We start from the raw sequence: 115,343 nt of genomic DNA, 5'->3' as shown, positions 1-115,343 counted from the left end.
ACCGGACTCGTTGAAGGCATTCTGCGACACCGCCACGGTCTGGAAGCGCGCGAAGGGCGTGATCGTCGCCTGCGCCGCTTCGAGGAGGCCGATCCGGTAGCCCGCCTCGATCTGACCCAGAAACTGGTTGGCGCCCGTCTGGCCGCTGGCGATGCGGGTGGCCAGGCCCGGGATCGCCATGACCCGCTGCAGGCGGTTGTCGCTGTAGGCGTAGCCCGCCAGCGCATCGACGTAGAGGCCACCCTGGTTGAACGAGGCATAGAGCGCGGCGCTGTAATTGTCGGCGTTGCCGTTACCCATGAAGCCGTTCACCCATTGCCGGCCGCTCGAGTAGCCGACGGCCAGGCCCACCAGGAAGCGCGGGTCGAGGCGATAGTCGACGCCCACGGCGCCGCCGCCGAGATTGTAGGTGAGCGTGCCGGCATTGGTGTTGCCGCCGACGCTGCCGAAGCCGCCCAGGCCGCTGATCCAGGCTCCCCATTTCGGCAGGCCCTGGCTATCGCAGGCGACCACGCAGGCCTCCGCCAGCGCCACGCGCGTGGTGCCGGGTCCTCCGTTGCGCGCCTGTGCCACCTGCTGGCCCAAGGCATTCATGAACACCAGCGAGGCGCCGACGTTCACCGTGCCGAACCCGGTATAGGGCTGGCCGCTGATCGCATCGAGCGCGGCCGGCCCCTGCTGGGTGTTGAGCCCGGCCAACGCGTTCAGCACCGTGTTGAAGTCGCCGGTCGCCGTCGGCGAGGCGATATCGAGCGCCGTACCGACGGCGAACTGGTTGAGAGTCTGCGCGCCGGCGGCGAAGGCGTTCGCCGTCTGGGCCAGCAGCAGATAGACGTTGTTGGCATCGTAGCTGAGGCTGGGCGTCAGGAAGGCGAGATTGCTGGTCACACCGCTGTAGGTGCCGGTGAGGCCGCCCGTAGCGGTGACGATGGTGTAGGTCGTGTTGCGCTGGTAGGTGCCCGAGGCCGCCAGCACCTGCACCGTCGCTCCGCCGCCGAGCGTGGCCGTGCCGGTGGCGACGATCTTGTCGTTCTGGCCGCCGCTGTTGGCCTCGACCTGGTAGATACCGCCGTTCTGCACGAAGTTGCCGGTGACGTTCAGCGTCCCGATTGAGTTGCCGGGCGCCACGGTGCCGTTGGTGCTGGTGAGCTGGCCGATGATCGTGCCACTGCCGCCGATCATGCCGCCGGTCCCGACCACGACGTTGCTGGTCAGGCTGCCGTTCACCGCCAGCACGCCAGCCGATACCGTCGTGCCGCCGCCCACGACATTGTTGCCCGTGAGGCTCAGCAGGCCTGTACCGGTCTTGGTCAGGCTGCCCGTGCCCGTGATCGCACCGGCATAGGTCCCATTCGTGCTCTGGTCGAACACCAGGGCCGCATTGTTGACGATGTTGCCCTGCAGGCTCGACGTCGTGCCCGTGAGAGTGCCGCCCGACACCATTGTACCGCCGGTGTAGGTGTTCGTGCCGGTCAGCGTGAGGTTGCCGGCACCGTTCTTGGTGAGGCCGCCCGTGCCCGACATTGCACCACTGTAGGTCCCGTCCGTGCTCTGGCCGAACACCACCGCAGCATTGTTGACGATGTTGCCCTGCAGGCTCGTCGTCGTACCCAGCAGCACGCCACCCGACACCGTCGTGCCGCCGCTATAGGTATTGGCGCCGGTCAGCGTGAGGTTGCCGGCACCGTTCTTGGTGAGGCCGCCCGTGCCCGACATTGCACCACTGTAGGTCCCGTCCGTGCTCTGGCCGAACACCACCGCGGCGTTGTTCAGGATGTTGCCTTGGAGACTCGTCGTCGTGCCGGTGAGCGTGCCGCCCGACACCGTCGTGCCGCCGCTATAGGTGTTGGCGCCGGTCAAGGTCACGTTGCCCGGGCCGGTCAAGGTGAGCCCGCCGGTTCCTGACATAGCACCACCGTAGGTGCCATCGGTGCTCTGGTCGAATACCACCGCGGCGTTGTTCAGGATGTTGCCCTGCAGGCTCGACGTCGTGCCGGTCAGCGTGCCGCCCGACACCGTCGTGCCGCCGCTGTAGCTGTTGGTGCCGGTCAGCGTCACATTGCCTGCGCCGGTTATAGAGAGCCCGCCTGTGCCGGACATGCTGCCGGCGTAAGTGCCGCCCGTGCTTTGGCTGAACACCACCGTAGCATTGTTGGTGATGTTGCCCTGCAGGCTCGACGTCGTGCCCTGCAGGATACCGGCCGTTACCGTCGTACCGCCGCTGTAGCTGTTGGTGCCAGCGAGAACGAGCGTTCCGGCGCCCGTCTTGGTCAATCCTCCGGTGCCGGAGATCGCGCCCTGCAGGGTGAGCGTATTGCCATTGGTGTCGAACGTGCCGCCGGGCGTCGTCAGCGTGATCGGCCGTGCGATGGTGAAGCTTGCCGTCGCCTGCAGCGTGCCGCCGACCAAGGTCAGCGTCGTGCCTGCCGCACCGAAGGCGCTGTCGGAACCGGCCTGCACCGTGCCGCCGCTGATCGCCGTGCCACCGGTATAGGTGCTGCTGCCCGTCAGCGTCACCGTGCCGGGGCCCATATAGGCGATGCTGCCGCTGCCGCTGATATCGCCTGCGAACGTGACGTTGTCGGAGCGGTTGAAGGCCAGCACGCCGTTGTTGATCACGTCGCCCGCGATCATGCCGGTGGTACCACCGTTGCCGAGCTGCAGGATGCCGCCAGAGATGACCGTCCCACCGGTGTAGGTGTTGTCCGCAGTCAGAATCAGCGTCCCGGCACCCGTCTTTGTTAGCTTTCCGGGGCCGGTGATCACGCCAGCCAGGGTCAGCGCGTTGCTGTTGGTGTCGAAGGTGCCGCCCCCTCCAGCAAGCGTAACTGGCCGCGTGCTGGTGAAGCTCGCCGTCGCCTGGATCGTGCCGCCGGCAAGGGTCAGCATTGCGCCCGCCTCACCGAAGGCGCTGTCGGAGCCCGCCTGCACCGTGCCGCCGACGATCGCCGTGCCGCCGGTGTAGGTGTTGGCGCCCGTCAGGGTCACGATGCCCGGACCCATGTAGGCAACGGCGCCGTCACCGCTGATATTGCCTGCGAAGGTGATGTTGTCGGAACGGTTGAAGGCCAGCACGCCGCCACTCTCGATGCCGACGTTGCCCGCGATCATGCCGGTGGTGCCGCCATTGCCGAGCTGCAGGGTGCTGCCGCCCAGGATGGTCGTGCCACCGGTATAGGTGTTATTCCCCGTCAGGATCAGCGTGCCCGCGCCCAAGACTGCGAGCGCGCCGCTGCCCGACATGGTGCCGGCATAGGTGCCGTTCGAGGTCGCGTCGAAGCCGACGGCGGCATTGTTCACGATGTCGCCTTGCAGGCTCTCCGCGGTGCCGACCAGCGTGCCGCCCGACACCAGCGTGCCGCCAGTATAGGTGTTCGTGCCGGTGAGCATCACCGTGCCCGTACCCGTCTTGATCAGGCCGCCCGTGCCCGACATGTTGCCGGCATAGACGCCATCGGTGCCTTGCGCGAAGCCAACGGTGGCATTGTTGATGATATTGCCCTGCAGGCTCGTCGTCGTACCCAGCAGCACGCCACCCGACACGATCGTTCCACCCGTATAGGTGTTCGTTCCGGTGAGCGTCACCGTGCCGGTGCCGGTTATGATCAGGTTGCCGCTGCCCGAGATGTTGCCGGCGTAGACGCCGTTGGTGCTCTGGCTGAAGCCGACGGTTGCATCGTTGACGATGTTGCCCTGCAGGCTCGCCGTCGTGCCCAGCAGCACGCCGCCCCACACCGTGGTGCCGCCGCTATAGGTATTGACGCCGCCGAGGAAGAGCGTGCCGTCGCCCGACTTGGTGAGTCCCCCGCCGCCGCCGATTGCACCCATCAGGGAGACGTCGAAGCTGTTGGTGTCAACGATGCCGCCACCCGCACCCAGGGTGATCGCACGCGTGCTGGTGAAGCTTGCCGTCGCCTGGATTGCGCCGTCGGACAGGGTCAGCATCGACCCGGCGCCGCCCAGCGCGGCATCCGAACCGATCTGCACCCCGCCGCCGCCGGTGATGGCCGTACCGCCAGTGTAGCTGCTGGTGCCGGTCACGGTGACGAGGCCAGGTCCCATGTAGGACACCGCGCCGTCGCCGCTGATATCACCGCCGAAGGTAATGTCGTCGGAGCGGTTGAAGGCCAGGATGGCGCCGCTCGCCAGCACGACATTGCCGGCGACCATGCCGGTGGTGCCACCATTGCCGAGCTGCAGGATGCCCGCCGAGACGGCGGTCACGCCGGTATAGGCATTGTTGGCGGTGAAGACGAGCGTGCCGCTGCCCTGCTTGGTGAAGCCGCCGCCGCCGCTGATGACGCCGCCGAAGGTGGTCGAGTTCGACGTGCCGGCAATGAGCGTGTTGCTGCCCAGCGTCACGAGGCTGCCGGCAACGCCGGTGAGATCCTTCACGGTCTGATTGATGGTGCTGCCCGAGATATCGAACGTTGCGCCCGCAGCGGTGAGATTGACGCCACTCGACGCCGCGATGCTGCCCGCGCCTTCGAGGATCAGGGTGGCATTGCCCCCGACGGTCGTGGCGCCCGTGTAGGTATTGGTGCCTCCCAGGCCCTGATACGCGCCAGCGGCCAGTGTCAGCCCGCCGCCGCTTCCGCCGCCGAGACCGCCATCCTGCAGCACGCCATTGAAGGTGCCGCTGAGATTGGTGATGGTGAGCGTCTTTCCGCCGAGGTTGATGACGCCGATCCCCCCCGCAGCAGGATCGAACAAGCCGCGGACCGACGCACCGGCCGTCGTCTGCGAGATATCGAACACGGCCGTGCCATGGCCGGCTGTCGGCGCAAAGCTAATGTAGAGCGAGTTCGCGATCGAACCTGCCCCCTTCAATGCCAGCGTGGCGCCTTCCCAGACCTGCGTGACGTTGCGGTAGGTCGACACGTTGGTGAGCGTCATCGATCCCGCGAAGATCTGCAGGCCGCCGAAGCCACCACCATCGACGAGCGTGCCGCCGAACTCGCCCGAAGCGTTCCGGATCACCAGCCCGTTGTTGCCGAGCTGCACCGTGCCGCTGCCGGCCAGGTTCTGGATGGGGTTGAAGCCGAAGCTGCTGGCGCTGATGTCGAAGGTCGCGCCGCTGGCCACTGTCACCAGGCTCGAATCCGAAATACTGCCGTTGCCCGACAGTGCCAGCGTACCGGCATTGATCGTCGTCGCGCCGAGGTAGGTGTTCACCTCTGCGAGCGTCAGCGTGCCGCTGCCGGCCTTCGTCAATCCGCCGGAGCCGCCGATCGCCTGGGCAATCATGGTGTTGAAGCCGTTGGTATCGATCGTGCCGCCGCCGAGTTCGAGCGCGATGGCGCGCGTGTTCTCCAGGTCGAAGCTTGCCAGGAACTTCAGCGCGCCACCGTCGAACGTGACCCCGCCATTCGCGTCGCCGAGATTGCCATCGCTCGAAACCGCAATGGCGCCGGCCTTGATCGTCGTGCCACCGGTGTAGGTGTTAGCGCCACCGAGGGTCAGCGTGGCCGTACCCTCCTTGACCAGCCCGCCATTGCTAGGCCCTCCGAAGGGATCCGCCATGATGAAACCGGAGAAGGTCGTATCGATCGAGGAGATAACGGTCAGATTGGCATCGCCCAGGACAACCGCCGAGTTCGCAACACCGCTCAGGTTCTGGACTGCCACCGATGTAAGGCAACTGCATGCGATGTCGAAGATCGCGGTAGCGCCGGTGAGATTGAGGCTGCTCGACGTGGCGATGCTGCCATTGCCTTCGAGAATCAGGGCGGCATTACCCTCGATGGTCGTGGCGCCCGTGTAAGTGTTCACGCCGGTCAGGACCTGGACCGCAAGGCTTGCGATGCGGAGACTGCCGCCCGTCCCGCCGCCGATGCCGCCGTCCTGGATCACCCCGCTGAAGAAGGGCGAACCGACCGTGATCTTGAGTTCCTTCGACCCCAGGGCAACGACGCCGCCGTCGAAGCCGGTGTCGATCAGGCCGAGGATGGAAGCACCCGACGTCGTCTGGGAGATGTCGAAGGTCGCCGTCCCCGGACCTCCGATGAAGTCGACGCCGGCGTTGACCATCGACCCCGCCCCTTTGAGCGCGAGGGTGCCGCCGCCGCGAAGCTCCGCCGGGCCAGTGAAGGTCGAGGCGCCTGATAGGGTAAGCGTTCCGTTGCGGATCTCGATGCCACCGAAATTGCCGCCGTCTTTGATCACGCCGGAGAACTCGGTCGAGCCGTCGGTGATCCTCAACACGTTGGCGCCGAGCTGGACCGTGCCGGCGCCCGCCAGTGTCTTGATGTTGTTGATGAAGACGTTGTTGCTGATGTCGAAGGTGGCGTCGCTGGCGACCGTCACCACGGCCGACTCGGAAATCCTGCCGCCGTTCGCCAGCGCCAGCGTGCCGGCGCTGACTGTCGTGGCGCCGGTATAGGTGTTGTCGCCTTCGAGCGTCAGCGTGCCGCTGCCGATCTTCGTGAAGGACCCGCCGAGGGCGCCTCCCAGTCCGTTGTCGGCAATGACGCCGCGGAAGGTGGTCGAATTCGTCGTGCCGGCGGTCAGTGTATGATTGCCGAGCGCTACCGTGCTGCCGGCGACACCGCTCAGATCCTGGATGGTCTGATTGCCGCTGCTGCCTTCGATGGTGAAGGTCGTGCCCGCCGCAGCGAGGTCGAGACCGCTCGACGAGGCGATGCTGCCGCTTCCGGAAAGCGCCAGCGTGCCGGCGTTGATCGTCGTGTCGCCCTGGTAGGTGTTGACGGCCGTCAGGACGAGCGCACCGAGGCCGGTCTTGGTCAGGCCGCCTGTGCCACCGATCACGCCGTTCTGCGTGAGCGACTGGCTGAGCGCCACCAGGATGGTGCCGCCGCCGGCATTCAGAGTCGTCGCGCGCGACATCGTGAACGATGAGATCGCCATCAATGTGCCGCCGTCGAACGTCAGGCCGCCAGTGGCCTCACCCAACCTGTCGTTCGACGACACGAACAGCGTACCGCCATTGATCGTCGTGCCGCCCTGGTACGTGTTGACGCCGGCCAGCGTGAGCGTACCGGCGCCGGTCTTGGTCAAGCCGCCCGCGCCGCCGATCGCGCCGTTCTGTATGAGCGTCGTGCTGCTCGCCACCTCGAAGGTGCCACCGCCCGCATTCAGAGTCGTCGCGCGCGACATCGAGATGTCCGCCGTCGTTCGCAGCGTACCGCCGCCAAATGCCAGCCCGCCGTTGGCATTGCCTAGCCTGCTATTCGCGTCCACCGACAGCGTGCCGGCATTGATCGTCGTGCCGCCCTGGTAACTGTTGGTCGAGTTCAGGCTGAGGTCACCCTCACCGGTCTTGATAAGCCCGCCGGTGCCGCCGATCTCGCCGTTGTGAATAAGCGTCGTACCGCTTGCCACCTCGAAGGTGCCGCCACCCGCATTCAGCGTCGTCGCGCGGCTCATCAAAAAGGTTGCTGTCGTCTGCAGCGTACCGCCATTGAAGGTGAGTGAGCTGGGGCCGAAACCCAGGGGGCTGTTTGACGCAATCGAGATCGTGCCGGCATTGATCGTCGTGCCGCCCTGGTAATTGTTCGCGCCGTGGGTCAGCACCAGGGTACCGGCGCCGGTCTTGATCAGGCCACCAGCTCCATTGATCATGCCGCTGTGCGTGAGCGTCGTGCCGCTCGCCACATCGAAGGTGCCGCCCGTATTCAGCGTCGTCGTACGCGACAGCGTGAAGGTTGCCGTCGTCTGAAGTGCGCCACCTCCGAACACCAGCCCCCCGCCGGCGTCACCCAGGTTGTTGTTTCCTGCAATCGAGATCGTGCCTGCGTTGATCCTCGTGCCACTCCAGTAGGTGTTGGCGGCGGTCAGGACGAGCGTCCCAGTGCCGGCCTTGGTCAAGGTGCCGGCGCCGCCGATCACGCCGTCGTGCGTGAGCGTCGTGCCGCTCGCCACGTCGAAGGTTCCGCCGCCCGCATTCAGCGTCGTCGCGCGGGACATCGAGACGTTCGCCGTCGTCTGAAGCGTGCCGCCGCCAAAGGTCAGGGTGCCCGAGGCTGCGCCGATATTGGCATCGCTCGAAATCGAGATCGCGCCACCGTCGATCGTCGTGCCGCCTAGGTAGGTGTTGACGCCGGCAAGTATGAGCGTACCGCCACCGGTCTTGGTCAAGCCACCTGCGCCGCCGATCACATCATTCAGTAAGAGCGTCGTGCCCGTCGTCACCTCGAAGGTACCGCCGCCGGCATTCAGCGTCGTCGCGCGCGCCATCACGATGTTTCCGATCGTATGCAGCGTGCCGCCATCGAAGGAAAGCGTGCCGGCACCGTTACCCAGGTTGTTGTTTGCCACAACCGTGATCGTGCCGGCGTTGATCGTCGTACCGCCCCCGTACGTATTGATGCCGGTCAGGACGAGCGTACCGTTGCCGGCCTTGGTGAGGCCGCCTGCGCCGTCGATCACGCCCCCCTGCGTGAGCGTCGTGCCGGGCTCCACATCGAAAGTGCCACCACCCGCATTCAGCGTCGTCTCGCGCGACATCGTAAACGTGGAAAGTGTCCGAAGCGTGCCGCCACCAAAGGTGAGTGTGCCGGCGGCGTTACCCAGGTTGTCGTTTGCCACAACCGTGATCGTGCCGGCGTTGATCGTCGTACCGCCCTGGTATGTGTTGCTGCCGTTCAGCACGAGCGTGCCGGCGCCGGTCTTGGTCAGGCCGCCGGCTCCGTCGATTACAGCGTCTTGCCTGAGCATCGTGGCCACGTCGAAGGTGCCGCCGCCCGCATTCAGCGTCGTCGCGCGTGACATGATGAACGCCGCCGTCGTCCGCAGCGTGCCGCCGCCGCTGAAGGTCAGACCGCCGCTGGCATCGCCCAGGTTGTTGTTTGCCGCAATCGAGATCGTGCCAGCGTGGATCCTCGTGCCGCCCTGGTAGTCATTGGCGCCGGTCAGGACGAGCGTACCGGAAGAGGCCATGGTGAGACGGCCCGAGCCGCTGATCACGCCGTTATGTGTAAGGTTGGTCCCCACCTCAAAAGTGCCGCCACCGGCATTCAGGGTCGTCGCGCGCGACATCGTGATGTTCGCCATGGTTCGCAGCGTGCCGCCGTTAAACACCAGGCCGCCGTTGACATGGCCAAGCGCGGTGTTCGCGGACACCGTCACGTAGCCGTCATTGATCGTCGTGCCGCCCTCGTAGGTATTGACGCCGTTCAGGATGAGCTGACCGTCACCGGACTTGGTGAGACGCCCCGCGCCGCTGATTGCACCGCTGTGCGTGAGCGTCGTGGCGCTCGCCACGTCGAAGGCGCCGCCGCCAACATTCAGCGTCGTCGCGCGTGACATCGCGAACGTTGCCGTCGTCCGCAGCATGCCGCCGCCGAAGGTCAGCCCACCGCTGGTGTCACCCAGATTGTCGTTCGCCGCAATCGAGATCGTGCCGGCGTTGATCGTCGTGCCGCCGGTGTAATTGTTCGAGCCCGACAGCGTCCAGTTGCCGGCCCCTTCCTTGACGATCGATCCGCCGCTCCCGGTAATCAAGCCACCGTAATTCGTCGACAAGTTGTTGCCGCCTACGGTGAGCTGCTTGTTCCCGAGGAGCACCACCCCCTCGGTGCCGGCGAGGGAGCCAATCGCCGCACCGGCACTCGTGAGCTGGTAAATCTCCAGGCTGCTCTCGGCCCCGACGAGTGTAACTTCGGCCTGTCCGCCGCTGCCGTATTCCAGGAAACGTACCGACGAACCATTGCTCGCCGTGACCTTCGCATTCGCCAACGTCGCGCCGGGCCCCGGCGGGGGGCCAGGATTAGTACCGGTGACAAGTACATCGCCGTCGTTGAGATTGATGATCGCCGTGCCGGCGCTCGATGTATCGCCGAAGGTAACCGCTGCGCCACTGGAAATGGAGAATGTCGCATTACCAGCCGTTGCAGAATTCCAGAATGTATAACCAAGACCAGCGCCAGCAGCGGTGAAGGTCTGTACGTTCGAGGAATTATTGACGATTCCGCTGCCGCGAAAGAGCATCCTGCCGTTGAAAGTATAGGCTTGGGCCAGACTGTCGAACTGGAATGTACCGACGCTCCCCCCGGTAGGGTTATCAACGGTCGATGTTCCCGTCGCCCCGAATGTCGCTGTTCCGGAAGAACCGGGCATCGACCCTCCCGTCCAGTTACTTCCGAGAGTGTATTGGCCGGTCGCCCCCAGCCAGGTCTGCGCGTCCGCCCCGAACGGGGTCAGCGCCGTAGCGCCCAAAAGACACGCAACAGCCAGCCGCGCCTTGCGCGCCACATTCACGCTACGCATTCCCACCACTCCCAAACCCCACCACAGGCTTTGGGAGCGTCTTTAGCACTTCAACCGTAAAGTGTCTCGCCCGATGCAACTAAAGCGTCGGGATATCCTCGGCGCTCAGTACGTACCGGGGTACTGGCCGCCATCCATCAGGATGTTCTGGCCCGTCATGTAGCCGGCGTGGACACTGCAGAGGAAGGCGCACATCTTGCCGAACTCCTCGGCCGTTCCAAAGCGGCCCGCCGGATGTGCCTTCGCGCTTGCAGCATACTCCTGCTCGAACGCGACCCCGGCCTTAGACGCCCGCACGCGCATCGTGCCGCGCAGGCGGTCGGTATCGAAGGGCCCGGGCAGCAGGCCGTTGATCGTGACGCCGTGGCGTACCGTCGTGCGGGCGACGCCCGCGACGAAGCCGGTGAGGCCCGAGCGGGCGCCGTTGCTGAGGCCCAGGATATCGATCGGCGCCTTCACCGAGCTTGAGGTGATGTTCACGATGCGGCCGAAGCCGCGCTTCATCATGCCGTCGACCGACGCCTTGATGAACTCGATGGGCGTCAGCATGTTGGCGTCGAGCGCCTTGATCCAGTCGTCGCGATTCCACTCGCGGAAGTTGCCCGGCGGCGGGCCGCCGGCATTGTTCACGATGATGTCGGGCTCCGGGCAGGCCGCGAGCACCTGGTTGCGGCCGGCTTCCGTCGTCACGTCGACGGCGACCGCCGTCACCTTGACGCCGAACTTCTTGGCGATCTCTTCTGCCGTCGCATCGAGTTCCGACTTGGTGCGGGCGTTGATCACCAGATCGACACCCTCTTCTGCCAGCGCCATCGCGCAGCCCTTGCCCAGGCCCTTGCTGGCCGCACACACGATCGCCTTGCGACCTTTGATGCCCATGTCCATGACGCGTTCCTCTCTAAAGTAATCAGATTCTTATTGTCGTTCTGAGCGCTGCGAAGGACCTCATCGCCGCACGTCACAGGTGCTCTCTGCTGCCAACGCCATGAGATCCTTCGCTAGAGGCGCATGTGAATGCGCCCTGCTCAGGATGACAAGGAGCAGCCTCAGTTCACGCGGGTCCAGATCTGCGTTTCGCCGAACATCGGCGTGCCGACATAGCCGCGCAGGCGGAGCTTGCCGTCGGGTTGCAGGCTGATGTTGGCGTTGTAGGTCTTGCCGTTCTCGCCATTGTAGATGTGGCCGTCCTCGAAGCTGTTGGGATTGGACGTGGCCTTGAAGCCCCAGATCAGCGGCATGCCGATCACCTTGCGGCTGCGCAGCGCGGGGTTCTCGTTGTGGTAGTCGTTGGCGACATCGGGCGCGACGACCTTGCCGTCCGGCCCCTTGGGATTGATGAGCCCGACAACGAAGCCGCAGATCGGCCCGCTCGCCGCATCGGGACAAGGACCGATCTTGACCTGCGCCACGCCCGAGGCGGTGAGCCACGTTCCCGCCACGCCTTGCTGCGCCGAAGCGGTCGAGGCCGTCGACGCCAGCACGCCCAACGCGGCCGCCAGTACGAACGTCTTCATCGTCTTCCTCCCCCTACGACGCGCCGCTGATTTCAGCCAACACGTCGATTGCCAACCGGCGGTCGATCTCGCGCCGTTCCGCCAGCGCGCGCCGGTCGAGCGCTGCGACGACGCGACGGGCCGCCTCGGCCGAGCGCTCCATGCGCGACACGAGATACTGCACGACACCCGCGCCCGCGTGCAATTGCCGGTCGGCCAGTTGCTTCAGGATGATCGACCCCAGGAGTTCATCGTCCGGCGGGGCCACGGCGACGGCCGGTGCCGCCCGCAACCGCGAGGCGAGGTCCGGCAGGGCGATAGACCAGCGCGCCGGCGGCTCGGGCGAGATCAGCAACAAGGAGCCCCGCCGTTCGCGCATCAGATTGTAGAGATGGAAGAGAGCCCGTTCCGGTGCGCGCTGCGCCTCCTCGATCACGATCGCGGGCGACGCCGCGGCAAGGTCCGTGAGGTCGGCGACGCTCTTGCCATCGAGGTCGGTTCCCTCGATCACCACCGCCCCGCTCTGCGCGGCCCATATGCGGCCGAGATGGGTCTTGCCGCAGCCGGTGGGGCCATTCAGCGCCAAGGCCGGTGCCGGCCAGTCGGGCCAGCGATCGATCCAGGCCAGCGCCTCGCGATTGCCGTCGGCCACGACGAAATCCTCGCGTGCATAGGTGGGCGGTGGGAGTGCGAGATCGAAGGTGAGTTGGTTCGCCATGCAGGGTCCGGCGTGCCGGTGGTCAGTCGACCGTGCCGCGATAGATATCGCTTTCGCGGTAGCGCGCAAGGAGATGTCGGACGATCACGCCCATCACCGCCGCGACGGGAACGGCGACAAGGACGCCGACAAAGCCGAACAGCACGCCACCGGCCAGCAGGGCGAACATGATCCACACCGGGTGCAGCCCGACCCGATCACCCACCAGCTTGGGCGAGAGCACATTGCCTTCCAGGGTCTGGCCGAACAGGAAAACGGCTGCGACCTTCACCACGCCCATCCACTCCGGCGGGAACTGCGCCAGCGCCATGCCGATCGCCATCACGGCCCCGACGAAGGTGCCGACAAAAGGGATGAAGGAAATGGCGCCGGCGATCAGCCCGATGACCAGCCCGAACTGCAGGCCGACCAGCGACAGGCCGATGGCGTAGATCGAACCCAGGGCGAGGCAGACCAGCGCCTGGCCGCGTACATAGCCCGCGATGGCGGCGTCGGACTCATGGGCGAGCTTGCGGATCGTGCTGGCATGATCGCGCGGCAGGGCGCCGTCGATCGCCGCCAGCACCTTCTCCCAATCGCGCAGCAGATAGAAGGTGACGACGGGTGTGATGAACAGCAGGCCCAGCAGATTGATGATGGCGACGCCGCGTTGCGCGATGGTGCCGGCCACGCCACCGGCGACGGCGAGCGCCTTGCCGGCCCATTGCGTCGCTTCGGTCTGCAGGTCGTTCATGGTGAGCGGCGACAGCCCCAACCTGTCGCGCAGAGGCTCGATCAGTGGCTGGATCTGTGCGACCGCCTTCACGAAGTATTCCGGCGCCTTGACGATCAGCGCCTGTATCTGCCCGAAGAGCGGCGGCAGGATCGCCATGAAGACGCCGACGGCCAACAGGACGGCGACGATCGTCACCGCCGTTGTCGCCATGGTGCGCGACAGGCCCATCCGCTGCAGGCGCACGACGACGGGATCGAGGAAGTAGGCCACGACCATGCCGACGACGAACGGCAGCAGGATGTCGTTCAGCAGCCACAGGACCAACAGGAAGGCGGCGGCCGCGACGACCCAGAAGCGCCAGCGGCCCGACGTGGTCACCTCGGTTGCAGGCGCCACTGATCGGCATCCTTGGCCAGCACGAGGCCGGCTTGCGCCAGCGTGCGCTGCAATTCGTCCGTCGTGCCGAAGTAGTCCAGCCGCAGCTCGGCGCGATCCGACTCGAGCTGCTTCACCGCCACGTTCTTGACCGACGGCACCGAGCCCAGCCGCTGGCGGACCTGCACCCAGTCGCCCAGCGCACGGATCGGCACGATGACGTCGAGCGAGTCCTGCGAGTCGCGCCGCACCGTCGCGATCCCGCGCCAATCCTCTTCGACCTTGGCATGCGCCTTCTTGGCAGCGTCGGGGAGTTGCTTGCTGTCGGTCAGCGACACTTTGGGGATCTCGCTCCGCTGGCCGGTCTGCGTGTCGTACCGCAGGCCGCTTACGGTGAGCGGGCCTGACGCCTTGTCGCCCTCGACGGTCACCACGATGATCATGGGCGCGCGATAGCGGGCATTGAGCCGCGACAGGGCCGAGATGTCGCCGACATAGGCTTCCTCGGGCGACATCGCGCCTTGGTCGGTCTGGTCGCCGCGCATCACGGTCAGCGGCACGGCGCTGTTGGGATTGTCGAGCTGCTGCCAGGCGTCACGCCATGCATTGCGATCGTCCAGCGGCTGCAGGCCGTCCCGGCCCTTCCACAGCGGCACCACCAGCGCCGGCTTCTGGACGGTCTCGACGACCTTGGCGCCCGAGCCGCTCATCCAGGCTTTCACCTGGTCCGGCGCAAAGACGACGTTCAACGTGGCGATGTAACGGCCGGGCGCCGAGCGATCGCGCACGAACTCGACGCCGCGGACCATGCTCTCGAGCTGGGCGTCATTGACCTGCGGCAAGCGCGCGCGGTCCTCCGGCGCCACCATTCGATCCACAAGGATCTGCAGGGCCTTGCGGCGGGCATCGCGGATGCCCTGGTCGCGCGCCTTCACGGGATCGGGGCCCGTGGCATCGACATCGACGCCATCGACAGCGTAGGCATTGCCGGCCGGAGCCTGCGCAAAGGCGCCCACCGACAGGGTGCCGGCGGCTAAGGCCGCGAGGAGCGCGGCGACAATCGTGGAAAACCAGCGGCCTATCGGCATTGCGGGGGTCCGGTTTTTGGCTATGTTCGCGCCACCTACTTAGCATGAATGAGCCCGGCTTGAAGCCCGACGCCCCTCACGACGATTCTCCCGACGACGCCTCCGAAGGGCGTGGCCACAATCGGCCGCCCCTGACTTACAAGGATGCGGGCGTCGATATCGATGCGGGCGACGAACTCGTCGAGCACATCAAACCACTCGCACGCAGCACGAATCGTCCTGGTGTAATGGGCGGACTCGGCGGCTTCGGCGGCCTGTTCGATCTCAAGGCTGCGGGCTTCAAGGATCCCATCCTGGTGTCCGGCACCGACGGCGTCGGCACCAAGCTCAAGGTCGCCATCGAAGCGGCGGTGCCCGATACGGTCGGCATCGATCTCGTGGCGATGTGCGTCAACGACATCGTCGTGCAGGGCGCCGAGCCCCTCTTCTTCCTCGACTACTATGCGAGCGGCCATCTCGACGTCGATGTCGGACGTCGCCTCGTCGCGGGGATCGCCGAAGGTTGCCGGCGTGCAGGCTGCGCGCTGGTCGGTGGCGAGACGGCCGAGATGCCCGGCATGTATGCCGACGGCGACTATGATCTCGCGGGCTTTTCCGTGGGCGCTGCCGAACGCGACGCGCTGTTGCCGCGCGCCGACATTGCGGTCGGCGACGTGGTGCTGGGCCTCGCATCGAGTGGCGCGCACTCCAACGGCTATTCGCTGGTGCGCCGCGTCGTCGAGCGTAGCGGGCTCAAATACACCGACAAGGCGCCCTTCGCCGACAAGACGCTGGGCGAGGCGCTGCTGGAGCCGACGCGTATCTATGTGAAGCAGGTGCTGCAGGCGGTGCGAGCAACCGGTGCGATCAAGGGCCTGGCGCATATCACCGGCGGCGGCCTGCCCGGCAACGTGCCGCGCTGCCTGCCCGATGGCCTACGCGCACGCCTCGATGCGCGGCGCTGGACGGCGCCTGCCGTCTTCCGCTGGCTGCATGACGTGGGCCAGGTGCCCACCGACGACATGCTGCGCACCTTCAATTGTGGGCTCGGCATGATCGTCGTGACGGCAGCGGCCGACGCCGAGCGCGTCGCCAAGGCGCTGACCGAGGCCGGTGAAACCGTGCACCAGGTCGGCACGATCGAGCGAGCGCCGACCGACGAAGCCGACTGCGTCGTGGATCACGCCGACACTCTATGGCGAAGCTGAAGGTCGGCGTTCTGATCTCGGGACGCGGCAGCAACATGGCGGCGCTGATCCGCGCCGCCGAAGCCGCCGACTATCCCGCCGAGATCGCCTGCGTCGTGAGCAACAAGGCTGACGCGCCGGGCCTCGCGATAGCTGCGGCGGCAGGCGTGCCGACGGTGGCGATCTCGCATCGCGACCATCCCGACCGCGAAGCGTTCGATCGCGCGGTTTCGGCGGAGCTGGAGCGCCATGGCGTGGGCTTCGTGGTGCTGGCGGGCTTCATGCGCATCTTCAGCCCATGGTTTCCCACGCGCTGGGCGGGACGGCTGATCAACATCCACCCATCCCTGCTGCCGGCCTTCAAGGGAATGCACGTGCACCGGCAGGCACTCGATGCCGGCGTGCGGTTGAGCGGCTGCACCGCGCATCTCGTGACCCCCGATCTCGACTCTGGGCCGATCATTGCCCAGGCGGCCGTGCCGGTGCTTGCCGACGATACCGAGGAGACACTTTCAGCACGCATCCTGCGGCAGGAGCATCGCCTCTACCCACTGGTAGTGCGCTGGTTTGCGGAGGGCCGGATCGCCGTCGACGGCGAAAAGGTCGCGGTTAACGGCGTTCCGCGTGCGGCGACGCTCCTCTTCTCGCCGGAACCCTAGTTCTGTATATAGTGGCCAACGATTTTCATCGGGGACGAGATATGGCCGACGCACCGGACGACTACAGGGCACACCAGGAGACTTACGCGGCTTTCAACAAGCTCGTGACCTTCTCGCTTTTGTGGATCGTGGTCCTGCTGGCTTCGATGGCGCTGGGCCTCGTGGGCGGCCTGTCGATCCTCGGCCTGCTCCTGGGTGTTGGCGGCTCGATCGCCCTGCTGATCGGTTTTGCCGTCTTGAGCTGACGCTCCGGCAAGAACGCAGACAAAAGAAAAGCGGCCCTCTCGGGCCGCTTTTTTCGTTTCAGGAGGCCGGCCTCAGCCGACGACCTCGGAGCCCGCGAAGAAATAAGCGATCTCGATCGCGGCATTCTCCGGCGAATCCGAACCGTGCACCGAGTTGGCTTCGATCGATTCGGCAAAATCCTTGCGGATCGTGCCGGCGTCGGCGTTGGCCGGGTTGGTGGCACCCATGATCTCGCGGTTCTTGGTGACGGCGTTCTCGCCTTCCAGAACCTGCACGACGACGGGGCCCGACGTCATGAAAGTGCAAAGGTCGTTGAAGAACGGCCGCGCCTTGTGCACGCCGTAGAACTCCTCGGCCTGCTGGCGGCTCATCCAGATGCGCCGCTGGGCGACGATGCGCAGACCCTTTTCCTCGAACCGGGCGTTGATCTTGCCGGTCAGGTTCCGGCGGGTCGCGTCCGGCTTGATGATCGAGAAAGTGCGTTCGACGGCCATATTGTCCTCTTGCCCGATTTTCCTGCTGCCAATGTGCTTTTTGGCATGTGGGCGCGCCTTATAAACGCGGGGTCCCCATGCGGCAAGCCGGTTGGACCCGCCTCTCCCGCATGCTAAACGCCGCGGCCCCATGCTTCACGTCAGCGACCTCTCCTTCCGTCACGGCGAACGCGTTCTCTTCGATCGCGCGTCGGTGGCTTTCTCCGATGGCTGGAAGGTCGGCCTGGTCGGCCGTAACGGCGCGGGCAAATCGACCCTGCTACGCATCATCCAGGGCCAGACCGAAGCCGATAGCGGCGAGATCAACCTGATGGGCCGCACCCGCATCGGCTCGGTGCCGCAGGACCCGCCGGGTGGCGACATTCCCGTTCTCGATGCCGTTCTTGCAGCCGACGTCGAGCGCACGGCGCTGCTTGCGGAAGCCGAGACCAGCCACGACGGGTTGCGACTGGCCGAGATCCATATGCGGCTCGAAGAGATCGGCGCGGCCTCGGCGCCGTCGCGGGCGGCTGCGATCCTGAGCGGCCTCGGCTTCGACAACGAAGCCCAGTCGCGGCCCTGCGGCGAGTTCTCCGGCGGCTGGCGCATGCGCGTGGCGCTGGCCGGCACACTGTTCAGCGATCCTGATCTCTTGATCCTCGACGAGCCGTCGAACCATCTCGATATCGAAGCCATGATGTGGCTGACCGAGCATCTGCGAAAATTCCGCAACACGCTCCTGATGGTCAGCCACGACCGCGACCTGCTGAACGACGTGTGCGATCACATCGTGCACATCGATCAGCAGAAGCTCGTGCCCTACACCGGCAACTACGACTTCTTCGAGCGCACGCGCGCCGAGCGTCTGGCCAACGATGCCGCGCAGCAGGCCAAGGTCGCCGCGCAGCGCAAGCACATGCAGGCCTTCGTCGATCGCTTCAAAGCCAAGGCCAGCAAGGCACGCCAGGCGCAGTCGCGCATGAAGATGATCGAGAAGCTGGGGCCGGTCGCCTCGGTGCCGATCGAGGAGAGGATTGCCTTCAACTTCCCCTCGCCCGACATCCTCGCCTCGCCGATCGAGACTCTGGACGAAGTGACGGTGGGCTATCCCGACGGTCCGCCGATCCTGCGCAACCTCGACCTGCGTATCGACATGGACGACCGCATCGCGCTGCTCGGCCAGAACGGCAACGGCAAGTCGACCTTCATCCGCGTCCTGTCCGACCGGCTGCAGCCGCGCGAGGGCCGCATCAAGCGCACGCCCAAGCTGAGGATCGGCTACTTCTCGCAGGACCAGGAAGAGAGCCTCGACTACGAGGCGACGCCGTTTGACCACATGAACCGCGCGCTGGGACCGGGTGCCGGCGAAGCGAAGGTGCGCGCCCAGCTCGGACGCTTCGGCTTCTCGCGCGATCGCGCCAACCTCAAAGTCGGCGTGCTGTCCGGCGGTGAGAAGACCCGCCTGCTGCTGGCGCTGGCCACCCGCACCGCGCCGCACATGCTGCTGCTCGACGAGCCGACCAACCATCTCGACATGGATGCCCGCGCCTCGCTGGTCGACGCCATCAACGATTTCGAGGGCGCCGTCGTGCTGGTGAGCCACGACACCCATCTGGTGAAGATGGTCGCCGACCAGCTTTGGGTCGTGGCCAACGGCAGCGTCACACCCTTCGATGGCGATATCGACGATTATCAGTCGCGTCTGCTGCGTGAGCGCAGCGGACGGCCCGCCAAGGAAGCCAAGAGCAAGAAGGAAAAGAAAGAGAAGAAGGCTGCCTCGACGCCCGCTCCTGCACCGCCCCCCTCCGAGAAGGTCAAGCGCGGCCCCTTGAAGCGCGCCCTGGAAGCGGCCGAGAAGAACATCGCCACGCTCACCAAGCAGCGTAACGACATCGAGGCCAAGCTCGCCGATCCCGCGACCTACTCAGGCCCGCCAGCTCTCGCGACCGACCTGCAGAAGGAAAAGCTGCGGCTTGAGCGCGAGCTGGCGCATGCCGAGCACGAGTGGATGGTCGCGCAGGAAGCCTTCGAAGCGGCCTAAGGCTGGGGGCGCGTCCCTACTCCGCCGCGGCCGGCGCTGACTTCGCAGCGCCGCTCTGGCGGAGCGACATCACGATGCCGACATTCGCCACGTAGAGACCGATCGCGATCCAGAAGATCACGGCCGGCAGGCCCAGGTTCATGAGATAGCCGAACAGCGGCGGTGCCAGGAACGAGCCGATGTCGAGGCCAGAGTAGACGAATCCGAAGACCTTCCCGGTGGCACCGGGCGGTGTGGCGTTGCGCACGATCATGTCGCGCGACGGGTTGGTGGCACCACCTGCCGCGCCGGCCAGCGCCAGCACGATCGGCAGCAACGCCGGCGATACGGCCTGCATCGCAATCGGCACGGTGAATGCTGCCGCGACGAGCAGCCCGATCGCCGCGACGCGATCGTGACGACGCACGCGATCGGCGAAGAGACCGCCCACCAGCATGCCGGCGGCCGATCCCACGATGAACACGATCAGGCAGAAAGCAGCGTAGGTTTCGGTGACGCCGAACATGCTGCCCCAGGCCGGCACCGCGAACTGCTGGATGCCGACCGTGTTGGCCGCGAGCAGCGCGAAGTAGACGAGGCAGAGCAGCAGCGTCGGCTGCAGGAAGAGCGTCAACGCCGGCGTTGTGCCGTGTTGTGCGGCCGCTGCGCGTTCCTTGATACGGTGATCGACCAGTTCGCGGCGATGGATGAGGACCAGGAACGACAGGATGATGCCCGGCAGCGCACCGATCAGCGCGGCGCCGATCCAGCCGAACATGCTGTCGAGGAAGTACATGATGGGCGCCGCCGCCCATCCCAGCGAACCGCCGAGGCCGTGGATACTATAGGCGCGGCCCAGCCGGCTTTGCGTGACAGATGAGTTAAGCAGCGCGAAGTCGGCCGGATGGAAGACCGAGTTGCCGAGGCCTGCGACGACGGCGATGGCGGCAAAGGCTGCAAACGAATGGGCGAAGGAGATCAGCCCCAGGCCGACACCGACGACGAACAGACCGCCGGCCAGGATCGGCCGCGCGCCGAAGCGATCGACCGCGAAGCCTGCCGCGGTCTGCGCCACGCCGGAGACGCCATAGAATATGCCGGCCAGCAGGCCGACATCGGCGTAGCTGAGGCCCACTTCCTGGCGAACGATCAGCAGCATCGTGGCGAAAGCGAGCTGATAGTAGTGGCTGGCACCATGGGCAACGCCGATCAGGCTGATCACCCGGACATCGTGCCGAAACGGCTCGGCGGTGGTTGCAGACATCGACACCTCTTCATGGCGATATTAGGCGATCCGCTGCGCGAACGTTCTTCGGAAATCTGCGGGGGAGCCATGCGCCCGTGATGACGCGATGCAACCCTACTTGCTAGTGTCCGCGCCGGCATTAGGGAGAAGCGTATGAAAAGATGGAAGCATCGCCCGGAGGGCTCGACCTGGGGCGATTGGGGTGACGACGATCAGCTCGGGCGCCTTAACCTGATCACCCCGAAGAAAGTGCTCGAAGGCATCGCCGAGGTGAAGGAAGGCATTTCATTCTGTCTGAGCCTGCCGCTCGACTTCCCCGGCGGCAACGTTCTGAACCCACGCCGTCTGCCGCCCGTCCTTTCACCGACTGGCGACGAAAATGGCTGGCGCTTCAACTTCCTGACCAACAGCCTCAACCCGATGTTCGTGGACGTCGCGAGCGACGATCGCGTGATCCTGACGCTCCAGTATTCGACGCAGTGGGATACGCTCGCCCATGTCGGCGGCATGTTCGACGCCGACGGCGATGGCGTGCCGGAGCCGCTCTACTACAACGGCTTCAAGGCCGGCTCCGATGTCGTCGGCCCGCAGCCCGACGCCGGCCGCGACGGCTGCGGCCATCTCTCCTATGCCCACAAGCTCGGCGTCGAGAACATGGCGGCCAAGGCGATCCAGGGCCGTGCCGTGCTGGTCGACCTCGAGAAGCACTATGGTCGCGACCACAAGTATGTGAACTACGACGACTTCAAGCGCGTCCTCGACGCCGACAAGGTCGTGGTCGAACCGGGCGACATGCTGCTGCTCTACACCGGGTTCACCGATGAGATCGTGAAGATGGACAAGAAAGTCGATCCGGCGCGCGCGCATGCAATGTGCAGCGTACTCGATGGCCGCGACCAGCGGCTGCTGCAGTGGATCACCGACAGTCAGATCTCCGCGCTGATTGCCGACAACTACGGCGTCGAGGCGGTCCCCGCCCTGCCCGGCCCGGAAGGCGCCGAGCATCCTTCACTGCCGATCCACAATCACTGCCTGTTCAAGCTCGGCCTGAACCTGGGCGAGATCTGGTGGCTGAAGGACCTGGCGCTATGGTTGCGTGACAAGAAGCGTTCGCGCTTCCTGCTGACAGCGCCGCCGCTGCGCCTGCCTGGCGCCGTGGGCTCGCCCGCGACTCCCGTCGCGACCGTTTGAGCATCGTGGCCGTACCGTCGCTCTCGGCACTCGTCGCGCAGGGTCTCAAGGCCGAACGCTTCGCGCTTCTGGATGTCGGCTGCTCGGGCGGCCTCGATCCCAAGTGGCGGGCGTTCGGTTCGCACCTGCGTGCGCTCGGCATCGATGCGAGCGCAAGCGAGTGCCAGCGGTTGGCGGCCGCCGAAAGCAACCCCGACGTCGAGTACGTCGCGGCCTTCGTCAGCCCGCGCGCCGACAAGCCGGTCGATCTCTCGGCCGGACCTGCGGCACCGCACATCATGAAGATGCGCGACCGCATGAGCTTCATGCGCACGCGCGAGATCCGTGAGGAGCGGCTGAAGACCGCTTCGGCAGAGGAACAGTTCCGTCACAACGCCTGGGAGATGACAGGCCTCGCCGATCCGACCAGGCCTGTCGTCGTGCCCGACCTGCTGGCGGCCAAAGGCTGGACCGATCTCGACTATCTCAAGATCGACACCGACGGCATCGATTGGGAAATCCTGCAATCGTTCGATGGCCGCCTGGCGCCGCTCCATCTGCTCGCCGTCCAGCTCGAAGTGAACTTCATCGGTGATGGCTCGGCCGAGGAACATGCCTTCCACAACACCGACCGCTTCATGCGCCGCCAGGGCTTCGACCTGTTCCGGCTGGACGTGCGCAACTACTCCACGCGCGCCCTGCCCGCGCGCTACATCTGGCCGACGCCGGCCGAGACTCATTCCGGCCGTCCGTTCCAGGGCGAGGCCTATTACGCGCGGGACCTCATTCGCCACATCGGCGCCTCGGGGTCCGAAGCCATGTCCGTAGAGAAGGTCGCCAAGCTCGCGGCAATCCTCTCGGCCTGGGAGGTTCCCGACGCCGCCGCTGAATTGCTACTGCACTATCGCGAGAAGCTCGCTTCGACTTTCGATGTCGACCGCGGTCTCGACCTCCTTGCCGCCCAGGCCCAGCCGGAGCGCGCACGGCCGCTCAGCTATCGCGATTACATGGCAAGGTTCGAAACCGATCCGCCGGATTTCTACCGCCCCGAAGGACCGATCCCTCTCGGCGAGCGCCTGAAGGCCGCCTGGCGCGCCTACCTGTCGCCACGCTCGAAGCGTTAGCGCCGGGGGCGCGCCACTCCAGTGGCGCGCCCCCAGCTTAAGCCTTCTTCTCCCAGCCGCCGGTCGGTGTCTGCTGCCAGTAGACGACAGCGTGGCCGGCGGACTTATAGGTCTTCCAGCGTTCGCGGGCGTCGGCGACGGCGGTGTCATCGCGGCCGTCGAACAGCTCGAAGCAGCGCTTGTAGTCGCCGACCTTGTCGGAGCGCGCACGGTCGGCCACGAACAGGAACGCGGCGCCGTTGGGATTCTCGTCGAGATGCGTCAGCCACACCGGCTGACGATCGGCTTCACCATCGCGCACCGAGCCGTGCGGCAGGAAGCCGTTCGGATCGTAAGTCCAGAGATGCGTGTTGAGCGAATCGACCCGCTCGGCCGAGCCCAGCATCACGACGGCGCGCTCGCCCGCCTGCAGGGTCTTCACCAGCAGGCGGGGCAAGGCGTCTTCGAGCGACGATCGGGTCAGGTGATAGAAGTTGACCTCGGTCGCCATCGCTCCTGGTCCTCCTGAGCTCAACGCTCGTAGTTGTCGGCGATCAACTTGTCGAGCAGCCGCACGCCATAGGCCGTGGCGCCCTTGGGCGTCGTGCTGTCGCCCTTGCTCGACCAGGCCACACCCGCAATGTCGAGATGCGCCCAGGCCACGCCCTCCTGCACGAAGCGCTGCAGGAACTGCGCGGCGGTGATCGAACCACCGTCGCGGCCATTGCTGACGTTCTTCATGTCGGCGATGTCGGAATCGATCATCTTGTCGTACTTGGGCCCGAGCGGCATGCGCCAGAGCTTCTCGCCGATCTGCGAGCCCGCGGCCCTGAGCTTGTTGGACAGCGGCGTGTTGTTGGAGAAGAGGCCCGCGCGCTCATGGCCCAGCGACACGATGATCGCGCCGGTCAGGGTCGACAGTTCGACCATCGCCTGCGGCTTGAACTTCTCCTGTGCGTACCACATGGCATCACACAGGATCAGCCGCCCCTCGGCGTCGGTGTTGATGACTTCAACCGTCTGGCCCGACATCGACTTCACCACGTCGCCCGGCCGCTGCGCATTGCCGTCGGGCATGTTCTCGACCAGCGCGCAGACGGCAATGACATTCGCCTTGGCCTTGCGGCCCGCGATCAGCCTCATCGCGCCGGTGACGGCGCCGGCGCCGCCCATATCCCACTTCATGTCTTCCATGCCGCCGGCCGGCTTCAGCGAGATGCCGCCGGTGTCGAAGGTGACGCCCTTGCCGATCAGCGCCACGGGCGCCTGGTTCTTCGGCCCGTTCATCCAGCGCATGACGAGAAGCTGGGACTCGCGCTCGCTGCCCTGCCCGACGCCCAGCAGCACATGCATGCCGAGCTTCTTCATCTCGGCTTCGCCCAGGACCTCGACCTTGACGCCGAGCTTGGTCAGCTCCTTGGCGCGACGGGCGAATTCGACGGGATAAAGCAGGTTGGCAGGCTCGCTCACCAGATCACGCGTGAAGAACACGGCATCGATCGTCGGCTCGAGCTGGGCATAGGCCTTGCGCGCGTCGGCCGGGCCGTTCACCACGACGGTGAGCTTCTCCAGCGAGAGCTTCTGCTCGGGCTTGTCCTTGGTCTTGTACTTGTCGAAGCGGTAGTTGCGCAGCCGTACGCCCAGCGCGATGCGGGCGGCGATCTGGCCCGGCGTCAGGCGGCTGCCTTTCACCGGATCGACGACGACGGTGACGGCCTTGTGGCCCGCGGCATTGGCTTCGGCCGCGATGACGCCGCCCAGCCCTTCCGCAGCGCGGGCATCCAGCTCACGGCCTTTGCCCACACCCAGCAACAACAAGCGGTCGATGTCGCCGGTGTTGCCAAGGACCGTGAGGGTCTGCCCCTTGGCGCCGGTGAAACGCCCCGCAGCGAGGGCGCGTGTCAGGGCGCCGCCGGCCTTCTCGTCTGCGGCCTGGGCCGTCGCCAGGAGCTGCTTGTCGGCTGCAACGAAGACCGCAACATTGCCGGAAAAGGCCTTCGGAAAGGCCGAAAACTCTACTTTCATTCGATTCCCTCGTTCCTGGCGCGTATTTGGCGCCGATTTTTCGCCCCTGCGACGGGAGGGCGCAAGCGATGTTTCGCCCGCAGACCACTGCAAATTCGGGGTGGCGTCCGTCCGCGAGCGCCAGTATCAGTACCGGCCCTCAAAACGGACATGGAAATGACCACAGGAACTCTGCCTCGCGTCTCGGTCGTTGGTCTTGGCAAGCTTGGAGCCCCCCTCGCGGCGGTGCTCGCCAGCCGCGGCTTCTCTGTCATCGGCCTCGACGTGAACAAGACGTTCGTGGATGCACTGAACGCCGGCAAGATGCCGATCGTCGAGCCGCAGCTCAACGAGCTGATCGCCGCCAACAGGGAACGACTCACGGCGACCATGGACGCCAACGAGGCCGTCCAGAAGAGCGACGCCAGCTTCGTGATCGTGCCGACGCCGTCCGACAGCACCGGCTTCTTCTCCAACCGCTTCGTCCTGCAGGCGATGGAGACGTTGGGCAAGGCGCTGAAGAACAAGAAGGGCTACCACATGGTGGTCATCACCTCGACGGTGATGCCGGGCTCGACGGGCAGCGAGATCAAGGCGGCGCTCGAAGCCGCGTCCGGCCGCAAGGTCGGTCCGGATCTCGGCCTTTGCTACAACCCGGAATTCATCGCCCTGGGCACGGTCGTGCGCGACATGCTGTTCCCCGACTCGATCCTGATCGGCGAGAGCGATTCCAAGGCCGGTGACATGCTGCAGACCATCTACCTGCAGATGTGCGAGAAGAAGCCGCCGGTGCAGCGCATGAACTGGGTTAGCGCCGAGCTGACCAAGATCTCGGTCAACACCTACGTCACCACCAAGATCTCCTACGCCAACATGCTGGCCGACATCTGCGACCGCCTGCCGGGCGCCGACGTCGACGTGGTGACCAAGGCGCTGGGTGCCGACACCCGCATCGGCGCGAAGTACCTCAAGGGCGCGATGGGCTATGGCGGCCCTTGCTTCCCGCGCGACAACGTGGCTTTCGCCGCCCTCGCCCGCAAGATCGGCGCCCGCGCCGACGTGGCCGAGGCGACGGACCGCATCAACAACTTCCAGATCGAGCGCCTCTCGGGCCTCGTCGGCAAGTTTGCCAAGGCCGGCACCCGCATCGCGATCCTGGGCCTCTCCTACAAGCCGCAGACGCCGGTGGTCGAGGAGAGCCACAGCGTGAAGCTCGCCGCCAAGCTCGCCGACGCTGGCTATGTCGTGGCCGTGCACGATCCGCTGGCGCAGGACGCCGCGCTCGCCGTGCTGGGCGACAAGGTGGTCGGAGCCTCCTCGATCGAGGGCGCGGTGCGCGAGTCCGATCTGCTGATCGTCGCGACCGGCTGGCCCGAGTACAAGGAACTCGATCCGGCATGGTGCAAGCGCAGCAACGGCCAGCGCCTCACCGTGCTCGACCTGTGGCGCACGCTGCCGGCCGACAAGTTCGCCGACGTGGCGGACGTGCTCTATCTCGGATCGGGCCGGTAAGGCCTTCGCCCCTTCATTGGAAGACATCGTGAAAAGCCCGCACCAGCGGGCTTTTTGCTGGCTTTCGAATCACGGCGGCTGCAATCAGCCGACAAATTGACGCCCTCCTTAACGACAGATATCTATCCAGACATGAGCACCGCCTTCGCGGCATATGTCGGCGACAGTCTCAAATCAGAGCTGTTCACGCTCATCGATGTGGGCTGTTCCGGCGGCATCGATCCGGCCTGGCGGGTGTTCGGCCCGCGGCTGCGTGCGATAGCCTTCGACGCCAGTCTCGACGAATGCGAGCGCCTCACGCGGGAAGAAACGCACGCCAACATCAAGTACATCGGCGGCTTCGTCGGCCTGTCGCCCGATCATCTATTTGCCCGTCGGATCGCGGGCAAACCCCTCTATCCGTACAACCCGATTTTTCGGACGAGTGCCTGGCGGACCCTGCAGCTCAGGAAAGCGCGCCTGGAAGCGGCAAGCCTCGAAGAGAAGCTTCGCCACAATTTCTGGACCCTGACCCGGCTCGCCGATCCCAACAAGCCGGTGGTCGTACCCGACGTGCTGAAGGAACTGGGCTGGAGCGACGTCGACCTTCTCAAGATCGACATCGACGGTCCCGACTATCAGGTGCTGAATTCGTTCGATGGCCATCTCGACGATCTTGGCCTGCTGGCCGCGCGCCTGGAGGTGAACTTCTACGGCACCACCGACGATACTGAGCACGTCTTCCACAATACCGACCGCTTCATGCGCGACCGGGGCTTCGAGCTTCTGGGGTTGGACGTGCGCAACTACGCCATGGCCGCCCTGCCCTCGCCGTTTGCCATTACGTCACCGGCCCAGACTGTCACCGGACGGCCTATCCAGGCCGACGCGTTCTATGCGCGCGACCCGGCGGCGCCGCACCTGCGCGCGATGGGCGATGCCATGTCAGTGGAAAAGATGGCGAAGCTCGCCGCTATCTTCTCCATCTGGCAGCAGCCCGATGCCGCCGCCGAATTGCTGCTCACCTACCGGGACAAGCTCGGCGCGGTAATCGACGTCCAGAACAGCCTCGAACTGCTCGCCAGGCAGACGCAGGGAAAGGCGGAGCCTGAGACGGAACCGGAGCCAGAGACGGAGTCACAGACAGAGCCGACGCTGAGCTACGCCGAATACATCGCCGCCTATGAGGCCGACACACCGGCCTTTTACCCGCCGCCGGACGTGCCGCCACTGCCGCCGCCGCGCACGATACGCCGCCGCCTGCGCGCGGCGTTGCAGTCCTTCCTCAACCCCGACAACGTGACGCTGACCGACGACTAGGGCGCCGCGGTCTAGTTCTCGTGCAGGCTAGACGGCGTGGCGACCGCGGAAGCGCAGAACCTTGCCGCGCAGCGACGGATCTTCGCGCGGGATGCCCGCGAGCACCTGGCTGCAGAACGGGTTGATGTTGGCGCCGATGTGATCGGTGAACAGCGGCCAGTACTTGTTGTAGATCACGTTCACGCCGATGAAGCGGCGTGGCAGGCGACGGCCCGCGGGACGTGTCTCGTGTTCGGTCGACGCAGCCTGCCGGAACAGCTTGGCGACCGCCTTCAACCGCTTCTCGTCGACGGGGCTCGCCAGACGGCCGCGCCGGACCGGCTCGTCGGCGCGCTGCGTCGCCAGGCCGAACTCGAAGATGAACATGTGCGTCTGGCCGATGAGCTCCTTGAACGGACCTCTCTTCACGTTCGGCAGATCGGTCGGCAGGCCCTCGCATTCATCCGGCACCAGCAGGGTTCCGGAGAAGCCCATGCCCTGCCATGCCTTGGCGAAGCGGGTCACGAACTCCGCACGCGTCGCCACGATCATCACCGAGGTCGAGCGCGGGAAAGTCAGCACCTGGTCGCAGACGAACGGCAGGGTGTGCGGCAGGTCGTAGCTCAGGTCGTCGTAGAGCTGCCATTCGAGGCTCGTCGTCGTGTAGGGGACGGTCGCGGGCTCCATGGCGGCGTCGAGGCCGGCCGTGAAGCGCTGGTAGGAGGTCTCGCGGTCAAGCCGCACTTCCTCGATGGTGACGTCCGGCCAGCCCCAGGTCTCGGCCTGCGCCGGCAGGTACGGCGTCGACACGTCCCAGATGTAACGATCCTGATCGTTCATCTTGGTCTGCCGGCCCTTGTTGTTGGCCGCCGCGACGCGGGTATGGTCGCAATGGTAGCCGAACAGCTTGTCGATCAGCGTATCGACCCGGCCGCGATAGAGCGCCAGTCGAGCGGCGAGATTGGAATCGCAATGCCAGCCGAGGACCATCTCCTCGTCGAAGCCATGAATGGCGAACATGTCCTCGCGCAACGCCGCCTGGAAATCACCCAGCGCGTCGTATTTCATCGGCATGAAATTGTGCACCACCTGGTTCAGGTGGAAACGCACCGACCAGTCGCGCAGCTTGCGCAGGTTTTCGGCCGGATCGCGGCGGTCGAAAGCCGCTTCCCACAACATCTCCGGCAGCTCGAAGCGCGGGATCTGGTAGAAGCCATCGGGCACGGCGCCCAGGATGTCGCTCAGCGACTCGCCTTCGGTGCGCGGCACCAGGAGCATGTCGGTGTTGGTGTAGAGGATCCAGCGGTTGTTCGGGTTGGACCGCCGCAGCGCCACGTTGCGCGACTGGCATTCGAGCGCGACCAGATGGGTCTTCGACTTGAGATGGGCGTGCTGTTCGGGGCGCACGCGCAGGATGCGCATGACCTTCTTCGCCTTGTCGGTCAGCGTATCGTGGATCGCCTCCGGAAAGGTCGGATGATCCTCCGGCGTGTTGTAGTCGACGAACAGGATCTCGTCGTCGGGATCGGACATCACCTCGGCCAGCGCGTTGAAGCTGATCGCTGCGCGCTTATGCAGGTTGTAACCGTGGCTGTCGTTGCGGCCGTAAAGAATTACCGAGAACATCCAACCCTCGTCCAGGTGATGTGACTGCTAAAAATGCTCAGCCGCCGATCCGCTTCAGCTCGTTGCGTGCGGCGGCGTGTTCGATCAGGGACGGCGCGGCATGGTCGACGACCTGCCGCCAATGCCGCTTCGCGACCTCCAGGTCACGGCTCGCGACATGCGCGCCGAACTGGAACCAGGCCTCGGCGCGACGGCAATCGGTGTCGGCCTGAGCCATCACGTCCTGCTCGCTGGCCTGCCCGGCCTGGAAGGCGAGAAGTATCGCGGGCCAGGGCCCCTGCGCCACCACGGGTGTCGAAGCCGGCGGCTGGCCAAGGCGCATCCGGGCCGTCGCCTGATAGAGACGCCAATAGGGATCGTGCGGCTGCCTGGCGATAACGCTGTCGAGTTCGGCGAAGGCCAGCTCGTAGGCGGCCAGGCGAAGCGCGATGCAGGCGCGGGCCGCGGCCTGGCTGGTCGGCAGCAGCGCGAGCTGGCGGTTGAGATCGGCATTGGCGTCGTCGGGACGACCGAGTCCCATCAGGATGACGCTGCGGGTGCTGAGCGCCTCGGCGTCCGATGGGCGCGCGGTCAATACGGCGTCGATCGTCGTCAGCGCCTCGTCGTACTTGCCCATCGCGGACAGGGCTTCGGCCTTGATCGCCTGCACATCCAGTAGACCGGGCTTGAGCTTGAGCGCGCGTTCGTAGTCGGCCAGCGCCTGCTCGGGCTTGCCGCTCGTCAGATAGGCGTTGCCGCGGGCAATGTAAGGCAGCGCATTCTTCTTGAGAGACCGCAGCACCGTGTCGTAGGCGCTGATCTCCGAGCGGAAGTTCCCACGCTGCCGGACGGCGAAAGGCCGATCCGGCGGTCCCTGCCGGGTGGCGGCCCTGATGCTGCGCGCCTCGGTGTATTTGGCCTTCGCCTCGTCGCTGTGCCCCGTCATATCCAGCAGCTCGGCCTGCGCTTCGACTGCGGCATCGAACTGCGGCGCGCGCGCGATGGCGTCTTCGAAGAGACGCACCGCCATGTCGGAATCGCCGCCGCGCGCAATGACGCGCGCGCGGAGATAGAGCTGGTCGGCTTCCGTGTCGGCGTTCGGCTTGCCGCCCCCCGTCGCTCGAGTCGGATTACTGCGCTCTCGCCATTTCACACGAAGGGATTCCGACAGTTTCGACAAGATACCCACGTCACTCACTCGAATGCTCCCAACTGTGTTGACCCCTGTGGCGGGTCGCCGAGAGAATCGATGCGTTCAGCCTGAGGAGGTTGGCGTAAAGTCTCATCTCTGCCGGGCAGGTTTAGACGCGCCCCGCTAACGTACCGACCGACTGTCGTCAAGCAGTTACGCAACATTATTGCGCACAGCTCCCAGCAAGATCACGGAGCAGAGGTGAACTCCAGCAGCGCATCCCCCCATTTGAGACCACTCTCCTCGTCGTAAACGAAGTCATAGAAGTCGAACAGCTTGAAACCGCAGCTTTCGAGCAGCCCAATGACCTCACCGGCTTTCGCCTGCGTTGCATAGAGCGGCGAGAACAATAACTCGACAAGAATGAAACGGATGCGGCCACTGCGCAGAAATTCTCTCTCTCCCTGCAGGATTTCCAACTCATGGCCCTGCGTGTCGAGCTTGAGGATGTCGATCCGGTCCAGTCCCTCGTTCGTGCAGAACTGCCTCAGGGACTGCAATTCGACCTCGACGGAGGCGGAGGCTACCACAGTGTCGTCGATCAGGCCCTCGGCGCCCTGTGCAATCGGCGAGAGCGAGTTGATCGCCGCATTGGTGTAGCTGTGCATCGTCGACGTGCCTGCCCGGCTGCTGAGCGCCAACCGGCGCGGTCGCACGCGCGAAGTCCCCTCGAAGCGCCGCGCCATGCCGGCGAAAGTGTCCGGATGCGGCTCCAGTGCCCAGACATCCGCCGTCGGAAAGGTGTCGACGAATCGCGCGACCGTATCGCCCTTGTTGGCGCCGACATCGACGACGACGGGATTCGGCACCGTGAGCCGTGCCGCCAGATCGTCGGTCGCGTTCTTGTTGAGGAAGCCCCTCTCCTGCCTCTTCGCCGTCGCCGTCATCACGCTGCCCAGCGTGGCGACTTCCACGGTGACTGTGCCTCTTTCCTCGCTGCAGCGAATGACGACGGCCGCCACGGCGGTCGCGTCCGGCGCCTCGAGAACGACTTTCTGATCGCCGTCGGAAAGCTCCGCCCGACACACGAAGGTCGAGAAGTCGCCGGCAACCAGGCCGATCTCGGCGTGCCCCGACATCAAGCGCACGTCCAGTTCGACTCGCAAGCCACGGCCGATGATCTGAGAAACGGTCCAGCGGTTCGGCCAGCTTACGAGGTAGGACCACGCCTCTGCGGAGCGGGCGACGCGAAGCGGCCTTTCGGTCTCGGTCCGCGTATCGCCATGCAGCGTGAAGCTGCCCAGCTCGAACCCGTCGATTTTCACCGTCTCTGCGCTCACCGGGCGCCTCGCGGCACGCCACAGCCCGGTTAGCCCGGCGATCATCAGGCGTGGCTTCCTTTCGACATAGTCGCGGGGTCCGCGCGAAACACGTATCCACCACCTTACGGCGAGAGAGGCATTGCCCCGGATCATCACTCGCGCCCCAAAACCGGTCAACGTTTGACGGCGAGCCCGCACGATGATTGATATCGCCCGCAGGGCCACCCGTTCACGCAAAAGATGCCACAGCAGATCAGAGGACTAATCCCGGACCGGCCAGAAGTTCATAACGGCTCGCAGGTCAGGGTTCCTTCCAGCGTCTTTCGCACCCTTCGCAACATCGTTCCTTGGGGCACAGGCGGTACTCTCGTCGAAGCCGAAACGGCTCCGGAGCAGTGGAGCTATGCCCTCTCCTATCCGTTGCGTACGGAAGCCTTGAGTGACCTATCACCCAACGATGCGTTGATCGTCGAATGCAGGGTGTTGGTGCACGAAGGCGACCTGGGCGTGATCGTGATCGGCGCCGACTATTCGTCGTTTGCGTCCCGCGAGCGGACGATCCGCGCAAGTACGGTGCCGACGACCGTGCGGGTGTGGGTGCGCGATCCGAGTAAGGCGAGCCACGTCCTGTTCCGCAACGCCGCGTCCACCGGGATGGCGACCCGCTTCGACGTACTCGACATCCGCGCGCAGAAAATGCCGGACGGCCGCGCCTTTCACGCCTCCTGGACGCAACCGGCAAATCGCAGCATCCCGCTCGCCGAACTCAGGCAGGCGCTCGCCTGGGCCCAAACGACATGGGACCACCCCTTCCCCGTGCGTCCTCCGGCGAAGACCGCCGCCATCCTCGAGATAGTCGATACCACGGCCCTGCCGTCGGTCTTCGGGCCAGCCGGCAAGGCCGAGCCGCCCGCCGCACAAAACAAGTCACTGGCCGACTGGAAGATGGAGACGGATGACGCCCCCATCCTCGACTATCTCTGGCGATCGATCGCGCCGCGCCGCCATCTCGAATTCGGCACCTGGGAAGGCTTCGGGGCAACGCTTATCGCACGCGCGACCGATGCCGAGATCTGGACGCTGAACCTCCCCCAGGGCGAGACCGACGCCGACGGCGAGACGCTCTATTCCTCCACCGATTCAGGTCAGTTCATCGGCCGGCTGTATCGCGACGCCGGCTTTGCATCGCGTGTGCACCAGATCCTTTGCGACAGCCGGGAGTTCGATACACGGCCGTTCGAGGAGAATCGTTTCGACACCGTGCTGATCGACGGTGGCCATACGCCCGATGTCGTGGCCAGCGATACGGAGAAGGCCCTGCGCGTCGTGAGAAAAGGCGGCACTTGCGTCTGGCACGATTTCTGTCCAGACCCCGATGCGCTCAGCCACAACCTGGCACCCCTCGGTGTGGTCCAGGCCGTGGTCGAGAACTTCGACGCATGGAGTGCGCGCTTCGAGCGCCTGTTCTGGATCCGCAAGAGCTGGGTCCTGGTCGGCCTGGGCGCCAAATGATCGAGCGCCAAGTGACACCGGAAACGCCCCACAGCCAAATCATCTAGGGACGACAATGAAAGAGCGCGTTGAAACGGTCATCCCGGGGCGGGCGGCCATCGAGCTGGTTTCCTTCTACGAGGAGTTCCGCAGCTACTATCCCCTCTGCGAACTGGAGACGAAGCGCTGGTTCGTCGACAACGTGCAGCCGGACTGGTGGATTTTCGATATCGGCGCCAACGTCGGCTACTACTCCATCCTGTTCGGTCAGTTGGCGCACAAAGGCCGCGTGCTCTCCTTCGAGCCGACGTCGACGGCGAAGATGCTGCGCGAGAACCTGCAGCATAACGGGATCGCCAACGCCGACGTTCACGACGTCGCCCTCGGGGCCGTCACCGGCGTGCATCAGGACCGCATCTTCCGCATGTGGGGCGGCGAAGGCGACGTGAAGGACTACCCCTTCTACCGGCTCGACGACTTCATCGCCGAGAAGAAGCCCGCCCGCGTCGACTGCATCAAGATCGACGTCGACAGCTTCGACTTCGAGGTCTTGCGTGGCGCCGAGCAGACGCTCGCCAAGCACAATCCCGTCATCGTGGTCGAACTCAATCATGCGCTGGCCAAGCGCAACCAGAGCGCCGGCGAGGCACTGGCCTGGCTGGCGCAGCGCGGTTATCGCCAGGCGCTCGTTCTAGACAATGACAACTTCGTCCTTCAGCAGGGCCGCGAACAGCTCAAGCTCGCCGATGGCGCGAAACTGGAACTCGTATTCCCGCCACCGATGCGCTTCGAGGAGTCTCTCGATGCGGTGACCGGCACTTCTATCGAGCGTCCACTGACGACAGGTGAACTGCAGAACGAGGCGAAATTCCAGAGTGATCGCGCCTCCGCTCCGCCGACCTCGCTGGTCGCTGCCGTATCGCGCGCGATGCGCAAACTGATCCCCAGCGGCGCCGGCAGCGATGGCAGCCGCCAGGAGTTCACCGCCCTCACCGGCCGCGCCATTGAGACGTCACCGTCGATGTGGAGCTACGCGCTCTCGCTCGCCGTCGATCCCGGCGCGCTGGCGGCTGTCCCCGCGGGCGGGTCGCTGGCACTGGAGATCGAGGTCGAGGTGAGCGAAGGAAAGCTCGGCATCGGCATCGCTGGGAGCGATCCCTCGGTGTTCGTATCGCCCGAACGTACTCTTTCGGCCATGAGTGGCGCACAGCGGGTCGTGGTCGCCGCGCCCGCTTCGCAATCGAAGTCTCTGGCGTTCCGCAATGTCGCGTCGGAGGGAACGCGGACGGTCTTTACGCTGTCAGGCGTGCGGGCGAAGGCAAAACCTTCGGCTCCTTGACGAACTCCGACAGCCGCTCCATGGGGACGGCGATCACGTTCGGCGACAAGGCTGAGCCGGCCGCAGGGCGTTCGATCAGTCCGGTGGTGTGGGAGAACACCAGGATCTCGTAGGAGAGGTCGCCACGTAACGTATGCAGCAGGGCTGAGGCGCTTTGATGCTGCGCATGCAGGGCGCGCTCGTTCAATTCCATGAGCAGAAGCGGCCGCATTGATTTCAGGACGGTCTTGGCGCCGGCAACAACACCTGCCTCTCCGCCCTCGACGTCAATCTTGACCATGTCAATTTTCGACAGTCCATGGCGCGCGACCACCGAGTCGAGCGTTTCCAGCGGTACACGCTCTGAACTGGCGCGGACGACATCGTCATGGGCGAAATCGCCCAGCGTGTTGTGTCCGGCGTGAACACCATGCGCCAGGTGAAGGTCGACGACACCCGCCGTCGCGCCCAGAGCCGCCGCCACGACATGGACGTTGTCGAGGCCGTTGCGACCGAGATTGCGTTGCAGGTGCGCCCTTTCGCGCGAACTCGGCTCGACGGAGATCACCTTGCCGGTGGAACCGACCCGGCGGGCGGCGAAGAGCGTGTAGTAACCGTCATTGGCACCGACATCGACGAACGACATGCCGGGCTTCAGGAAGCGGTCGACGAAGGCGAACTCGTTGGGCTCGAACGAGCCGCAAACGTAGAGGCAGAGGCTGTTATCGTTCCCCAGCGTCAAATCGACCGTGGTGCCACCGTGCCAGCGCACGGTGAGCGGCACTGCCAGGTCCTTTTCGCGCGCAGCTTCCCACAAGGCACCACGCCGGCAGGCCAGCCAGCGGCGCTGATCGTAGTATTCCTCGGCAAAACGCCAGCCCGGTCGCGGCTCGAGACTCGGCCGCCGCGGCGCCAGAACGCCTGCATAAGCAACGCCAATTGCCGGCGCGTGGACGATCAGCCAGCGTCCCATATTGTCGAGGTGATAACCCACGCCGGAGCGCACCCGTTCCCAGGTGCTGGCAATGCTGATCGGGCCTTGGGCCGTCGTCATGCCGATTTTTACGCTCCCACTGTGCCCGTGTTCGGCTAAACCACCCACTGCCGACCGTCAAGCAATGCCTGTGTGTTGCCATAGTCTGCCCGTAGGCCCATGCATTGCAGCTAACCTGCTACGGAATATAATGGATGTCCCTCTCTCAATCCGCCGGTGAAATGTCCGCGTCCGCCCTCCGCACTCTCGTCGCGATCACTCTTCTGCTGCTGCCGGCCACGGCATCGGCTCAACGGCCACCTGCGGCCGGCGCCAACGCGCCGACGCAAGGGCTGCGTGTGGTTGCCCGCGTCAATGACGACGCCATCACCGACTTCGACTTGCAGCAGCGCGTGCTGTTCGCGATCAAGACCAGCGGCCTGGCCGACAGTCCCGATCTGCGCCAGCGCATGGCGGGGCAAATTCTGCGCCAGATGATCGACGAGAAACTGCAGGTGCAGGACTCCAAGCGACTCGGCGTGAAGCCCACCGAAGGCGAAGTCCAGAGCCGCTTTGCCGAGATCGAACGTTCCGCCGGCATGGGTCGCGGCCAGTTCCGGCAATATCTGCAGAGTGTCGGTGTCGCTCCGGACATCGCCGCGCAGCAGATCGAGGCGCAGATCGCTTGGGGCAAGATCATTCGTCGCAGGGTGCGTGCCCAGGTCGATGTCTCCGAGGCCGAGGTCGACGACGCGCTGTCGCGCATGCGCGGCAACGTCGGCAAGACCGAGACCCGCGTGGCCGAGATTTTCATTCCGGTGGATCGCGCCGACGGCGCCGACGAAGGCAAGCGCAGCGCCGACCGCGTCGTCGAGCAGTTGCGCCGTGGCGCGCCATTCCCCGCAGTGGCGCAGCAATTCTCGCAGGGCGCCACCGCGCAATCCGGTGGCGATCTCGGCTGGATCCTGCCGGGTGGTCTCGATCCGACACTCGATACCGCGATCGAGAAGCTGCAACCGCGCGCATTCTCCGAGCCGATCCGCACCGCAGCCGGCTGGCACGTGCTGATGGTGGTCGACCGTCGCGCCTTCGCGGCGGCTCGCCCCGACGACATTCGTCTGAATCTGGTGCAGCTCACCCTGCCGTTGCCGCTCAACGCCTCGCCCGACGAGACCAACCGCGGCATGCAGGAAGCCCAGAAGGCGATGACCGGTGTGCGCCAGTGTACGGATCTGCATGTCAGAGCGCGTGACCTCAAGGGCGCGACCTCGGGCGATCTCAACGGCGTGCGCGTGGGCGATCTCGCCGCCAACACGCAGATGTACGAACAACTGCCCAAGCTCCCGATCGGCGGTATCGCGGGACCGTTCCGCGTTGCCGAAGGTCTGCAGATCGTAGCGGTGTGCAGCAAGTCGGGCGGTGACGGCCTGCCGACGCGCGACGCCATTTCCCAGCAGATCCTGCTGCAGAAGCTGGAAGCCGCGGGCCGTCGCTACATGCGCGACCTGCGCCGCCAGGCGACGATCGACATCAAGTCATGACGCCATCCCTGCCGCTCGCCATCACCATGGGCGAGCCGGCCGGTGTCGGCGGCGAACTCAGCCTCAAGGCGTGGCAGGTACTGCATAAGGCCGGCCGCGCCTTTTTCGTGCTCGACGATCCCGCCCGGCTGTCCGCTTTGGCGGCGCGGCTCGGCCTCGACGTGCCGGTGCGCGAGATCGGCACGCCTGAAGATGCAGCGGCCACCTTCGCGGCCGCCCTCCCCGTTTTGCCGGTGCATCTCGCCAAGCCGGTGACGCCTGGGCAACCCGATCCCGAGAATGCCGGCGCCACGCTCGAAGCCATCGAACGGGCCGCGCTGTTCGCCATGGCCGGAACGATCGCCGGTGTGGTGACAAACCCGATCCAGAAGAAGACGCTGCAGGACGCCGGCTTCAAGCATCCCGGCCACACGGAATTTCTTGCTGAGCTGGCCGGTGGCGTCGAGGTCGCGATGATGCTGGCCTGTCCGCAGCTTCGCGTCGTGCCGGTGACCATCCACCTTTCCTTGGCCGATGCGGTGCGGGCACTCGACGGTGAGGCTATCGAACGCGCGGGCCGCATCACGGCGCAGGGACTCGTGGAACTCTTCGGCATCGAGCAGCCGCGGCTCGCCGTGGCGGCGCTCAATCCGCATGCCGGCGAGCAAGGCGCGATGGGCGACGAGGAACGTCGGGTGATCGCGCCGGCCATTGCGGCGCTCCAGCGCGCCGGCATCGATGCGCGCGGGCCGTCACCGGCCGACACCCTGTTCCATGCCGGCGCCCGTACCGGCTACGACGCCGCGCTCTGCATGTATCACGACCAGGCGTTGATCCCGATCAAGACCATCGACTTCTCGGGCGGCGTCAACGTCACTCTGGGCCTGCCCTTCGTGCGCACCTCGCCCGATCACGGCACCGCCCTCGACATCGCCGGCACCGGCCGCGCCGATCCGGCGAGCCTGCTGGCCGCGATCGACATGGCCGACGACATGGCGCGTCGTCGCGGCAACTAGCCAGCGACAGCCGACATGGATCGGATCGCAACCCTGCCGCCGCTGCGCGAGACCATTGCCGCGCATGGTCTCGACGCCAAGAAACGCTTCGGCCAGCATTTCTTGCTCGACCTCAACCTCACGCGACGCATTGCCCGCGCCGCCGCTCCTCTCGACGAAGGCACTGTCATCGAAGTGGGCCCCGGTCCCGGCGGCCTCACGCGCGCGCTGCTGCTCGAAGGCGCTGCGAATGTCGTTGCGATCGAACTCGATCGTCGCGCCATCGAGGCGTTGCGTGAACTCGAGGCGGCGGCCGATGGCCATCTCGCGCTGCTTGAAGCCGATGCGCTGCGGATCGACCCATCGACACTCGGTCCCGCGCCGCGCCGCATCGTGGCCAACCTGCCGTACAACGTCTCGACGCCGCTGCTCGTGCGCTGGCTGCACGCCGCCGACGAACTCACCGACATGGTGCTGATGTTCCAGAAGGAGGTCGTCGACCGGCTGGTCGCCGCGCCGCGCAGCAAGGACTATGGCCGGCTGTCGGTGATCGCCCAGCATGTCTGCGAGGTCCGCCGCCTGTTCGACATCCCGCCCTCGGCGTTCGTGCCGCCGCCCAAGGTCGTTTCCTCCGTGGCCCGGCTCACGCCGCGGCCGGCCGCCGATTGTCTGGCCGATCTCGGGCCGCTGGAACGGGTGACGGCCGCGGCCTTCGGTCAGCGCCGCAAGATGCTGCGCGGCTCCCTGGCCGGGCTCTTCCGTGATCCCACGGCCGTCCTGACGGACCTCGGCCTGTCGCCGACCGCCCGCGCCGAAGAACTTTCCGTGGCTGATTTCGTCCGCCTCGCGGGTCGACTTGACGAGTGAGTGAGCACTCACTATAAATGGACCCATGATCCGGTCCCTGGCCTTCAATCTCTATTTCTATGTCGGCACCCTGATCGCGGCGATCCTCGGCATCCTGATGGTGCCGATCCCCACGCCGGTGCTGCTGCGCGGCCTGCTGCACTACTGGGCCCGCGCCGTCGTTTGGGGCATGCGCTGGATCGGCGGCATGAAGGTCGAGGTGCGCGGCCGGCAGAACCTACCCAAGCACGGCCCGGTGCTGCTGGCCAACAAGCACCACAGCGAATGCGACGGCATCCTGCTCGCGGCCGAGATCCCCGGCATCGCCTTCGTCGCCATGCAGGAGCTGTTTCGCTATCCGCTGATCGGCGCGATCCTCTATCGCCTGCAGATGATCCGCGTCGACACGTGCGGCGGCGGCAAGGAGCGCGAGAACCTGGCGCAGTTCGCCAAGCGCGCCTGCGACAGTGGGCGTCACATCGCGATCTACCCCGAGGGCCATCTGATGGCGCCGGGCGAACGCGAGCGTTATCGCTCGGGCATCTTCTATCTCTATCGCGACCTGAACCTGCCGGTAACGCCGGTGGCGACGTCGGTCGGCCTAGTGTGGAATCGCCGCGACTGGTGGAAGAAGCCGGGCCGCGCGGCCATCGAGTTCCTGCCCGCGATCGAGACAGGCCTCGACAAGGCCGACTTCATGCGCCGCCTGGAAAGCACGATCGAGACCGCGAGCGATCGCCTGATCGCGGAATGCTCGGGTCGTCCCTATGCGCCGAGCCAGCTCGTCCTGCGTTCGCAGGGCCAGACGGGCATCGGCCAGCCGATCACCGCCCCTCGCGCAACGCCTTGACGAAGTCCGACAGGCCGAGCTGACGCTCGCGCTTCAGCCGCTCGGTGATGAGGATCGCCCTGAGCTCGAACACACTATCGCCTCAGTTCGCGCCGCCACAACGAGTACGGCGTCCGGACGTACGGGTCATCCGCCCACACACGTTCAAATCAACCCTAGATTCAAGGCATATACCATTCAATAAACTTAGCAATTCTTGCTCGTGTAATCGGAGATAACCGTGCCGATTCACCCTCCAGCAACTGTCGCACCTCTGCTACCCATGCCTTTTCTTCCGCGAGTTGGTTGTCGAGTTGGCCCGCCTCATAGCGAAAACGGAATACTTCCATGACCTGCTTCTGCGCTGATGGCTTTAAACTCAGTATACTGCTCACGAAGTCAGCAGGTTTAATCTTCGAAAGTACTGGAACACGCGCGTAGGTACTCTCGCCAGAATTGGTGAAACACAGTCGACGAAAAAAGAGGTTAGAGTCTGAACGCATTAACCCAACAAGCTCTTCACCAATTTTCGAATAGCTGTCACTTCTCGCCAGATATCGAAGTTCTTCTAAGCGTTTGGCTAAGTCACTGAATCTTGGGCCCTGCGCATGAAAGCCGAGACCATCGTAACCGTCATTCATATCCTCCAACGAGTGGGTGAAAGGCGATGGTTCAAGTCTTCCTGCTTTGTATAGGTCGTCGAGGTATAGTTGACACTCCTTAGCTACTTCTTCTTCGCCTATTGCAAGCTGACCAATACTTGAAAGCCACAGGCGTAGTCCAAAGACGTGAAGGATGATCCCTGGAGCGACAATCTCGCGAGCAGCAAATTCACACTCCATTTTCTGAACAGCAGCGTGAAATACAGATTCGTCGCGCTCGAATCCGTACCAAACCGTTCGCCATGCCGGCTCGTCTTCAGGAGTTACGAACCAAGAGCTGCGGTCTAAGCACTCTTGGATCTTCTTTGAGTCGAACAGACCGCTGCCTAATATTTCAAGGAGCACGTCCGTCGACAAGTCATCTGCTCCCAGCTCGACTTCAGAGTAGTATTTCGCCCGCTGAGCGAATGTTCCTTCGCTCTTACCTTTGTTGAAGTGCCGATCCGTCGCCAATTCGATCCAAGATCGGCGCTCTCGAAGATCGTCCAACTGGAGTTTGCCGGAGCGTAACTCCAGAGACCACGCCATGATCAAACGAAGCGCACTTATCATTGCTCTTTCGTTCTTCAGATGTCGTTCTGCGAGGCACCGAAAGAAACGGACATACGCCCAAATGCTTCGCTGCAGAACACGGAGGTTCTCCGTACCCGATTGCCGAAACACCGTGGCAAGTTCGGCAGATTGACGCTCGAGGAATGATCGCGCTGCATCAAATTCTATTGAAGAGATGAATCTCGGCAGAGCGGAATCAAGGACCGGCTGCATTTGCAGCGTTTGACCAACTATTTTCTCTCTTTGCTCGAGGTAAGCAGCATCGCTGTAGATTTCGTCATGGGCAACAAGTATGACCTTGCGATCCAGATGCTCAATGAAATAGTTGATGCAGCCAAGAAGAGCCTTGGATGACATCTCGCATCGTTCAAGGTCGTCAAAGACAAACACCTGTACATTAGGAATGCCAAGCAAGTCCTCGAGTGAAAGCTCAGGCAGGACAGCGAGCTTCTTTGCTGCTGCTTTCGCTATCTCAGTAGCTACCTTTGCCGCTTTGCTGCCAAGCAAAGGGTATACCTTGTGTTGTATAGCTCGGTGAACTTGCTCGACACTTTGGATGCCGAACAAGCTGACGTAAATGTAGGCAGGGCCGCTGTGAGAACGAGCGTCACTAACATCGCTCGGCGAAAGGTGCTTCTTTTCCAAGTACTCACGAATCAGGGTCGACTTACCAATCCCCCAAGGGCCTTTGAGCATGACCGCAAATTTTGGCGGATGCTTCATATCTAGATAGTAGTCCAGATACTCCCTTACATGCCTATTTGGATCGTCGGTCACGTTCGAAAGCCTCTACTAAGCGAAGCAGCAACTGCCAGCCGATCACCGCCCCTCGCGCAACGCCTTGACGAAGTCCGACAGGCCGAGCTGACGCTCGCGCTTTAGCCGCTCGGCCATCAGGATGGCCTTGAGCTGCATGACGCTGGTGGCGATGTCCTTGTTGATGATCGTGTAGTCGTACTCGGCCCAGTGGCTCATCTCGTCGGCGGCCTTCGCCATGCGGCGCGCCACGACATCGGGAGCGTCCTGCGCCCGCGAGATCAGGCGGCGTTCAAGGTCGCGCGTCGACGGCGGCAGGATGAACACCGTCACCAGGTCGTCGCGGCCCTTCTCCTTGAGCTGCTGCGTACCCTGCCAGTCGATGTCGAACAGCATGTCGCGTCCGGCCATCAACGCCTCTTCGACCGGCAGGCTGGGCGTACCGTAGTAATGGTCGAACACGCGGGCATGTTCGAGGAACTCGTCGCGCTCGATCATGTCGCGGAAGGTCGCGGCATCGATGAAGTGATAGTCGACACCGCCCTGCTCGCCCGGACGGCGGTCGCGCGTCGTGCACGAGACGCTCAACTGAATGTGGGGATCGTTCTCCAGGAGCTGCCGCGACAGGGTCGTCTTGCCGGCGCCCGACGGCGAGGACAGGACCAGCATCAGGCCGCGCCGCTGAATCATCGGCGCATCGGCATCACTCGACATTCTGTACTTGCTCCCGCATGCGCTCTACGGCGCCTTTCAGATCGATGCCGATGCGCGTCAGTTCGATGTCGGCAGACTTCGAGCAGAGCGTGTTGGCCTCGCGGTTGAATTCCTGACAGAGGAAATCGAACTTGCGGCCCACTGGATTGTCGGGCCGCGCATCGGCCAGCAGGCTGCGCGCCTGGGCGATATGGGCCGTCAGCCGGTCGAGTTCCTCGCGCACATCGGCCTTGCCGACCAGCAGCGCCACTTCCTGCGCGAAGCGTTCCTCGGAAAGAGCCGGCACGCGCTCCAGCAGTTCGGCGAGCTGTCCGTCGAACCTCTGGCGCACGGTGCCGATCTGCGCTGCCGCCCGTTCGGCGGCGCGCGTGCAAAGACCTTCGATCTCCGTCACATGGCCGCCGATCACCGTGGCCAGCGCCTTGCCTTCGGCCGCGCGGGCAGAGACGAGACCCTTCAGCGCCTCCTCGAGCGTTCCTTGCACCGCCTTGTCGAGGGCGACCAGCGCCTCTTCGCTTTCCTCGGCCGTCTCTTCCTCTTCGATGACGCCGCGCACGCGCAGCAATCCGTCGGCTGACGGAGCGGCGGCGCCCGTCGTGCGCCGCACTTCCTCGACCAGCGCGCTGAGTTCGGTAAGCAACGCACGGTTGATGGCCAGTGGCTTGCTCTGGCGCTCGCTGGTGATGGTGAGCGTGAGCGCGACGTTGCCGCGCTTCAGACGGCCACCGACAGCGGTCCGCGCCGGATTTTCCAGGCGATCGAAGCCCTGCGGCACGCGGCAGCGGATTTCGAGATTGCGCCCATTGACGCTTCTTGCCTCCCAGACCCAGCGCCGTCTCTCGTCCGATCCCTGCGCCCGGGAATAGCCCGTCATGCTCGCAATCAAGTTATCCTCGCTCCAATGGGCGTTCATGTCTCATTAGTGTACTGTCCGCCTAATTCAAATGGAGTTTCTCAGGATGAATCGCCGGGCTGGGGGCAAGCGTGCTTAAGCGCACCGGACTGAAAGTCGTTTCCATTCTGGTCGGCCTGACGATTGCGCTCCTCTGCTTCGAGGTTGGTGCGACCGCATGGCTGACCTTGCGGGACGGAAAATACACACCCTCTGCAAAGTTGTTCACCCAGAACACCAACACGTTCGTGCAAAGCGCCGCCCGCGAATCCGGCTGCCGCTACGGCGATACGCTGTTCCCGCATCCCTACCTGGCTTTCGTTCACAGTAGGGGCCAACCCTGCTCATTGCCTGGCGTGAACAACATTGGCCTGTTCGGTGAGGACTTCCCGGACCAGCGCCGCACCGATCGCTATGTCGTCCTGCTCACCGGCGGATCGGTCGCTGCCCAGTTGGGACAGATGCAGCCCAAGCCGGCGCCGCGCTATCTTGAGGAGGAGCTGAACAAGAAGTACGTCAGCCCCAACGGCAAACCGTTCCTGGTGCTGAACGGCGGCGATGGCGCGTGGAAGCAGCCGCAGCAGACGATCCTGTTCTCGCTCTACGCAGAATTCGTCGACGCCGTCATCACGCTCGACGGCTACAACGAACAGCACATGATCCAGCCGGGCGTCGTGTCCCGCTTCGAACTGCCGGGGAACAACTTCCTCGATGCCAACCCGCTGGCCGCGCAGAACGGCTTTGGCGAAGTGGTCGTGAGCTGGATGGCCGGACGAGTCGCCGCCTGGATACAAAGCAGCTTCCTTGAGAACTCCCACGGCGCCTATCTGCTGGTCGAAGGCATGTCGCAGCTCACCACCAAGACAGACCCGACGACCGCCAAGCTGTTCTGGGAGATGATGAAGCTGCCGAAGGACATCTACGACGATCCGAGCAAGTTGATGACGCGCCAGATCGCGCAATACCGGAAATACATCCGGATCATGGATATGACGGCCCGCCACTATAACGTGAAGTCGATGTTCTTCCTGCAGCCCGTGCCGGCCGTCGACAAGTCGCTGACCGAAGAAGAGAAGCGCGCCACGCCGGACATGGCCTACGGTCAACGCTACATCCGGATCGTGCATGATCTCGAGGCGCTGAACGAAGGCGGCATTGCCGTGCGCAGCCTGCTCGACATCTATGCCAACGTGAAGGAAACGATCTACGCCGATTCGATCCATGCCTATCAGGCGCCGAACGGCGAGAGCCCCGGCTATCGCATCATGGCGGCCCGCATGGCACGGGACATGGCCGAAGGCTGGGGCCTGAAGGCCAAGCAGTAGACTGATCGGGGCGTCCCAGGCATGAAGAGTTTCACCGGCATCGTCATCACCGGCGCATCGAGCGGCATCGGCGAGGCGATCGCGCTGGACTATGCCCGGCCGGGCGCCGCCCTCGCCCTGACCGGCCGCGACGCGCAGCGCCTCGACGCTGTCGCCAGCGCCTGCCGTGCCAAGGGCGCCACGGTCTTCGCCGAAACGATCGATGTCACCGAACGCGAGCGGTTCGCCGCCTGGCTTAAAGCGTTCGACGATACCCATCCGGTCGACCTGATCCTGGCCAACGCCGGCATCTCGGTCGACAAAGACAATTCCTCGATCGACGATTTCGCCATCATCCGCCGGACTTTCGACGTCAACGTCAACGGCGTGCTGAACACGGTGGAACCGCTGCTCGACCGGATGATCGCACGCGGGAGCGGCCAGATCGCCGTCGTCTCCTCGCTAGCGGCCTTTATCGGCCTGCCCTACTCGGCGTCCTACAATGCCAGCAAGGCCGCGGTCCGCGTCTGGGGCGAGAGCCTGCGTTACGTGCTGAAGAAGCACGGCATCGGCGTCAGCGTGATCTGCCCCGGCTTCGTCGTCAGCCGCATGACGGCGGGCGCCCCTTTCCCCATGCCCTTCCTGATGAGTTCGGCGCGTGCCTCCTCGATCATCCGTCGCGGCCTCGCCAACAACCGCGCCCGCATCGCCTTCCCTATCGGTACCAAAGCCGCCGTCTGGCTGGGCGCCGTGCTGCCCGGCGGCTGGACCGCGAGGCTGATGGGGGCTTAAGCGCCCGGCGTGATGTAGGGCGAGTCGGCGACTCGCCATCGTGCCGGCGGTTCGGCGCGGAAGATCTGGCGCAGGTGAACTTCGTCGGGGCCGTCGGCAATGCGCAGCATGCGGGCAACGGCGAAGGCACGGTGAATGGGTGCATCGTCGCTGCCACCCATGGCGCCGAACAATTGCAGCGCACGATCGGCAACGCGCTGCGCCATCTCCGGCACCGCGACCTTGACCATTGAAACGTCGCGCCACGCCGCGTGATGGCCGTCGGCGTCCAGCCGTTCGGCGGTGTGCAGCACCAGCAGCCGCGCCTGATTGATCTCGATGCGCGACCGTGCAATCGCGTGCTGGGTTGCGTCGTAGTCGATGACGGTGCGGCCGAAAGTGCTCCGCTCGGCCGCCCGCGCCATCATCAACTCGACCAGCACCTCGCAGGTCCCGATGGCCCGCATGCAATGGTGCAACCGCGCCGGCCCCAACCGCACCTGCGCCGCGGCGAAACCCTCGCCCTCTTCGCCCAGCAGGTTTTCGAGTGGCACTCGCACGTCGCGAAACTCAAGCTCGGCGATGGGAGCGATGCTGTCCTCCCAGCCGAGAAAGCGCAGCTCGCGCACGACCTTCAGGCCAGGCGTCTCCATCGGCACGATCACGCAGGAATGCCGGCCGGTGCGCGACGCCTCGGGGCGCGAGACCCCCATGACAATGACGAAGGCGCAATCGGGATGGGCACCGCCGGTGATGTACCACTTGCGTCCGTTGACGACCCACTCGCCACCGTCGCGCCGCAGGCTCGTGGCGATGTTGGTGGCGTCCGAGGACGCCACGTCGGGTTCGGTCATTCCGAAGGCGGAGCGGATGCGGCCTTCCAGCAGCGGCTCCAGCCAGCGCTGCTTCTGCGCCGGGGTCGCGGCATGCTGCAGCATGATCATGTTCGGGACATCGGGCGCCTGGCCGTTGAACACTTCGGACGCCCAGGGCAGGCGGCCCGTGATCTCGGCAATCGGCGCGTAGTCGCGATTGCTCAGGCGATCCGGCTGCCAGAGGTTCCACAAGCCACGCTCACGCGCCCGTGCCCGCAACCCGGCGAGGAAAGGCGGCGAGCCCGGATGCCGGGCAACGTGAGCCGCCCAGTCGCGATGCCGCGGCAGTACCTCTTCGTTGAAGAACGTGTCGACAGCCGCGCGCAGCTTCGATGCACCTTCCGAAACGTTCATCGCTAACGAGCACTCGTCTGGATCAGGATCTCCGACGTGAGCGTGCGGTGCACGGGGCAGCGGTCGGCGATTTCCATGAGCCGCTTGCGTTGCTCGTCGTCGAGCGGCCCCTCGAGTTCGATGGTCCGCTGGATGCGGTCGACCTTGCCTTCCTTGGTCTCGCAGCTCTCGCAGTCGGCGGCGTGGATCTTGTCGTGCTGGAGCTGCACCCTCACCTTCTCCAGCGGCCACTTCTTCTGCCGCGCATACATACGCAGCGTCATCGCCGTGCAGGCGCCTAAGCCGGCAAGCAGATAAGCATAGGGATCGGGTCCGGTATCGTTGCCGCCCTTCGCGACCGGTTCGTCGGCGGCCAGCACATGCACGCCACTGCGCACCGTCTCGGAGAAAGGTCCGGTCCCGTTGTCCTCGACAACGACAATACCCGGCGCAAGAGCGGTCGCGACATCGGCCATGATGTTCTCCCTTGAAAGAGCGATCACTTCATCTGGTTGGTGAGAAGTGCGGCAGCGCCGCCCTGATCCTTGCCATACTTCAGGAGCGCGGCGCGGCCGCCGGCGGCATAGGCCGCCACCGCGCCCAGCAGGCGTTTGAGCTGGTCGGGGCTGGAGCGATCGAACCTGCAGTAGGCGCCGCGCGTCAGCTTGGCGATCTGCGGGAAGAGCCGCGAGGCCACGCGATCGTCGCCTTCCTGGAAGACGAACACCGGCAGGCCGAGCAAGCCGAGCTGGCCGGCCTCATGGCCGACGGCATCGACATCCTCCTCGCAGCAGTCGCCCACGAACACCACGGCATCGAGCCGGCTTTCGCGCTTCTGGTCGCCGGCATAGCGCAGGAAGCGCGCGATCTGGGTGCGGCCGGCGAGGCAGCGCACGGCGCTCATGAGACGCGCCAGTTCGCGGCCGTCCGACGTCCACTTGCTCACCTTGAATTCGTCGAAGCCGCGATAGAAGGCGAGCCGCACATCGAGACCGCCCAGCGTATCGGCGGCGACGAACATCTCGCCCTGGATGGTGCAGGCGTGATCCCAGGTCGGTTCGCGGCTGGCCGTGGCATCCATCGCGAACAGCAGCCGCCCGCGACCGCCCGGCTTGGCGGTGGTCGGCAACTTGCCGACTTCGCGCACGAAGGCGTCGACCTCGTTCGCACCTGCGGAAGACGGAAGCTTGCGATCGCCAACCACGTCCTTTGACCCTCCGTTACACGTTCAATATGGTGCACGCGCGCATTCGCGCCAACACGAAGCATGACCGGAAACGCCCCTACATTCGCCACGCTGCTGCTGCGCGTCTTTCTACCCTTCGCGCTCGCTTACTTCCTCTCCTACATCTTCCGTGGCGTGAATGCGGTCATCTTCCCGTATCTCGAACGGGATGTCGGCATCACCGCGGGCGACCTCGGCCTCCTCACCTCCGCCTTCTTCCTGTTCTTCGCGGGCTGCCAGCCGGTGCTGGGCGTCATGCTCGACCGCTACGGGCCGCGCAAGGTGCAGACCGTGCTGCTGGCGATGGCCGGCATCGGGTCAGCCTTGTTTGGCCTCAGCTTCTCGCTCGGCGAGCTGGTCGTCGCACGTGTGCTCATCGGACTGGGCTTCGCCGGCGGGCTGATGGCCGCCATCAAGGCGATCACACTCTGGTATCCGCCGGAGCGCTGGGGGCTGATCACCGGCTTCCACATGATGGCGGGCGGGCTTGGCTCGATGGCCGCCACCCTCCCCATTCAATGGTCGCTCTCGATCATGAGCTGGCAGGGCCTGTTCTTCTGGCTGGCCGGGTTCTGCCTTGTCACCGCGGCGATCCTGTTCGTGGTCGTGCCGGAACGTGGCACACCCAAGGCACAAGGCACGTTGCGTGAACAGTTCCAGATCACCGGCATCGTGCTGACCGACGGCTTCTTCTGGCGCATCCAGCCGCTGCTCACGTTCCAACAAGTCGCCTTCATCGCCAGCATCACCTTGTGGATCGGGCCGTGGCTGCGCGACGTCGGCGGCATCGCCGACAGGGATGTGCGCGCCGACATCCAGCTCTACACGACGGCCACCATGACGTTAGGCTTTGCGCTGAGCGGCGTGCTGTCGGGTGCCTTCCGTCGCGTGGGCGTGAGCGACTTCGCCTCCTCCACCCTGGTCAGCATGCTCTTCGCGCTGGTCTGCGCCTGGCTCGCCTTCCTGCCCTCGTTCCAGCCCGTGCTCGCGTGGCTACTGTTCGGCTTCCTCGGCGCCTATCCGATCCAGTACATGCCGCTGCTGGCACGCTCCTTCCCGGCGCACTATGCCGGCCGGGTCAGCACCAGCTCGAACCTCGTCGTCTTCACCATGATCTTCGCCCTGCAATGGGCGATCGGAAAGATCGTCGACCTGTGGCCACGCACGGCAACCGGCTACGCGACCGACGGCTACACCTGGTCCTACGGCGCGCTGTTCGTCCTGCAGGTGGCAGGGCTTCTGTGGCTGTTTCTGTCTCAGGCTCGTCCGCTAGCGGAGGCACGGCCACTTGCGGCGGACTGAGGTATTACTCAGTCCGCCGCAGGCCTTCTGTAGCTACTTCCATCTCAGGCGCGTCCTCTGCCGGAGATTCGGACTGAGGCTGGGCCTCGGCCTCAGCAGACGGTGATGGCGCTTCAGGCGTGGTCTCCGGTGCAGGCTCGTCCGTTGGCGCAGACTCAGTGGCCAGCGGCGGCAGGTTGAGCGCGGCCACGAGGTCGCGCACTTCCTGACGGGCCGCGACGTGGCTCAGGGTCAATGACGGGCCGGTGCCGCCGCGCTTGAGATCGAGCAAGGTGAGGCCGTTCAGGAACAGCTCCTTGTAGATCACACGTTCGCTGAGCCCAGCGGCGACGCGGAAGCCGATGCGCCGGGAGAGCGCCTCGATCACCGTGCTCATGTCGCGTTTGTTGCGCGCGGCCAGCGCGGACAGGCGATTGCGCATCACGATCCAGTCGACCGGCCGGCCGCCCTGCACAGCGCGAATCTGGCGCTGCTTCCACACCGCTTCCGAATAGATCGACGGCCGCACGACCTTCAGCGTGTCGGGATCGACCCGCGCCAGAAGGTCGAGGTCGATGAAGCTGTCGTTCAGCGGTGTCAGCAGGCTGTCGGCCCAGGTGTGGGCCAGCCGGCTGAGATGCGTGTCGCTGCCCGGCGTATCGACGATCACGAAGTCGGCCGCACTGACGGCGGGTTCCAGCGCTGCTTCGAGCCGTGCGCGCTCGTCGGCTTCGGCGGCGCTGCGCTCGTTCAACGTCGAGATCGGCACCGGCGTATGGATCGGCATCGGCAGGTCGACGCCCTTGCGCTTGATATAGGCCGCGCGATTTTCGAGGTAGCGACTGAGCGTGCCTTGGCGCGCATCGAGATCGAGCGTCGCCACCTTGGCACCGTCGCTCATCAGCGAGACCGCGATGTGAAGCGCCGTCGTCGACTTGCCCGAGCCACCCTTCTCGTTGCCGATGACCAGCACATGGCCGCGCCCCGGAGTCCGCGCCGCCTGTGTCTGGGCGATGCTTGGATTGGGCGCCGGTTGGAATGAACCACTCACCAGCGAACTCACGACGCTTTACGAATCCAGACGGCGGTATCGTGGAACACCGCGCCGCCGTTCGGCCAGCCGGGATCGGCCGAGGTCAGGATGTTGATGCCGATACCGGTCTCGAAGTTGCGATTGGGCCAGATGCCCTCGACCACGACCACGCCCTTCTGTTGGCCCTTGCGCGGCTTGGCGTGGACGATCGTCTTGCCGCGATCGTTACCGATTTCCAGGCGGTCGCCTTCGGCGATGCCCATCTCGGTGCACTGCTCCGGATTCATCAACGCCGTCGGCCGCACCTCGCGCTTCTGCGAGGACGGCGTCTCGGTGAAGGTCGAATTGAGGAAGGTGCGCGCGGGCGCAGCGACCAGACGGAACGGCTTATCTTCCGTCGCATTGTCGATCACGTCGAAATGGTCGGGCAGCACCGGCATGTCCTTGCCGCGCGGACCGTAGGCCGACCAATCCGGCTTGAAGCGGAACTTCTTGTCCGGCCAGGCGAAACCATCGAGGAAGTGCGACGTCTCGAAGCCGAGATGGAAATCCTGGCCACCCTTCTGCCAGTTGGTTTCGGCGTCCCACATGCCCGAGGCCTTCAGGCTCTCGTCCATGATTTCCCACGCGCTCATGTCGAAGCCGCGATGCTTGGCGCCCAGCCGCTTGGCCAGTTCGGAGATCACGTAGTGATTCTCGCGGCATTCGCCCGGCGGCTCGATCACGGCCTTGGTCACTTGGAAGAAGGTATGGCCGCTCGCGGTGTAGAAGTCGTCATGCTCGAGGAACATGGTGGCCGGCAGCACGATGTCGGCGAGGGCCGCCGTCTCAGTCATGAACTGCTCGTGCACGCAGACGAAGAGGTCGTCGCGTTTGAAGCCTGCATGCACCTTCTCCAGCTCCGGGCAGACCATCGCCGGGTTGGTGTTCTGGATCAGCATGCCGGTCACCGGCGGACCGTTCTTCAGCGCTTCCGGATCGCCGGTCAGGATCGGCCCCAGGCGCGACTGGTCGAGTTCGCGCAACGACAGGTCGATCATGTCCGTCCCTTCGATCAGGGTCTTCTTGATCGGGTACATGCCGGTGTGGCCGTAGAGTGCGCCACCGCCCTTGACCTTCCACGCGCCGGTCACGGCCGGCAGGCAGGTCACGGCGTGCATGTTCGCCGCGCCATTACGGCTGCGGCTGAAGCCGTGATGGCAACGGATGAACGCGGCCTTGGTCTGCCCGTAGAGGCGCGCAAAGCCCACGATCTCCTCGACCGAGAGGCCGGTGATCTTCGACGCCCATTCCGGCGTGCGCGTCGCCACATGGGCGGCCAGCTCGTCCGGCGCGTCGGTGTACTTCCGGAGATAATCCCAGTCGGCATAGCCCTCCTTGAAGAGGACGTGCATGACGCCGACCGCCAGCGCACCATCGGTGCCCGGCCTCACCGCGAGATGGATATCCGCCTGGTCGGCCGTGCCCGTGCGGTAGGGATCGACCACGACCAGCTTGGCGCCACGCTTCTTAGCCTTCATGGCGTGGGTCATGACGTTGACCTGGGTGTTCACCGGATTACCGCCCCAGATCACCACCAGATCGGAATGCTCGTCGACCTCGCGCACATCGGCGCCGCGCTTGGCGCCGACGCCGGCGATCCAGCCGGTATCCGAAAGCGTCACGCAGATGGTGGAGAACCAGCGTGAATACTTCATCGCATGGCGCAACAGGTTGATGCCGTCGCGTTGCACCAGTCCCATTGTGCCGGCGTAGTAGTACGGCCAGATCGTTTCGCTGCCATGCTGGCGCGCCTTGGCGATGAACTGCTCGGCCACGATGTCGAGCGCGTCCGACCAGGAGATCTCCGCGAACTGCTTGGAGCCCTTGGGGCCGACTCGGCGCAGCGGCTTCATCAGCCGGTCGGGATGATGGATGCGCTCGGCGTAGCGCGCGACCTTCTCGCAGATCACCCCGGCGGTGTAGTCGTTGCGCATCGAGCCGCGCACGCGGCCGATCCGCTTGGCATCCAGCCGCTCGACATCGAGGGCGCAGGTGCTGGTGCAATCGTGCGGACAGACCGACGGCACGGTGGTGATGCCGGCATCGCCGTGCTTCACCCGCGCATTGGGGGCATAGGCATGGTCGTCGGGGGACATTACTCGGCGCTCCTTATGGTCCCGCCCAACATACAGATGACATGTCGATGAACAATGTGGATGGGAGGGTCCCTGATCCACATGTTCAGCTGATCGCACATATCATGCAAGTATGCCGGTCGGCCCGCAGGCGGTCCCGGCGGGGCCGTCAGCACACGTCCGCCAGCCAGATCCGATCGAACAGGTCGGCCAGCGCCCGATAGGCGGGCACGGACACCTGATCAAAACCGTTGACGCCGACGGCGAGAAATTCGGCAAGATGCCGGTCGACCGCGGCGGAGTCCTGAACGCGCAGGCCCAGCTCCACCAGATCCTCGGCGATCGATCCCTGAGCCGGCAGGTACGCGGCAGTCGACCGCAGCCGCGGCGATGCCCCAGGCAACCGCACCATGGCGATGCGTGTCACTGAAGGCTGGGCGTCGGGACCGATCAGCGTGGTGCCGAACATCAATCCGCCGAGCACGCTTGCGGGCGGAGACGCCGGGAACAGGCAGAAGGTGAGCGTCGGCACGCCGCTCGAGTCTTCGCCCACGCTGCCCTGTGTCGCGCGTTTGCCGATGTTGATCGCGCCTTTGAGTTCCAGCAGCCCGGTCGGCAGGACCTCCGTATAAATGGCGTGCATACGGTTCGGAGTCGACGACGTCGTGACCGTCAGTTCTCCACGGATCAATCGGCCCCGAAAATAGGGTGACCAGGCGTGGGAATAGCAGACGAACGTGCCGGCCAACGAGAGGGCGGGCCCCTGTCCGTTCACACGGCTCGCAAACACCTCGATATCGCGTGCCAGGACCTTTCGATCCCGGCCGTGACGGGTGCAGATCTCGTCGAGGAAAGTCTCAATGTCGCAATCCGCGACCCACTGTCCGGGCCGGTCGAGTTCGAGGACCTTCGCCCAGTCTTCATAGACCTGGCGTTCGCGCGGCTGCGCCCGGCCCTGTAACCATTTGTCGGCACGGCCGATGTCGAACGACGTGTTGGCGTTAACGCGACGAAACGCTGCCGCGAGGTCCTTGCGCGCGACCGTGCCCAACAAGGCTGCCGTAAGGCGCAACTTACGGTCGATATCCTGTGCCACCCATACTCCCCGCTAACGAACGCTTCGGGATTTCCATACCTCATTTCCCCGGAAAAGACGCAGAATTCCAGCGCATTCCTCAAGAGAAGAATACTGGAAACACGCGTTCTGCGGCAAACACCGCATGGGTAGTCCTTCATCCGGGCCAGGGGAGAGCTCGCGTGATGGGGATGAACCCAAGGTGGTCCATCACATGGAAAACAAAAACAATTCGATGAAGGCTTGCCGGACGGCCAGCCTGCTTCAGGAAACCTGCCTTTCAACGCCGGCCTCGCGCCTCGCACTGACCGCTCTCGTTGCAGTCGGTGTGTTGTTGCCGCCTCAGGCAAATGCGGCCAACTTCAATGTCGGCACCGACGCTCAGCTCAGGAACGCGATCAGCACGGCGGCGAACGGCGACACCATCACCTTCACCGCCAACATCACCCTGACCAGCCCGTTGCCGAACCTGCAGCGTAGCGTCCAGATCAACGGCGCCAACTTCACGCTGTCCGGGGACAACCATACCCGCGTCCTGACCGTGCAATCCGGCACCGTCGACATCGTCGACCTCAAGATCGTCAATGGCCGAGTGCACGGTGGCAGCGGCGGCAATTCCGGTAGCGGTGGTGGCGGTGGCGGTGGCGCCGCGGGTCTCGGCGGCGCCCTGTACATTGCCAGCACCGGCGCCGTAACGGCGACCAATGTCAGCTTCAACGGCAACGCGGCGGTCGGCGGCTCTGGCGGTTTTCGCAACTCCAACGCTCCAGGTGGCGGCGGCGGCGGCGGCGGCACGTCGGGCAACGGCGCCAATGCAAACGGCGGCAGCGGCGCCGGCGGGACCGGTGGCGGCGGCAACGGTTCTCCCACGGCGTCAGGACAAGGGCAGCCCGGCGGCTTCGGCGGCGGCGGTGGCGGTGGCGGTCAGCAGGCCGGTACCGGCGGCTTTGGCGGTGGCGGCGGCGGTGGCGGTGGCAGCACCATCGGCGGCACCGCAGGCGCCGCCGGCGGCTTCGGCGGCGGCAACGGCAATGCTGTCGGTGACAATTTTGCGGGCGGTGGCGGTGGCGCAGGCCTCGGCGGTGCGATCTTCGTCCAAGACGGCGGCCAACTGCACTTCAACGGTTCGCTCAATATCTCGGGCAATACCGCCCAGGGCGGCAATGCCGGGTCGACGACATCCACCGCCGGTCAGGGGATCGGCTCCGGCCTCTTTCTCCACGGTAGCGGTGAATTCACAGTCGCCCCAGCCGTTGGCGAGACGCAGACGATCCAGGACACGATCGCCGACCAGAAAGGTGTCGCGGGCAGCGGCGGGAGCTGGTCCATCTACAAGGAAGGCGCCGGCACGACCGTACTGACTGGCCTCAATAACGCCTATTCCGGCGGCATCAGGATCATGGCCGGCACCCTGCAGGGCCATAGCGGAAGCCTGTTGGGCAACATCACCAGCACCGGCGGCACGATCGTCTTCGACCAGCGCCTCGATGGAATCTATGCCGGCAGCATGTCCGGCACCGGTGCTTTCACCAAGACGGGCAACAACACGCTGAAGCTCACGGGAAACAACACCTACAGCGGCGCCACGACGATCACCGGCGGCACGTTGCTGCTCACCTCTTCGACCAGTCTGAGCGGTCCGGGCGCCGGCATCACACTGAACAACGGCACGATCGGCCGCTCGGATGACTTGACGGTCGGCCCGGCGACAGTCATCGACCGAGCGGTCACGCTGATCAACGACGGCGGCTTTGTTGTCGCGTCGACGCGCAACGAACTCACCGTGTCCAGTGTCATCGACGGCGGCGGCCGGCTGGTCAAATCCGGTGTCGGCGAGCTCGTGCTGACGGGCAACAACACCTACTCCGGCGGCACGGTGGCGCGCGGAGGCATAATCAGTTTTACGCTCGATACCAATCTGGGCGCGGCCGGCACGGGGATCACCCTGGACGGCGGTTCGATTGGAACCACCACCACGACTCCTGCCGGCACGTCGTTCAACCGCACCATCACCTTGGAAGGTATTGGCGGCGTCTCGGTCGGTCAGCACCCCATCACCTGGAGCGGCAACATTGTCGGCGCCGGACAGCTCGTCAAGGACGGCGTCGGTGAGCTCCAACTCACGGGCACCAATACCTACGGCGGCGGCACACTTGTCCGGCGCGGAACGCTGCAGGTCGCGTCCGACGACAAGCTGGGCTTCGCCCCCGCAGGGATCACGTTGCAGGACAATGGTGTCCTGCGCGCGTCCGATACCTTCGCAACGGCGCGCGCCATCACTCTCGCCGGATCCGGCGGTGTCTTCCTCGTCGATGCAGGCAAGGAGCTCACCTTGCAAGGCCACATGAGCGGCACCAACCTCCTCAAGGTTGGCGCCGGCACCCTCGTCCTCACCGGTACCAACACCTATACCGGCACAACGCAGGTCTTCCAGGGCATCCTGCAGGGCAGCTCCGACACCATCCGCGGCAACGTCGCCTTCGACTCTTCAGATCTCAGCAAGTCGTTGGTCTTCGATCAACACAGCGACGAAACCTTCGCCGGCAACATCACAGGTGTCGGCACCACCACGGGCAACGGCAGCGTGGTCAAGAACGGCGCCGGCACTCTGATCCTGACCGGCACCAGCAAGTACACCGGCGGCACCACCGTCAATGCCGGCACCTTGCAGGGCACGACCAACAGCCTGCAGGGCAATATCGTCAACAATGCCGCGGTGATCTTCGACCAGACGATCACCGGCATTTACGCCGGCAACATGACCGGCACCGGTTCGTTGACCAAGAACGGCACCGGCAAGGTCACGCTCACCGGCACCAGCACCCTCGGTGGTGGCACGACGATCAATGCCGGTGGCTTCGCCGTGAACGGCAGCCTGACGAGCAACGTGACGTTGAACGGCGGCATCCTGAGCGGTGCCGGCAACATCACCGGCGACATCACGCAGAACGGTGGTGAGATCGCGCCGGGCAACTCGATCGGCACCATCACCATCAACGGCAACTATACGGTCCGCAGCGGCATTCTGGAGTTCGAGATCAACTCCAACGGCCAGAACGACAAGATCAATGTTGTCGGCGCCGGCCACAAGGCGACCCTGCAGGGTGGCACGATCGAGGTGCTTGCGCTGGCCGGCACCTACAGGCCCAACAGCACCTATACGCTCATCTCGGCGGCAGGTGGTGTCGTCGGCAAGTTCGACCGGACCACCAGCAACCTCGCCTTCCTGACACCCAGCCTCAGCTATGACGCCAACAACGTCTATGTTTCGCTGGCGCTGGCCTCGAATGCCTTCGCTTCGGCCGGACTGACTATCAACCAGCAGGCGGTCGGCGGTGCGCTCGATGCCATTGCCGCCTCCGGCAATGTCGACGGCATCGTCACCGTCATGGCTAACCTTCCCAGTGGCGCCGGCGCCCCTGCCCTGCAGGCGTTGAGCGGCCAGCCCTATGCCGACTTCGGCACGTTGAACACGCGGGCCTCGCAGTTGTTCATGAACTCGGTCGGCCGGCAGATGGCGACGGAACGTGGTGCCGGCCTCGGCAGTGGTCCGCAGCGAGTAGCGCTCGCCGAAGCCTGCGTCGTCACCTGCGATACGACGACACCCAGCCGGTTCGGTGCGTGGATCGCCGGCATCGGCAGTACCGGCAGCGTGCTGGGCGATGCCAATGCCTCGAGCTTCACCTACACGATGGGCGGCACTGCTTTCGGCATCGACTACCGTCTCGATCCGCGCTTCCTCGTCGGCATCGCCGGCGGCTACACGTCGGGCACGCAGTGGGTGAACGGCTTCTCCGGCAACGGATACTCCGACTCGTTCAGTGTCGCGGTCTACGGCTCGTTCACTCAGAATGGCAGCGGACCGGGTTTCTACGCCGATGCCCTGGCGGGCTACGCCAATGCCAGCAACCGCATGCAGCGCGTGATCTCGCTGCCCGGCAATCCCACCGGCCTCGCCAACGGCAACACCTCAGCCAACCAGTTCCTCGGCCAGATCGAGGCCGGCTACAAGTTCGGGCTCGGTCTCGGCGCCAACACCTCGATCAGCCCCTTCGCCCGCCTGCAGATCGGATCTGTCAACCAAGCAGCGTTCACCGAATACGGTGGCGGCGTCTTCAATCTTGCTGTCGCCGCCCAGACCACGACGTCGGTGCGTACAACCTTCGGCATCGACCTCGCCGGCGGCTTCGACATCGGCGGCACGCTGCTCGATCTCGGCCTGCGGCTCGGCTGGATGCACGAGTTCGCCGACACCGCGCGCCCGATGACGGCAGCCTTTGCAGCAGCCCCCGTGAGCCAGTTCACCGTCTTCGGCGCCACGCCGCAGCGGGACAGTGCCGTCATCGGCTTCTCGGCCGCAACGGCCCTCAGCAACCGCACCTCCCTCTTCGTCTCCTATGACGGCGAAGTGGGTGGCGGCACCGACAACCACTCGCTGCGCGCAGGTTTCAGAATCACCTGGTGATCAAGAAGCGGCGAAATCGACTTTCAGGACTAAGGGTAAGCGTAAATGTACAACAGTGTTCGGGTAGCGAGGCAGGTTCGTGGCATGGCAGATCTGCTCAAGGGGACTTGTCTCTCGACGCCGGCCTCGCGCCTGGCATTCACCATGCTGCTGGCAGCCGGTGTGCTCTCGGCACCGCTTCAGGCAAATGCCGCCAACTTCAACGTCGCCACCGAAGGGCAGCTCCAGAACGCCATCAGCAACGCGGCGAACGGCGACACCATCACCTTCACCGCCAACATCACGCTGAGCAGCAACCTGCCGGTCGTGACCAAGAGCGTCACCTTCAACGGCGGCGCCTTCAGCCTGTCCGGCGCCAACCAGTATCGCGGCCTGCTCATCCAGTCCGGCACGGTCGCGATCAACGATCTCAACATCGTCAATGCCAAGGCACAGGGTGGTAAAGGCGGAAACGGTGACGATGGCAGCGGCGGCGGCGGTGGCGCCGGACTGGGCGGCGCGCTGTTCGTCGGCGCAGGTGCCCATGTCACGGTGAGCAATGTCGGCTTGAAGGACAATTCGGCGCACGGCGGCGCGGGCGGCACGTCGGCGAACAACGGCACGTCGGGCGGCGGCGGCAGCTATTGGCCCACCGGCGCCGACGGCGGCGACGGCGGCCTCTTCGTCAGCGGCGGCGGTGGCACCAACGGTGGCGGTGACGGCAGCACGAACGGCGCCGGAAGCAATGGCGGCTTCGGCGGCGGCGGTGGCGGCGGCGGCAGTGGCATCGGAGGAACCGGCGGCTTCGGCGGCGGCGGCGGCGGCTCCAGCGCCAACGCACCCCACAAGTCGCCCGGAGGCTTTCTGGGTGGCGCGGGTGGCCGGCTCTCGGAAGCCGGCAATGTCTTGTTCTACGGCGGCGGCGGTGGCGGCGCCGGACTGGGCGGCGCCCTCTTCGTCCAGGATGGCGGAACCATTTCCCTGGCCGGCGCGCTCGTCGTTTCCGGAAACACGGTTGCCGGCGGCGCAGCCGGCAGCGGTGGCTACCTTAGTCAAGGCGATGCCGGCGGCGCAGCGGGCAACGGCATGTTCCTCCAGGGCAACGGAACTCTCACCCTGGCGCCGGGCGGCGGCCAGACTCAGACGATCAGCGACGCCATCGTCGACCAGTCCGGCGCGGGCGGCACCGGCGCTGATGCCGGGAGCTGGTCGCTTGTGAAGGACGGCGCGGGAACGACAATCCTGTTTGGAGCGAACACCTACTCCGGCGGTACCACCGTCAACTCGGGCATCCTGCAAGGCAACACCGGCAGCCTGCATGGCACGATCCTGAACAACGCCACCGTCGTGTTCGAGCAGACCGGCGCCGGCACCTATGCCGGCAACATCTCCGGCACTGGCGCCGTCATCGCGCGAGGCTCCGGCGAGGTGACCTTCGCCGGCACCAACACCTACTCCGGCGGCACGACGGTCACCGATGGCCGTCTGCTGTTCACATCGGACGCCAACCTAGGCGCTGCCGGCAAGGGCATCAGCGTGACCGATGCGGTGATCGGCGTCGCGACCGGCGCCGGAGGGCAGACCTTCAACCGGCCTCTCACGATCACCAACAGCGGCGGCGTGTATGTGAGCGAGAATGTGGCGGGTGCGGTGACCTGGAGCGGCACGATCGACGGAGCCGGCACGCTGGTGAAGTCCGGCAGCGGCCGGCTGATCCTGTCCGGCACCAACACCTATTCGGGCGGCACGACGGTCAGCGACGGTCTTCTGCAGATCAGCGCCGACGCCAATCTCGGCGCGGCTGGCACGGCCATCACGTTGAACGGCGGCAGCATCGGAACAGTCAAGGAAGCGCCGGCGACCCTCACCATCGGCCGCTCGGTCACTCTGGGCGCGAGCGGTGGCGGCTTTTACGTCGACAACAATCCCCTCACCTGGAGCGGCAACATCGGCGGCACCGGCCAACTCACGAAATATGGCGCCGGCGTTCTCCAGCTCACGGGAACCAACACCTACAGCGGCGGCACGCAAGTGCTGTTCGGCACCGTGCAGGTCGCTTCCGACGACAAGCTCGGCGCAGCCGGCACGGCCGTCACACTCATCAACAACGGAACTCTGTTCGCGACCGACACCTTCACCACCGAGCGTCCCTTCAATCTCCAGGGCGCCGGCGGCACGCTGCTGGTGAACGGCGGCAAGACCCTGACACTGACCGGCACCGTGGCCGGCAGCAGCATTCTCAAGGTGGGCGACGGCACGCTGATCCTTGCCGGCAACAGCACCTATACCGGCACCACGCAGGTCTTCCAGGGCATCCTGCAGGGCAACACGACCACCGTGCGCGGCAACATCGCCTTCGACGAGTCGCCGCTTTCCAAGACGATGTTGTTCGACCAGGAGACCGACGGCACCTTCGCCGGCAACATCGCCGGTGTCGGCACCACCAACGGCAGCGGCGCCGTGGTCAAGAACGGCAACGGCAAGCTGATTCTGAGCGGCACCAGCAAGTATACCGGCGGCACCACCGTCAATGCCGGCACGTTGCAAGGAACGTCCAACAGCCTGCAGGGCAAGATCGCGAACAACGCCGCGGTGATCTTCGACCAGGCGTTCAACGGCACCTATGCCGGCGACATGACCGGCGCCGGCGCGCTCACCAAGAACGGCACCGGTACCCTCAACCTCACCGGCACCAGCACCGTCGGCGGGGGCACGACGCTCAATGCCGGCGGCCTCGCCGTGAATGGACACTTGACGAGCGATGTCACGGTCAACAAGGGCGGCACGCTGAGCGGCACCGGCAACATCACCGGCAACATCACGAACCATGGCGGCCACATCAAGCCCGGCAACTCGATCGGCCACCTCACCGTCAACGGCAACTTCACCTTCAACAGCGGCACCTACGAGGTTGAGGTCAACGCCCAGGGCGACAGCGACCGCATCAACGTAATCGGTGCCGGCCACAAGGTGAACATCAATGCCGGCACGCTGCTGATCGTGCCCGACGCCGGTACCTACACGCCCAACACGACCTACACGATCATCACGACGCAGGATGGCGGCACCGTGAAGTTCGACAATGTCGCCGGCGGTGTCGGCTTCCTCACGCCGCAGGTCTCGCTCGACCGCAACAACATCTACGTCACCCTGGCGCTGGCGCCCAACGCCTTCGCCTCGGCAGGACAGACACAGAACCAGCAGGCAGTCGGTAGCGCGCTCGATGCCATTGCCGCTTCGGGCAGTGTCGGCGGCATCGTCACGACGATGGCCAACCTGCCGACTTCACAAGGTGCCCCTGCCCTGCAGGCGTTGAGCGGCCAGCCCTATGCCGACTTCGGCACGTTGAACACGCGGGCCTCGCAGTTGTTCATGAACTCGGTCGGACGCCAGATGGCCACCGAACGCGGTGTCGGCCTCGGCAGTGGTCCGCAGCGAGTAGCGCTCGCCGAAGCCTGCGTCGTCACCTGCGAGACCTCGACGCCGAGTCGCTTCGGCGCGTGGCTCTCGGGTATCGGCAGCACCGGCAGCGTGCTGGGCGATGCCAATGCCTCGGGCTTCACCTACACGATGGGCGGTACCGCCTTCGGTATCGATTATCGCCTCGACCCGCGTTTCCTCGTCGGCATCGCCGGCGGCTATACGTCAGGCACGCAGTGGGTCAACGGCTTTTCCGGCAACGGATACTCCGATGCCTTCAGCGTCGCGCTCTACGGCTCCTTCACGCAGAACGGCAGCGGGCCGGGTTTCTACGCCGATGCCCTGGCGGGCTACGCCAATGCCAGCAACCGGATGCAGCGCGTGATCTCGCTGCCCGGCAATCCCACCGGCCTCGCCAACGGCAACACCTCGGCCAACCAGTTCCTCGGCCAGATCGAGACCGGCTACAAGTTTGGCCTGGGCCTCGGCGCCAACACATCGATCAGTCCGTTCGCGCGCCTGCAGATCGGCTCGGTCAACCAGGCCGGCTTCACCGAGTATGGCGGTGGTGCCTTCAACCTCGCCGTCGCCAGCCAAACCACGACGTCGGTCCGCACGACCTTCGGCGTCGATCTCGCCGGCGGCTTCGACATCGGCGGCACGCTTCTCGACCTCGGCCTGCGGTTGGGTTGGATGCACGAGTTCGCCGACACAGCACGCCCGATGACGGCAGCCTTTGCAGCAGCACCCGTGAGCCAGTTCACCGTCTTCGGTGCCACGCCGCAGCGGGACAGTGCCGTCATCGGCTTCTCCGCCGCGACGGCGATCAGCGACCGCACCTCCCTCTTCGTCTCCTATGACGGCGAAGTCGGCGGCGGCACCGACAATCACTCGCTGCGCGCAGGCTTCAGGATCACCTGGTGATCATCGATAGCTCCCGCGGCGAGATCGACTTTCAGGACTAAGGGTAAGGGTAAGCGTAAATGTACAGTGGTGTTCGGGTAGCGAGGCAGGTTCGTGGCATGGCGGATCTGCTCAAGGGGACTTGTCTCTCGACGCAGGCCTCGCGCCTGGCATTCACCATGCTGCTAACAGCAGGCATGCTCTCCGCACCGCTTCAGGCAAATGCGGCCAACTTCAATGTCGCCAACTCATCGCAACTCCAGAACGCGATCAGCAACGCGGCGAACGGCGACACCATTACCTTCACCGCCAACATCACGTTGAGCAGCAACCTGCCGACCGTGACCAAGAACATCACCTTCAATGGCGGCAACTTCACCCTCTCCGGTAACAACCAGCATCGCGGCCTGTTCGTGCAGTCCGGTACGGTCGCGATCAACGATCTCAACATCACTCACGCCGTCGCCCAGGGCGGCAAGGGCGGAGACGGCGCGAGCATTGAGGTCGCTCCCCCCGGTCCCGGTGGTGCAGGTGGCGCCGGACTTGGCGGCGCGCTCTTCGTCGGTGCCGGCGCTCATGTGGCCGTGAGCAACGTCAACTTGCAGAACAGCTCGGCGCGCGGCGGAAACGGCGGCAATGCCAACGGCTCCTTCGGAGCGGGCGGCGGTGGCGGCGGGTACCTGCCCGCCGGAGCCGACGGTGCCAACGGCGACTATACGGGAGGCAGAGGCGGTGCCGGCGGCGGCGGTAACGGCCATTCGGTCAGCATTGGCCAAGCCGGCGGGTTCGGCGGCGGCGGCGGTGGCGGTACGACCGGAGGAGACGGCGGCCTTGGCGGCGGCGGTGGCGGCAGCAGCGAAATTTACCAAGGGACAGCTGGCTTCCTGGGTGGCCACGGTGGCAACGGCGGTGGTGGCGGCGGTGGCGGAGCGGGACTTGGCGGTGCGCTCTTCGTTCAGGGCGGCGGCACTCTGATCATGGCCGGTTCGTTCACCGTCTCCGGCAACACAGTCGCGGGCGGCGCTGGTGGTGGTGGCAGTGGCGGTAGCGGTACGAACAACGGCGCGTCCGGTTCAGGCGCCGGATCGGGCCTCTTCCTCAATGCCAACGGCACGATCACGCTCGCTCCTGGCGCCGGCCAGACGCAAACGATCAGCGACGCCATTGTCGATCAGACGGGCGCCGGCGGCACCCACGCCAATGCTGGGAGCTGGTCGCTCGTGAAGGACGGTTCGGGGATCACGACCTTGACCGGCGCGAACGCCTATACCGGCGGAACCACCGTCAAGTCGGGCATCCTGCAGGGCAACACCCCGAGCCTCGTGGGCAACATCGCCAACAACGCCATCGTGGTCTTCGAGCAGGCGAGCGACGGGACCTACGCCGGCAACATCACGGGCACCGGCGAGTTGATCAAGGACGGCGCCGGCAAGTTGATCCTGAGTGGCGACAACAACTTCGGTGCCGGCATCCTCGTCAGTGGCGGCATCCTGCAGGGAACCTCCAACAGTCTGAAGGGCAACATCTCAAACACTGCCACCGTCATCTTCGACCAGGCGTTCAACGGCACCTATGCAGGGGACATGACCGGCGCCGGCACGCTCATCAAGAATGGCACCGGCAGCCTCAACCTCACCGGTACCAGCACCGTCAGCGGTGGTACGACGATCAATGCCGGTGGCCTCGCGGTGAACGGCCACCTGACCAGCCATGTCACTGTCAACAAGGGCGGGACCCTCAGCGGCAGCGGCAACGTTACCGGCGACATCACGAACCATGGCGGCACGGTCAAACCGGGTAACTCGATTGGCCACCTGACCGTCAACGGCAACTTCACCTTCAACAGCGGAACGTACGAGGTCGAGGTCAACGCCCAGGGCAACAGCGACCGCATCAATGTCGTCGGCGCCGGCCACAAGGTGATGATCAATGCCGGCACGCTCCTGATCGTCCCCGACGCCGGCACCTACACGCCCAACACCACCTACACGATCATCACGACCCAGGACGGCGGCACCGTAAAGTTCGACGCCGCCACCGGTGGCGTCGGCTTCCTCACATCGAAGCTCTCGCTCGACCGCAACAACATCTACGTCACCCTCGCACTGGCCCCCAATGCCTTTGCCTCGGCGGGACAGACCATCAACCAGCAGGCAGTCGGCGGTGCTCTCGATGCCATTGCCGCTTCGGGCAATGTCGGCGGCATCGTCACGACGATGGCGAACCTGCCGACCACGCAAGGCGCCCCTGCCCTGCAGGCGCTGAGCGGTCAGCAATATGCCGACTTCGGCACGTTGAACACACGTGCCAGCCAGCTCTTCATGAACTCGGTCGGACGCCAGATGGCGACGGAACGCGGTGCAGGACTCGGTGGCGCCAAGAGCGTCGCCCTTGCAGAGGCTTGTGATGTGGCGTGCGATACGACCACGCCCAATCGCTTCGGCGCGTGGCTTGCTGGGATCGGCAGTACCGGCAGCGTTCTCGGTGACGCCAACGCCTCGGGCTTCACCTACACGATGGGCGGTACTGCCTTCGGCATCGACTACCGCCTCGATCCTCGTTTCCTCGTCGGCATCGCCGGCGGCTATACGTCAGGCACGCAGTGGGTGAACGGCTTCTCCGGCAACGGATACTCCGACTCGTTCAGTGTCGCGGTCTACGGCTCGTTCACTCAGAACGGCAGCGGACCAGGCTTCTACGCCGACGCGCTGGCCGGCTACGCCAATGCCAGCAACCGCATGCAGAGGGTCATCGCGCTGCCCGGCAATCCCACCGGCATCGCCAACGGCAATACCTCGGCCAACCAGTTCCTCGGCCAGATCGAGACCGGCTACAAGTTTGGCCTGGACCTCGGCGCCAATACCTCGATCAGCCCCTTCGCCCGCCTGCAGATCGGCTCGATCAACCAGGCCGGCTTCACCGAGTATGGCGGCGGTGTCTTCAATCTCGCCGTCGCCAGCCAGACCACGACGTCGGTACGCACCACCTTTGGCGTCGACCTCGCCGGCGGTTTCGACATCGGCGGCACGCTGCTCGATCTCGGCCTGCGGCTCGGTTGGATGCACGAGTTCGCCGACACCGCACGCCCGATGACGGCAGCCTTTGCAGCAGCACCCGTCAGCCAGTTCACCGTCTTCGGTGCCACGCCGCAGCGGGACAGTGCCGTCATCGGCTTCTCCGCCGCGACGGCCCTCAGCGACCGCACCTCCCTCTTCGTCTCCTATGACGGCGAAGTCGGCGGCGGCACAGATAATCACTCGTTACGCGCAGGTTTCAGAATCACCTGGTGACATCGACGCTCTGGACGGCGGCGGCGGGCTGCACCAGCATGCCGCCTGCGTGTCTTCAGATCGAGTTCCTGTCCGTAGCGTTCGCCGCGCCGATACTTCCGATGCGGCGGCCGTAGAGCGGTTCGCGCCCGGCCTGTGGCCGGCGACCGCGTCGAGCGATTGCGCCGTGTTCGTGATCGACGGCGATGGTGATCCCGTCGGCGCCATGCGCCTGCGCTATGCCAACGATCGCCTCGAGATCGAGCGGATCGCCGCCACATCCCGCGACGTGGCGCGCCAGCTCACCGCCTTCGCCGAACGCACCGCGCGTGCCCTGAAGATCGGCGAGCTTCACCTGCAGCCCGACGCTGTCTCCAGCGACGGTGCGGCGGCTCTCGGCTTCGGCAACGGCATCAAGCGTATCTCCAACCGCTGGTGGCTGCGCGCGCTCGATCATCTCGAAGGCGTCGGTGTGCCGCTGCTGCGCGACGGCGCCGCGCCGCTCGACCAGACGCTCTACTATCGCGGCATCTGGGCGGCGATTGCGCTGCTGGTCGGCTTCGGCATCATTCCGCTCACGGTGTTCAGTCCGGGCGACGTGACCTTGCTGCATGTCGTCGTGCCGGCAATCGTTTGCATCACCGGCACGCTGTTCGCGCTTTGGCAGATCGGACTGATCGTCAAGGCGGCGCAGCGCGGCAGTCGCGGCCTCATCGCGCTGACGATCATCGCCGCGGCGGCGGTTTCCGTCCTCGCCATCGGCGGGCTGTTCTACGACCGCGCCCTGCCCTCGCTCGCCGAGCTGTGGGAGATCTATGGCGGTGACGAGGAGCTGGGCGATCTCGAGGTCGCCACAAGCAACGACGGCACGACGCTCCTGGTGCAGGGCGCCTACGGGGTCGGCAGCGCCGATCTGGTGCGGCGCGCGCTCGACAGCAATCCGCGCGTTCGACGCGTCGTGCTGGCGGGACCCGGCGGCCGCATCGGTCCCGCCTTCGAGATCAATCGCATGATCCGCGAACGCAAGCTCGCCACGCACGTCGAAACCGGCTGCGCCTCGGCCTGCACCATCGCCTTCCTCGGTGGCACGGATCGCTCGATCTCTCCGACCGGACGGCTCGGCTTCCATCAGGGCAGCTTTCCGGGGCTGGGTGCCAACGACATGTTCGAGAGCAACCGCGACATGCGGCGCTTCCTCATCGCCAGTGGCGTCACACCCGCTTTCGCCAAGCGCGCCATCGACACGCCGGCCGACGAAATCTGGACCCCGACGCCGCAAGAACTGCTGGCCGGCAAGGTCGTGAACCGCATAAATCGCTGACGAGTTGAAAAGAGGTTCCTACGGCATGATCCCCCGCGGCCTTTCCTACGACGATGCGATGCGGCAATTCCGTTGGCCGACGCCGGAGCGCTTCAACATCGGGCGCGCGATCTGCGAGCGGCATGCGCCGGACACGCTGGCAATGATCGTCGAGGCGTCCGACGGCTCGATACGCAACTGGAGCTTCGGGCAGATGCTGGCCGCCAGCTCGCGGCTCGCCAATGCGCTGGTCGCGCGCGGTCTCGGCAAGGGCGACCGGCTGGCGGTGTTCCTGAGCCAGAGCGCCGAACTCACGATCTGCCATCTCGCCGGCTATCGCATGGGCGCCGTCGTGCTGCCGCTGTTCACGCTGTTCGGCGAGGAAGCGATCGAATATCGCCTCACCAACGCCGAAGCCTCGGCCATCGTCACCGACATGAGCCAGTTGGCGAAGCTGCTCGCCGTGCGCGATCGCCTGCCAAACCTCAAGACGGTGATCGTGATCGGCGCCGGCGCGCATGGCAGCGCCTTCCTCGACTGGCGGCTGCTGCTCGCGGCGGCCTCCGACAGCTTCACGACGGTAGACACGCTGGCCGAAGATCCAGCGCTGCTGATCTACACGTCCGGCACGACCGGCCAGCCCAAGGGCGCGCTGCATGCCCATCGCATGATGCTGGGCTGCATGCCGGCCGTCGAACAGTGGCTGAGCCACTGGCCGATGGGTAACGAGGTGATGTGGACGCCGGCCGAATGGGCGTGGATCGCCGGCCTCTACGATTCGCTGTTCCCCGCCTGGTACTACGGCACGCCGGTGCTGGCGCATCGCTTCGCCAAGTTCGATCCCGAGCGCGCCTTCGCCATGCTGGCCAAGCACAGGGTCGGCGTGAGCTTCATCCCGCCGACCGCGCTCAAGATGATGCGCCAAGTCCACAAGCCGCGCGACCGCTGGACCTACGATGTCCGCGCCGTCTGCACCGGCGGCGAGGCCATGGGCGAGGAGCTACTCGCCTGGGGCCGCGACACGTTCGGCACCACGATCTCCGAAGGCTACGGCCAGACCGAGATGAACATGATGCTGCTGAATTCGCCGGACTGGTTCGACGTGCGGCCGGGTTCGTGCGGCCGCGCCTGCCCCGGTCGCAAGGTCGCGATCGTCGACGACCAAGGCAATGTCCTGCCGCCGGGCGAGGAAGGCCAGATCGCAGGCTGGCGGCACGATCCCATCGTGATGCTCGAATACTGGCGCAACCCTGAAGCCACGGCGCGCAAATATGCCGGCGACTGGCTGCTGACCGGCGACCTCGGCCGCATCGACGAGGACGGCTACGTCTTCTTCAAGAGCCGCGACGACGACGTGATCACCTCGGGCGGCTACCGCATCGGCCCGGGCGAGATCGAGGAATGCCTGATGAAGCACCCCGCCGTCGCCATGGTCGGCGTCGTGGGCGTGCCCGACAAGGTACGTACCGAGATCGTGAAGGCCTTCGTCCAACTTCGCCCCGAGATCGCGCCGACGGACGCGCTCAAGACTGACCTGGCGAATTTCGTGAAGACGCGGCTGGCCGCCCACGAATACCCGCGCGCGGTCGAGTTCGTGGCCGAACTGCCGCTCACGACGACCGGCAAGATCCTGCGCCGCGAGCTCCGGAAGCTGGGTTAACTCCTACGGCTTCTCGAGTCGGTCTCGAAACCATGCGGCCAGTTGGGCCTCGTCCAGCGTGTCGGCGGCGAGCGCTTCCACAGTCCTGACCGCATCGGCAGGATCGAAGCGAAGACGGTAGCCGTTGTCGGCGAGGAACAGACGCGCGGCGACCCACGCCGCCCGCTTGTTGCCGTCAACAAACCCATGATTACGCGCGAGGCCGTAGGCATAGGCGGCAGCCAGATCGGCCGCGTCGGGCTTGCCATAGGCAGCGAGATTTCGCGGTCGGGCCAGTGCCGACTCTATGGCGCCGCTGTCTCGCACACCGTCGGGACCGCCATGCTCGGCGATCTGCCGGTCATGGATTGCATGGAGAACTTCCGGAGAGATCCAGCGCCAGACAGTCATTTCGCTAAGGCGCGGAGGACGTCTCTATCCTCGCGCATGATGTCTTCGGCAAGACTCATCTGGCGCTCGAAGTCCGGATTGTACGGCGTCAGGCGATAGCTGCCGTCCGGCGCTTCGGTCAGATAGACCGTGTCGCCTTTCTGGACCTTGAGACGCGCCATGGCCTCCTTCGTCAGAATGAACCCAGCGGAGGCGCCGACCGTGGTCACCTTGAATTTCAGCATCAACCTGACCTCTATATAATAATCATTATATAGAGTTGCGAGATGCGGAATCAATCAACGCGCTAGAGTCGCGCGCAGCCGGCCAAGAAGGTTAGCCTTGGAAGAGGCCGGGAAGGCTGTTGAGCAGGGTGACGAAGCCGATCAGGGCGGCCGGCCACCAGGAGTTAAGATGAAGAGGCATGAGCAATACTCTAATAATATAGATTAAAAATATCACTCACCACACTGAAAAGAAAGAGACCTTTGGGGGAGTAGACTGATGCGCTGGACCGCCCTTCTCACCCTCGCCGCCGTCTGTCTTGCGGCTGGCAAGATCCAGGCTCAGGCGCCGTATCCGGATCGGCCGGTCAAAATCATCGTGCCTTACATTGCCGGCAGCGCGCCTGACGTCGCCGCCCGCCAAGCCGCGGACCGGCTGACGGCCGGGCTGGGCCAGCAGTTCATCATCGACAACAAGCCCGGCGCCAGCGGCAACATTGGCGGCGAGGCGGGCGCCCGCGCGACGCCCGACGGCTACACGCTGATGCTGATGACAGGCAACCACGTCATCAATCCGTTCCTCTACGCCAAACCCGGCTACGGCCTGAAGGACTTCGCGCCGATCACGATCATCACCCGCCTGCCCTCGCTGATGGTCGTGCCGCCCTCCTCGCCGGCCAAGACCGTCGCGGAGTTCATCGCGCTCGCCAAGTCGAAGCCCGGCCAGCTCAACTACGGCTCGGGCGGCATCGTCAGCCTGGCGAACCTGTCGGCCCAGGCCTTCCGGCTGGCGACGGGCATCGACTATGTCCACGTCCCCTACAAGGGAGCGCCTGACATCGTGCGCGGCCTGCTGGGCGAGCAGATCAACGTCGCCTTTCCCACGATGCCGACGGTGGTCCGGCTGGCGCAGCAGGGATCGCTGCGGCCGCTGGCCGTGACCTCAGCGAAGCGCTCGACGGCGATGCCCGACGTGCCGACCCTCCTCGAAGCCATGCCCAATGGCTTCGTCCAGGAATCATGGCTGGCGCTGGCGGCGCCGGCCGGCACACCGCCCGCCATCATCGACCGCGTCTACGCCACGCTGAAGAAGGCCGCCGAGACTCCGGAATTCCGCACAGCGCTGAGCAGCGACGGCTCCGAGGTCGTCTTCAACACGCCGGCCGAATTCGCCGCTATGCTGCCGGGCGAGAGCAAGAAGTATCAGGAGCTCATCGAGAAGCTCGGCATCAAGATCGAATAGAGGAGTCTCAGGGATGGCCGCCGTTGCGCCCCGCATTCACGAAGCCCCCGACGACCTGCTGGCCGCGATCGACTTCTGTTACGAACAGGGCTGGACCGATGGCCTCCCGGTGGTGCCGCCGCAGGTCGATCGCGTGAAGGCGATGCTGGCCGCCGACACGCGGCCCGCCGACACGGTCATCTGCCATCATCCGGCGACCACGCTCGATCTCTCGCTGCATGCGGCGGCGGTCAACGCCGTCATGGCGGGCTGCCTGCCGGAGCATTTTCCGGTGCTGGTCGCGGCCTACGAGGCGATGAACCGGACGGAATTCAACTTCCATGGTTCGACCGCCAGCACTGGCGGCTCGGCGCCGCTGCTCGTCGTCAGCGGCCCCATCGTCGACGAGATCGGCATGAATGCCGACGTCAACCTGTTCGGCCCCGGCAATCGCGCCAATTCGACCATCGGCCGCGCCACGCGCCTGATCCTGCGCAATGTCTTCCAGATGCTGCCGGGCATTTCCGACAAGTCGACCCAGGGCAATCCGGGCAAATACAGCTTCTGCATCGCCGAACGTAGCCGCGCCAATCCCTGGCCGCTGCTGTGCGAGGCGCAGGGCTATGCCAAGGGCACGTCGAGCGTCACGACCTTTGCCGGCGGCGGCTTCTGCAACGTCGAGAACCACGGCGGCAACACGCCCGAGCAGATCCTGGGCTCGGTCGCGGACGCCATGGCGAACTACGGCTGCATCACCTTGGGCCAGAGCGTGGTGATCCTGGCGCCCGAGCATATGCGCATCCTGGGCGATGCCGGCTGGACGCGCGAGCAGGCGCAGGACTGCCTGTTCAGCCTGGCCAAGCGGTCGGTCGAGGGCATGAAAAGCGTCGGCAAGTACCGCGACCGCGAGTACGACCGCCAGCACGACAAGGACGCCCACAAGCTGGTCGAACAGGGCTTCGTCCATCGCGGCCTCGGCCCCGCCGACATCCTGATCACCATGGGCGGCGGCGATGCCGGCGGCCATTCCTGCTTCATTCCCTCGTGGAGCCGCGGCCGCTCGTCGTTGATGCAGCACGCGCCCATCGCCCCGTTCGTCCAGAAGTCATAAGGAGACGCCGATGCAGCTCTATTCACCGATGTCGACCACGCCGAAGCGCAAGGCCTTCCGGGCGCCGGCGCTCGCCAGCCTCGACGGGGCGCGGATCGGCATTCTGGAAAACGGCAAGCTCAACGCCGAGGAGATGCTGAACGAAGTGGCGCAGCTCTTCGTCGAGCGTCACGGCTGCACCGTGCGCATGTTGTCGTCGAAGTCCAACGCCAGCGCGCCAGCCCCCTCGCCCACGCTGGTCAAACTGGCGCAGGATGTCGACTTCGTCGTCACCGGTTTGGGAGATTGAGGGTCCTGCTCAACGTGCAGTCTGCACGACGGCATTACCTTCGAACAACTCGGCAAGCGCGCGCTTGTGATCTGCACCACACCCTTCGAAGTGACGGCGAAGAACATCGCGCGCGTGCTCGGCCTGCCTGACTATCCCTTCGTGAAGGTCCAGCATCCCATCGGAAGCTGCACCTTGCCCGAGCTCAAGGCGCGGGCGGAAAAAGCCTACGAACAGGCGCTGCCGATTCTGTTGGGGACGTGATCTTCTCCTCCCCCTTCAAGGGGGAGGATGAAAACGATCAACTCGCCGCCGCGGCCTCGGAGAGGCCGAACTGGAGTTCGGCCAGGCGGGCGTAGAGGCCGTCGCGGCGGACGAGGTCGGCATGGCGGCCGACATCGACCACCCTGCCCTGGTCGATCACGACAATGCGGTCGGCCTTCTGCACCGTCGCCAGCCGATGGGCGATAACCAACGTGGTGCGCTTGTGCATCAGCCGGTCGAGCGCCTGCTGCACGGCCAACTCGCTCTCGGCATCGAGGGCGCTGGTCGCCTCGTCCAGCAACAGCACGGCAGGCTCGCAAAGCAGCGCTCGTGCGATGGCGATGCGCTGGCGCTGGCCGCCCGACAGGCGCACGCCGCGCGCGCCGAGATCGGTGGCGAAGCCCTGCGGCAGCGCCTCGATGAAACTGAGCGCCGATGCAGCTTCGGCAGCCGCACGGACCTCGGCGTCGCTCGCGTCGGGCCGGCCGTAGCGGATGTTCTCGGCGACCGAGGTGCTGAACAGCACCGGCTCCTGCGGCACGGTCGCCAGCGCACGGCGGAGATCGTTCAGCTTGAGATCGCGCACGTCGATGCCGTCCAGCCGCACCACGCCCTTCTCGGGATCGTAGAAGCGCAGCAGCAGGTTGAAGACGGTCGTCTTGCCCGCGCCGGAGGGACCGACGATCGCGACCGTCTCGCCCGGCGCGACACTGAGATCGAAGCCGTCCAGCGCCAAAGCATCGGGTCGCGTGGGATAGCGAAACGAAACATCGTCGAAGGCGACGGCGCCCTTCACAGGCTGCGGCAACGGCTTGGGCGTCACGGGCTCGGCGATGGACGGCGGTTCGGCGCGCAGCTCGGCCAGCCGCTCCGCCGCGCCCGAGGCGCGCTGCAGATCGCCGATGGTTTCGCTGATCGCGCCACCCGAGCTTGCGACCAGCACGGCGTAGAAGACGAAGGCCGAGAGATCGCCGGCGCTGATGCGGCCGGTCAGCACGTCATGGCCACCCATCCACAGCAGGAAACCCACCGCCGAGAAGACGATGAAGATCACCAGCGTGGTCATGATGGCGCGCCGCGAGATGCGCCGGGCCGCCGCCTCGAAGGCTCGCTCCGTCGCCTGGCCGAAACGACGGGCCGCACGATCCTCCTGTGCAAACGCTTGCACGGTGCGCACGCCATCGAGCGTTTCGCCACCTTCGGAAACCATGTCGCCCATGCGCGCCTGCGCCTCGCGCGACAGCGCCTTCACTTGGCGGCCAAACAGGATGATCGGCACGACGGTGAGCGGCACGACGGCCAGCGTCCAGGCCGCGAGCTTGGGGTTCGTGATCACCAGCATGACGACGCCGCCCAGGCACATCAGCGTGTTGCGGAGCGCGACCGAGGCCGAGGAGCCGATCACCTGCTCGATGAGCTGCGCGTCGGCCGAGATGCGGCTCATCACGTCGCCGGAGCGCTTGATCTCGAACCAGGCCGGCCCCAGCCGCACGACATGCGCAAAGAGATCGCGCCGCAGGTCGCCGACCACGCGCTCGCCCAGCCAGGAGACGAGGTAGTAGCGGGCGCCCGAAGCGATGGCGAGCACGACGGCCACGGCCAGCAGCGAGGCCAGCGCGTAGTTCAGGACATCCGGCCGGCCCTGGGCAAAGCCACGGTCGATCAGCGCGCGCAGGCAGGCGCCGAAGGCCAGCACCGTCCCCGCCGCCACCAGGAGCGACAGCAGCGCCAGCACGGTCCGGCCGCGATAGGGCCTGAGATAGGGTCCGAGGAGCGCGAGGCCGCCGAAGCGCTTCATGTCGCTGCCCTCATGGGGCCGACCAGCGGATCGGGAGGCCGAATTCCGCCGACAGGACCTCCAGCAGATCGCCGCCGCCGCGCGTATCCAGCCACTTCCCGGCATCGGCCGCGAAGGCATAGTGCCGCGCCCCGCTCTTGGGCGAACTCAGCCAGACTTGCCGGGTGGGTGCATGTTTGTTGACGATCCAGGTGCCCTCATCGCCCTCGACGGTGAGCACCCCGCCCTGCAGTTCAGCATCGGCATGATCGGCGATCGCCTCCTCGAGGGCGGCGAGCAGGCTGTCGGCGAGGCTTTCGAATGCTGAATCGGTCATGATCCGGGCCGGTCTACAGGCCACGGCAGGCCCGGACAACCGACTTGTGGCCGCGTCCCCGGGCCTGTATACCCGCGGCCCTGTCGCAGGCCGGTCGGTAATCGGCCCTGAAGCGCTGGAGAAAGTTCATGCAAGAGAAGATTCACCCCGCCTACCACAAGATCACCGTGGTGATGACGGACGGAACGTCCTTCGAGACGAAGTCGACCTGGGGCAAGGAAGGCGCGAGCCTCCGCCTCGATATCGACCCCAAGACGCACCCGGCCTGGACGGGCGTGCGCCAGAGCATCGACCGTGGCGGTCGCGTGCAGCGCTTCAAGGATCGCTTCGGCATGACCGGATCGGCGACTGCGGCCATGGGCGCCGGCCTCAAGGGGTCGGGCACCAAGGCGGACGCAGCACCGGAAGCAACGCCGGCTAAGGGCGCAGCCAAGAAGAAGTAAGGCCCGGTTTCTTCCGGGCCTCTGCTACACTCGCGCCGCGATACCCAACGGGAGGCGGCGTGGTGAAGTCTGTACGAGTTGTCTGTGCGCACGATTGTCCTGACATGTGCTCTCTCATTGCACATGTCGATAACGGCAAGGTGGTGCGCGTCCAGGGCGACCCCGACCATCCCTATACGGCAGGCTTCGCCTGCGGCAAGGTCAACCGCGACGCCGATCTGGTGAACTCACCGGAGCGCATCGCGACGCCTCTGCGCCGCAGCGGCCCCAAGGGTTCGGGCCAGTTCACGCGCATTACCTGGGACGAAGCGCTCGACGAGATCGCCACGCGCTGGAAGGCAATCATCGCCGAGAGCGGCCCCGAAGCGATCCTGGGTTACGCCTACTCCGCCCATCAGGGCCTGATGAACCGCGGGCTGGTCGGCGGCCTCTTCCACGCGCTCGGCACGTCGCGCCTGCAGGCCGGCACGGTGTGCGACACCTGCTGCGAGACCGCGTGGGATGTGACGGTGGGCCCCGTAGGCGGCGCCGATCCCGAATCGGTCGTGCATTCCGACCTCGTCGTATCGTGGGGCGCTGACCTTGCGGCCACCAACGTCCATTTCTGGGCGCTCGCCGAAGCGCAGAAGAAGCAGCGCGGCATGCCGATCGTCGTGATCGATCCACGCCGCACGCGCAGCGCCAAGGCGGCCGACCTCTATCTGCCGATCCGCATCGGCACTGATGCCGCGCTCGCGTTGGGCGTCATGCACATCCTGGTGCGTGACGGCCTCGCCAACCGCGACTACATCGCCCAGCACACCTTGGGCTTCGACAAGGTCGAGCGCGACGTCCTGCCGAGGTTCACGCCGGAGCGCACCGCCGAGATCACCGGCCTCTCGGTGGCCGACATCGAGAAGTTCGCCGCGATGTATGGCAACGCCAAGGCCGCCCTCATCCGTCTCGGCGAAGGCATGACCCGCCTCGTCAATGGCGGCCAGGCACTGCGCACCGTGGTGCTTCTGCCGGGCGTCACCGGCCACTACGCCGTCAAGGGTGGCGGCTCGCTGCTGCTGACGGCCGCGTCGTGCGATCTCAACTACGCCGCCGTGCGCAAGCCTTCGGGCCCGGCGACGGCGCGCATGGTGAACCACCTGCGCCTCGGCGAAGAACTTCTCAACATGAAGGACCCGCCGCTCCGCGCGCTCTATGTCTCGGCCAACAATCCGGCCGTGACCTGCCCGGAAGTGCACAAGGTGCAGAAAGGTCTGAGTCGCGAGGATCTGTTCACCGTCGTGCATGACCCGTTCATGACCGACACGGCGCGCTATGCCGACATCGTGCTGCCGGCCGCGAGCTATCTCGAGACCGACGATCTCTATCGCGCCTACGGCGCCTACTGGATGCAGTGGGGCCAGAAGGCCGCGGAACCGGCCGGCGAAGCGCGCTCCAACTTCCATGTCGCTCAGGCGCTGGCGCAGCGCATGGGCGTGAAGGACCGCATCTTCACCCTCACGCCGCGCGAGGCGGCCGAAGAACTGTTCAAGGGCGCGACCGGTCCCGCCGCCAAGGCCGATCCGGCGAAGCTCTTTGCCGGTGAGCCGCACCACATCGCGCATGACTGGCAGGGTCAGCCCTTCAAGACACCGTCGGGCAAGCTGGAATTCTATTCCGAGCAGCTCGCCAAGCAGGGCCTGTCGCCGATCCCCGACTGGCAGCCCGATCCAACCGAAGTGGCGGACGCCAAGAAGTGGCCGCTGCGCCTGCTGACGGCGCCAGGCTACTTCCAGGCGCACACCGCCTTCTCCGGCGTCGGCTTCCTGCGCAAGCGCGAGGGCCAGCCCTTCTGCATCCTGCATCCCGAGGACGCCGCCAAGCGCGGCCTGAAGGATGGCGACCAGGTGCGCGTGTTCAACGAACGCGGCGAGGTCGGCCTGATGCTGAAGGTCGTCGACGAGGTGCAGCCCGGCGTGCTGCTGGTCCCCGGCCAGCGCCCGACGTCCGAGGCGGTGTCCGGCACGATCAACATGCTCTGCTCGGACCGCTACACCGACATGGGCGAAGGTGCCACCTACCAGAGCACCTTCCTCGACGTCGGCCCCTGGAAGGCACAGGCGGCGGCGTAAAGCCGGGGGCGCGCGACTCCAGTCGCGCGGTCATGATCGCGCCAGTTCGCGCGGAGTAACCTCCGCGCTTTACTGGCGCGCGCCCAGCCCGTCTCAAATCGCGAGCCGAACGAGCGGTTCCAGTTGTTCGCCTCGTCGCGCGGCGCGCATTGGCGCCGTGTCGGTGTAGACCCGCTCCTCGACGATCTTGCCGTCGCGCAGCCGAAACTTGTCGACGCCGCGCGTGTTGAAACGAACACCACCGTGAACGCGCGTCGCCTGCCACTCGACAATCACCACCTCGCCGCGCCACGTCCAGTCGAGGAGCTGCCAGACGAGATCGGGCGCGATTTCAGCCACGAAATCGGTGAACCGCCCGAACTCCTTGCCGGTCACCGGGCGGTCGTAGTGCGGCGAATGCAGCACACCGTCGGGATGCCACAGCGCCAGAAACGCCTCGCCGTCGCGTGCTGCCCAAGCGGCGGCGAACTTGGTTACGAACTCCTGAACGTCCTGATCGGTCATCGTCCTGCTCCGTTGCTTGAACACCGAAGCTAGGGAGCGACGACCGTCCGGTCTGGCGGACTCCGGACTCTACAGTCCGTCCAAAGGCTTCGGATCACACGAAGCGGTGTTGCGTGCGCACGCGGTTGGCGAGCTTCGGCACGGCCTGACCGACGATCAGCGTCTTGAAGTGATCGGTCTGCTGATGATCGGCGAAGGCCGCTTCGTCCTTGAAGACTTCGTAGAAGAAGAACTTCTCGGGCTCGGTGAGCGATTGATGGATCTGGAAGGCGTGCACGCCCGGTTCGTTCTGCGCCTGGGGCAGGAACTGGCGGACGATTGCGGCGACGGCGTCGGTCTCGCCGGGTTTCGCTTCCCAGAAAGCGGTAACGACAAGTCCGTCTTTCAGCGTGTGAAGATTGGTCATGTGAGTTCTCCCGTCGAAGGTTGACAGGAGCGTTTTATCGGACGGCGCGTGGCCGTCGTTTCGGCCGCGGTCGAAATTGGCCTTGTCGACGACGACACCTGGCAAAACTTGGCAAAGATGTTTGGCAATCGTTTCGCGTCAGGTATGGTCACACCGAGTGAAGAACAAGTCGGCCGAACAACCAAGACAGTACGGGCGATCGATTCTCTACGGGGGGCGGAGACTCGAATATGGCGAACACGGTAATGAACGTCGCGCTGAGCGACACCTACAAGGCTAATCTGACACTCGGTGGGTCAGGCAACGGCGTCTATGCCTGGGCCTTCGCGTTCGACGGCACGCCGGCGACCAAGCTTACGCAGGTTGCGCTGGTCACCGACGGCGTCGCCGCGGTCAACCCGCAGCTCGATCTGACCCAGGGCGACGGCACCTTCCTGTCCGGCACCGTCTATTTTGTCGTCCAGCAGACCAAGGGCACCGGCATCGCGCCGCTCGACCCCAGCACGATCGTGCAGCCGGGCAGCCTCTACTTCGAAGACTCGATCGCCAGGAACTATCGCTACGACGTGGTCGAGGCCACGATCTCCAACCACGCCGCCGATGTCGCCGACATCACCAGCATCGTCCAGTTCGGCTCGACCCTGCAAATCTCGGCCGGCGGCGTGACGCGCGGCTACAATGCGAGTGCCGCCGATATCTATGCGGCTCTCCAGGCCAACCTGCCGGCCGGCACCGAGCACTACACCTTCGCCCCGAGCGCAGGTCCGGGATCCGGCGGTTCGCCGCTGAACCAGTTGCGCGAGGCCCTGCTGGCCGGCAGCAACGTGCCCAGCAATCCGGCCAACGTCTCGGCCGACTGGGCGGCCTACGTCAACAAGTTCAAGGGCATTGCCGACCAGGCCTACCTCGCCTCCTACTTCAACGGCGTGGCCGCCAAGGACGGCAATCCGGCCGTACCGCCGAGCCTCTCCTACTACGGCGTGAGCTACGACCAGTCCCGCGACATGTTCTGGCTGACGCCCGTGGAGATGACCGGCGTCACCACGACGACGGGCGTGATCGGTATCACCTCGACCGAGCTGCAGCAGAACATCTACGCCCAGACCGGCGCGCTCAACATCTACGCGAACAAGGGCGACGCGACGCCCACCCAGACCTTCAACACCTTTACGCCCAACAACGCCTGGGGCGATATCACCAAGTATTTCGTCGCGGGCTTCGACGCCGGCTACTGGGGCGGCAAGGCCAACTCGGCCAACCCCACGATCAAGGAAACGATCAGCTTCAACCAGACCTGGAACTGGGACGCGCCGTACAGCTACGCGGCCATCAACGCCCCGGCAGGCACCAACCACTACGGCTATACCAACACGCTCGGCACCGGAACCGGCACGCCCGGCCCCGACCGGCAGATGTTCTACGATCCGCTGGCCGCGACCTTTGCGAAGCTTGGCAACGCTTACGGCTACTCGTACTCCGACCTGCTCTCGACCGGCGGCACCAATCCGCAGATCAGCCTGTGGAACGGCTCGGCGAACGTGTCGTCGATCAACGTCACGCTGTACGACTTCAACGAAACCCCGTCCGGCTACGCCCCGCAGACCGGCATTCCCTATATCTCCGGCGCCCTGCCGATCCCCACCACCACGCACAGCACCAACACGTTCATCTTCGACATGTCGGTGGCGGGCACCTTCGCGCCCAAGGCGGGCACGCCGATCACCTTCGGCATGTATTCGCCGGGCGACGCCCATGCCGACAGCAAGGGGTTCATCCGCTTCGACGTGTCGTCGTCCGCCTCCCCCAACTACGGCAACTATTATCAGATCGTTCCCGACGCGACGCTGGGCTGGAAGCTCGACGCCACCAACCCCTATACTGCGGTGGGCGGCTTCGCGATCAGCAACGTCTTCATGCCGTCGGCCGGCGACACCGGCTGGTACCAGCTCACGATCGGCAGCGGTACGCTCGGCAAGACGTACAACATGTACGTCCAGGGCACCGAGAGCACGATCACGACCGCCCAGATCGACGGCGGCGCTGCCGCCGTGATCAGCCCGAACAATACCGCCAAGTTCTCGACCAACGGCGGCGGTACGGCCATCACCTACGATCCGATCTATTTCTCCACCGCCAATCCGACCCCGCCACCACCGCCAAAGAACCTGGCTGCGCCCCAGGTCGGCTACGACCAGGGCGGTACGTTCACGCCCATTGCCGACCCGACCAACATGGTGCTGGGCAGCCTCGCCTTCAGCTCCACGCCGGGATCGAACAACGTCCTGCCGCCCAACAATGTCGCCGAGCTGACGGCCTCCAACCTCGGCAATCCGAACTGGATCATGACGCCCATCGTCACGCAGGCGAACGCAAGCGGCGACTGGCATACGGCGATGAGCACGCAATTCGGCAACGGCAACTACAGCGTCTTCATGCAGCAGTACCTGCCGCAGGACTGGGGGCTTACCAACCCGGTCGGCGAGGCCACGCAGCTCCTCGACTTCAGCGTCAACCTCGCCACCCTGCCGCTGGTGGCCGCGGGCGGTGGCACGGCGCTGACGCTCACCCCCGGGGCTCCCGGCACCACGGCCGGTAACTGGATCGACCTCACGGTCTCCAGCTCGACCCTGAAGAACGGCACGCTGATCGCCTACGCCACCGACAGCAGCGGCGCCATGCTGAACCGCGACGGCAGCGGCACCACAACTTCGCTGGTCGACGCGACCCTGGCCAAGATCGGCGCCGTGGCGGCCGACAACGGACAGATGTTCTACACCGGCCAGCAGTCGGTCTATCTGCCGGCCGGCGACAACCTGAAGTTCGCCATCGTTACCGGCGACGACGTGATCAACCTCAACCCGACCACGAACGTCACCGGCAGCGGCACGCTCGCGGTGTCCGTTGCCGGCAGCGGCGGCCAGATCAACTTCACCGCCACGGTCGACAATACGCTGAGCGAATCGGCGGTGCTGGCCGCGAGCCAGCGCATCACCGACCATGCCTGGGTCTATCTCACGCAGGGCAGCCAGGTGCAGGTCGACCTGGCGTGGAGCGGCGCCTACGCCAACACGGTCCACTTCGTGCGCATGGACCAGAACCCGGCCAATACCGAGCAGCTCCAGGTCGGCGGCGTGGCCTACGGCAACACCGACGCCTTCCGCGCGGCCATGGCCCAGCACTGGGAGTTCAGCTCGACCCAGGGCAATTCGACCGGAACGTCGTCGGCCGTCTGGACCGTGGCGGGCGGCGACGGCTACTACGCGCCGGTGCTGGTCAATCCGCTTGGCAATATGTTCACCATCGATGCCACGACGACGCTGACCGCGAACCCGGACGGCACGACCCACGTCCGCGTGTTCGGCGAAAACACCTTCGGCTTCGAAGACATGAACGCCGCCACCGCCGGTGTCGACTTCGACTACAACGACATGATCGTGAAGCTCTCGCTCCTGACCTGAGGAAACCACAAATCCTCATCCTGAGGGCCGTGCGGAGCACGGCGTCTCGAAGGATGGGAACGAGCACCTTGCCTGAGGCCCACCCTTCGAGACGCGCCGCTTCACGGCGCTCCTCAGGGTGAGGTGGTCGTTGCCCCAGTCGCCCGCAGTCGCCCTGCTACACCATGGCCTGCGCGGCGACCCTGATGCGGCCGCTGCGGCGCGCTTTGTCGAGCGCTTCGTGGTCCTGGTCGGTCTGCTTGGCGTAGGCCAGCGCGAATTTGCCGATGGCCTCGTCGAGCGCGGCGCTGTTACCGCAATAGCCCGCAATCATCGCCGGATCGCCCGACTTGGCATGCGCCAGCGCCAGCGCCCAACCGCAGAGACTGCAATATTCGACGAACTCCTCGACGCTGCCGTCATCGCCTTCGGTGAACTTGATGCTGCCCTTCATGTCGGCGAGCTGGCGCACATAGAAATGGCCGTGATCGGGGATCTCGCCCCAGCCCAGAAAAATATCGGGCGAGCCCTGCGTCAAGCGCTGGCCGAAGACCACGCGACGCCCCTGGTTGTCGAACCTGAGCTTGTGGTCGACATAGGGCTCCAGGACCGACTGCTGCGCCTGCTTGACCTGCAGGAACAGCGGATCGTCGTTGTCGATGCCCCGCAGCAGCACTACCCAGCAGCCCGTGCCGACGCTGCCGACGCCCACCACCTTGCGGGCCGAATCGACGATGCGATAGCGCGACAGCAGGATGCGCCGGTCGATCGGCAGCGAGTCTACGTAGGAGCGCAGCATCAGGTCGAGCGCTTCGTTGACCGGGATTCCCCGCTCGGTGTGGGTCTCGCGGATGACGAGCGGCACTTCCTCGATGATGCGATGCTGGCCGTCGACTTCCTCGGTGAGCTTCTCGAGGACCGCGACATGGCCCTTGCTCCGCGCCTTGTCCATCACCTTCTCGGCGTTGCGCCGGGCCTTTGGCGACAGGGTGTCGAGGATGGCGCGGTCGTCGATGCGGTCGTACCAGATCTCGAGGAAGCCCATCTCCGCATAGCGCCGCATGCGCTCGCGATAGGAACGCACGATCGCCTGTGCCGCATCCTCCGCGTCCGCCTTGTCGCCGCCCATGAAGCGCGCCGACACGGCCGCGCTGGCCGCCAGCCGCTTCAGGTCCCATTCCCAGGGGCCGGGATGCACTTCGTCGAAATCGTTGATGGCGAAGATCAGGTTGCGTTCGGCCGACGCGAAGACACCGAAGTTGGAGACGTGCATGTCGCCGCAAGCGCCGACACCCATGCCGGTCACCGGCGTTTCGGACAGATCGGCTGCCATCACTGCCGCCGAGCCGCGCAAAAAGGCGAAGGGTGAGGCCAGCATGCGCGCGAAGCGCACCGGCACCAGCTTCTGCGCGCGCGTGAGGTTCTGCTGTTCCAGGATGGAAACGGGATCGGGACGGTCCTTGGCCTTCTCGAACTGGGCATGCGCCTTCCTCGGCACCTTGTCGCGCAAGGCCTTGCCGGCGGCGCCGCGTTCGGCGGTGGAGGGACGCGGCGCGGTGAAGCTCTCCAGCAGGTTCATGCTGTCGATCGCATCGTTCATGCGCTCGAACGTCCGGTCGATGTTTGCTGCGATCGAAACCGTCTTCATGGTGCCCCCGTCCTCGTCAATCGAATGCCCGCCACAGTTGCAGCAAGGGCTATAGCAATGAAACAGGCTGGAACCCAATAGGCCGCCGCCGTTACATCCGCCACCGTGAGCCCGCCCGACAGGCCGGCCAGGTTGGCGATCAGCCCGGCCAGCGCCGCGCCCAGCGCTCCGCCGGCCTGCTGGACCGTCGCGACCGACGAGGCAGCGACGGTTTCCTCGCCCTTCCGGGCGCCGCTCATCACACGCTGTGCAGTGAAGGCCCAGGTCGAGCCGATGCCGATACCCAGCAGGATGATCGGCCCGATCGACAGCACGAACGGCTTGAGCGGCAGCAGGCCCGCGAGGCCGAACAGGGCCACGGCCATGGCGAGCGGCCCCATCACCAGCAGGCGGGCGACCCAGCGCGGTGAGGCGCCGGCCACGACGATCGACGCCACGGTCCAGCCGAGCGAGCCGCCGGCGACCATGTAGCCCGCCGCCAGCGGATCGAGCCCGTGCAGGACCTGCAGGAAGGTCGGCACGAAGAGCTGCAACGGGCTGAAGGACGCCGAGATCAGCAGCGCCAGCCACAGGCCGATCCCCGTCATCGTGTTGAAGGAAAAGGCATCGCGTGGCAGCAGCGGCGCGGCGGCGCGGCGGTCGATATAGAGCATCAGCGCCAGCCCGCCGATCGCCGCCAGGAACAAGGCGGCCTTGACGGTGGCCACCGGAGACGCCGCCGCCGCCGACATGGCAAAGATCGCCGCACTGATCAGCGCCACCCTCAGCCCCGGCACACGCGGCCGTGCGCCATGTCCCGTGAGCGTGCGCGGCAGAGCCCGCACCGCCACCACCGCCAGCACACAGGCGAGCGCGGTCACGGCATAGAAGGCGCCGCGCCAGTTGCCATAGGTCGCGAAGGCGCCGCCCAGCAGCGGCCCGAACAGGATCGACATGCTCCAGGCACCCGACAGCAGGGTGATCGCGCGCGTCCAGATCATTTCGGGAAAGGTGCTGCGCACCAGCACATAGGCCATGGCCGCCAGCAGGCCGCCGCCGAACCCCTGCACGAAGCGGCCGATGATGACGTGCGCCATCGTGGACGCGAGCGCACAGACCAGCGCACCCAGGCCGAAGATCAGCGCGCCTGTTGCAAAGGCCCGGCGTGCGCCGACCACGGCATTGATGTAGCCGGTGCAGCATGCCGCCACGATCGACGAGGCGAGGAACAAGGTGGTCGGCAGGCTCATCAAGGTCGCACCGCCGACATCCTCGACGATGCTCGGCAGCACAGTCGCCAGCATCAGCACGTTCATGGAATGCAGCAGCACGCCGCCAACGAGGACCGCGAGCGCGGGAAACCAGGCGGGCTTCAGCAACGCGGCCCAACCGACTTTCTGCGCTTCCGTGGACATGGTGGCGGCCGCTCCCCTTCCCGGCGAGATCGCAGTTGCCGGCCGCGGCACCATAGCCTATTTTCGAAAGTGATTACTTTCTAAATTTTCCATCGCCGGCGGCGGAGCGTCAGATAGCAATGGCGGCAACGAGCGACGATCGAATCCTGTTCCAGCTCAAGACGCGCGGTCCGCAGACGGCCGCCGCGGTCGGCACGCGCCTCGGCATGACGTCGACCGGCGCCCGCCAGCATCTCGCTCGACTACAGGCCGACGGACTCGTCGAAGGCCAGGAGCAACGGAACGAACAGCGCAAGGAGCAACGCCAGAAGCGTGGACGGCCGACGCGGCTTTGGCGGTTGACCGATCAGGGACATGGACGCTTTCCCGATCGCCACTCCGACCTGACGCTCGAACTCATACGATCGACCCAAGCCGTCTTCGGCAAGGCGGGGCTGGAAAAGCTCGTCCGCCACCGCGAGGAGGATTCCCTCGATCGCTATCGCAAGCTCGTCCCTAGCCGGCTGTCCCTGCGCGCGAAGCTCGACGCCCTAGCCGCAGCGCGCAGCCAGGAAGGCTACATGGCCCGTGTGATTCCAGAGCGGGACGGCAGCTTCCTGCTCGTCGAGGATCACTGCCCGATCTGCGCTGCAGCGGCGACCTGTCAGGCTTTGTGCCGGTCGGAGTTGGCGATCTTTCAGAATGTCCTCGGCGATGGCATCATGGTCCAGCGGATCGATCACCTCCTCGCCGGCGCCCGCCGGTGCGCCTACAGGGTTCATCGATCACGTTAGCGGGCTGGTTCATCGGCCCCGATGTACGGGTCCGAAAACCGCCAGCACCATTCGCGCCTGCGTGAGAGATTACCGTCATGGAACTGCTCGACCGCAAAACCTACTACCGCGCCTTCCAGAGCCACGATGCCCGGTTCGACGGGCGTGTGTTCGTGGGCGTCACATCGACCGGCATCTACTGCCGGCCGATCTGCCCGGCCCGCGCGCCGAAGTTCGAGAACTGCCGCTTCTTCGCCTCGGCCGCCGCGGCGCAGGAAGCAGGCTTCCGCCCCTGCCTGCGCTGCCGACCGGAGATCGCACCCGACCTCGCCTTCTGGCGCGGCACCGCCAACACGGTGAGCCGTGCGCTGGCGCTGATCGCCGACGGCGCACTGGATGACGATGAAGCCGGCGTCGAGGCGCTGGCCGAACGGCTGGGCGTCGGTGGACGCCAGCTCCGCCGCCTCTTCCAGCGCCATCTCGGCGCCTCGCCAGTCGCCGTGGCGCAGACGCGCCGCGTGCTCTTCGCCAAGCAGCTCATCCACGACACGCGCCTGCCGATGGCGGAAGTGGCGCTGGCTTCGGGCTTCGGCAGCGTGCGCCGCTTCAACGAGACCTTCCGCAGCCTGTTCGGCCGGCCACCCAGCGCGCTCCGCCGCAAGACCGGCGCGGATACATCGGCGCGCGACGGCGTCACTCTGCGGCTGGCCTATCGCCCGCCCTACGACTGGCCCGGCATGCTGGCGGCGCTGGCCGCCCGCGCCGCACCGCGCACGGAGTGGATCGAGAATGGCGTGTGGCATCGCGGCATCGAACTCGATGGCAAGAAGGGCACCGTCGCCGTCGCGCATATGCCGGAGCGCAACTCGGTGATGGTGACGATCCGCTTTCCCGAGATGAAGGCGCTCCCCGCCATCGTCGCGAAGGTGCGCCGCGTGTTCGATCTCGGCGCCGATATCGCCACGATCGGCAGCCATCTCGCGCGCGATCCCAAACTGGCGCCGTTGATCGCCAAGCGTCCCGGCCTGCGCGCCCCCGGCGACTGGGAACGCGATGCCCCGGTCGCCACTGTCGACGACAGATCACCTCCGGCCTGGCGTCCGTGGAACGCCTATGCCGTGCAGCACCTCAGGATGGCGAGCCATGGTTAAGAAGAGCGTTGGACCTTTGGAGCTGCTTGTCGATCGCCTCGCAACGCCGATCGGCGAGCTGTTGATCGTGGCCGACCGCGAGGGTCGCCTGCGCACCATCGACTGGACCGATCACGAAGCGCGCATGCGCCTCCTGCTCGATCGCTACTACGGCCAGGGCCGCTACACGCTCGAACCGGCGCGCGATCCCGGCGGGTTGACGCAAGCGATGCGCGCCTACTTCAAGGGTGACATCGACGTGATCGACAAGCTGCCGGTGGAAACCACGGGCACGGAATTCCAGCGCAGCGTCTGGCGTTCGCTACGCAAGATCCGGCGTGGCAAGACCATCTCTTACGCCGAACTCGCGAGCCGCATCGGTAAGCCGCGCGCCGTTCGCGCCGCCGGGCTCGCCAACGGACAGAACCCGATCAGCATCGTCGTACCTTGCCATCGCGTGATCGGCTCGAATGGCACGCTCACCGGCTACGGCGGCGGCCTGCCGCGCAAGAAGTGGCTGCTGGAGCACGAGGGCGCGCTCTAGCTGCTCGTGCCCGGCACGCACCCGAACAGAGTGCTGTTCCACGTCCGGTGAAAAGAGGTATAGCGCACCGGCCGCAAGGCATGGGCAATCTTGCCACGGCCGCCGCAATACTCGTTGGCCAGCGCGAAGCCGTTGTCGTCCTTGCTCACATTGGTGATCGTCACCGTGTCGGCCTTGCCGACGATGCGATGCTCGTGCGCACCATGGCCAACGACATCGTAGTATTCGTTTCCGGTGGCGACATGCCGGTGGTCGTCGTGCGTCGCGTTTGCGCATCCGCCGATAGCCAGCGCGAGAAGTGCAATCAACACCGTTCGCAGCATGGCTCGACTGTAATCCTCGATTGGTTGCGACTCCAGCAATGCTTGACGCCACAACAAGGGCTCGCCACGGTCGACGTGGAGGGTGGAATGAGAAAGTTATTTTATAGCGTGGCGTTGCTTGCGCTCGGTGGCTGCACGGGAGCGGTGCCTGTCACCGGCGAAACTGCCGATGGCGAGAAGTTCACTGGAACCTTCAGCACGCCGGCTGATGGAAGAGGCGGCGGTGCGCTGGCACTCAGCGGCGACAAGGGTGCTGCCTGCGATGGACGCTGGCAACTCGACGCCGATCACGCCGGCTCCGTCGTCATCACCTGCGACGATGGCCGCACGGGCACGGCCGAACTGTCGGTACGCGAAACGCCCGGCACGATGAGGGGCATGCTGGGTGGCAAGCTCTTCAAGGGAACGTTCGACGATCCGGCTCTCGCCTCGGGTAAATGATGCCTCTGAAGTTCACGATTGATCACGAGAAGCGTTTTGTTCATGCCACGGCCGAGGACCGGGTCGTCCTCAAGGATGTCGAAGACTATTTCGACGCCCTGATGGTGCAGGACGCCATGCCCTACCCCAAGCTGATCGACGCCACCTATGCCCGCTTCGAGGCGAGCGACGACGACATCATGGCGCTGGGCGCCAGGGTCAGCGCCTATGCCGCCGTCGACCCGCGCGGGCCGATCTGCCTGGTCGCCGTGACCAACCATGCGATCGACACGTTGCGCCGCTTCGCCAACCTCGGCGGCGCCAGCCGCGCCGCCAAGATCGTCAACACCGTCGAAGAAGGACGCCGGTGGCTCGCGGAGCAGATGAAGTAACGCCCGACCTTAAGGCTGCACGTCGAGCCCCTTGTAGAGGGGCGCACTGTAGATGCCGTGGGCCCTCACGTTCTTGATGCTCTTCTTGGCGACCAGGAAGAGCCGCGAATGGGCCGCGGGAATCATCAGCGCCTCGTCGTGCATCATGCGCTGGACGAGCTTGAAGTATTTCTCGCGCTCGGCGTCGGTGGTCGCGGTGCGGCCGGCATCGAGGATGCGATCGGTCTCGGGGTCGTCCCACATCATGCGGTTCGGCACCGGCCGGTTCTTCGAGTGATAGTAGAGATACATCTGGTCGCCCGCCGAGGTGTAAGGCACCGAGAGCGTCCAGATGTCGTAATCCTGCTGCGCGATCTTCTGGAAGAACACCGTGGGATCCCAGGTCTGGATCTTGATGTCGATGCCGACGGTGCGCGCGGCCGCCTGCATCACTTCCGACAGCTTGGGATTCTGGCCCACGGTGTAGGAGTACATCAGCAGCTCGAGCTTCTTGCCGTCCTTGTAGCGGAAGCCGCCCTCACCCACCTTCCAGCCCGCCTCGTCGAGCAGCTTCTTGGACAGCTCGGGATCGCGCTTGGTGAGCACGTCGAGCGTGGCCGGCTCGAAGTCCAGCGACTTCGGGTGCACCAGCGAGCGCGCCGTCTCGGCCTGGCCGAAGAAGATCGCCTTGTTGATCTCCTCGCGGTCGACCAGGTGGGCCAGCGCCTTGCGCACCCGCTTGTCCTGCAGGTTCTCGCGCGTGCTCTTGAGCCCCCAGTAGAACATCGCGAAATCGGCAGTCGGCTCGTAGACCGTGAGGTTGGGCGCCTTCTTCAGACTCTCGATCGCCTGCAGCGGGTTCCAGTGGCAGAAGTCGGCCTGACCCGACAGCATGGTGGCGATGCGCGTCGTCTCCTCCGGCACAATGCGCCAGATCATCTTCTCGTACTTCACCGGCCCCTTGTTGGCGTAGACGCCGGTCGGGCCCCACTTGTAGGCATCGTGCCGTTTCAGCACGAGATCCTTGCGCGGCTGCCAGCTCTCCCAGCAGAGCGGCCCGGTGCCGTCGAACCCCTTGACGCCGAAGTCGGCGCCCAGCGCTTCGACATTCTCCTTGTTGATGATGGTCGCGGCGAAATTCGCGAGATCGACCAGCAGCTCCGAGTGCGGGCGCTTCAGCTTGTAGACCAGGGTGTAGGGATCGGGCGCGGTCAGGCTGTGGATCTCGCCCAACCGCCAGTAGAACGGCCACCTGGCCGAGGGATCGGCGAGCCGCGTGAAGGAATAGATGACGTCGTCGGCGGTGAACTTCTTGCCGCTGCAGAAGGTGACGTCGTCGCGCAGCTTGAAGGTGTAGGTCAGCCGGTCGTCGGAGATGGTCCACGACTTGGCCAAAAGGGGATGAACGTTCTTCAAATCCCAGTCGAGGGCGACCAGGGTGTCGCCCATCATGAACATGGGATGCCCCATGCCGCTCGACGTGTTGCTGTGGGGATCGTATTTCGGTGCATCCTGCGAGCGGATGTTCACCAGCGTTTGCGCCGTGGCCGGTGTCGAGAACGCGCACCAGCCCATCGCGAGCGCCATCACGGCGCCCGTTACTCCCTTGACCATGCATTTCCTCCCGTCGGTGTTTCCCCGCTTGGGAAACAGCCTAGCGGCTGCCGACGCGATCGTGAAGGCCATCCACTGGAGTGAGGCGCCCCTGCCGGGCTAAGGTCGGGAAATGCCGATCAACTACACTATCGACCATGAGGCGCGCCTGGTGCGGGCGCGAGCCGAAGGCATCATCACCCTGAAGGACATCGAAGATTTCTCCGACGCCGTCGTCGCCCAGGACGCGCTCGCCTATCGCAAGCTGTTCGATGCCAGCGACGCGGCCGGCACCTACGACGACAACGATGTGATGACCCTGGCGGCGCGGGCCAGCGCCTATGCCACCCTGACTAAGCGCGGCCGCCTGGCGCTGGTGCCGCGGCGCAATGCCATGCCGGACCTTGCCGAACGCTACATCAATCTCGGCAGGTTCGAGGGGCGCGCCATGATCTTCCGGACGCCGGAAGAAGCGCTCGAGTGGCTGGACAGTCCCGAGGACGAAACGCCGGAGACCTGATCAACCGACCGCAGGGCCGGTATGGTCGAGCCGCAGCCGCGACGCCGGCACGCGGCCATCCTCGGCCGGCTGATAGACGACGCTGAACAGGGTGCGCGCCTTGGCCAGCGCTTCCTCGAAGCCCTTCTGATCGCTCTCGAAGGAGTCGAAGCCGCAGCGCAGCATGAACGGAATCTGGTCCTGCAGCACGCCGCCGGTGGCGCGCAGTTCGCCGCGATAGCCCATCCGGCCCCGCAGCAGGCGTGCCTGGCTGTAGGCGCGGCCGTCGCTGAACTTGGGGAAGTTCAGCACGATCAGGCGCAGGCGACCGACATGCGGCGCCAGATCCTCGACCGGATCGGTGTTGGCGAGCGACACCGCGGGCCACTCCGGGCGCGACTGCCAGTCGGCGAAGCTCAGCGGCACGAAGGATGCGGGCAGACCCGCTTCGCTAAACAGCGGCATAGACTCGCTCCTTGAAAGGCTTGGCGCCAATGCGGCGGTAGGTATCGACGAAGCGCTCGCCGGCGCTGCGGGTGTCGAGATAGGTGGCGACCAGCGCATCGACGGCTTCGACGACCTTGTCGGCCGTCACGGCCGGACCGAGGATCGTGCCGATCGCCGTCTTGCCGAAGTCGACATCGCCACCGAGGCTGAGCTGGTAGAGTTCGACGCCGTTCTTGTCGACGCCGAGAATGCCGATGTGGCCGACATGGTGATGGCCGCAGGCGTTGATGCAGCCCGAGATCTTGATCTTGAGATCGCCGATATCGTGCTGCTGTGCCAGCCCCGCGAAGTGCGTGGAGATACGCTGCGCCACCGGGATCGAGCGCGCATTGGCCAGTGCGCAATAGTCGAGCCCCGGGCAGGCGATGATGTCGGTGATCTTGCCGACATTGGCTTCGGCGAAGCCCAGCCGGCCAAGCGCCAGCCAGACCACCGGTAGATCCTCGATCGCGACATGCGGGAAGATCAGGTTCTGCTCGTGACTGACCCGGATCTCGCCCTGGCTGTAGGCATCGGCGATGTCGGCGACGCCTTCCATCTGCGCTGCACTGGCATCGCCTGGCGGTGAACCGGCAGGCTTCAGCGAGGCCGTAACAATAGCGTAGCCCTGCACTCGATGTGGCGCGACGTTCGACTTGAGCCAGAGCGCAAAGTCCCTGTCCTCGAGCCGCAGCGCCTCGACCTTGCCCGAGATCGCCGGCTGCTCTGCCAGTACCGGCGGCGCGAACTGCCGGGCGATCGCCTCGATGGTCTCGGCCGGCAGACGGAGCGCGCTGTCGCGCATCGAGGCATACTCGGCCTCGACCTCCTCGCGCATCTTCTCCGCACCGATCTCGTGCACCAGGATCTTGATGCGCGCCTTGTAGAGATTGTCGCGACGGCCGTAGCGGTTGTAGACGCGCAACGTCGCTTCGAGATAGGCCAGCAGCTCGTCGCGCGGCAGGAACTCGCGCAGCGTCTTGCCGATCATCGGCGTGCGGCCGAGGCCACCGCCCACGATCACCTCGAAACCCACCTCGCCCTGCTCGTTCTGCCACAGGCGCAGGCCGATATCGTGGACGCGCACGGCGGCGCGGTCATTCGGCGAGCCGGTGATGGCGATCTTGAACTTGCGCGGCAGGAAGCTGAATTCGGGATGCAAGGTCGACCACTGGCGCACGATCTCGCACCAGATGCGCGGGTCCTCGATCTCGTCGATCGCCGCGCCGGCGAAGTGATCGGCCGTGACGTTGCGGATGCAGTTGCCGCTGGTCTGCATGGCATGCATGTCGACTTCGGCCAGCGCCGCCAGCGCGTCCGGCGCGTCCTCCAGCTTGATCCAGTTGAGCTGCAGGTTCTGGCGCGTCGTGAAATGGCCGTAGCCGCGATCGTACTTGCGCGAAATCTCCGCGAGCTTGCGCAACTGATGCGACGCCAGGGTCCCGTAGGGGATGGCGATGCGCAGCATGTAGGCGTGGAGTTGCAGGTAGAGGCCGTTGGTGAGGCGCAGCGGCTTGAACTGCTCCTCGGTCAGCTCGCCGGCAATTCGGCGGCGCACCTGATCGCGGAACTGATCGACCCGCTCGGCGACCAGCGTCTTGTCGTAGTCGTCGTAGCGGTAAAAATGAGTGTCAGGCATAACGCACCGCTTCCGCCGCAATGGCGTCGAAGGTGAGACCCGAGGCGCGGATCTTTTCGCGCAGGGAGAGCGGCTCGATCACGCCGGCATCGTCTTCCGAGACGGCGACGAGAAACGGATCGACGACCGTGAAGCTCTCGGCGCGGGCGCGCTCCAGCAGGATTTCCGAACCCCGCGGATCGCGCGCGATGGCGGCGCGCTCCAGCCGGTCGGTCCACTGGCCGGCATCGTCGAGCCACACCACCATGCCATCGACCAGACGGTTGGCGGAGGCGACCTGCAGTTCGCCGCTGAGATTCTTGGCCATCAGGACACCTGTGCAAGCTGAGAGGGTTCGGTAGCCGAGGTGGCGGCATAGGCCGCGACATCACCGACGATGATGAGGCTGGGACCGGCGTCGCCACCCTGGGAGTGTGGGGCAGCGAGCCGCGCCAGATCCGAGAGACGGCCGGAGGAGACCCGCTGGTCGGGCCGCGTGCCGTTCTCGACGATGGCGACCGGCGTACTGGGAGGTGAGCCGGCGTCCAGCAATCGGTCGCGCACGGAAGCAGCTTCCGAGGCGCCCATGTAGATCGCGAGTGTGTGGCCTTCGGCGGCAAACGCAGCCCACGCCGGCTGCTTGGCGCCGAGTGCACTGTGTCCGCTGACGAAGGTCACGGCCGAGGCGATGCGGCGATGGGTGAGCGGGATGCCGGCGGACGCCGCGCAGCCCAGCGCTGCAGTGATGCCGGGCACGATCGTGTAGGCAAGGCCTGCCGCGCGCAGCGCGTCGACTTCCTCGCCGCCGCGGCCGAACACGAAGGGATCGCCCGCCTTCAGGCGAACCACCGTCTGACCGGCCGCCACGCGGCGCACGAGCTCGGCGTCGATGTCGGCCTGCGCCCAGCTCGGGCGACCTTTGCGCTTGCCGACGGAAACGAACTCCGCGTCGCGACGCGCCCGCGCCAGCACTTCCGGCGGGACGAGATCGTCGTGCAGGATCGCATCGGCCTCCTGCAGAAGCTGCGCGGCGCGGAGCGTCAGGAGATCGGGATCGCCCGGCCCTGCTCCCACGATATGTGCAACACCTTGCGGGACCTGACGGCCACGCGCGGCATCGAGATCGCTCAGCACGGCGCGGCGTGCGCCGGCCTCGTCGCCCTGCATCGCCAGACGCCCCGCCGGCCCTTCGACCAGACGACGGAAGAAAGCGCGGCGACGGGCGGGATCGACGATCAGCGCATTGACCTGAGACCGGAAGGTAGCGGCCAGCCGTGCCAGCGCACCGAGCTGCTGCGGCAGCACCGCTTCGATGCGGCCGCGCAGCACGGTCGCGAGCGTCGGCGACGTGCCGCCGGTCGAGATGGCCACCACGACCTCGTCACGATCGACGATGGCGGGCAGGATGAAATCGCAAAGAGCCGGCCGGTCGGCCACGTTCACCGGCACGCCGGCCTGCTTGGCCAGACGTTGTGCGGCGGCATCGCTCTCGAGATCGCCCGTAGCGACGAAGGCCGCCGATGCGCCGCGGAAATCCTCGATGCGGGCCTCGGCCGGCACGAGCCGGCTCACCTCGGCACCGGCGGAGCGCGCGAGATCGGCCCGGCCCTGGGCCTTGGCGCCCTCGCCCACGACCACCACGCGGCGGCCGGCGAGATCGAAGAACAGCGGCAGATGTTTCACGAAACGGCGGCCCGCAGCACGATGTTGAACACCAGCATGCCGACGGCCTGGGAGACCGACAGGATCCACAAAACAGCTTCGGGTTTGCGCAGGATCTTGGACATGCTGATACCGCCTTTGATCTGGCGATATCTCGCACATCCACCATGATTTGAATTACCGAAGGTCTGCGCAAAGGCAGCAATTCTTGCCGTTCAAGACCCCGCGAAGGAAATTTTTGCTCCTCTTGAAGCCCGTTTTCCCGGACCTAAATCAGGGGCGTTCCAGTGCCCATCCGGGGCTGGGACATCACCACATCGCTCCAGGAGAGGATGACAATGCGCACTTTCGACTATTCCCCGTTTTATCGCGCCACCGTTGGTTTCGACCGGGTCTTCGACCTGCTCGATTCGGTGTCGGGCCAGGCAAATGCCAATGGCTATCCCCCGTACAATATCGAGAAGACCGGCGATAACGCCTACCGCATCGTGATGGCGGTGGCGGGCTTTGCCGAGGCCGAGCTGAACGTGACCCAGAAGGAGAACGAGCTTCTGGTCACCGGCCAGACCGCGCCCGCGAACGGCCAGGATGAGAAGCAGTATCTCTATCGTGGCATCGCCGGTCGCAACTTCGAGCGCCGCTTCCAGCTCGCCGACCATGTGAAGGTCACGGGCGCCAAGCTCGCCAACGGTCTCCTGACCATCGAGCTTCAGCGCGAGATCCCGGAGGAGAAGAAGCCCCGCGCGATCCCCGTCACCGCCGGCCAGGCCGCGCTCACTCACTAACTCAAAGTAGGTAGCAGCCTACTGTCTCGAAGGGGCGCCACGGGAAACCGTGGCGTCCTTTCTTTTTGCCCCCGTCATCCTCCTCCCCATTCAAATGGGGAGGTGCCTCGTCTTACGAGGCGGAGGGGTCATGACCCCACCGTCAGCGCAGACGCTGACACCTCCCCCGCTGACGGGGGAGGCTTTGAATTACCCCTTCGACAGGAACACGACCGACGGCTCGACCTCGACGAGGAAGTCCTCGCTCGCGAGGCTCGACACGCCGATCCAGGTCGTACAGGGCGGATTGTCACCGAACGCTGTCTTGAGAGCGGCGCTGATCGCCTTGCCCTCGCCGATATGGCTTTGCTTGATGTAGAGCCGCAGCGCGCCGACCTGGTCGAGATGCGCGCCGACCGATGCCAGCGCCGTCGCGAGATTCTCCAGGCTCTTCTCGAGCTGCCGGCCGATATCGTCACGGCCGACGATGTTGCCGTCAGCATCCCAGGCAACCTGGCCGGAGACGTGCGCCTCCCGCCCCTGCGGCGTCGCAATCACCGCGACCTGGGCGAAGCCGTATTGCAGGCTGTCGAATAGGCCGGCGGGTGCGTGCACAGATCGAGTCATCGCGCGTAGATCGCACCCTTCTCCTCCCCATTCAAATGGGGAGGTGGCGCCGTCTGCGGCGACGGAGGGGTCATGACCCCTCCGCCTCGTATGACGAGGCACCTCCCCCGTTGACGGGGGAGGCGAAGAGCAGCGCGCTCCCTACTTCGCGTGCTTGCCGGTGAGCTGCGGCGTGTGAGCGCCTTCGCCGCCCTTCTCCTTGTGCTGGAGGCGGGTCGTGCGGGCCCAGGTGCGCTTCAGCTCGTCCTTCACGTTGATGTGGAGCGTGCCGACCTTCTCGACGGTGAGTTCGATCTTGTCGCCATCCATGAAGGAATGCAGGCCGCGATGGTTGGTGCCGGTGGCGAGGATGTCGCCGGGCTCCAGCGTGTGGATCGAGCTCACCCATTCGATGCAGCGCGGGATCTGGTGCGCCATGTCGTTGGTGTTGAACTTCTGCATGGTCTCGCCGTTGTTCTTCAGTTCGATGGCGAGGTTCTGCGGATCGGCGATCTCGTCGGCCGTGACGATGCAGGGGCCGATCGGCGCGAAGGTGTCACGTGACTTCATCTGGAAGAAGACGTTGCCTGGCGGCGGCAGGCCGCGCGCCGAACCGTCGATGAAGCAGGTATAGCCGAAGATGTGCTTCATCGCGTCGGCCTGCGAGACGCGCGTGGCCGGCTTGCCGATCACCAGCGCGAGTTCCGCCTCGCCCTCGAAGATGCTGGCCGGCGCATCGGGCAGCAGCATCGTGTCGCCGTCGCCGATCACCGCCGTCGCCGCCTTGTGGAAAGCGTTGATCTGCGGCTTCTCTGGCAGGGTGCCGTCTTCCATGTAGTTCACCGCCATGCAGACGATGTTGCCGGGCTTCGGCACCGGCGGCCGCAGGCGCACACCCTTCAGCGGCTGGCCCTTGCCCTCGGCCGCGGCCTTCTCGACCTTGGCCTTGTAGGAATCCCACTTGGCGATCAGGCCCAGGATCAGGTCGCGCGAATCGAGATGCGGAATGTCCTTCACGGCGTCGGTGACGTCGACGACGCTGTCACCCTTGATGACACCCAGCCGCCACTCGTTGAAATAACAAAGCTTCACTTCTTCTCTCCCTCTTCAAGCACCTTCTTGGCCACGTTTGCCGCCGACATGGCCGTTGGCCAGCCGGAATAAAATGCCAGGTGCGTAATCAACTCGATCAGCTCTTCCTTCGTCACGCCGTTGTTGATGGCGCGGGTGAAATGCCCGGTCTGCTGCTCCGTGCGGTTGAGCGCCACCAGGGCGGCGCAGGTGATCAGGCTGCGGTCGCGCTTGGAAAGACCAGGCCGCTCCCAGACGTCGCCGAACAGAACGTTGTCGGTCAGGTCGATCAGCTTGGGCGCGAAGGCGCGGAGCTGGTCGCGTGGATTGGCGGCAGCGGCGGTCGCAGCGGGTGGCTTGGACATCGATCATACCTCCTTGCTAGGGGCTGGCATGATGCAGGAAACGCTCCGGCGGTTCCTCTCCCCATTGCGACTGGAAGCCCTCCTCGGCGCTGAGCAGGTTTCCGCCATTGGCAACGTTCAGCCGGTCTGTATCGGCCCAGCGCTCGTGGACGCGGCCCCACGGATCACACCAGTAGTCGTAGACCTGGCTGCCCAGGACATGGCGGCCTATGCCCCACATGTGGTCGTACTTGCCGACCTTCTTCAAATATTCATGGTCCTGAAAGATCGCGTCGATGTCGTGCGCCTCGTAGGAGACGTGGTTCAGCCCCCTCTTCTCGTTGTGCACGCAGAACAGGACATGGTGATCGACATAGTCGTCGCCGCGGTCGAGGCGGTTGAACGAGCCGATCACGTTTTCCTTCGGGCCGGCATAGACATCGTCGGACCGGATCATGCCCAGTGTCTCGCGGAACCATGCGGCCGTTTCCTGAACGTGCGGCGTCGCCAGCACGCCGTGCCCGATGCGCTGGATCGGCGTCGGCGACTTGCTGAGCCGCATCAAGCGGCCGGCGCGCCGGTGCGGCTCGCTGCCCGAGTTCTGGTGATCGCGTTCGGTTCTAGCTTTCGGCACCGCCTGCATGCCGTGAATGATCTCGATCTGATAGCCGTTCGGTTCGACGAGCCGCACGCGCTTGCCGCCGCCCGGCTCGTCGATGGTCTCGATCCCCGAGGCGCCCGGCAGCTTGGCGACGCGCTTGAGATCGTCCTCGCTCTCCGCGTGATAGGCGAAGCCGATGAACTTCGTGCCGCCCTTGTGCACGGCGTGCAGGTGATGATGGCCGTCGGTGCCGCGCATGTAGAGCGCATCAGGCGTGCGCTCCGCCCGCACCAATCCGAAATGCGTCAGGAACTCCTCCATCTCGTCCAGGTCCGGCGCTTCCATGCGCGGAAAGGCAAATTCGGCAACCTTGATCGCGACCATCGTTTCCTCCGTATTTTTTCGTATCTTTAGCGACGCATGTTGGCGGCGAGCCACTTCACAGTGGCCGCCACTGCCTGATCGTCGATGCCCCAGAAGCCGTGATAGTGCGCGGCGCCGCACGGCTCGGCCGTCTTGCTGCGCGGACCGCCGCCTTCGAGCGTGACGATATCGACCCGCGGCGAGCCGATCAGCATCTCCTTGAACTTGTCGGCATCGGCCGGTGCCGAGGTACGGCAAGCGTCGAGCCGATGACGCAGCAACAGCACCGGCACGCGGACCTGTCTCAGGTCGCCCACCGTGCTCGCGCTGCCGCCCTTGCCCTCGCCCATCAGGACACCGGACGAGATCACCGCCGCGTCGGGCAACACCGCCGACTGCCGCGTGAAGACGCTGGCCACGGCCAGCGCGCCGCGGCTCGTTCCAATGATCGCCACGGGCCTCGCCACCTCGCGCGCGGCCTCGACCACCGCCGCCACGTCCTGGGCATAGGCTCTGCCGAAGCGATAGTTGTCCTTGCCCTTGAGGTCGGCGGCGACGTCGGGCACGAACACGGCATAGCCCGCCCGCACATAGAGGCTGCGCGTGCGCACCAGATGGTTGCCGCTGAGCCCGCTGCCGATGCGACCCTGGGAATCGATATCGAGCACGCCGTCTCCACCCGCCATCAGCACGACGCTGCCGATGGGGCTCGCCGGCCTGTCGACCAGAACGCGCAGGCTCACGTTCGGCCGCGGCGACAGAGTGAGCAGCGTCTCGGCCGCGTACACCGGCAGCGCCAGGAATATCATTCCCAGCAACGCACCGAGGAACGCGGCCGGCCGCATGGTTACTTGCTCTTGAACTTGTCGGGCAGGCGCTCCTCGTTGCCGAGCGCCACCTTGCGCACGCCTTCGCTGTCGGGGCTGGGCGGGAAGCCATCGGCGGAGCGCGGCGCCGGCGTCTCGACGACGGTGTTCGAGAGCCGGCCGACGCCCGTCACTTCGATGTCGATCGTGTCACCTGCCTGCAGCGGCCGCGAATTGGCCGGCGTGCCGGTCAGCAGGATATCTCCCGGCAGGAAGGTGATGTGGCGCGCGAGATCGGCGATCAGGTAGCCGCAGTCGAAGATCTGTTCGCTGACCGAGCCCTCCTGCACCATCTTGCCGTTCTTGTAGCTGCGCAAGGTCGACTGGCGCACATCGACGCCGGAAACGAGGCCCGGCCCGATCGGACAGAACCCGTCCATGCCCTTCACGCGCAGCATCGAGCCGCCGTCGGTGTCGCGGAAGTCGTGGCAGCCGAAATCATTGGCCGGGGCGAAGCCCGCGATGCAGTCCCACGCCTCTTCGCGCGTCACGTTCTTGGTGACCTTGCCGAACACGACGGCCATCTCGCCCTCGTAGTTCACGTAGGTGTAGCCCTGGGGCTTCACCAGCTCGCCCTTGTGGGCGTTGAGCGCGGTCAGCGGCTTCTGGAAATAAGTCGGCGTCTTGGGCGGCACGCGCGTGTTGTTGAACTCGTAGTAGCGCGAAATGTAGTTCACGTGCACGCACAGGATCTTGGTCGGGCTGCACGGCGGCAGATGGACCACGTCCTTCTCGTCACAGGTGCGGCCGTCGGCGAAGACGATCTTGCCGTCCTTGAATTCCACCCAGTAGGCGCTGCCGTCCTTCATGACGTGACGAACTTCTTTGCGCGGCCCCTCGAGAACGCTCATCCTACTCACTCCCCTCACTTAAAGATCGAACCAGACGTGGACGTTGCCAGTGCCCGCCGCGTTCTCGTACTCCGAGAGCTGCGTGCCCCTGGCGCGGCAGGCCTTGCCGCCCAGCGCGCCCATCATCTGGGCATAGTGCGCGCCGTGGCCTTCGTATTTCGCGGCTTCCAGTTCGGGGAAGCGGTCGAGGACGGTATCGTGCCGCCCCTCCTTCCACAGCCCCAGCACTTCCTGGTCGAGCGCGCGGTTCTTCGGGTCCGAGACATTGTCGGGATGCCAGATGCGCGGGTTGGGCGGGATGTGGTCGAGGTCGTAGAATTTGTGGCTCATCGCGCCCGAGGCCAGCAGCACGACGCGGGCGTCGGAGCGGCGGATCGCTTCGGCCACCACTTCGCCCATCTGCAGGAAGTGATGGAACTTCGCGGTCTGGCAGGTACCGACGCTCAGGACCTTCTCGCCGCGGCCGAGATAGTGCACGACATTGATGGTCGGATAGTGCAGCGGCAGTGACTTCTCATTGGCATTGCGCGCCGCCACCCGGCGCTCCAGTGCCACCTCCTCGACCAGCGCCGCGAGCTCGGGCGCGCCGCGATAGTCGTAGGCGAAGCCCGACATGGCGAACGGCAGCTCGTCGGAGGTGTAGCGGCCCTTGTAGTGCGGGGCGCCGGCCACGAGATGCATCGACGTCGTGATCCAGTGCGTGTCGAACAGCACGAATGTATCGGGTTTCACTGCATCGATCTTCGCCCGCACCCGGTCGAAGCCCTCGATGAGATCGGAGTCGCGCCCGTTGCCGCGCTGCACGCGCACCTCCTTGGGCTGCACCAGCCCCGGATGATGCGAAACGATGGCCGCGCCGACGATCTGGCCCATGGCTTGTCTCCCGCTTACTTCCCTGCCGCCTGAATCGCGCGCCAGACGTTGTGGGCGTTGGCGGGCATGGGGACGTCCTTGACGCCGAGCGGCGCCAGCGCGTCGAGCACGGCGTTCATCACCACCGGCATGGCGCCCACGGTGCCCGCCTCGCCCGCGCCCTTGGCGCCCAGCGGATTGTACTTGGTCGGCACGGGGTTGGACTTGACCTCCATGCTGCACATCGTGTCGGCGCGCGGCATCGTGTAGTCGAGGAAGCTCGCGGTCAGGAGCTGGCCGCTCTCGCGGTCCCACACCACCTGCTCGCCCAGGATCTGGCCGACGCCCTGTGCCACGCCGCCATGGATCTGGCCCTTGAGCCCGATCGGGTTCATCACCGTGCCGACATCGTCGACCACGGCATAGCGGTCGAGCTTGACCTCGCCGGTCTCGGGATCGACCTCGACCTCGCAGATGTGACAGCCGTTGGGATAGGTGTCCTTCTCGCCGAGGAAGGTCGCGTTCTCGTAGAGCCCGCCCTCGAAGCCGCTCTTGGGCCATTTGGTCGGATTGAACGCCGCCATCGCGACCTGTTTCAGCGGCACCGACTTGTCGGTGCCCTTGATGGTGAAGGTGCCCTCGGCGAACTCGATGTCCTGCTCGCCCGCTTCCAGCAGATGGCCCGCGAGCCGCTTGCCCTTCTCGATCACCTTGTCGGCAGCAAGGAACAGCGCCGAGCCGCCCAGCACGGTCGAGCGCGAACCGTTGGTGCCCATGCCGAAGGCCACGCGATCGGTGTCGCCGTCGATGAACTGCACGTCGGCAGGGTCGATGCCCAGCCGCTCGTTCAGGATCTGCTTGAACATGGTCTCGTGGCCCTGGCCCTGGTTCTTCGTGCCCATGAGCAGCGCCGCCGTGCCGCTGGGGTTGAAGCGGATCTCGGCATATTCCGGCTGTGCCGTGCCGGCGGCCTGCTCGATGGCGTTGATGATGCCAAGCCCGCGCAGCTTGCCGCGCTTCTTCGAGTCCTCGGCGCGCGCCGCATAGCCCGCCACGTCGGCGAGCTTCAGCGCCATGTCCATGTTCTTCTCGAACTCGCCGCAGTCGTAGAATGGCCCGACCGGGCTCTGATAGGGCAGTGCCGATTCCGCCAGCATGTTCTTGCGCCGCAGCTCGACCCGGTCGACGCCCAGCTCGCGCGCCGCATCGTCGATCAGCCGCTCGATGAGATAGATCGCCTCCGGGCGACCTGCGCCGCGATAGGGCGCCGTCGGGTTGGTGTTGGAGAGCACGCCGATCACATTGAGATAGGCCTTGGGGATCAGGTAGACGCCCAGCACCGTGCCGATCATGCCGAAGGGCGACAGCAGGTTGCGATCAGACCCGACATAGGCGCCGATGTTCGCCAGCATGTTGAGCCGGAGCGCGACGAACTTGTTGTCCTTATCCAACGCCAGCTCGATCTCCCCGACATTGTCGCGACCATGCTCGTCGGCCATCACCGCCTCGGAGCGCTCGCAGGTCCATTTCACCGGACGCAGCAGCTTGCGCGCCGCCCAGAGCGTCAGCCGATGCTCGACATACTGCCAGCCCTTGGTGCCGAAGCCGCCACCCACGTCCTGGGCGATCACGCGCATCTTGCTTTCGGGAACCTTGAACACGTTCTGCGCCAGCATGTTGCGCACGCGATGGGGGTACTGCACGTCCGCATAGAGCGTCATGCGATCCTCGCCCTGGTCGTAGACGCCCAGGGTCCCGCGCGGCTCCATGTACTGGGCATGGACGCGGGTGATCACGTAGCGCCGCTTGATGACCCGGGCAGCGCCCTTGATCGCCTCCTCGGTCGCGGCCTTGTTGCCGCGCTCGATGAAGTTGGAAATGTTGTCGGGGCAGTCATCCCACACCGCAGGCGCGCCGGGCTTCACCGTATCCTCGGTCAGGGTCACCGAGGGGATCGCCTCGTAGTCGATCTCGACCAGTTCGGCCGCGTCCTTGGCTTCGGCCAGCGTGCTGGCCACTACCATCGCCACCGGATCGCCGACATAGCGCACGCGATCCGTGACCAGCGCCGGCCGTTGCGGCGCGTACATCGGCTTACCGTCGGGCCGCTTCCTCGGCATGTTGGCCTTGGGCATGCCGAGCCCGTCGGCGACCACATCGTGGCCGGTATAGACCGCGAGCACACCAGGCGCGGCAGCGGCGGCGGCGGTGTCGATGCCGTTGATCTTGGCGTGGGCATGCGGGGAGCGGACGAACACGGCATAGACCTGGCCCGGCAGGTTCACGTCGTTGATGTAGCGGCCCTGCCCGCGCAACAGACGCGGGTCCTCGAAACGCAACACCGGCTGGCCGATACCGTACTTGCTCATGAGCTTCTCACTCCCCGAAACGTCTTTGACCTAACTCTACGACTGGCTCACGACGTGAGCGAGCGGTCGCCAGCGCGCCATGTCGGCTTCAACGCGGGCGCGAAATTCAGCCGGTGTGCTAACCCGCGTGTCGTTGCCCAGCTCTTCCAGCTTGCTCTTGATCTCGGGCCGCGCCATCGCCTGCTTGAAGGCTTCGTGCAATCGATTGCACACGGCGGGCGGCAGGCCGGCCGGCGACGTGAAGCCCAGCCAGGAGACGACGTCGTAATCCGGCACCAGGGTCTCCGCGAGCGTCGGCACATCGGGGAAGCCCGGATGGCGCTCCTTGGAGGTGACGGCGATGGCGCGAAGCTTGCCCGACTTCAGGAAGGGCTGGGCGTTCGAAAAGGTGATGACGTGCATGTCGAGCCGGCCGCCGACCAGATCGTTGTAGGGTTGGCCGAGCCCGCCCTTGTAGGGAACATGGGTGAGCTTCGCGCCGGTCTTGGCCAGCACCAGCTCGACGGCCATGTGCAGGGTCGAGCCGACGCCTGAGGTGCCGTAAGTCAGCGTGCCGGGCGACCGCTTGGCTTCGTCGACATAGGCCTGCACCGTCTTGAAGCGCGAGTCCGGCGCCACGGTGAAGACGAAGGGAAAGCGCGTCACGATCGAGATGAACTCGAAATCGCGCAGGAGATCGTAGGAGAGCGTGCGATCGGTCGCCGACACCACCGCCTGCCCGCCCGTCATCAGATAGAGCGAGTACCCGTCGGGCTTCATGCGCGCGACCTGGGTGGCGGCAAGGCGTTCGGCCGCGCCGGGCCGCGGCTCGATCACGATCTGCTGGCCCAGCGTCTCGGTCAGCGGGCCGCTGAGATGCCGCGCAATGGTGTCGGGATTGGAGCCGGCGTCGTAGCCGTGGATCAGCCGGATCGTCTGTGCCGGCCACGCCTGCGCCCGCGCGATGGCGGGGGTTGCAAGCGCTGCCAGCAGTACTGAACGCCGTTGCAGTTTCATCCCTTCCTCCCTTGGTTCTTTCCCGGGTGAGGCGCTTTTTTTGTTTATGTGCCGCTACTCACCCTCCGCGGGTTCTCCTCATCCCAGCGGACCCATGAACGTCTGGTCGGCATAGGTGTCGGACAGCGGATCGAGCACCGCGGGCCAGTCCTTGCCGACCTTGCGGCGCAGTTCGGGCGGGCGGGGTTTGCCGTCCCAGCCGATGCGTTCCATGTAGTAGTAGAGCATCAGGCAGTGGCCGGCCGGATCGAGGACGTGCGCGGCGTAGTCGACGCCGGGATAGAGTTCCGCCGGTATCGCGTCGGAGAACGGCACGCCGTGCTTCTTCAAGAAGGCGACGGCATCGCGGAGCTGCTGGTAGCTGCCGACCTCCACGCCCATCGAGGCGCAGCTCGTGTCGGGGTTGAGCCCCAGTTCGCCGCGCAGCGTCTTGGGGAACAGCGACAGCGAATGATGCTCGCTGCCGTTGCGCAGGAAGACGCAGCGATGGCCCTTGTAGGTCACGGCCTCGGTGCGAACGAAGCCCATCGTCTCGGTATAGAAGGCCTCCGACGCGCCGACGTCGGACACGAACAAACTCATGGGCCCGATGTTCGTCACCTTGAAGGGCCGTGGCAGCTTCACGCCCGCGACGATGTATTCCTCGCCGGTCTTGTCGTCGATGACGTTGCCGGCGTCGATGTCGATGCCCTTGGCGATGGCTTCACGCACTTCCTGCGCTTCCGACATCTGCGGCAGTTCGGGCGTCTCGCGGAAGGCGCGGTAGTACATCGACTCGGGCTTGGAGCGGCCGTCCCAGCCGATCTGCTCCATGCCGTAGTAGAGCTCGACCGTGTGGCCGTCGGGATCGCGAATATAGGTGTGCCAATTGCTGCCCGGCATGTCGCGGCCGACCCGGCGGATTTCGACCTGGCGATCGCGGAAGTAGTCGGCCGCGGCAAAGACCTCGTCCATCGTGCCGACCTGCCAGGTGATCTGGTTCACCGTGACGTCGCGCGAGACGGCATCGTCGCCGAAGATCGCGCCCAGCGACTTGTGCGCCAGCAGGAAGGCATGATGGTCGGAATTGTGGCTCATGAAGACGATGCGCGGGTCCTGCATCCGCTTGGCCAACTCCTCGCGGCCGGGGACCTTGGAGAAGTCGCGCGTGTCGGTGATGCGAAAGCCCAAGAGCCGCGAATAGAAGTCGAGGCCCTGGCCGAGGTCCGCGACGTTGAAGCCGAAATGGCCCAGCCGGCGGATCTTGAACGGCCGCGGATAGCGCACGCCGCCGACATCGTAGGTTCCGTTGGTTGCCGTCGTCGAAGTCGTGACACTCATGGTCCTCTCCTCATACCTTGCGGCGCTTGGCGAGCTTCAGCGGCCGCGCATTGCCGCGGATCAGTCCCGGCACGTCGGACACCGCCTGCTCGACGGTGGTGCGGATATGCTGTTCCAGCAGCGAACAGGCGAGATCGACGTCGCGCGCCAGTACGGCGTCGCGGATCTGCTCGTGCTCGTTCTTGCGGTGCATGCGGCTGTGAATCATCGTCAGCCAGTGATAGCGGCGCGCCTGGTCGAACAGCTCGCTACGGAAATGCAGCGACCACGGCGAGCGGCAGGTCGCGACCAGCGCATCGTGGTAGCGCTTGTGCCGCTTGGCCCATTCCTGCTTCACCTGCGGCAGGTCGTCGGTCTTGGGCGGCGCGAGCTTGCTCAGCAGAAAGTACGAGCTGACGATCTCCGCTTCCCAGGCGTCGGTGCCGTGGCGGATGGCATCGGCCAGGGTCTTGGTTTCGAGATAGACGCGCAGTTCGGAGAGATCGAGGAAGTCGGCCAGCGAGATCGGCGCCACCTGGAAGCCGCGGCCTGCCTCGGTGCGCGCCAGCCCTTCGGAGACGAGATGTGACAGCGCCTCGCGCAGGGTGCCGACCGAGGTGCCGTAGCGCTGGCGCAGCTCGCCGAAGCGCAGCTTCTGGTCGGGCTTCAGCACGCAGCAGAGGATGTCCTCGCGCATCTTGCTCAACACCTCGAAGGTCGCGGCGCTTTCGCGACTGACATCCTGCGGCGCGGTCGTCGCCTCCGGCTGGTTCTCGTTGGCGCCCTCGAAAGGAGCCGCAGGAAGGATCTTGGCCATGGTCACCTCAAACGCCCAGATAGGCTTCGCGGATATGCGGCTGCTTCAATAGCTCGTCCGGCAGGCCGGTGGCGACAATGCGTCCCTGCTCCAGCACATAGGCCCGGTCGGCGATGCTGAGCGCCTTGAGCACATTCTGTTCCACCAGCAGCACCGCCGCCCCGTCGTCTCGCACCCGCGAGATGATGTCGAACATGTCGTCGACGATGGTTGGTGCGAGGCCCAGCGACGGCTCGTCGAACAGCACGATGCGTGGCCGGGCCATCAGCGCCCGGCCAATCGCCACCATCTGCTGCTGGCCGCCCGAGAGTTCGCCGGCCGGCTGCTGGCGCTTGTCGCGCAGGATCGGGAACAGGCCGTAGACGCGCTCCAGTGACGACGCCCGCGCCGCCCGTGCCGACGGCAGGTAGCAGCCCAGTTCGAGGTTCTCTTCGACCGTCATCTTGGTGAACAGCCGCCGGCCTTCCGGCACCAGCGCGATGCCGTGGCCGCAATAATCGTGGGCGCGCACCTTGGTCATGTCGGCGCCGTCGAAGCGCAGCTCGCCCTGGCGGCAGCGCAGCAGGCCCGCAATGGCGTTGATCAAGGTCGTCTTGCCGGCACCGTTGGGGCCGATCACCGAGACGATCTCGCCGGCATCGACGTCAAACGAGACGTCCCACACCGCGGGCGCGTCGCCGTAGCCGATATGGAGGTGGCGCGCTTCAAGCAGCATAGGCTTTACCGAGATAGATGCTGACCACACGCGGATCGCGCATGATCTCGCGTGGCGCACCCAGCGCAAAGAGCTTGCCCTCGTTCAGCACGGCCACGCGGTCCGACAGCTCGACCATGGCGCGCATCAGATGCTCGACGAAGACGATGGTCGCGCCCTGCGCCCGGATGGCCCGCACCAGCCGGATGGCATTGTCGACCTCGGCCGGGTTGAGGCCGGACAGCACCTCGTCGAGCAGCAGCAGCTTCGGCCGTGCCGCCAGCGCCCGCGCCAGTTCGAGGAACTTGCGCTCGTGCAGGTTCAGCTCGGCCGGCAACGCCTCTTCCTTGCCGGCGAGGCCGGTAAAGCCGATCCAGTGCAGCGCCTCGTCGCGGATTTCGGCCTGGCTGCGCAGCGGCCCGCCGAAGGTCGCGGCCATCGCCACGTTGTCGAGCACGCTCATGTTCACGAAGGGCCGCGGGATCTGGTAGGTGCGCGCCACGCCGCGGCGGGCGATCTCGTGCGCCGGCAGGTTGCCGATCTGCACGCCGTCGACGGCAATGGTGCCGCCGCTCAGCGGATAGAAGCCCGAGATGACGTTGATCAGCGTCGTCTTGCCCGAGCCGTTAGGACCGACCAGCCCCAGGATCTCGCCTTCGCGCACGTCGAGATCGACGCCGCCCAGTGCCTGCAGGCCGCCGAAACGCTTGGCGGCGCCCCTCACCTCCAGGATATGGCGCGTGCCGATCGGCTTGGCCGCTTCCGGCACGACCGGGATCACCTCGGCGCGATGCCTTTCCTCCGCGACCGGCCGATGGCGGCGCTTCAGCCACGCCTTCACCGCCGGCACGACGCCATCGGGCAGCCACAGTATGGCGAGGATCAGCACCAGCGCCACGACGGCGCGGCCAACCATCGCCTCGCCGCCGCTGATGAAGGCATAGAGCAGCGCCGTGATCACCGTGGCGCCGACCGCCGGGCCGAACCAGTGGCGCGAGCCGCCGAGCACGCTCATCAGCACGACATAGAGCGGCACGGTGAGTTCGAAGGTGCCGGCCACGGTGAGGAATCCGACATACATCGCATGGATGCCGCCGACCGCGCCCGCGATGCCGGCAGACAGTGCGAAGGCGATCAGCTTGTAGCGGAAGGTCGGCACGCCCTTGGCTTCGGCCACATCCTCGTCGTCGTGGATGGCGAACAGGCCCATGCCCAGCCGCGAACGGGTGACCCACCAGGCGGTGCCCAGGGTTGCGATGCACATCAGGAAGCCCAGCACGTAGATCGTGCCGGTCTGCGTCGGCATGATGTTCGGCATCGGCACCGCGCTCATGAACACGCCGGCGCCGCCGTCGATCGGCGTGTTGAGGATAATGGTGGCAACAACGAAAGTGACGGCGAGCGTCAGCAATGCGAACAGCTCGCCGCGCAGCCGCTTCATGCGGAACACGACCGCGCCGATGCCGACACCCAGCAGGGCGGCCAGCGCACCGGCCGCCGGAATGGTTGCGAGGAACGGCACGTTGGCCTGCGTCGTCAAAGTGGCCGTCGTGTACATGCCGACGCCGAAGAAGGCGGCGTGGCCCAGGCTGAAATAGCCCGCGAAGCCCGAGAGCAGCGCCCAGCTCGTCGCCAGCGAGACCCAGAAGAAGACGAGATAGAAGAAGGAGTCGTAGAAGGCCGGCAGGCCCGCCGTCGGCAGGATCGCGAAGGCGACGATGCCGAGGACGGCGGCGATCTTGGGAACGTTCTTCGCGACGCTCATGACCACTCCGGATCCCAGAGCAGGATGGCGATCAGCACCGAGAAGGACACGACCGGCGCCCAGGCCGGACTGAGCACCGCCATGGCGACGGACTCGCTGGCGCCGATCAGCATGCCGGCGAACAGCGCGCCCAACGGATTGCCGAGCCGCCCGATGATGACGACGGCGAAGACCACGCCCAGCCACGCCCAGATCTGCGCCGGCGCCAAGGTCGCGATCAGAGCGATGAAGGTGCCCGCGACGCCGGCATAGGCGGCGCCGAGACCGGAGAGAAGATAGGCGAGCTTCTTGTGGTCGACGCCATAGGCCGCCGCGATGTCGGCATCCTCGGCGCTGGCCCGCAGGGCCTTGCCGACATAGGTCTTGCGCAGCCACAGCCACGTCCCCCAGGCCAGCACGCCCGCCACGAGGCAGAGGATCAGCTCCAGCACCGGGATGTAGAAAGGCCCGGCTTTGATCGACCAGGTCGAGTAGTGAGTCTCGAAGCGGCGGTAGTCGGCCGTCCAGTAGAGCTGGATGCCAACTTCGAGCATGACCGCGAAGCTGAAGGTGATCAGCAGCGAGGCCAGCTCGTTCACCTTGAAGCGGTCGAACAGCCAGTGCTGCACGAGGCCGATGGCGAACATCGCCGGCACGATCACCAGCACCGACCACCACGGCTCGATGTGGTAGGTCGTGCCCATCTCGTAGGTCAGATAGGCGGCGAGGAAAGCCAGTGCGAAGTGGCTGAGATTGACCAGCCGCAGTAGGCCCCAGCTGAGGCTGAGCCCCAGCGCCAGCAACCCGTACATCCCGCCCGCCAGCACACCCGATATCAACGCCTGCCCCAGCAGCGTCCCGCTCGGCATCATGTGCGGACGCCGTGCAATCGATTGCACAAGGTTTTCACCCTCAGCCCCCGATCAGCTTCACGCCGGGGGCGGCGAACTCCTTCGGCCAGACGACCTTCCATTCCTTGTTTTGAACCTGGCGGATCAACTGAGCCGGCGCGCCGTGGTTAAAGGGGCCGTCGAACTTGGTGGGGCCGTAGATCGTGTTGACGACGTTCTTCTTCAGCCAGGCGGCGATCGCCTTGTCCTCCAGGCTCTTGGCGCCGTTCACGCCCTGCTCAAGGATCTGCCACTCCGACACCATGCCGGCGGCCTGCGCGTCGATGATGGGATACGGCAGGTTCGCCTTGGTCGCGCGCTCCTTGTAGAGCTCGGCGATCCTCTTCACGCCCGGCCGGCTCATGAAGGGCTCGTCGGGTTCGAGGAAGGTCGAGCACCAGACGAGGTTGCCGTCGGGCGAGAGCGCGAGCGGGCCCGGCGCGGGATAGAGGTGGAAGCTGTTCTTCGGCTTGTAGTCGAGCTTGCGCAACGCCTCGAGGATCTGGTTGCTCTCCAGGCCCAGCGAGCCGACCCACAGGAAATCGGCGTTGGCTTCCTTCACGCGGGCAGCGATGGCGCCGAAGTCGCGGTTGCCGGCTTCGTATTCGAGAAAGAGCGGCACCTTCACGCCGCGCTTCTCGGCCTCGACGCGCATGCCCTGCGCCATGAACTGCGCCGACGGGAACTTGCTGGTCAGCACCACCATCGTCTTGGGCGCGGGCGAGAGCGTCGCCATCGCATCGAGCAGAACGTTGGGATAGCTCTTGTCCGGCTCCGGCCCGAACGGCGTCGCGGGAAACGCCATGTCGTAGGTCTGCAGCTTGGGGATACCCATGCTGCTCTGGATCATCACCTTGCCGTAGCGCTGCGCCACGCCCATCGCCGCCAGGATCGGTGCGGTCGCATATGGCCCCTGTATCAGGTCGACCTTGTCGACGGTGATCAGCTTCTCGTAGAGGCTGCGCGCCACGTCGGGCTTTGACTGGTCGTCGAGCAGGATGAATTCGACCGGCCGGCCGAGGAAGCCATCACGGCTGTTGATCTCCTCGACCATGATCTCCGAGGCGATCTTGTGGATGACGGCGGTCTGCGCCAGGAAGCCCGTCAGCGACAGCGTGCCGCCGACGCGGACCGGCTTGCCTGAAGGCGCCGCGCGCACGATTGCCGGCGCTGCCATCAGCCCCGCCGTCGCAGCCAGTGCTCCGCCCAAGAAAGTGCGCCGACGCGACGCGCCCATCCCTTTAGTCATCGTTTCCTCCGCGCGGCGCATTGTTTTTGGCGCGCCGTCGCGGGGCATCGTGGCGAAACATCTTCGAGCTGTAAACGGATTTTCGAAAGTTTCGAAACTTTCGAAGAAACGTTACCGCTCAGTAACTCTCGTCAATGACATCAAAGGAGATCCCATCGAGTGATTTCACCACCAGCACGCGTCGTCGCAGTGCTGGCATGAACGACCTCCAGATGCTTTATGCTGGCGCCGGAAGAAGTCACGGGAGTTGCGCCATGAAGAGCTACAAGGTCGTCGAATTCGGCAAGCCGCTGCAGAAGGTCGAGGAGACGAACCCCGCCCCGCAGGGCACGGAAGTGCTGGTGCGCGTCACCGCTGCCGGCGTCTGCCACAGCGACGTCCATCTGTGGGAAGGCTTCTTCGACATGGGCGGCGGCAACAAGGTCTCGACGCAGAAGACCATGAACCCGCCGCGCACCATGGGCCACGAGATCGTGGGCGAAGTGGTCGCCGTCGGTCCCGACGCGAAGGGCGCCAAGGTCGGCGACAACGCGGTGGTCTATCCCTGGATCGGCTGCGGCAAGTGCTGGTACTGCAACGGCGGCATCGAGCATCTCTGCCCGACCCCGCGCGCGCTCGGCGTCAACAACGACGGCGGCTATGCCGACCATGTCCTCGTGCCGCATGCGAAATATCTCTATCCCTACGGCAACCTGCCGGTGGAACTGGCCTGCCTCTATGCCTGCTCTGGCATCACGGCGTTCGGCGCGGTCAAGAAGGCGGTCGGCCAGGATGGCGGCAAGCCGATCCTGGTGATCGGCGCCGGCGGCGTCGGCCTGATGGGCGTGCGCTTCGCCAAGTCGGTGCTGGGCCATCAGCCGATCGTGGCCGACATCGACGAGAACAAGCGCAAGCTCGCGCTGGAGAACGGCGCCATCGCCGCGCTCGATCCGCGCGACAAGGATGCGCGCAAGCAGATCCAGGAACTGACCGGCGGCACCGGCGTGGGCGCGGCCATCGACTTCGTCGGCGCGGAAAGCTCGGCGCAGTTTGGCCTGAAGGCGCTCGGCCGCGGTGGCCGGCTGATCATCGTCGGCCTGTTCGGCGGCAATTTCTCGATCCCACTGCCGATGTTCGCCTTCACCGGCTGCCAGATCGTGGGTTCCGTCACCGGCAGCCCGGCCGAGATGAAGGAGATGATGGACCTCGTCACCGCCGGCAAGGTGACGCCCGTGCCGGTCATCAAGCGCAAGCTCGACGAAGCCGATGCCACGCTGCAGGAACTGCGCAAGGGCCTCATCATGGGCCGCGCGGTTCTGGTGCCTTAAGCAGAAGCATGCCGGGGGCGCGCGACTCCAGTCGCGCGATTCATGATCATGACCGCGCCAGTGGACTGGCGCGCCCCCAGCATTGAGGAGACTCCCACCATGAGCCAGGCCGGGCGGGCGCTCGCCCATGCCTTCGAGATCGGCGCGCTCGTCGCTCCGGAGGGACGGACGTTCCTGCTGCGTGCCGAGCCGGGCACGTTGGGCGATGTCGATGCCGAGCAGTCGCTGCGGCCGGAGTACCTGCGCCTGAAGCGCGCGCACTGGAAGGTCGTGCCGCGCCTCACGGAGACGGGCTACGGACAGGGCCTCGTGCTGTTGACCAAGCACAAGGAAGAGAACTTCGCCAACATCGCGCGCGCCTGGGATCTTCTCGTGCCCGGCGGCGTGCTGGCCTGCGCTGGCGCCAACGAAGACGGCGCGGCGAGCCTGGAGAAGAACGTCGCCAAGGCGTTCGACGGCGCGAACCAGCTTTTCAAGTTCCACAGCCGCGTCTTCTGGTTCGCCAAGGGCGAGCGTGCCCCGCCCGACTACTGGCGCCAGCTCGCCACATTGCAGCCGGTCGGCGACGGTTCCTGGAAAAGCCAGCCCGGCCTCTTCTCCTGGGATCGCGTCGACGACGGATCGGCCCTTCTCGTTCAGCATTTGCCGAGCGATCTCGCGGGATCGGTCGCCGACTTCGGCTGCGGCTGGGGGTTCCTCGCGCGCCATGTGCTGGCCCACTGCCCTGGCGTCATGAGCATCGACGGCATCGACGCCGAGCATCGCGCGCTCGAAGCCGCCGAGGTGAACGTCACCGATGCACGGGCGAAGTTCCACTGGCTCGATCTCGTGACCGAAGCCGCACCCGCGACCTACGACGCCATCGTCTGCAACCCGCCCTTCCACAGCGGCCGCGCCGCCACGCCATCGCTCGGCCAGCAGATCATCGAGGCCGCGTCGCGCGCGCTGAAGCCCGGCGGCCGCCTCTACATGGTCGCCAACCGCGGCCTGCCCTACGAGCCCACGCTCAAGGCGAACTTCACCAGCTTCGAAACGCTCGCCGACAACAACAAGTTCAAGATCACGAAGGCGGTTCGTTAGCGGCGCAGCACCGCGTAGGAAAAGTGCTGCTCTGATCCGCCGGGAGTCATGTGCGTTTCCCGCGCCTCGTCGATCAACTGGAAGGAGCGCCCCAACCGCGCCGCCAGGGTTTGCGGGCTGTATCGCTGCACCGGAAGGCCGCTGCACTTTTCGGGGCCGTCGAGCGCGAATGTCGCCATGATCACCGTCGCGCCGGGCCGGGTGGCGTCTTCGAGGGCGGCGATGTAGGCGTCCTGACGGGCAGTGTCGGTCAGGAAATGGAACACCGCCCGATCGTGCCAGACCTGATAGTGCCGCGGCGCTTTCCATTGCGTGATGTCGGCGACGATCCACGACACCTTGCTCTTCGCCGATCCGAGCCGCGCTTTCGATTTCGCGAGTGCGGCCTCCGCTACATCGAGGACGGTGACATCGCCGAAGCCCTCGGCCAGCAGGTCGTCGACCAGGGTCGAGGCGCCGCCGCCGATATCGATCACGGGCGCCGCCCGATCCGGTGCCGCCGCCACGATCATCTGCAGCGAGCGCACCGGATGGCGCTGATACCAACTCACCGCCGTCTCGGCCTTGGCGGCATAGACATCTTCCCAATGGCTGCGCGAGCTGCCCATGGGAGCCTCCTTGTATTGGCGACACGCGCCAGAAGCTGGAGGCCGTTCTGTAGCTCGTTTTCAGCGAGGCAGCGAGCCGCTCATTGACGCTGGCCTGCGATCAAAAACTCCTTGTTGCCCTCCGCGCCCTCGATCGGGCTGTCGGTGGTGCCGAGCACGGTCCAGCCGGGTTGTTCGGCGAGCCAGGTCGAGATGGTCGTGCGGACTTCGTCGTGCAGCGCGGGATCGCGCACGATGCCGCCCTTGCCCACCCGTCCCTTGCCGACTTCGAACTGCGGCTTGATCAGCGCCGCGAGATGCGCGCCGGGTGCCGCGAGCGCAAGCGCTGCCGGCAAGGCGGTGCGCAGGCCAATGAACGAGGCATCGCAGACGATCAGCTCGATCGGATCGGGAATCTCGGCGCGCGTGATATCGCGGATGTTGGTCTTCTCCATCGAGACCACGCGCGGATCGGTGCGCAGCTTCCAGGCGAGCTGGTTGGTGCCGACATCGACGGCATAGACCTTGGCGGCGCCGCGTTGCAGCAGGCAGTCGGTGAAGCCGCCGGTCGACGAGCCGACATCGAGCGCGATGCGGCCCGTCACAGGAATGGAGAAGAAGTCGAGCGCGCGTTCCAGCTTCAGCCCGCCGCGCGAGACATAGGGATGCGGCTGGCCGCGCACCTCTAGCGTCGTTTCGTCGGCCACCGCCTGCCCCGCCTTGTCGAGCCGGCGTTCGCCCGAGAAGACGAGCCCCGCCATCACCAGGCGCTGCGCCGCGGCGCGCGTTTCGGCGAGCCCGCGCTCCACCAGCGCGACGTCCAATCGTGTCTTGGTCACTCGATGCCTACACTTCTGCGCGCTTCACATGAACGCGCGCATGGATGCGATCAGCACCGCGCGATTCGTTGGCGGTAGCCGTCGTAGTACTGGCTTCCGCAGGCGACACGCTGCTGAACGACGTCGTCACGATTGCCGTTCTGGCCGCGGTTCGTCACGGTCACCGTGGTGTAGCCGCTGCCGTCGTTCCGGTAGTACGGGTTGTTGTAGCCCGGCGGCGGAGGCTGATAGTAGGTCGCCGGCGCTGCCGGATAGTAGTTGCGCGGCGCGGGATTGCCGTCGTCTACGCAGGCCGCCCCGGTCATGCCGATGCCCACGACGAGCATCAGTTTCGCAAAGCCCCTAAACATCTTCTTTTCTCCCAGCCAATGATGCGCGAACGCCCTGCTACTATAGGGCGGCCTGACGCCGACCAACATTCCCAAATTGACTTCCGAAACGGCCTGGAGTGCGCCACGGCCGTCAAACAGAGGCAGGAACATCTGGCATGAGTACGAAACTTCTGGAGGGCGAACGCGCCCTCGTCACGGGCTGCGCCGGCGGTATCGGTCGCGGCATTGCACAGGCGTTGAAGGCCGAGGGCGCGATCGTCCTCGGCAGCGACATCACACCGCCGCCCGTCGCCGACGGCATCGACTTCCTCGCCGCCGACCTCTCGAAGCGCGACGGCTGGAAGAGTCTTCTGGACAGCGCCGTGAAGGAGCTGGGGTCGATCTCGCTGCTGGTCCACGCCGCGAGCCCGCGCCGCCAGGAAGTCGACACGCCGCTCTCGGTCAGCGAGGAGACGTGGGATGCCATGCTCGACATCAACCTGCGCTCGGGCTTCTTCCTCGCGCGCGAGACCGGTCGCCACATGCGTGACGCAGGGATCAAGGGCCGTATCCTTTTGATCACTTCTCAACATCGCCTGATGCCGCGTAATCTGGCGCACTACAGCGCCGCCAAGGCCGGCATGACCATGGCGATGAAGGAGCTGGCGCGCGTGCTGGCGCCGGACGGCATTCGCGTCAATGCGCTGGCGCCCGGCGCCATTCCGGGCGGCGGCTTCGTGGCCAACGATCTCGGCGGGCTGGTGGCGCAAATCCCTCTCGGTCGTGCGGGCACTCCGGACGACATCGCGCAGGTGGCCGTCGCGATACTGTCGGAAAGATTTGGCCGTTATGTCGTGGGTACGACGGTAGAAGTCGATGGTGGATTGGGGCTGCTGAGCTGGATTCCTTCCAAGGCTTGACCCGATCCCCGGGAAGAGTTGAGTTAGCGTCCGCAAAGTCGGTTTCCGAACCAACAGGAGGTTTCACCATGACGCTTCGCATCAATTCCACCGCGCCTGACTTCCAGGCCGAGACGACACAGGGCCCGATCGAGTTCCACAAGTGGATCGGCGACAGCTGGGCCATCCTGTTCTCGCATCCCAAGGACTTCACGCCGGTCTGCACCACCGAGCTCGGCTACATGGCCGGCCTCAAGCCGCAGTTCGACAAGCTCAACACCAAGATCCTGGGCCTCTCGGTCGATCCGGTGACCAACCATTCGAAGTGGGCGAAGGACATCGAGGAGACTCAAGGCCACGCCGTCACCTTCCCGATGATCGGCGATCCCGAACTGAAGGTCGCGACCGCCTACGACATGCTGCCGGAAGGCGCGGGCACGACGTCGGAAGGCCGCACCGCCGCCGACAATGCCACCGTGCGTTCGGTGTTCATCATCGGCCCGGACAAGAAGATCAAGGCGATGCTCACCTATCCGATGAGCTCCGGCCGCAACTTCGACGAAGTGCTGCGCCTGCTGGAGAGCTGCCAGCTTACCGCCAAGCACCAGGTCGCCACGCCGGTGAACTGGAAGAAGGGCGAAGACGTGATCATCGTCCCCGCCGTCTCCGACGAGCAGGCCAAGGCCAAGTTCCCGGGCGGCTGGAAGTCGCCGAAGCCCTACCTGCGCATCGTCCCGCAGCCGAAGGACTAAGGAAGAAGTACCACCTCATCCTGAGGAGGCGCGAAGCGCCGTCTCGAAGGATGGGCACGAGCACCTTGCCTGATGCCCACCCTTCGAGACGCCACGCTTCGCGTGGCTCCTCAGGGTGAGGTTTTGTTTTGGGCGGGGAGAGAACAAAACAATGACCAATGAACTGTGGCGCTGG

The 115,343-nt window shown here is 65.5% G+C and carries 94 protein-coding genes and 1 pseudogene (2 of these 95 running past the window's edge); 40 read left to right on the top strand and 55 right to left on the bottom strand.

All coding sequences use genetic code 11. The features are described from left to right. The 6 genes from EPO50_RS02980 to EPO50_RS02955 all read right to left on the bottom strand — a co-directional run. A protein-coding gene (locus EPO50_RS02980; protein WP_296341163.1) for an autotransporter-associated beta strand repeat-containing protein crosses the window boundary here: on the bottom strand, positions 1–9,948 show its 5' portion. It extends 363 nt beyond the left edge of the window; only the first 9,948 of its 10,311 coding nucleotides appear in the window; the start codon lies at positions 9,946–9,948; the stop codon falls past the left edge of the window. Between the two features lie 384 nt (positions 9,949–10,332). Further along, positions 10,333–11,112, bottom strand: a complete 780-nt coding sequence (locus EPO50_RS02975; RefSeq protein WP_296341162.1) for an SDR family oxidoreductase — start codon at positions 11,110–11,112, stop codon at positions 10,333–10,335. A gap of 161 nt (positions 11,113–11,273) precedes the next feature. Then, positions 11,274–11,741, bottom strand: coding sequence for a DUF2147 domain-containing protein (locus tag EPO50_RS02970; protein ID WP_296341161.1), 468 nt, complete (start codon positions 11,739–11,741; stop codon positions 11,274–11,276). A 13-nt stretch (positions 11,742–11,754) separates the two neighbouring features. Beyond that, on the bottom strand, positions 11,755–12,438 hold the full coding sequence (locus tag EPO50_RS02965; RefSeq protein WP_296341160.1) for a DnaA/Hda family protein: 684 nt from the start codon (positions 12,436–12,438) through the stop codon (positions 11,755–11,757). A 22-nt stretch (positions 12,439–12,460) separates the two neighbouring features. Continuing rightward, positions 12,461–13,549, bottom strand: a complete 1,089-nt coding sequence (locus EPO50_RS02960) for an AI-2E family transporter (RefSeq protein WP_296341159.1) — start codon at positions 13,547–13,549, stop codon at positions 12,461–12,463. Beyond that, positions 13,528–14,616, bottom strand: coding sequence for a DUF2066 domain-containing protein (locus EPO50_RS02955; RefSeq protein ID WP_296341158.1), 1,089 nt, complete (start codon positions 14,614–14,616; stop codon positions 13,528–13,530). The genes EPO50_RS02960 and EPO50_RS02955 overlap by 22 nt, the downstream gene beginning before the upstream one ends. A 44-nt stretch (positions 14,617–14,660) precedes the next feature. Between EPO50_RS02955 and purM the strand changes: the two genes are divergently transcribed. The 3 genes from purM to EPO50_RS02940 are packed head-to-tail and all read left to right on the top strand — an operon-like array spanning position 14,661 to position 16,686. Further along, positions 14,661–15,803, top strand: coding sequence for a phosphoribosylformylglycinamidine cyclo-ligase (purM, locus tag EPO50_RS02950; protein ID WP_296341157.1), 1,143 nt, complete (start codon positions 14,661–14,663; stop codon positions 15,801–15,803). Beyond that, complete coding sequence (gene purN / locus EPO50_RS02945) at positions 15,791–16,441, top strand: phosphoribosylglycinamide formyltransferase (protein WP_296341156.1); 651 nt, start codon at positions 15,791–15,793, stop codon at positions 16,439–16,441. Before purM ends, purN begins: the two co-directional genes overlap by 13 nt. Positions 16,442–16,482: 41 nt before the next feature. Further along, entirely contained in the window at positions 16,483–16,686 is a 204-nt protein-coding gene (locus EPO50_RS02940; protein WP_296341155.1) for an aa3-type cytochrome c oxidase subunit IV, read from the top strand. A gap of 72 nt (positions 16,687–16,758) precedes the next feature. Here EPO50_RS02940 and ndk read toward each other — a convergent pair whose 3' ends face one another. Beyond that, the gene (gene ndk, locus EPO50_RS02935; RefSeq protein WP_296341154.1) at positions 16,759–17,181 is read right to left on the bottom strand and encodes a nucleoside-diphosphate kinase; all 423 of its coding nucleotides are present in this window, start codon (positions 17,179–17,181) and stop codon (positions 16,759–16,761) included. A 130-nt stretch (positions 17,182–17,311) separates the two neighbouring features. On the opposite strand from ndk, the gene EPO50_RS02930 reads away from it, so the two are divergent. Continuing rightward, positions 17,312–19,201, top strand: a complete 1,890-nt coding sequence (locus EPO50_RS02930; protein WP_296341153.1) for an ABC-F family ATP-binding cassette domain-containing protein — start codon at positions 17,312–17,314, stop codon at positions 19,199–19,201. A 16-nt stretch (positions 19,202–19,217) separates the two neighbouring features. Here the strand turns inward: EPO50_RS02930 and EPO50_RS02925 are convergent, their stop codons facing one another. Next, positions 19,218–20,444: an MFS transporter gene (locus EPO50_RS02925; RefSeq protein WP_296341152.1), complete on the bottom strand. Its 1,227-nt coding sequence runs from the start codon at positions 20,442–20,444 to the stop codon at positions 19,218–19,220. A 135-nt stretch (positions 20,445–20,579) separates the two neighbouring features. Here EPO50_RS02925 and EPO50_RS02920 point away from each other — a divergent pair, with 135 nt between their 5' ends. After that, positions 20,580–21,617 (top strand): cyclase family protein, encoded by a 1,038-nt coding sequence (locus EPO50_RS02920; protein WP_296341151.1) that lies wholly within the window; start codon positions 20,580–20,582, stop codon positions 21,615–21,617. Positions 21,618–21,622: 5 nt separating this feature from the next. Then, entirely contained in the window at positions 21,623–22,720 is a 1,098-nt protein-coding gene (locus EPO50_RS02915) for a hypothetical protein (RefSeq protein ID WP_296341150.1), read from the top strand. A gap of 37 nt (positions 22,721–22,757) precedes the next feature. Here EPO50_RS02915 and EPO50_RS02910 read toward each other — a convergent pair whose 3' ends face one another. Together EPO50_RS02910 and EPO50_RS02905 are read right to left on the bottom strand one after the other, a co-directional pair. After that, positions 22,758–23,210 carry a DNA polymerase III subunit chi gene (locus EPO50_RS02910; RefSeq protein ID WP_296341149.1) on the bottom strand — a complete coding sequence of 151 codons (453 nt, stop codon included), beginning with the start codon at positions 23,208–23,210 and terminating at the stop codon, positions 22,758–22,760. Between the two features lie 20 nt (positions 23,211–23,230). Further along, entirely contained in the window at positions 23,231–24,724 is a 1,494-nt protein-coding gene (locus EPO50_RS02905; protein ID WP_296341148.1) for a leucyl aminopeptidase, read from the bottom strand. A 156-nt stretch (positions 24,725–24,880) separates the two neighbouring features. On the opposite strand from EPO50_RS02905, the gene EPO50_RS02900 reads away from it, so the two are divergent. Both EPO50_RS02900 and EPO50_RS02895 read left to right on the top strand, forming a co-directional pair. After that, on the top strand, positions 24,881–26,215 hold the full coding sequence (locus EPO50_RS02900; RefSeq protein ID WP_296341147.1) for a nucleotide sugar dehydrogenase: 1,335 nt from the start codon (positions 24,881–24,883) through the stop codon (positions 26,213–26,215). 132 nt (positions 26,216–26,347) lie between these two features. Beyond that, positions 26,348–27,514 (top strand): FkbM family methyltransferase, encoded by a 1,167-nt coding sequence (locus EPO50_RS02895; RefSeq protein WP_296341146.1) that lies wholly within the window; start codon positions 26,348–26,350, stop codon positions 27,512–27,514. A gap of 27 nt (positions 27,515–27,541) precedes the next feature. Here the strand turns inward: EPO50_RS02895 and EPO50_RS02890 are convergent, their stop codons facing one another. From EPO50_RS02890 to EPO50_RS02880, 3 genes are all read right to left on the bottom strand, one after another. After that, on the bottom strand, positions 27,542–29,119 hold the full coding sequence (locus EPO50_RS02890) for a hypothetical protein (RefSeq protein ID WP_296341145.1): 1,578 nt from the start codon (positions 29,117–29,119) through the stop codon (positions 27,542–27,544). Positions 29,120–29,156: 37 nt separating this feature from the next. Further along, complete coding sequence (locus EPO50_RS02885; RefSeq protein WP_296341144.1) at positions 29,157–30,251, bottom strand: tetratricopeptide repeat protein; 1,095 nt, start codon at positions 30,249–30,251, stop codon at positions 29,157–29,159. Between the two features lie 227 nt (positions 30,252–30,478). Continuing rightward, positions 30,479–31,570, bottom strand: a complete 1,092-nt coding sequence (locus EPO50_RS02880) for an FkbM family methyltransferase (protein WP_296341143.1) — start codon at positions 31,568–31,570, stop codon at positions 30,479–30,481. A 495-nt stretch (positions 31,571–32,065) separates the two neighbouring features. On the opposite strand from EPO50_RS02880, the gene EPO50_RS02875 reads away from it, so the two are divergent. Both EPO50_RS02875 and EPO50_RS02870 read left to right on the top strand, forming a co-directional pair. Beyond that, positions 32,066–33,064 (top strand): class I SAM-dependent methyltransferase, encoded by a 999-nt coding sequence (locus EPO50_RS02875; protein WP_296341142.1) that lies wholly within the window; start codon positions 32,066–32,068, stop codon positions 33,062–33,064. 55 nt (positions 33,065–33,119) lie between these two features. Beyond that, entirely contained in the window at positions 33,120–34,382 is a 1,263-nt protein-coding gene (locus EPO50_RS02870) for an FkbM family methyltransferase (RefSeq protein ID WP_296341141.1), read from the top strand. On the opposite strand, the gene EPO50_RS02865 is transcribed toward EPO50_RS02870, so the two are convergent. Then, complete coding sequence (locus EPO50_RS02865; protein ID WP_296341140.1) at positions 34,336–35,415, bottom strand: FkbM family methyltransferase; 1,080 nt, start codon at positions 35,413–35,415, stop codon at positions 34,336–34,338. The two genes, EPO50_RS02870 and EPO50_RS02865, sit on opposite strands and share 47 nt — an antisense overlap. A 161-nt stretch (positions 35,416–35,576) precedes the next feature. On the opposite strand from EPO50_RS02865, the gene EPO50_RS02860 reads away from it, so the two are divergent. The 4 genes from EPO50_RS02860 to EPO50_RS02845 are packed head-to-tail and all read left to right on the top strand — an operon-like array spanning position 35,577 to position 39,545. Beyond that, complete coding sequence (locus tag EPO50_RS02860) at positions 35,577–36,875, top strand: peptidylprolyl isomerase (RefSeq protein WP_296341139.1); 1,299 nt, start codon at positions 35,577–35,579, stop codon at positions 36,873–36,875. Then, complete coding sequence (gene pdxA, locus EPO50_RS02855; protein WP_296341138.1) at positions 36,872–37,870, top strand: 4-hydroxythreonine-4-phosphate dehydrogenase PdxA; 999 nt, start codon at positions 36,872–36,874, stop codon at positions 37,868–37,870. Before EPO50_RS02860 ends, pdxA begins: the two co-directional genes overlap by 4 nt. Before the next feature lie 15 nt (positions 37,871–37,885). Further along, a complete protein-coding gene (gene rsmA, locus EPO50_RS02850; RefSeq protein WP_296341137.1) occupies positions 37,886–38,716 on the top strand; it encodes a 16S rRNA (adenine(1518)-N(6)/adenine(1519)-N(6))-dimethyltransferase RsmA in 831 nt (276 codons plus the stop codon). Positions 38,717–38,741: 25 nt separating this feature from the next. Continuing rightward, a complete protein-coding gene (locus EPO50_RS02845) occupies positions 38,742–39,545 on the top strand; it encodes a 1-acyl-sn-glycerol-3-phosphate acyltransferase (protein WP_296341136.1) in 804 nt (267 codons plus the stop codon). A 161-nt stretch (positions 39,546–39,706) separates the two neighbouring features. Here EPO50_RS02845 and EPO50_RS02840 read toward each other — a convergent pair whose 3' ends face one another. Genes EPO50_RS02840 through EPO50_RS02830 form a run of 3 tightly spaced genes read right to left on the bottom strand, consistent with a single transcriptional unit; the run spans position 39,707 to position 43,082 of the window. After that, on the bottom strand, positions 39,707–41,515 hold the full coding sequence (locus EPO50_RS02840; protein WP_296341135.1) for a P-loop NTPase fold protein: 1,809 nt from the start codon (positions 41,513–41,515) through the stop codon (positions 39,707–39,709). A 42-nt stretch (positions 41,516–41,557) separates the two neighbouring features. After that, entirely contained in the window at positions 41,558–42,208 is a 651-nt protein-coding gene (gene gmk, locus EPO50_RS02835) for a guanylate kinase (RefSeq protein ID WP_296341134.1), read from the bottom strand. Continuing rightward, the gene (locus tag EPO50_RS02830; protein ID WP_296341133.1) at positions 42,198–43,082 is read right to left on the bottom strand and encodes a YicC/YloC family endoribonuclease; all 885 of its coding nucleotides are present in this window, start codon (positions 43,080–43,082) and stop codon (positions 42,198–42,200) included. The genes gmk and EPO50_RS02830 overlap by 11 nt, the downstream gene beginning before the upstream one ends. Positions 43,083–43,192: 110 nt before the next feature. On the opposite strand from EPO50_RS02830, the gene EPO50_RS02825 reads away from it, so the two are divergent. Then, on the top strand, positions 43,193–44,425 hold the full coding sequence (locus EPO50_RS02825; RefSeq protein ID WP_296341132.1) for a hypothetical protein: 1,233 nt from the start codon (positions 43,193–43,195) through the stop codon (positions 44,423–44,425). A gap of 21 nt (positions 44,426–44,446) precedes the next feature. Then, positions 44,447–45,196: an SDR family oxidoreductase gene (locus EPO50_RS02820; RefSeq protein WP_296341131.1), complete on the top strand. Its 750-nt coding sequence runs from the start codon at positions 44,447–44,449 to the stop codon at positions 45,194–45,196. Here the strand turns inward: EPO50_RS02820 and EPO50_RS02815 are convergent. From EPO50_RS02815 to EPO50_RS02805, 3 genes are read right to left on the bottom strand one after another with little or no spacing between them, the layout of a single operon-like run. Continuing rightward, a complete protein-coding gene (locus EPO50_RS02815; protein ID WP_296341130.1) occupies positions 45,193–46,404 on the bottom strand; it encodes an acyl-CoA dehydrogenase family protein in 1,212 nt (403 codons plus the stop codon). The genes EPO50_RS02820 and EPO50_RS02815 overlap by 4 nt on opposite strands. Positions 46,405–46,406: 2 nt before the next feature. After that, positions 46,407–46,859 (bottom strand): OsmC family protein, encoded by a 453-nt coding sequence (locus tag EPO50_RS02810; RefSeq protein WP_296341129.1) that lies wholly within the window; start codon positions 46,857–46,859, stop codon positions 46,407–46,409. Between the two features lie 23 nt (positions 46,860–46,882). Further along, positions 46,883–47,587, bottom strand: a complete 705-nt coding sequence (locus EPO50_RS02805; RefSeq protein ID WP_296341128.1) for a VWA domain-containing protein — start codon at positions 47,585–47,587, stop codon at positions 46,883–46,885. 63 nt (positions 47,588–47,650) lie between these two features. On the opposite strand from EPO50_RS02805, the gene EPO50_RS02800 reads away from it, so the two are divergent. Further along, positions 47,651–48,910, top strand: coding sequence for an MFS transporter (locus EPO50_RS02800; RefSeq protein WP_296341127.1), 1,260 nt, complete (start codon positions 47,651–47,653; stop codon positions 48,908–48,910). A gap of 4 nt (positions 48,911–48,914) precedes the next feature. Here the strand turns inward: EPO50_RS02800 and EPO50_RS02795 are convergent, their stop codons facing one another. The 3 genes from EPO50_RS02795 to EPO50_RS02785 form a co-directional block, all read right to left on the bottom strand. Next, positions 48,915–49,940, bottom strand: a complete 1,026-nt coding sequence (locus EPO50_RS02795; protein WP_296341126.1) for a division plane positioning ATPase MipZ — start codon at positions 49,938–49,940, stop codon at positions 48,915–48,917. 8 nt (positions 49,941–49,948) lie between these two features. Further along, positions 49,949–52,060: a molybdopterin oxidoreductase family protein gene (locus EPO50_RS02790; protein WP_296341125.1), complete on the bottom strand. Its 2,112-nt coding sequence runs from the start codon at positions 52,058–52,060 to the stop codon at positions 49,949–49,951. A gap of 148 nt (positions 52,061–52,208) precedes the next feature. After that, the gene (locus tag EPO50_RS02785; protein WP_296341124.1) at positions 52,209–53,135 is read right to left on the bottom strand and encodes a hypothetical protein; all 927 of its coding nucleotides are present in this window, start codon (positions 53,133–53,135) and stop codon (positions 52,209–52,211) included. Between the two features lie 193 nt (positions 53,136–53,328). On the opposite strand from EPO50_RS02785, the gene EPO50_RS02780 reads away from it, so the two are divergent. From EPO50_RS02780 to EPO50_RS02760, 5 genes are all read left to right on the top strand, one after another. Continuing rightward, positions 53,329–57,579 carry an autotransporter domain-containing protein gene (locus tag EPO50_RS02780; RefSeq protein WP_296341123.1) on the top strand — a complete coding sequence of 1,417 codons (4,251 nt, stop codon included), beginning with the start codon at positions 53,329–53,331 and terminating at the stop codon, positions 57,577–57,579. A gap of 84 nt (positions 57,580–57,663) precedes the next feature. Beyond that, positions 57,664–61,902 carry an autotransporter domain-containing protein gene (locus EPO50_RS02775; protein ID WP_296341122.1) on the top strand — a complete coding sequence of 1,413 codons (4,239 nt, stop codon included), beginning with the start codon at positions 57,664–57,666 and terminating at the stop codon, positions 61,900–61,902. Positions 61,903–62,000: 98 nt separating this feature from the next. Then, on the top strand, positions 62,001–65,171 hold the full coding sequence (locus tag EPO50_RS02770) for an autotransporter domain-containing protein (protein WP_296341121.1): 3,171 nt from the start codon (positions 62,001–62,003) through the stop codon (positions 65,169–65,171). A 49-nt stretch (positions 65,172–65,220) separates the two neighbouring features. Continuing rightward, on the top strand, positions 65,221–66,471 hold the full coding sequence (locus tag EPO50_RS02765; RefSeq protein WP_296341120.1) for a hypothetical protein: 1,251 nt from the start codon (positions 65,221–65,223) through the stop codon (positions 66,469–66,471). A 25-nt stretch (positions 66,472–66,496) separates the two neighbouring features. Continuing rightward, positions 66,497–68,110 (top strand): AMP-binding protein, encoded by a 1,614-nt coding sequence (locus EPO50_RS02760; protein WP_296341119.1) that lies wholly within the window; start codon positions 66,497–66,499, stop codon positions 68,108–68,110. A gap of 3 nt (positions 68,111–68,113) precedes the next feature. On the opposite strand, the gene EPO50_RS02755 is transcribed toward EPO50_RS02760, so the two are convergent. Next, positions 68,114–68,500 carry a type II toxin-antitoxin system death-on-curing family toxin gene (locus EPO50_RS02755; protein ID WP_296341118.1) on the bottom strand — a complete coding sequence of 129 codons (387 nt, stop codon included), beginning with the start codon at positions 68,498–68,500 and terminating at the stop codon, positions 68,114–68,116. Then, a complete protein-coding gene (locus EPO50_RS02750; protein WP_296341117.1) occupies positions 68,497–68,724 on the bottom strand; it encodes a transcriptional regulator in 228 nt (75 codons plus the stop codon). The genes EPO50_RS02755 and EPO50_RS02750 overlap by 4 nt, the downstream gene beginning before the upstream one ends. Before the next feature lie 259 nt (positions 68,725–68,983). Between EPO50_RS02750 and EPO50_RS02745 the strand changes: the two genes are divergently transcribed. The 3 genes from EPO50_RS02745 to EPO50_RS02735 are packed head-to-tail and all read left to right on the top strand — an operon-like array spanning position 68,984 to position 71,568. Continuing rightward, entirely contained in the window at positions 68,984–69,946 is a 963-nt protein-coding gene (locus tag EPO50_RS02745) for a tripartite tricarboxylate transporter substrate binding protein (RefSeq protein ID WP_296341116.1), read from the top strand. Positions 69,947–69,959: 13 nt separating this feature from the next. Next, entirely contained in the window at positions 69,960–71,036 is a 1,077-nt protein-coding gene (locus tag EPO50_RS02740) for a hypothetical protein (protein WP_296341115.1), read from the top strand. A 10-nt stretch (positions 71,037–71,046) separates the two neighbouring features. Then, positions 71,047–71,568: a UGSC family (seleno)protein gene (locus EPO50_RS02735; protein ID WP_296341114.1), complete on the top strand. Its 522-nt coding sequence runs from the start codon at positions 71,047–71,049 to the stop codon at positions 71,566–71,568. Between the two features lie 37 nt (positions 71,569–71,605). Here EPO50_RS02735 and EPO50_RS02730 read toward each other — a convergent pair whose 3' ends face one another. Then, a complete protein-coding gene (locus EPO50_RS02730; protein WP_296341113.1) occupies positions 71,606–73,366 on the bottom strand; it encodes an ABC transporter transmembrane domain-containing protein in 1,761 nt (586 codons plus the stop codon). Positions 73,367–73,376: 10 nt separating this feature from the next. Then, a complete protein-coding gene (cyaY, locus tag EPO50_RS02725; RefSeq protein ID WP_296341112.1) occupies positions 73,377–73,682 on the bottom strand; it encodes an iron donor protein CyaY in 306 nt (101 codons plus the stop codon). 128 nt (positions 73,683–73,810) lie between these two features. Between cyaY and rpmE the strand changes: the two are divergent. Both rpmE and EPO50_RS02715 read left to right on the top strand, forming a co-directional pair. Beyond that, positions 73,811–74,014 (top strand): annotated as a pseudogene (gene rpmE / locus EPO50_RS02720) (50S ribosomal protein L31); the annotation flags it as partial. A gap of 170 nt (positions 74,015–74,184) precedes the next feature. Continuing rightward, positions 74,185–76,230: a molybdopterin-dependent oxidoreductase gene (locus EPO50_RS02715; protein ID WP_367268024.1), complete on the top strand. Its 2,046-nt coding sequence runs from the start codon at positions 74,185–74,187 to the stop codon at positions 76,228–76,230. Positions 76,231–76,323: 93 nt separating this feature from the next. Here the strand turns inward: EPO50_RS02715 and EPO50_RS02710 are convergent, their stop codons facing one another. Next, positions 76,324–76,734, bottom strand: coding sequence for a nuclear transport factor 2 family protein (locus EPO50_RS02710; RefSeq protein ID WP_296341110.1), 411 nt, complete (start codon positions 76,732–76,734; stop codon positions 76,324–76,326). Positions 76,735–76,828: 94 nt separating this feature from the next. After that, on the bottom strand, positions 76,829–77,140 hold the full coding sequence (locus tag EPO50_RS02705) for a putative quinol monooxygenase (protein ID WP_296341109.1): 312 nt from the start codon (positions 77,138–77,140) through the stop codon (positions 76,829–76,831). Between the two features lie 230 nt (positions 77,141–77,370). Here EPO50_RS02705 and EPO50_RS02700 point away from each other — a divergent pair, with 230 nt between their 5' ends. Continuing rightward, complete coding sequence (locus EPO50_RS02700) at positions 77,371–80,598, top strand: hypothetical protein (protein WP_296341108.1); 3,228 nt, start codon at positions 77,371–77,373, stop codon at positions 80,596–80,598. Positions 80,599–80,755: 157 nt separating this feature from the next. Here the strand turns inward: EPO50_RS02700 and EPO50_RS02695 are convergent, their stop codons facing one another. Both EPO50_RS02695 and EPO50_RS02690 read right to left on the bottom strand, forming a co-directional pair. Next, positions 80,756–82,225, bottom strand: coding sequence for a DUF2252 domain-containing protein (locus tag EPO50_RS02695; protein ID WP_296341107.1), 1,470 nt, complete (start codon positions 82,223–82,225; stop codon positions 80,756–80,758). Continuing rightward, positions 82,222–83,619 carry an MFS transporter gene (locus EPO50_RS02690; RefSeq protein WP_296341106.1) on the bottom strand — a complete coding sequence of 466 codons (1,398 nt, stop codon included), beginning with the start codon at positions 83,617–83,619 and terminating at the stop codon, positions 82,222–82,224. The genes EPO50_RS02695 and EPO50_RS02690 overlap by 4 nt, the downstream gene beginning before the upstream one ends. A gap of 119 nt (positions 83,620–83,738) precedes the next feature. Here EPO50_RS02690 and EPO50_RS02685 point away from each other — a divergent pair, with 119 nt between their 5' ends. From EPO50_RS02685 to ogt, 3 genes are all read left to right on the top strand, one after another. Next, positions 83,739–84,392: a metalloregulator ArsR/SmtB family transcription factor gene (locus EPO50_RS02685; protein WP_296341105.1), complete on the top strand. Its 654-nt coding sequence runs from the start codon at positions 83,739–83,741 to the stop codon at positions 84,390–84,392. Between the two features lie 77 nt (positions 84,393–84,469). After that, positions 84,470–85,522, top strand: coding sequence for a bifunctional transcriptional activator/DNA repair enzyme AdaA (locus EPO50_RS02680; RefSeq protein ID WP_296341104.1), 1,053 nt, complete (start codon positions 84,470–84,472; stop codon positions 85,520–85,522). Then, positions 85,515–86,045, top strand: coding sequence for a methylated-DNA--[protein]-cysteine S-methyltransferase (gene ogt / locus EPO50_RS02675; protein ID WP_296341103.1), 531 nt, complete (start codon positions 85,515–85,517; stop codon positions 86,043–86,045). The genes EPO50_RS02680 and ogt overlap by 8 nt, the downstream gene beginning before the upstream one ends. Here the strand turns inward: ogt and EPO50_RS02670 are convergent. Continuing rightward, positions 86,042–86,368, bottom strand: coding sequence for a hypothetical protein (locus tag EPO50_RS02670; RefSeq protein WP_296341102.1), 327 nt, complete (start codon positions 86,366–86,368; stop codon positions 86,042–86,044). The two genes, ogt and EPO50_RS02670, sit on opposite strands and share 4 nt — an antisense overlap. An 87-nt stretch (positions 86,369–86,455) precedes the next feature. Between EPO50_RS02670 and EPO50_RS02665 the strand changes: the two genes are divergently transcribed. Next, positions 86,456–86,809 carry a hypothetical protein gene (locus tag EPO50_RS02665; protein WP_296341101.1) on the top strand — a complete coding sequence of 118 codons (354 nt, stop codon included), beginning with the start codon at positions 86,456–86,458 and terminating at the stop codon, positions 86,807–86,809. After that, positions 86,806–87,180: a hypothetical protein gene (locus EPO50_RS02660; RefSeq protein WP_296341100.1), complete on the top strand. Its 375-nt coding sequence runs from the start codon at positions 86,806–86,808 to the stop codon at positions 87,178–87,180. Before EPO50_RS02665 ends, EPO50_RS02660 begins: the two co-directional genes overlap by 4 nt. A gap of 9 nt (positions 87,181–87,189) precedes the next feature. On the opposite strand, the gene EPO50_RS02655 is transcribed toward EPO50_RS02660, so the two are convergent. After that, positions 87,190–88,773, bottom strand: a complete 1,584-nt coding sequence (locus tag EPO50_RS02655) for an ABC transporter substrate-binding protein (RefSeq protein WP_296341099.1) — start codon at positions 88,771–88,773, stop codon at positions 87,190–87,192. A gap of 112 nt (positions 88,774–88,885) precedes the next feature. Here EPO50_RS02655 and EPO50_RS02650 point away from each other — a divergent pair, with 112 nt between their 5' ends. Then, a complete protein-coding gene (locus EPO50_RS02650) occupies positions 88,886–89,272 on the top strand; it encodes a hypothetical protein (protein ID WP_296341098.1) in 387 nt (128 codons plus the stop codon). Here the strand turns inward: EPO50_RS02650 and EPO50_RS02645 are convergent, their stop codons facing one another. From EPO50_RS02645 to cysG, 4 genes are read right to left on the bottom strand one after another with little or no spacing between them, the layout of a single operon-like run. Then, positions 89,273–89,716: a DUF934 domain-containing protein gene (locus EPO50_RS02645; protein ID WP_296341097.1), complete on the bottom strand. Its 444-nt coding sequence runs from the start codon at positions 89,714–89,716 to the stop codon at positions 89,273–89,275. Then, positions 89,703–91,376, bottom strand: a complete 1,674-nt coding sequence (locus EPO50_RS02640; protein ID WP_296341096.1) for a nitrite/sulfite reductase — start codon at positions 91,374–91,376, stop codon at positions 89,703–89,705. The genes EPO50_RS02645 and EPO50_RS02640 overlap by 14 nt, the downstream gene beginning before the upstream one ends. Then, positions 91,369–91,683 (bottom strand): DUF2849 domain-containing protein, encoded by a 315-nt coding sequence (locus EPO50_RS02635; RefSeq protein ID WP_296341095.1) that lies wholly within the window; start codon positions 91,681–91,683, stop codon positions 91,369–91,371. The genes EPO50_RS02640 and EPO50_RS02635 overlap by 8 nt, the downstream gene beginning before the upstream one ends. Further along, complete coding sequence (gene cysG / locus EPO50_RS02630; protein ID WP_296341094.1) at positions 91,683–93,038, bottom strand: siroheme synthase CysG; 1,356 nt, start codon at positions 93,036–93,038, stop codon at positions 91,683–91,685. The genes EPO50_RS02635 and cysG overlap by 1 nt, the downstream gene beginning before the upstream one ends. Before the next feature lie 317 nt (positions 93,039–93,355). On the opposite strand from cysG, the gene EPO50_RS02625 reads away from it, so the two are divergent. Continuing rightward, on the top strand, positions 93,356–93,802 hold the full coding sequence (locus EPO50_RS02625; RefSeq protein WP_296341093.1) for an Hsp20 family protein: 447 nt from the start codon (positions 93,356–93,358) through the stop codon (positions 93,800–93,802). A 189-nt stretch (positions 93,803–93,991) separates the two neighbouring features. Here the strand turns inward: EPO50_RS02625 and EPO50_RS02620 are convergent, their stop codons facing one another. The 15 genes from EPO50_RS02620 to EPO50_RS02550 all read right to left on the bottom strand — a co-directional run bounded on the left by EPO50_RS02620 (position 93,992) and on the right by EPO50_RS02550 (position 109,393). After that, positions 93,992–94,408 carry a Rid family hydrolase gene (locus EPO50_RS02620; RefSeq protein WP_296341092.1) on the bottom strand — a complete coding sequence of 139 codons (417 nt, stop codon included), beginning with the start codon at positions 94,406–94,408 and terminating at the stop codon, positions 93,992–93,994. 141 nt (positions 94,409–94,549) lie between these two features. After that, positions 94,550–95,479, bottom strand: a complete 930-nt coding sequence (locus tag EPO50_RS02615) for a fumarylacetoacetate hydrolase family protein (protein WP_296341091.1) — start codon at positions 95,477–95,479, stop codon at positions 94,550–94,552. Further along, on the bottom strand, positions 95,476–95,823 hold the full coding sequence (locus EPO50_RS02610) for a carboxymuconolactone decarboxylase family protein (RefSeq protein WP_296341090.1): 348 nt from the start codon (positions 95,821–95,823) through the stop codon (positions 95,476–95,478). The genes EPO50_RS02615 and EPO50_RS02610 overlap by 4 nt, the downstream gene beginning before the upstream one ends. 16 nt (positions 95,824–95,839) lie before the next feature. Next, positions 95,840–96,787 carry a hypothetical protein gene (locus tag EPO50_RS02605; protein ID WP_296341089.1) on the bottom strand — a complete coding sequence of 316 codons (948 nt, stop codon included), beginning with the start codon at positions 96,785–96,787 and terminating at the stop codon, positions 95,840–95,842. A 26-nt stretch (positions 96,788–96,813) separates the two neighbouring features. Beyond that, the gene (locus EPO50_RS02600) at positions 96,814–97,611 is read right to left on the bottom strand and encodes a hypothetical protein (RefSeq protein WP_296341088.1); all 798 of its coding nucleotides are present in this window, start codon (positions 97,609–97,611) and stop codon (positions 96,814–96,816) included. Positions 97,612–97,613: 2 nt separating this feature from the next. Continuing rightward, entirely contained in the window at positions 97,614–98,483 is an 870-nt protein-coding gene (locus tag EPO50_RS02595; protein ID WP_296341087.1) for a fumarylacetoacetate hydrolase family protein, read from the bottom strand. Positions 98,484–98,501: 18 nt separating this feature from the next. Next, entirely contained in the window at positions 98,502–99,356 is an 855-nt protein-coding gene (locus EPO50_RS02590; RefSeq protein WP_296341086.1) for a hypothetical protein, read from the bottom strand. 14 nt (positions 99,357–99,370) lie between these two features. Beyond that, positions 99,371–101,704, bottom strand: coding sequence for a xanthine dehydrogenase family protein molybdopterin-binding subunit (locus EPO50_RS02585; RefSeq protein ID WP_296341085.1), 2,334 nt, complete (start codon positions 101,702–101,704; stop codon positions 99,371–99,373). Positions 101,705–101,740: 36 nt separating this feature from the next. After that, the gene (locus tag EPO50_RS02580) at positions 101,741–102,700 is read right to left on the bottom strand and encodes a tripartite tricarboxylate transporter substrate binding protein (protein ID WP_296341084.1); all 960 of its coding nucleotides are present in this window, start codon (positions 102,698–102,700) and stop codon (positions 101,741–101,743) included. 78 nt (positions 102,701–102,778) lie between these two features. Next, entirely contained in the window at positions 102,779–104,020 is a 1,242-nt protein-coding gene (locus EPO50_RS02575) for a VOC family protein (protein WP_296341083.1), read from the bottom strand. 10 nt (positions 104,021–104,030) lie between these two features. Then, complete coding sequence (locus tag EPO50_RS02570; protein ID WP_296341082.1) at positions 104,031–104,816, bottom strand: FCD domain-containing protein; 786 nt, start codon at positions 104,814–104,816, stop codon at positions 104,031–104,033. A gap of 7 nt (positions 104,817–104,823) precedes the next feature. Further along, positions 104,824–105,531: an ABC transporter ATP-binding protein gene (locus EPO50_RS02565; RefSeq protein ID WP_296341081.1), complete on the bottom strand. Its 708-nt coding sequence runs from the start codon at positions 105,529–105,531 to the stop codon at positions 104,824–104,826. Continuing rightward, the gene (locus EPO50_RS02560; protein WP_296341080.1) at positions 105,521–107,275 is read right to left on the bottom strand and encodes a branched-chain amino acid ABC transporter ATP-binding protein/permease; all 1,755 of its coding nucleotides are present in this window, start codon (positions 107,273–107,275) and stop codon (positions 105,521–105,523) included. The genes EPO50_RS02565 and EPO50_RS02560 overlap by 11 nt, the downstream gene beginning before the upstream one ends. After that, positions 107,272–108,126, bottom strand: coding sequence for a branched-chain amino acid ABC transporter permease (locus EPO50_RS02555; RefSeq protein WP_296341079.1), 855 nt, complete (start codon positions 108,124–108,126; stop codon positions 107,272–107,274). The genes EPO50_RS02560 and EPO50_RS02555 overlap by 4 nt, the downstream gene beginning before the upstream one ends. A 40-nt stretch (positions 108,127–108,166) precedes the next feature. Continuing rightward, positions 108,167–109,393, bottom strand: coding sequence for an amino acid ABC transporter substrate-binding protein (locus EPO50_RS02550; protein WP_296341078.1), 1,227 nt, complete (start codon positions 109,391–109,393; stop codon positions 108,167–108,169). Between the two features lie 254 nt (positions 109,394–109,647). On the opposite strand from EPO50_RS02550, the gene EPO50_RS02545 reads away from it, so the two are divergent. Next, positions 109,648–110,700 (top strand): alcohol dehydrogenase, encoded by a 1,053-nt coding sequence (locus EPO50_RS02545; RefSeq protein ID WP_296341077.1) that lies wholly within the window; start codon positions 109,648–109,650, stop codon positions 110,698–110,700. A 99-nt stretch (positions 110,701–110,799) separates the two neighbouring features. Next, the gene (locus EPO50_RS02540) at positions 110,800–111,780 is read left to right on the top strand and encodes a class I SAM-dependent methyltransferase (protein ID WP_296341076.1); all 981 of its coding nucleotides are present in this window, start codon (positions 110,800–110,802) and stop codon (positions 111,778–111,780) included. On the opposite strand, the gene EPO50_RS02535 is transcribed toward EPO50_RS02540, so the two are convergent. The 3 genes from EPO50_RS02535 to EPO50_RS02525 all read right to left on the bottom strand — a co-directional run bounded on the left by EPO50_RS02535 (position 111,777) and on the right by EPO50_RS02525 (position 113,556). Then, positions 111,777–112,388 carry a trans-aconitate 2-methyltransferase gene (locus EPO50_RS02535; protein ID WP_296341075.1) on the bottom strand — a complete coding sequence of 204 codons (612 nt, stop codon included), beginning with the start codon at positions 112,386–112,388 and terminating at the stop codon, positions 111,777–111,779. The two genes, EPO50_RS02540 and EPO50_RS02535, sit on opposite strands and share 4 nt — an antisense overlap. An 80-nt stretch (positions 112,389–112,468) precedes the next feature. Beyond that, complete coding sequence (locus tag EPO50_RS02530) at positions 112,469–113,206, bottom strand: TlyA family RNA methyltransferase (protein ID WP_296341074.1); 738 nt, start codon at positions 113,204–113,206, stop codon at positions 112,469–112,471. Between the two features lie 50 nt (positions 113,207–113,256). Continuing rightward, positions 113,257–113,556 carry a hypothetical protein gene (locus EPO50_RS02525; RefSeq protein WP_296341073.1) on the bottom strand — a complete coding sequence of 100 codons (300 nt, stop codon included), beginning with the start codon at positions 113,554–113,556 and terminating at the stop codon, positions 113,257–113,259. Positions 113,557–113,693: 137 nt separating this feature from the next. On the opposite strand from EPO50_RS02525, the gene EPO50_RS02520 reads away from it, so the two are divergent. The 3 genes from EPO50_RS02520 to EPO50_RS02510 all read left to right on the top strand — a co-directional run. Continuing rightward, the gene (locus tag EPO50_RS02520; RefSeq protein ID WP_296341072.1) at positions 113,694–114,437 is read left to right on the top strand and encodes an SDR family oxidoreductase; all 744 of its coding nucleotides are present in this window, start codon (positions 113,694–113,696) and stop codon (positions 114,435–114,437) included. A gap of 68 nt (positions 114,438–114,505) precedes the next feature. Continuing rightward, complete coding sequence (locus EPO50_RS02515; RefSeq protein WP_296341071.1) at positions 114,506–115,168, top strand: peroxiredoxin; 663 nt, start codon at positions 114,506–114,508, stop codon at positions 115,166–115,168. Positions 115,169–115,319: 151 nt separating this feature from the next. Then, positions 115,320–115,343, top strand: the 5' end (the start) of a protein-coding gene (locus tag EPO50_RS02510) for an amidase family protein (protein ID WP_296341070.1). 1,383 nt of this gene lie beyond the right edge of the window; 24 of the gene's 1,407 nt are visible here — the first part of the coding sequence; it begins with the start codon at positions 115,320–115,322; its stop codon lies beyond the right edge, outside the window.

The sequence above is a fragment of the Reyranella sp. genome, from assembly GCF_004297405.1.
GTDB lineage: Bacteria > Pseudomonadota > Alphaproteobacteria > Reyranellales > Reyranellaceae > Reyranella.
Note: the sequence above shows the minus strand (reverse complement) of the source record. Positions and strands in the feature narration are given on the sequence as shown.

Coding starts and splice junctions, on each gene's coding strand:
- pdxA (WP_296341138.1), top strand. CDS start 36,872: ATGACGCCATCCCTGCCGCTCGCCATCACCATGGGCGAGCCGGCCGGT.
- EPO50_RS02665 (WP_296341101.1), top strand. CDS start 86,456: ATGAGAAAGTTATTTTATAGCGTGGCGTTGCTTGCGCTCGGTGGCTGC.
- EPO50_RS02940 (WP_296341155.1), top strand. CDS start 16,483: ATGGCCGACGCACCGGACGACTACAGGGCACACCAGGAGACTTACGCG.
- EPO50_RS02975 (WP_296341162.1), bottom strand. CDS start 11,112: ATGGACATGGGCATCAAAGGTCGCAAGGCGATCGTGTGTGCGGCCAGC.
- EPO50_RS02895 (WP_296341146.1), top strand. CDS start 26,348: ATGAGCACCGCCTTCGCGGCATATGTCGGCGACAGTCTCAAATCAGAG.
- EPO50_RS02595 (WP_296341087.1), bottom strand. CDS start 98,483: ATGAGCGTTCTCGAGGGGCCGCGCAAAGAAGTTCGTCACGTCATGAAG.
- EPO50_RS02955 (WP_296341158.1), bottom strand. CDS start 14,616: ATGCCGATAGGCCGCTGGTTTTCCACGATTGTCGCCGCGCTCCTCGCG.
- EPO50_RS02560 (WP_296341080.1), bottom strand. CDS start 107,275: ATGAGCGTCGCGAAGAACGTTCCCAAGATCGCCGCCGTCCTCGGCATC.
- EPO50_RS02535 (WP_296341075.1), bottom strand. CDS start 112,388: ATGGGCAGCTCGCGCAGCCATTGGGAAGATGTCTATGCCGCCAAGGCC.
- EPO50_RS02830 (WP_296341133.1), bottom strand. CDS start 43,082: ATGACGGGCTATTCCCGGGCGCAGGGATCGGACGAGAGACGGCGCTGG.
- EPO50_RS02555 (WP_296341079.1), bottom strand. CDS start 108,126: ATGATGCCGAGCGGGACGCTGCTGGGGCAGGCGTTGATATCGGGTGTG.
- EPO50_RS02770 (WP_296341121.1), top strand. CDS start 62,001: ATGGCGGATCTGCTCAAGGGGACTTGTCTCTCGACGCAGGCCTCGCGC.
- EPO50_RS02870 (WP_296341141.1), top strand. CDS start 33,120: ATGAAAGAGCGCGTTGAAACGGTCATCCCGGGGCGGGCGGCCATCGAG.
- EPO50_RS02910 (WP_296341149.1), bottom strand. CDS start 23,210: ATGGCGACCGAGGTCAACTTCTATCACCTGACCCGATCGTCGCTCGAA.
- EPO50_RS02625 (WP_296341093.1), top strand. CDS start 93,356: ATGCGCACTTTCGACTATTCCCCGTTTTATCGCGCCACCGTTGGTTTC.
- EPO50_RS02925 (WP_296341152.1), bottom strand. CDS start 20,444: ATGTCTGCAACCACCGCCGAGCCGTTTCGGCACGATGTCCGGGTGATC.
- EPO50_RS02970 (WP_296341161.1), bottom strand. CDS start 11,741: ATGAAGACGTTCGTACTGGCGGCCGCGTTGGGCGTGCTGGCGTCGACG.
- EPO50_RS02655 (WP_296341099.1), bottom strand. CDS start 88,773: ATGGTCAAGGGAGTAACGGGCGCCGTGATGGCGCTCGCGATGGGCTGG.
- EPO50_RS02545 (WP_296341077.1), top strand. CDS start 109,648: ATGAAGAGCTACAAGGTCGTCGAATTCGGCAAGCCGCTGCAGAAGGTC.
- EPO50_RS02645 (WP_296341097.1), bottom strand. CDS start 89,716: ATGCCGCTGTTTAGCGAAGCGGGTCTGCCCGCATCCTTCGTGCCGCTG.
- EPO50_RS02685 (WP_296341105.1), top strand. CDS start 83,739: ATGGCGGCAACGAGCGACGATCGAATCCTGTTCCAGCTCAAGACGCGC.
- cyaY (WP_296341112.1), bottom strand. CDS start 73,682: ATGACCGATTCAGCATTCGAAAGCCTCGCCGACAGCCTGCTCGCCGCC.
- EPO50_RS02740 (WP_296341115.1), top strand. CDS start 69,960: ATGGCCGCCGTTGCGCCCCGCATTCACGAAGCCCCCGACGACCTGCTG.
- EPO50_RS02575 (WP_296341083.1), bottom strand. CDS start 104,020: ATGAGTGTCACGACTTCGACGACGGCAACCAACGGAACCTACGATGTC.
- EPO50_RS02865 (WP_296341140.1), bottom strand. CDS start 35,415: ATGACGACGGCCCAAGGCCCGATCAGCATTGCCAGCACCTGGGAACGG.
- EPO50_RS02515 (WP_296341071.1), top strand. CDS start 114,506: ATGACGCTTCGCATCAATTCCACCGCGCCTGACTTCCAGGCCGAGACG.
- EPO50_RS02620 (WP_296341092.1), bottom strand. CDS start 94,408: ATGACTCGATCTGTGCACGCACCCGCCGGCCTATTCGACAGCCTGCAA.
- gmk (WP_296341134.1), bottom strand. CDS start 42,208: ATGTCGAGTGATGCCGATGCGCCGATGATTCAGCGGCGCGGCCTGATG.
- EPO50_RS02705 (WP_296341109.1), bottom strand. CDS start 77,140: ATGACCAATCTTCACACGCTGAAAGACGGACTTGTCGTTACCGCTTTC.
- EPO50_RS02920 (WP_296341151.1), top strand. CDS start 20,580: ATGAAAAGATGGAAGCATCGCCCGGAGGGCTCGACCTGGGGCGATTGG.
- EPO50_RS02730 (WP_296341113.1), bottom strand. CDS start 73,366: ATGAAGCGCTTCGGCGGCCTCGCGCTCCTCGGACCCTATCTCAGGCCC.
- EPO50_RS02710 (WP_296341110.1), bottom strand. CDS start 76,734: ATGACCGATCAGGACGTTCAGGAGTTCGTAACCAAGTTCGCCGCCGCT.
- EPO50_RS02815 (WP_296341130.1), bottom strand. CDS start 46,404: ATGAACGTTTCGGAAGGTGCATCGAAGCTGCGCGCGGCTGTCGACACG.
- EPO50_RS02580 (WP_296341084.1), bottom strand. CDS start 102,700: ATGAAACTGCAACGGCGTTCAGTACTGCTGGCAGCGCTTGCAACCCCC.
- purN (WP_296341156.1), top strand. CDS start 15,791: ATGGCGAAGCTGAAGGTCGGCGTTCTGATCTCGGGACGCGGCAGCAAC.
- EPO50_RS02760 (WP_296341119.1), top strand. CDS start 66,497: ATGATCCCCCGCGGCCTTTCCTACGACGATGCGATGCGGCAATTCCGT.
- EPO50_RS02930 (WP_296341153.1), top strand. CDS start 17,312: ATGCTTCACGTCAGCGACCTCTCCTTCCGTCACGGCGAACGCGTTCTC.
- EPO50_RS02550 (WP_296341078.1), bottom strand. CDS start 109,393: ATGACTAAAGGGATGGGCGCGTCGCGTCGGCGCACTTTCTTGGGCGGA.
- EPO50_RS02810 (WP_296341129.1), bottom strand. CDS start 46,859: ATGGCCGATGTCGCGACCGCTCTTGCGCCGGGTATTGTCGTTGTCGAG.
- EPO50_RS02680 (WP_296341104.1), top strand. CDS start 84,470: ATGGAACTGCTCGACCGCAAAACCTACTACCGCGCCTTCCAGAGCCAC.
- EPO50_RS02660 (WP_296341100.1), top strand. CDS start 86,806: ATGATGCCTCTGAAGTTCACGATTGATCACGAGAAGCGTTTTGTTCAT.
- EPO50_RS02640 (WP_296341096.1), bottom strand. CDS start 91,376: ATGCCTGACACTCATTTTTACCGCTACGACGACTACGACAAGACGCTG.
- ogt (WP_296341103.1), top strand. CDS start 85,515: ATGGTTAAGAAGAGCGTTGGACCTTTGGAGCTGCTTGTCGATCGCCTC.
- rsmA (WP_296341137.1), top strand. CDS start 37,886: ATGGATCGGATCGCAACCCTGCCGCCGCTGCGCGAGACCATTGCCGCG.
- EPO50_RS02695 (WP_296341107.1), bottom strand. CDS start 82,225: ATGAAGACGGTTTCGATCGCAGCAAACATCGACCGGACGTTCGAGCGC.
- EPO50_RS02650 (WP_296341098.1), top strand. CDS start 88,886: ATGCCGATCAACTACACTATCGACCATGAGGCGCGCCTGGTGCGGGCG.
- ndk (WP_296341154.1), bottom strand. CDS start 17,181: ATGGCCGTCGAACGCACTTTCTCGATCATCAAGCCGGACGCGACCCGC.
- EPO50_RS02890 (WP_296341145.1), bottom strand. CDS start 29,119: ATGTTCTCGGTAATTCTTTACGGCCGCAACGACAGCCACGGTTACAAC.
- EPO50_RS02845 (WP_296341136.1), top strand. CDS start 38,742: ATGATCCGGTCCCTGGCCTTCAATCTCTATTTCTATGTCGGCACCCTG.
- EPO50_RS02755 (WP_296341118.1), bottom strand. CDS start 68,500: ATGACTGTCTGGCGCTGGATCTCTCCGGAAGTTCTCCATGCAATCCAT.
- EPO50_RS02565 (WP_296341081.1), bottom strand. CDS start 105,531: ATGCTGCTTGAAGCGCGCCACCTCCATATCGGCTACGGCGACGCGCCC.
- EPO50_RS02820 (WP_296341131.1), top strand. CDS start 44,447: ATGAAGAGTTTCACCGGCATCGTCATCACCGGCGCATCGAGCGGCATC.
- EPO50_RS02590 (WP_296341086.1), bottom strand. CDS start 99,356: ATGGGCCAGATCGTCGGCGCGGCCATCGTTTCGCATCATCCGGGGCTG.
- EPO50_RS02900 (WP_296341147.1), top strand. CDS start 24,881: ATGACCACAGGAACTCTGCCTCGCGTCTCGGTCGTTGGTCTTGGCAAG.
- EPO50_RS02570 (WP_296341082.1), bottom strand. CDS start 104,816: ATGGCCAAGATCCTTCCTGCGGCTCCTTTCGAGGGCGCCAACGAGAAC.
- EPO50_RS02525 (WP_296341073.1), bottom strand. CDS start 113,556: ATGTTTAGGGGCTTTGCGAAACTGATGCTCGTCGTGGGCATCGGCATG.
- EPO50_RS02745 (WP_296341116.1), top strand. CDS start 68,984: ATGCGCTGGACCGCCCTTCTCACCCTCGCCGCCGTCTGTCTTGCGGCT.
- purM (WP_296341157.1), top strand. CDS start 14,661: ATGAATGAGCCCGGCTTGAAGCCCGACGCCCCTCACGACGATTCTCCC.
- EPO50_RS02780 (WP_296341123.1), top strand. CDS start 53,329: ATGGAAAACAAAAACAATTCGATGAAGGCTTGCCGGACGGCCAGCCTG.
- EPO50_RS02905 (WP_296341148.1), bottom strand. CDS start 24,724: ATGAAAGTAGAGTTTTCGGCCTTTCCGAAGGCCTTTTCCGGCAATGTT.
- EPO50_RS02790 (WP_296341125.1), bottom strand. CDS start 52,060: ATGTCCCCCGACGACCATGCCTATGCCCCCAATGCGCGGGTGAAGCAC.
- EPO50_RS02520 (WP_296341072.1), top strand. CDS start 113,694: ATGAGTACGAAACTTCTGGAGGGCGAACGCGCCCTCGTCACGGGCTGC.
- EPO50_RS02690 (WP_296341106.1), bottom strand. CDS start 83,619: ATGTCCACGGAAGCGCAGAAAGTCGGTTGGGCCGCGTTGCTGAAGCCC.
- EPO50_RS02635 (WP_296341095.1), bottom strand. CDS start 91,683: ATGGCCAAGAATCTCAGCGGCGAACTGCAGGTCGCCTCCGCCAACCGT.
- EPO50_RS02610 (WP_296341090.1), bottom strand. CDS start 95,823: ATGTCCAAGCCACCCGCTGCGACCGCCGCTGCCGCCAATCCACGCGAC.
- EPO50_RS02585 (WP_296341085.1), bottom strand. CDS start 101,704: ATGAGCAAGTACGGTATCGGCCAGCCGGTGTTGCGTTTCGAGGACCCG.
- EPO50_RS02750 (WP_296341117.1), bottom strand. CDS start 68,724: ATGCTGAAATTCAAGGTGACCACGGTCGGCGCCTCCGCTGGGTTCATT.
- EPO50_RS02670 (WP_296341102.1), bottom strand. CDS start 86,368: ATGCTGCGAACGGTGTTGATTGCACTTCTCGCGCTGGCTATCGGCGGA.
- EPO50_RS02800 (WP_296341127.1), top strand. CDS start 47,651: ATGACCGGAAACGCCCCTACATTCGCCACGCTGCTGCTGCGCGTCTTT.
- EPO50_RS02605 (WP_296341089.1), bottom strand. CDS start 96,787: ATGGTCGCGATCAAGGTTGCCGAATTTGCCTTTCCGCGCATGGAAGCG.
- EPO50_RS02540 (WP_296341076.1), top strand. CDS start 110,800: ATGAGCCAGGCCGGGCGGGCGCTCGCCCATGCCTTCGAGATCGGCGCG.
- EPO50_RS02700 (WP_296341108.1), top strand. CDS start 77,371: ATGGCGAACACGGTAATGAACGTCGCGCTGAGCGACACCTACAAGGCT.
- EPO50_RS02775 (WP_296341122.1), top strand. CDS start 57,664: ATGGCAGATCTGCTCAAGGGGACTTGTCTCTCGACGCCGGCCTCGCGC.
- EPO50_RS02600 (WP_296341088.1), bottom strand. CDS start 97,611: ATGCGGCCGGCCGCGTTCCTCGGTGCGTTGCTGGGAATGATATTCCTG.
- EPO50_RS02860 (WP_296341139.1), top strand. CDS start 35,577: ATGTCCGCGTCCGCCCTCCGCACTCTCGTCGCGATCACTCTTCTGCTG.
- EPO50_RS02965 (WP_296341160.1), bottom strand. CDS start 12,438: ATGGCGAACCAACTCACCTTCGATCTCGCACTCCCACCGCCCACCTAT.